General features: G+C 57.5%; 116 protein-coding genes and 3 pseudogenes (2 of these 119 running past the window's edge). 68 read left to right on the top strand and 51 right to left on the bottom strand.

What is annotated here, in order from left to right; genetic code table 11:
* Both JTJ32_RS12065 and JTJ32_RS12060 read right to left on the bottom strand, forming a co-directional pair.
* Nucleotides 1-85 carry the 5' end (the start) of a heavy metal sensor histidine kinase gene (locus JTJ32_RS12065; protein WP_058428052.1) on the bottom strand. The gene continues 1,304 nt to the left of window position 1, outside the view, so 85 of the gene's 1,389 nt are visible here — the first part of the coding sequence; the start codon lies at nt 83-85; the stop codon falls past the left edge of the window.
* Nucleotides 82-765, bottom strand: a complete 684-nt coding sequence (locus JTJ32_RS12060; protein WP_058428051.1) for a heavy metal response regulator transcription factor — start codon at nt 763-765, stop codon at nt 82-84. Before JTJ32_RS12060 ends, JTJ32_RS12065 begins: the two co-directional genes overlap by 4 nt.
* Nucleotides 766-1,023: 258 nt before the next feature.
* Here JTJ32_RS12060 and JTJ32_RS12055 point away from each other — a divergent pair, with 258 nt between their 5' ends.
* Complete coding sequence (locus JTJ32_RS12055) at nt 1,024-1,470, top strand: DUF411 domain-containing protein (RefSeq protein WP_058428067.1); 447 nt, start codon at nt 1,024-1,026, stop codon at nt 1,468-1,470.
* A gap of 50 nt (nt 1,471-1,520) precedes the next feature.
* Here JTJ32_RS12055 and copD read toward each other — a convergent pair whose 3' ends face one another.
* The 5 genes from copD to JTJ32_RS26595 form a co-directional block, all read right to left on the bottom strand.
* A complete protein-coding gene (gene copD, locus JTJ32_RS12050; protein ID WP_058428050.1) occupies nt 1,521-2,456 on the bottom strand; it encodes a copper homeostasis membrane protein CopD in 936 nt (311 codons plus the stop codon).
* Between the two features lie 2 nt (nt 2,457-2,458).
* Nucleotides 2,459-2,842, bottom strand: a complete 384-nt coding sequence (gene copC / locus JTJ32_RS12045; RefSeq protein ID WP_058428049.1) for a copper homeostasis periplasmic binding protein CopC — start codon at nt 2,840-2,842, stop codon at nt 2,459-2,461.
* A 68-nt stretch (nt 2,843-2,910) separates the two neighbouring features.
* Nucleotides 2,911-3,882 (bottom strand): copper resistance protein B, encoded by a 972-nt coding sequence (locus tag JTJ32_RS12040; protein WP_210042156.1) that lies wholly within the window; start codon nt 3,880-3,882, stop codon nt 2,911-2,913.
* 10 nt (nt 3,883-3,892) lie between these two features.
* Entirely contained in the window at nt 3,893-5,755 is a 1,863-nt protein-coding gene (locus JTJ32_RS12035) for a copper resistance system multicopper oxidase (protein ID WP_058428047.1), read from the bottom strand.
* Nucleotides 5,756-5,903: 148 nt separating this feature from the next.
* Complete coding sequence (locus tag JTJ32_RS26595) at nt 5,904-6,110, bottom strand: co-regulatory protein PtrA N-terminal domain-containing protein (RefSeq protein WP_058428046.1); 207 nt, start codon at nt 6,108-6,110, stop codon at nt 5,904-5,906.
* Nucleotides 6,111-6,515: 405 nt separating this feature from the next.
* Between JTJ32_RS26595 and JTJ32_RS12030 the strand changes: the two genes are divergently transcribed.
* Nucleotides 6,516-8,078: an ATP-dependent nuclease gene (locus tag JTJ32_RS12030; protein WP_200986560.1), complete on the top strand. Its 1,563-nt coding sequence runs from the start codon at nt 6,516-6,518 to the stop codon at nt 8,076-8,078.
* A complete protein-coding gene (locus JTJ32_RS12025; RefSeq protein WP_200986561.1) occupies nt 8,063-9,097 on the top strand; it encodes a DEAD/DEAH box helicase family protein in 1,035 nt (344 codons plus the stop codon). The genes JTJ32_RS12030 and JTJ32_RS12025 overlap by 16 nt, the downstream gene beginning before the upstream one ends.
* A 185-nt stretch (nt 9,098-9,282) precedes the next feature.
* Here the strand turns inward: JTJ32_RS12025 and JTJ32_RS26410 are convergent, their stop codons facing one another.
* The 3 genes from JTJ32_RS26410 to JTJ32_RS12010 form a co-directional block, all read right to left on the bottom strand.
* Nucleotides 9,283-9,666: a hypothetical protein gene (locus JTJ32_RS26410; RefSeq protein ID WP_236059261.1), complete on the bottom strand. Its 384-nt coding sequence runs from the start codon at nt 9,664-9,666 to the stop codon at nt 9,283-9,285.
* A 90-nt stretch (nt 9,667-9,756) separates the two neighbouring features.
* Complete coding sequence (locus JTJ32_RS12015; protein WP_200986563.1) at nt 9,757-10,203, bottom strand: hypothetical protein; 447 nt, start codon at nt 10,201-10,203, stop codon at nt 9,757-9,759.
* 42 nt (nt 10,204-10,245) lie between these two features.
* Nucleotides 10,246-10,638, bottom strand: a complete 393-nt coding sequence (locus tag JTJ32_RS12010) for a DUF6957 family protein (protein WP_200986564.1) — start codon at nt 10,636-10,638, stop codon at nt 10,246-10,248.
* Nucleotides 10,639-10,866: 228 nt separating this feature from the next.
* Here JTJ32_RS12010 and JTJ32_RS12005 point away from each other — a divergent pair, with 228 nt between their 5' ends.
* Both JTJ32_RS12005 and JTJ32_RS12000 read left to right on the top strand, forming a co-directional pair.
* Complete coding sequence (locus tag JTJ32_RS12005) at nt 10,867-11,349, top strand: transcriptional regulator (RefSeq protein ID WP_063611873.1); 483 nt, start codon at nt 10,867-10,869, stop codon at nt 11,347-11,349.
* A gap of 110 nt (nt 11,350-11,459) precedes the next feature.
* Nucleotides 11,460-12,017 carry an arsinothricin resistance N-acetyltransferase ArsN1 family B gene (locus tag JTJ32_RS12000; RefSeq protein ID WP_200986565.1) on the top strand — a complete coding sequence of 186 codons (558 nt, stop codon included), beginning with the start codon at nt 11,460-11,462 and terminating at the stop codon, nt 12,015-12,017.
* Here JTJ32_RS12000 and JTJ32_RS11995 read toward each other — a convergent pair.
* The 8 genes from JTJ32_RS11995 to JTJ32_RS11960 all read right to left on the bottom strand — a co-directional run bounded on the left by JTJ32_RS11995 (nt 11,998) and on the right by JTJ32_RS11960 (nt 17,430).
* Nucleotides 11,998-12,297: a hypothetical protein gene (locus tag JTJ32_RS11995; protein WP_223272549.1), complete on the bottom strand. Its 300-nt coding sequence runs from the start codon at nt 12,295-12,297 to the stop codon at nt 11,998-12,000. The two genes, JTJ32_RS12000 and JTJ32_RS11995, sit on opposite strands and share 20 nt — an antisense overlap.
* Nucleotides 12,298-12,543: 246 nt before the next feature.
* Entirely contained in the window at nt 12,544-13,617 is a 1,074-nt protein-coding gene (locus JTJ32_RS11990; protein ID WP_128775133.1) for an ArsO family NAD(P)H-dependent flavin-containing monooxygenase, read from the bottom strand.
* Between the two features lie 37 nt (nt 13,618-13,654).
* Complete coding sequence (gene arsC, locus JTJ32_RS11985; RefSeq protein ID WP_128775132.1) at nt 13,655-14,077, bottom strand: arsenate reductase (glutaredoxin); 423 nt, start codon at nt 14,075-14,077, stop codon at nt 13,655-13,657.
* Between the two features lie 20 nt (nt 14,078-14,097).
* Complete coding sequence (arsH, locus tag JTJ32_RS11980) at nt 14,098-14,811, bottom strand: arsenical resistance protein ArsH (RefSeq protein WP_128775131.1); 714 nt, start codon at nt 14,809-14,811, stop codon at nt 14,098-14,100.
* Nucleotides 14,812-14,858: 47 nt separating this feature from the next.
* A complete protein-coding gene (locus JTJ32_RS11975; protein WP_128775130.1) occupies nt 14,859-15,329 on the bottom strand; it encodes an arsenate reductase ArsC in 471 nt (156 codons plus the stop codon).
* Nucleotides 15,330-15,345: 16 nt separating this feature from the next.
* Entirely contained in the window at nt 15,346-16,629 is a 1,284-nt protein-coding gene (locus tag JTJ32_RS11970; RefSeq protein ID WP_210042155.1) for an arsenic transporter, read from the bottom strand.
* A 25-nt stretch (nt 16,630-16,654) separates the two neighbouring features.
* A complete protein-coding gene (locus JTJ32_RS11965) occupies nt 16,655-17,011 on the bottom strand; it encodes a metalloregulator ArsR/SmtB family transcription factor (protein ID WP_058428034.1) in 357 nt (118 codons plus the stop codon).
* On the bottom strand, nt 17,008-17,430 hold the full coding sequence (locus tag JTJ32_RS11960; protein WP_200986566.1) for an arsenate reductase ArsC: 423 nt from the start codon (nt 17,428-17,430) through the stop codon (nt 17,008-17,010). Before JTJ32_RS11960 ends, JTJ32_RS11965 begins: the two co-directional genes overlap by 4 nt.
* A gap of 129 nt (nt 17,431-17,559) precedes the next feature.
* Here JTJ32_RS11960 and arsN2 point away from each other — a divergent pair, with 129 nt between their 5' ends.
* The 5 genes from arsN2 to JTJ32_RS11935 all read left to right on the top strand — a co-directional run bounded on the left by arsN2 (nt 17,560) and on the right by JTJ32_RS11935 (nt 21,380).
* A complete protein-coding gene (gene arsN2, locus JTJ32_RS11955; RefSeq protein ID WP_200986567.1) occupies nt 17,560-18,024 on the top strand; it encodes an arsenic resistance N-acetyltransferase ArsN2 in 465 nt (154 codons plus the stop codon).
* A gap of 72 nt (nt 18,025-18,096) precedes the next feature.
* Nucleotides 18,097-18,465 carry a hypothetical protein gene (locus tag JTJ32_RS11950; protein ID WP_003395050.1) on the top strand — a complete coding sequence of 123 codons (369 nt, stop codon included), beginning with the start codon at nt 18,097-18,099 and terminating at the stop codon, nt 18,463-18,465.
* Between the two features lie 61 nt (nt 18,466-18,526).
* On the top strand, nt 18,527-19,699 hold the full coding sequence (locus tag JTJ32_RS11945; protein WP_003395053.1) for a DUF3800 domain-containing protein: 1,173 nt from the start codon (nt 18,527-18,529) through the stop codon (nt 19,697-19,699).
* A complete protein-coding gene (locus JTJ32_RS11940) occupies nt 19,692-20,207 on the top strand; it encodes a hypothetical protein (RefSeq protein WP_200986569.1) in 516 nt (171 codons plus the stop codon). Before JTJ32_RS11945 ends, JTJ32_RS11940 begins: the two co-directional genes overlap by 8 nt.
* A gap of 420 nt (nt 20,208-20,627) precedes the next feature.
* On the top strand, nt 20,628-21,380 hold the full coding sequence (locus JTJ32_RS11935; RefSeq protein WP_200986570.1) for a hypothetical protein: 753 nt from the start codon (nt 20,628-20,630) through the stop codon (nt 21,378-21,380).
* A 268-nt stretch (nt 21,381-21,648) separates the two neighbouring features.
* Here the strand turns inward: JTJ32_RS11935 and JTJ32_RS11930 are convergent, their stop codons facing one another.
* Nucleotides 21,649-22,470 (bottom strand): hypothetical protein, encoded by an 822-nt coding sequence (locus tag JTJ32_RS11930; RefSeq protein ID WP_200986571.1) that lies wholly within the window; start codon nt 22,468-22,470, stop codon nt 21,649-21,651.
* 774 nt (nt 22,471-23,244) lie between these two features.
* Here JTJ32_RS11930 and JTJ32_RS11925 point away from each other — a divergent pair.
* From JTJ32_RS11925 to JTJ32_RS26760, 7 genes and pseudogenes are all read left to right on the top strand, one after another.
* Nucleotides 23,245-23,499, top strand: a complete 255-nt coding sequence (locus JTJ32_RS11925) for a hypothetical protein (protein ID WP_200986572.1) — start codon at nt 23,245-23,247, stop codon at nt 23,497-23,499.
* A 325-nt stretch (nt 23,500-23,824) separates the two neighbouring features.
* Nucleotides 23,825-24,469 (top strand): Cap15 family cyclic dinucleotide receptor domain-containing protein, encoded by a 645-nt coding sequence (locus JTJ32_RS11920; protein ID WP_200986573.1) that lies wholly within the window; start codon nt 23,825-23,827, stop codon nt 24,467-24,469.
* Nucleotides 24,453-25,580, top strand: a complete 1,128-nt coding sequence (locus tag JTJ32_RS11915; protein WP_200986574.1) for a nucleotidyltransferase-like protein — start codon at nt 24,453-24,455, stop codon at nt 25,578-25,580. Before JTJ32_RS11920 ends, JTJ32_RS11915 begins: the two co-directional genes overlap by 17 nt.
* Before the next feature lie 661 nt (nt 25,581-26,241).
* Nucleotides 26,242-27,198, top strand: a pseudogene (locus JTJ32_RS11910) (site-specific integrase).
* Between the two features lie 223 nt (nt 27,199-27,421).
* Complete coding sequence (locus JTJ32_RS11905) at nt 27,422-28,237, top strand: helix-turn-helix domain-containing protein (protein ID WP_236059260.1); 816 nt, start codon at nt 27,422-27,424, stop codon at nt 28,235-28,237.
* 75 nt (nt 28,238-28,312) lie between these two features.
* Complete coding sequence (locus JTJ32_RS11900) at nt 28,313-28,567, top strand: TraK family protein (protein WP_210042154.1); 255 nt, start codon at nt 28,313-28,315, stop codon at nt 28,565-28,567.
* 373 nt (nt 28,568-28,940) lie between these two features.
* A complete protein-coding gene (locus JTJ32_RS26760; RefSeq protein WP_408004595.1) occupies nt 28,941-29,261 on the top strand; it encodes a plasmid mobilization protein in 321 nt (106 codons plus the stop codon).
* A 170-nt stretch (nt 29,262-29,431) separates the two neighbouring features.
* On the opposite strand, the gene JTJ32_RS11895 is transcribed toward JTJ32_RS26760, so the two are convergent.
* Both JTJ32_RS11895 and JTJ32_RS11890 read right to left on the bottom strand, forming a co-directional pair.
* Nucleotides 29,432-30,799 (bottom strand): hypothetical protein, encoded by a 1,368-nt coding sequence (locus tag JTJ32_RS11895; protein ID WP_210042153.1) that lies wholly within the window; start codon nt 30,797-30,799, stop codon nt 29,432-29,434.
* A 110-nt stretch (nt 30,800-30,909) separates the two neighbouring features.
* Complete coding sequence (locus tag JTJ32_RS11890; RefSeq protein WP_210042152.1) at nt 30,910-31,683, bottom strand: NYN domain-containing protein; 774 nt, start codon at nt 31,681-31,683, stop codon at nt 30,910-30,912.
* A gap of 130 nt (nt 31,684-31,813) precedes the next feature.
* Here JTJ32_RS11890 and JTJ32_RS26755 point away from each other — a divergent pair, with 130 nt between their 5' ends.
* Together JTJ32_RS26755 and JTJ32_RS11885 are read left to right on the top strand one after the other, a co-directional pair.
* Nucleotides 31,814-32,299 carry a surface-adhesin E family protein gene (locus JTJ32_RS26755; protein WP_408004594.1) on the top strand — a complete coding sequence of 162 codons (486 nt, stop codon included), beginning with the start codon at nt 31,814-31,816 and terminating at the stop codon, nt 32,297-32,299.
* A gap of 161 nt (nt 32,300-32,460) precedes the next feature.
* Complete coding sequence (locus JTJ32_RS11885; RefSeq protein ID WP_210042151.1) at nt 32,461-32,799, top strand: hypothetical protein; 339 nt, start codon at nt 32,461-32,463, stop codon at nt 32,797-32,799.
* A gap of 115 nt (nt 32,800-32,914) precedes the next feature.
* Here the strand turns inward: JTJ32_RS11885 and JTJ32_RS11880 are convergent, their stop codons facing one another.
* Entirely contained in the window at nt 32,915-33,121 is a 207-nt protein-coding gene (locus JTJ32_RS11880; RefSeq protein WP_210042150.1) for a hypothetical protein, read from the bottom strand.
* A gap of 49 nt (nt 33,122-33,170) precedes the next feature.
* Here JTJ32_RS11880 and JTJ32_RS11875 point away from each other — a divergent pair, with 49 nt between their 5' ends.
* The 4 genes from JTJ32_RS11875 to JTJ32_RS11860 all read left to right on the top strand — a co-directional run bounded on the left by JTJ32_RS11875 (nt 33,171) and on the right by JTJ32_RS11860 (nt 36,927).
* Entirely contained in the window at nt 33,171-33,746 is a 576-nt protein-coding gene (locus tag JTJ32_RS11875; protein WP_210042147.1) for a hypothetical protein, read from the top strand.
* A gap of 626 nt (nt 33,747-34,372) precedes the next feature.
* Nucleotides 34,373-35,050, top strand: coding sequence for a GNAT family N-acetyltransferase (locus JTJ32_RS11870; RefSeq protein WP_210042146.1), 678 nt, complete (start codon nt 34,373-34,375; stop codon nt 35,048-35,050).
* Nucleotides 35,043-35,867, top strand: a complete 825-nt coding sequence (locus tag JTJ32_RS11865) for an ImmA/IrrE family metallo-endopeptidase (protein WP_210042145.1) — start codon at nt 35,043-35,045, stop codon at nt 35,865-35,867. Before JTJ32_RS11870 ends, JTJ32_RS11865 begins: the two co-directional genes overlap by 8 nt.
* Nucleotides 35,860-36,927, top strand: a complete 1,068-nt coding sequence (locus JTJ32_RS11860) for a beta family protein (protein ID WP_210042144.1) — start codon at nt 35,860-35,862, stop codon at nt 36,925-36,927. The genes JTJ32_RS11865 and JTJ32_RS11860 overlap by 8 nt, the downstream gene beginning before the upstream one ends.
* Here the strand turns inward: JTJ32_RS11860 and JTJ32_RS11855 are convergent.
* The 3 genes from JTJ32_RS11855 to JTJ32_RS11845 all read right to left on the bottom strand — a co-directional run bounded on the left by JTJ32_RS11855 (nt 36,908) and on the right by JTJ32_RS11845 (nt 38,685).
* Entirely contained in the window at nt 36,908-37,537 is a 630-nt protein-coding gene (locus JTJ32_RS11855; RefSeq protein WP_210042143.1) for a sce7726 family protein, read from the bottom strand. The two genes, JTJ32_RS11860 and JTJ32_RS11855, sit on opposite strands and share 20 nt — an antisense overlap.
* A 569-nt stretch (nt 37,538-38,106) precedes the next feature.
* Nucleotides 38,107-38,337, bottom strand: a complete 231-nt coding sequence (locus tag JTJ32_RS11850; RefSeq protein ID WP_210042141.1) for a hypothetical protein — start codon at nt 38,335-38,337, stop codon at nt 38,107-38,109.
* 111 nt (nt 38,338-38,448) lie between these two features.
* Entirely contained in the window at nt 38,449-38,685 is a 237-nt protein-coding gene (locus tag JTJ32_RS11845) for a helix-turn-helix domain-containing protein (RefSeq protein WP_210042139.1), read from the bottom strand.
* 282 nt (nt 38,686-38,967) lie between these two features.
* On the opposite strand from JTJ32_RS11845, the gene JTJ32_RS11840 reads away from it, so the two are divergent.
* Both JTJ32_RS11840 and ycaC read left to right on the top strand, forming a co-directional pair.
* Nucleotides 38,968-39,387 carry a hypothetical protein gene (locus JTJ32_RS11840; RefSeq protein WP_210042137.1) on the top strand — a complete coding sequence of 140 codons (420 nt, stop codon included), beginning with the start codon at nt 38,968-38,970 and terminating at the stop codon, nt 39,385-39,387.
* Between the two features lie 254 nt (nt 39,388-39,641).
* Complete coding sequence (ycaC, locus tag JTJ32_RS11835; protein ID WP_210042136.1) at nt 39,642-40,268, top strand: isochorismate family cysteine hydrolase YcaC; 627 nt, start codon at nt 39,642-39,644, stop codon at nt 40,266-40,268.
* Between the two features lie 74 nt (nt 40,269-40,342).
* Here ycaC and JTJ32_RS11830 read toward each other — a convergent pair whose 3' ends face one another.
* Nucleotides 40,343-40,777, bottom strand: a complete 435-nt coding sequence (locus JTJ32_RS11830) for an HIT family protein (RefSeq protein WP_099228611.1) — start codon at nt 40,775-40,777, stop codon at nt 40,343-40,345.
* Between the two features lie 119 nt (nt 40,778-40,896).
* Here JTJ32_RS11830 and JTJ32_RS11825 point away from each other — a divergent pair, with 119 nt between their 5' ends.
* From JTJ32_RS11825 to JTJ32_RS11780, 10 genes are all read left to right on the top strand, one after another.
* Nucleotides 40,897-41,352, top strand: a complete 456-nt coding sequence (locus tag JTJ32_RS11825) for a VOC family protein (RefSeq protein WP_099228612.1) — start codon at nt 40,897-40,899, stop codon at nt 41,350-41,352.
* A gap of 271 nt (nt 41,353-41,623) precedes the next feature.
* Entirely contained in the window at nt 41,624-42,841 is a 1,218-nt protein-coding gene (locus tag JTJ32_RS11820; RefSeq protein ID WP_210042135.1) for a methyl-accepting chemotaxis protein, read from the top strand.
* Nucleotides 42,842-42,850: 9 nt separating this feature from the next.
* Complete coding sequence (locus JTJ32_RS11815) at nt 42,851-43,219, top strand: response regulator (RefSeq protein WP_005895634.1); 369 nt, start codon at nt 42,851-42,853, stop codon at nt 43,217-43,219.
* Nucleotides 43,220-43,242: 23 nt separating this feature from the next.
* Nucleotides 43,243-43,533 (top strand): STAS domain-containing protein, encoded by a 291-nt coding sequence (locus tag JTJ32_RS11810; RefSeq protein WP_099228614.1) that lies wholly within the window; start codon nt 43,243-43,245, stop codon nt 43,531-43,533.
* Nucleotides 43,534-43,575: 42 nt separating this feature from the next.
* Complete coding sequence (locus JTJ32_RS11805) at nt 43,576-45,660, top strand: chemotaxis protein CheA (RefSeq protein ID WP_210042134.1); 2,085 nt, start codon at nt 43,576-43,578, stop codon at nt 45,658-45,660.
* Nucleotides 45,661-45,690: 30 nt separating this feature from the next.
* Entirely contained in the window at nt 45,691-47,349 is a 1,659-nt protein-coding gene (locus JTJ32_RS11800) for a methyl-accepting chemotaxis protein (RefSeq protein WP_184322213.1), read from the top strand.
* Nucleotides 47,350-47,385: 36 nt separating this feature from the next.
* Nucleotides 47,386-47,925 (top strand): chemotaxis protein CheW, encoded by a 540-nt coding sequence (locus JTJ32_RS11795; RefSeq protein ID WP_099228617.1) that lies wholly within the window; start codon nt 47,386-47,388, stop codon nt 47,923-47,925.
* Between the two features lie 9 nt (nt 47,926-47,934).
* Nucleotides 47,935-48,744: a CheR family methyltransferase gene (locus JTJ32_RS11790; protein WP_099228618.1), complete on the top strand. Its 810-nt coding sequence runs from the start codon at nt 47,935-47,937 to the stop codon at nt 48,742-48,744.
* The gene (cheD, locus tag JTJ32_RS11785; RefSeq protein ID WP_210042133.1) at nt 48,741-49,274 is read left to right on the top strand and encodes a chemoreceptor glutamine deamidase CheD; all 534 of its coding nucleotides are present in this window, start codon (nt 48,741-48,743) and stop codon (nt 49,272-49,274) included. Before JTJ32_RS11790 ends, cheD begins: the two co-directional genes overlap by 4 nt.
* Entirely contained in the window at nt 49,237-50,313 is a 1,077-nt protein-coding gene (locus JTJ32_RS11780; RefSeq protein ID WP_099228620.1) for a protein-glutamate methylesterase/protein-glutamine glutaminase, read from the top strand. Before cheD ends, JTJ32_RS11780 begins: the two co-directional genes overlap by 38 nt.
* 42 nt (nt 50,314-50,355) lie before the next feature.
* Here the strand turns inward: JTJ32_RS11780 and JTJ32_RS11775 are convergent, their stop codons facing one another.
* From JTJ32_RS11775 to JTJ32_RS11765, 3 genes are all read right to left on the bottom strand, one after another.
* Nucleotides 50,356-51,282: a Gfo/Idh/MocA family protein gene (locus JTJ32_RS11775; protein ID WP_210042132.1), complete on the bottom strand. Its 927-nt coding sequence runs from the start codon at nt 51,280-51,282 to the stop codon at nt 50,356-50,358.
* Nucleotides 51,283-51,405: 123 nt separating this feature from the next.
* A complete protein-coding gene (locus tag JTJ32_RS11770) occupies nt 51,406-52,182 on the bottom strand; it encodes a DeoR/GlpR family DNA-binding transcription regulator (protein WP_210042131.1) in 777 nt (258 codons plus the stop codon).
* A 238-nt stretch (nt 52,183-52,420) separates the two neighbouring features.
* Nucleotides 52,421-54,160: a dipeptidase gene (locus tag JTJ32_RS11765; protein WP_099228622.1), complete on the bottom strand. Its 1,740-nt coding sequence runs from the start codon at nt 54,158-54,160 to the stop codon at nt 52,421-52,423.
* Nucleotides 54,161-54,833: 673 nt separating this feature from the next.
* Here JTJ32_RS11765 and arnB point away from each other — a divergent pair.
* From arnB to JTJ32_RS11725, 8 genes are read left to right on the top strand one after another with little or no spacing between them, the layout of a single operon-like run.
* Nucleotides 54,834-55,982 carry a UDP-4-amino-4-deoxy-L-arabinose aminotransferase gene (gene arnB, locus JTJ32_RS11760; protein WP_210042130.1) on the top strand — a complete coding sequence of 383 codons (1,149 nt, stop codon included), beginning with the start codon at nt 54,834-54,836 and terminating at the stop codon, nt 55,980-55,982.
* Entirely contained in the window at nt 55,979-56,992 is a 1,014-nt protein-coding gene (gene arnC / locus JTJ32_RS11755; RefSeq protein WP_210042129.1) for an undecaprenyl-phosphate 4-deoxy-4-formamido-L-arabinose transferase, read from the top strand. Before arnB ends, arnC begins: the two co-directional genes overlap by 4 nt.
* Complete coding sequence (arnA, locus tag JTJ32_RS11750) at nt 56,989-58,980, top strand: bifunctional UDP-4-amino-4-deoxy-L-arabinose formyltransferase/UDP-glucuronic acid oxidase ArnA (protein WP_210042128.1); 1,992 nt, start codon at nt 56,989-56,991, stop codon at nt 58,978-58,980. The genes arnC and arnA overlap by 4 nt, the downstream gene beginning before the upstream one ends.
* Nucleotides 58,980-59,861 carry a 4-deoxy-4-formamido-L-arabinose-phosphoundecaprenol deformylase gene (gene arnD / locus JTJ32_RS11745; protein ID WP_210042127.1) on the top strand — a complete coding sequence of 294 codons (882 nt, stop codon included), beginning with the start codon at nt 58,980-58,982 and terminating at the stop codon, nt 59,859-59,861. The genes arnA and arnD overlap by 1 nt, the downstream gene beginning before the upstream one ends.
* Complete coding sequence (arnT, locus tag JTJ32_RS11740) at nt 59,858-61,510, top strand: lipid IV(A) 4-amino-4-deoxy-L-arabinosyltransferase (RefSeq protein WP_210042126.1); 1,653 nt, start codon at nt 59,858-59,860, stop codon at nt 61,508-61,510. Before arnD ends, arnT begins: the two co-directional genes overlap by 4 nt.
* On the top strand, nt 61,507-61,851 hold the full coding sequence (arnE, locus tag JTJ32_RS11735) for a 4-amino-4-deoxy-L-arabinose-phosphoundecaprenol flippase subunit ArnE (RefSeq protein WP_210042125.1): 345 nt from the start codon (nt 61,507-61,509) through the stop codon (nt 61,849-61,851). Before arnT ends, arnE begins: the two co-directional genes overlap by 4 nt.
* A complete protein-coding gene (arnF, locus tag JTJ32_RS11730) occupies nt 61,848-62,279 on the top strand; it encodes a 4-amino-4-deoxy-L-arabinose-phosphoundecaprenol flippase subunit ArnF (protein WP_180274340.1) in 432 nt (143 codons plus the stop codon). The genes arnE and arnF overlap by 4 nt, the downstream gene beginning before the upstream one ends.
* On the top strand, nt 62,257-63,651 hold the full coding sequence (locus JTJ32_RS11725; RefSeq protein ID WP_210042123.1) for a UDP-glucose dehydrogenase family protein: 1,395 nt from the start codon (nt 62,257-62,259) through the stop codon (nt 63,649-63,651). Before arnF ends, JTJ32_RS11725 begins: the two co-directional genes overlap by 23 nt.
* A 2-nt stretch (nt 63,652-63,653) precedes the next feature.
* On the opposite strand, the gene JTJ32_RS11720 is transcribed toward JTJ32_RS11725, so the two are convergent.
* Nucleotides 63,654-65,132: an ArnT family glycosyltransferase gene (locus JTJ32_RS11720; RefSeq protein ID WP_210042121.1), complete on the bottom strand. Its 1,479-nt coding sequence runs from the start codon at nt 65,130-65,132 to the stop codon at nt 63,654-63,656.
* Nucleotides 65,133-65,211: 79 nt separating this feature from the next.
* Between JTJ32_RS11720 and JTJ32_RS11715 the strand changes: the two are divergent.
* The 12 genes and pseudogenes from JTJ32_RS11715 to JTJ32_RS11660 form a co-directional block, all read left to right on the top strand.
* Nucleotides 65,212-65,631: pseudogene (locus JTJ32_RS11715) on the top strand (nuclease-related domain-containing protein); the annotation flags it as partial.
* Nucleotides 65,632-65,749: 118 nt separating this feature from the next.
* Nucleotides 65,750-66,817: an FUSC family protein gene (locus JTJ32_RS11710; RefSeq protein ID WP_210042119.1), complete on the top strand. Its 1,068-nt coding sequence runs from the start codon at nt 65,750-65,752 to the stop codon at nt 66,815-66,817.
* A gap of 162 nt (nt 66,818-66,979) precedes the next feature.
* On the top strand, nt 66,980-67,441 hold the full coding sequence (locus JTJ32_RS11705; protein WP_180274341.1) for an Lrp/AsnC family transcriptional regulator: 462 nt from the start codon (nt 66,980-66,982) through the stop codon (nt 67,439-67,441).
* A 152-nt stretch (nt 67,442-67,593) separates the two neighbouring features.
* Nucleotides 67,594-69,273: a flavin monoamine oxidase family protein gene (locus JTJ32_RS11700; protein ID WP_210042118.1), complete on the top strand. Its 1,680-nt coding sequence runs from the start codon at nt 67,594-67,596 to the stop codon at nt 69,271-69,273.
* A gap of 15 nt (nt 69,274-69,288) precedes the next feature.
* Nucleotides 69,289-70,080 carry a carbon-nitrogen hydrolase family protein gene (locus JTJ32_RS11695; protein ID WP_210042117.1) on the top strand — a complete coding sequence of 264 codons (792 nt, stop codon included), beginning with the start codon at nt 69,289-69,291 and terminating at the stop codon, nt 70,078-70,080.
* Between the two features lie 136 nt (nt 70,081-70,216).
* Nucleotides 70,217-72,570, top strand: a pseudogene (gene pqqF / locus JTJ32_RS11690) (pyrroloquinoline quinone biosynthesis protein PqqF).
* A gap of 136 nt (nt 72,571-72,706) precedes the next feature.
* Entirely contained in the window at nt 72,707-72,781 is a 75-nt protein-coding gene (gene pqqA, locus JTJ32_RS11685) for a pyrroloquinoline quinone precursor peptide PqqA (RefSeq protein ID WP_003422658.1), read from the top strand.
* A gap of 94 nt (nt 72,782-72,875) precedes the next feature.
* Nucleotides 72,876-73,787, top strand: coding sequence for a pyrroloquinoline quinone biosynthesis protein PqqB (gene pqqB / locus JTJ32_RS11680; protein ID WP_099228637.1), 912 nt, complete (start codon nt 72,876-72,878; stop codon nt 73,785-73,787).
* Nucleotides 73,788-73,795: 8 nt separating this feature from the next.
* Complete coding sequence (gene pqqC / locus JTJ32_RS11675) at nt 73,796-74,551, top strand: pyrroloquinoline-quinone synthase PqqC (RefSeq protein ID WP_004880097.1); 756 nt, start codon at nt 73,796-73,798, stop codon at nt 74,549-74,551.
* Nucleotides 74,548-74,862, top strand: a complete 315-nt coding sequence (gene pqqD, locus JTJ32_RS11670; protein WP_099228638.1) for a pyrroloquinoline quinone biosynthesis peptide chaperone PqqD — start codon at nt 74,548-74,550, stop codon at nt 74,860-74,862. Before pqqC ends, pqqD begins: the two co-directional genes overlap by 4 nt.
* 1 nt (nt 74,863) lies before the next feature.
* A complete protein-coding gene (pqqE, locus tag JTJ32_RS11665; protein ID WP_370454403.1) occupies nt 74,864-76,024 on the top strand; it encodes a pyrroloquinoline quinone biosynthesis protein PqqE in 1,161 nt (386 codons plus the stop codon).
* Nucleotides 75,987-77,819, top strand: a complete 1,833-nt coding sequence (locus JTJ32_RS11660) for a S9 family peptidase (RefSeq protein ID WP_210042115.1) — start codon at nt 75,987-75,989, stop codon at nt 77,817-77,819. Before pqqE ends, JTJ32_RS11660 begins: the two co-directional genes overlap by 38 nt.
* A gap of 51 nt (nt 77,820-77,870) precedes the next feature.
* Here JTJ32_RS11660 and JTJ32_RS11655 read toward each other — a convergent pair whose 3' ends face one another.
* From JTJ32_RS11655 to bioB, 10 genes are all read right to left on the bottom strand, one after another.
* Nucleotides 77,871-78,032, bottom strand: a complete 162-nt coding sequence (locus JTJ32_RS11655; RefSeq protein WP_004880105.1) for a YqaE/Pmp3 family membrane protein — start codon at nt 78,030-78,032, stop codon at nt 77,871-77,873.
* A 379-nt stretch (nt 78,033-78,411) separates the two neighbouring features.
* Nucleotides 78,412-80,190: an acyl-CoA dehydrogenase C-terminal domain-containing protein gene (locus JTJ32_RS11650; protein ID WP_099228640.1), complete on the bottom strand. Its 1,779-nt coding sequence runs from the start codon at nt 80,188-80,190 to the stop codon at nt 78,412-78,414.
* Between the two features lie 168 nt (nt 80,191-80,358).
* Nucleotides 80,359-81,657, bottom strand: coding sequence for a GGDEF domain-containing protein (locus JTJ32_RS11645; RefSeq protein ID WP_210042114.1), 1,299 nt, complete (start codon nt 81,655-81,657; stop codon nt 80,359-80,361).
* 297 nt (nt 81,658-81,954) lie between these two features.
* Entirely contained in the window at nt 81,955-83,760 is a 1,806-nt protein-coding gene (locus tag JTJ32_RS11640; RefSeq protein WP_184322234.1) for a phenylacyl-CoA dehydrogenase, read from the bottom strand.
* A gap of 333 nt (nt 83,761-84,093) precedes the next feature.
* On the bottom strand, nt 84,094-84,390 hold the full coding sequence (locus JTJ32_RS11635) for a pyrroloquinoline quinone biosynthesis protein PqqE (RefSeq protein WP_099228643.1): 297 nt from the start codon (nt 84,388-84,390) through the stop codon (nt 84,094-84,096).
* A gap of 150 nt (nt 84,391-84,540) precedes the next feature.
* Nucleotides 84,541-85,224, bottom strand: a complete 684-nt coding sequence (gene bioD / locus JTJ32_RS11630) for a dethiobiotin synthase (RefSeq protein WP_099228644.1) — start codon at nt 85,222-85,224, stop codon at nt 84,541-84,543.
* Between the two features lie 33 nt (nt 85,225-85,257).
* The gene (gene bioC, locus JTJ32_RS11625; protein ID WP_210042113.1) at nt 85,258-86,067 is read right to left on the bottom strand and encodes a malonyl-ACP O-methyltransferase BioC; all 810 of its coding nucleotides are present in this window, start codon (nt 86,065-86,067) and stop codon (nt 85,258-85,260) included.
* On the bottom strand, nt 86,060-86,803 hold the full coding sequence (locus tag JTJ32_RS11620) for an alpha/beta fold hydrolase (protein ID WP_210042112.1): 744 nt from the start codon (nt 86,801-86,803) through the stop codon (nt 86,060-86,062). The genes bioC and JTJ32_RS11620 overlap by 8 nt, the downstream gene beginning before the upstream one ends.
* Complete coding sequence (gene bioF, locus JTJ32_RS11615; protein WP_210042110.1) at nt 86,796-87,986, bottom strand: 8-amino-7-oxononanoate synthase; 1,191 nt, start codon at nt 87,984-87,986, stop codon at nt 86,796-86,798. Before bioF ends, JTJ32_RS11620 begins: the two co-directional genes overlap by 8 nt.
* Before the next feature lie 20 nt (nt 87,987-88,006).
* Nucleotides 88,007-89,065: a biotin synthase BioB gene (bioB, locus tag JTJ32_RS11610; protein ID WP_210042108.1), complete on the bottom strand. Its 1,059-nt coding sequence runs from the start codon at nt 89,063-89,065 to the stop codon at nt 88,007-88,009.
* Between the two features lie 91 nt (nt 89,066-89,156).
* Between bioB and JTJ32_RS11605 the strand changes: the two genes are divergently transcribed.
* The 3 genes from JTJ32_RS11605 to JTJ32_RS11595 all read left to right on the top strand — a co-directional run bounded on the left by JTJ32_RS11605 (nt 89,157) and on the right by JTJ32_RS11595 (nt 92,770).
* Nucleotides 89,157-89,891, top strand: coding sequence for a ComF family protein (locus JTJ32_RS11605; protein ID WP_210042105.1), 735 nt, complete (start codon nt 89,157-89,159; stop codon nt 89,889-89,891).
* 132 nt (nt 89,892-90,023) lie between these two features.
* Complete coding sequence (locus JTJ32_RS11600) at nt 90,024-90,788, top strand: TOBE domain-containing protein (RefSeq protein ID WP_210042215.1); 765 nt, start codon at nt 90,024-90,026, stop codon at nt 90,786-90,788.
* An 80-nt stretch (nt 90,789-90,868) separates the two neighbouring features.
* A complete protein-coding gene (locus JTJ32_RS11595) occupies nt 90,869-92,770 on the top strand; it encodes a PhoX family protein (protein ID WP_210042214.1) in 1,902 nt (633 codons plus the stop codon).
* Nucleotides 92,771-92,842: 72 nt separating this feature from the next.
* Here the strand turns inward: JTJ32_RS11595 and JTJ32_RS11590 are convergent, their stop codons facing one another.
* From JTJ32_RS11590 to JTJ32_RS11565, 6 genes are read right to left on the bottom strand one after another with little or no spacing between them, the layout of a single operon-like run.
* Complete coding sequence (locus tag JTJ32_RS11590; RefSeq protein WP_210042104.1) at nt 92,843-93,676, bottom strand: phosphodiesterase; 834 nt, start codon at nt 93,674-93,676, stop codon at nt 92,843-92,845.
* Between the two features lie 25 nt (nt 93,677-93,701).
* Nucleotides 93,702-94,733, bottom strand: coding sequence for an ABC transporter ATP-binding protein (locus tag JTJ32_RS11585; RefSeq protein WP_210042102.1), 1,032 nt, complete (start codon nt 94,731-94,733; stop codon nt 93,702-93,704).
* Entirely contained in the window at nt 94,730-95,524 is a 795-nt protein-coding gene (locus tag JTJ32_RS11580; protein WP_184322240.1) for an ABC transporter permease, read from the bottom strand. Before JTJ32_RS11580 ends, JTJ32_RS11585 begins: the two co-directional genes overlap by 4 nt.
* A complete protein-coding gene (locus JTJ32_RS11575; protein ID WP_210042101.1) occupies nt 95,521-96,390 on the bottom strand; it encodes an ABC transporter permease in 870 nt (289 codons plus the stop codon). The genes JTJ32_RS11580 and JTJ32_RS11575 overlap by 4 nt, the downstream gene beginning before the upstream one ends.
* On the bottom strand, nt 96,390-97,391 hold the full coding sequence (locus tag JTJ32_RS11570; RefSeq protein ID WP_210042100.1) for an ABC transporter substrate-binding protein: 1,002 nt from the start codon (nt 97,389-97,391) through the stop codon (nt 96,390-96,392). Before JTJ32_RS11570 ends, JTJ32_RS11575 begins: the two co-directional genes overlap by 1 nt.
* Nucleotides 97,375-98,394 (bottom strand): substrate-binding domain-containing protein, encoded by a 1,020-nt coding sequence (locus JTJ32_RS11565; RefSeq protein WP_210042099.1) that lies wholly within the window; start codon nt 98,392-98,394, stop codon nt 97,375-97,377. The genes JTJ32_RS11570 and JTJ32_RS11565 overlap by 17 nt, the downstream gene beginning before the upstream one ends.
* 196 nt (nt 98,395-98,590) lie before the next feature.
* Here JTJ32_RS11565 and JTJ32_RS11560 point away from each other — a divergent pair, with 196 nt between their 5' ends.
* Complete coding sequence (locus JTJ32_RS11560) at nt 98,591-99,565, top strand: serine/threonine protein kinase (protein WP_004880140.1); 975 nt, start codon at nt 98,591-98,593, stop codon at nt 99,563-99,565.
* Nucleotides 99,566-99,802: 237 nt separating this feature from the next.
* Nucleotides 99,803-100,690, top strand: a complete 888-nt coding sequence (gene rarD, locus JTJ32_RS11555) for an EamA family transporter RarD (RefSeq protein WP_210042098.1) — start codon at nt 99,803-99,805, stop codon at nt 100,688-100,690.
* Between the two features lie 213 nt (nt 100,691-100,903).
* On the opposite strand, the gene JTJ32_RS11550 is transcribed toward rarD, so the two are convergent.
* Nucleotides 100,904-101,431, bottom strand: a complete 528-nt coding sequence (locus JTJ32_RS11550) for a glycine cleavage system transcriptional repressor (RefSeq protein ID WP_099228657.1) — start codon at nt 101,429-101,431, stop codon at nt 100,904-100,906.
* 311 nt (nt 101,432-101,742) lie between these two features.
* On the opposite strand from JTJ32_RS11550, the gene JTJ32_RS11545 reads away from it, so the two are divergent.
* Nucleotides 101,743-103,920 carry a malate synthase G gene (locus JTJ32_RS11545; protein WP_210042097.1) on the top strand — a complete coding sequence of 726 codons (2,178 nt, stop codon included), beginning with the start codon at nt 101,743-101,745 and terminating at the stop codon, nt 103,918-103,920.
* A 184-nt stretch (nt 103,921-104,104) separates the two neighbouring features.
* Here the strand turns inward: JTJ32_RS11545 and JTJ32_RS11540 are convergent, their stop codons facing one another.
* The gene (locus tag JTJ32_RS11540) at nt 104,105-104,548 is read right to left on the bottom strand and encodes a response regulator (protein WP_099228659.1); all 444 of its coding nucleotides are present in this window, start codon (nt 104,546-104,548) and stop codon (nt 104,105-104,107) included.
* Between the two features lie 230 nt (nt 104,549-104,778).
* On the opposite strand from JTJ32_RS11540, the gene JTJ32_RS11535 reads away from it, so the two are divergent.
* The 7 genes from JTJ32_RS11535 (at nt 104,779) to JTJ32_RS11505 (ending at nt 111,267) form a co-directional block, all read left to right on the top strand.
* On the top strand, nt 104,779-106,713 hold the full coding sequence (locus JTJ32_RS11535) for a DUF294 nucleotidyltransferase-like domain-containing protein (RefSeq protein ID WP_210042096.1): 1,935 nt from the start codon (nt 104,779-104,781) through the stop codon (nt 106,711-106,713).
* Between the two features lie 13 nt (nt 106,714-106,726).
* Complete coding sequence (locus tag JTJ32_RS11530) at nt 106,727-107,440, top strand: 3'-5' exonuclease (protein ID WP_099228660.1); 714 nt, start codon at nt 106,727-106,729, stop codon at nt 107,438-107,440.
* A 176-nt stretch (nt 107,441-107,616) separates the two neighbouring features.
* Nucleotides 107,617-108,135: an RNA polymerase sigma factor gene (locus JTJ32_RS11525; protein WP_184322247.1), complete on the top strand. Its 519-nt coding sequence runs from the start codon at nt 107,617-107,619 to the stop codon at nt 108,133-108,135.
* Nucleotides 108,132-109,115, top strand: a complete 984-nt coding sequence (locus tag JTJ32_RS11520) for a FecR domain-containing protein (protein ID WP_184322248.1) — start codon at nt 108,132-108,134, stop codon at nt 109,113-109,115. Before JTJ32_RS11525 ends, JTJ32_RS11520 begins: the two co-directional genes overlap by 4 nt.
* A 99-nt stretch (nt 109,116-109,214) precedes the next feature.
* Nucleotides 109,215-110,348 (top strand): PepSY-associated TM helix domain-containing protein, encoded by a 1,134-nt coding sequence (locus tag JTJ32_RS11515; protein ID WP_099228663.1) that lies wholly within the window; start codon nt 109,215-109,217, stop codon nt 110,346-110,348.
* A complete protein-coding gene (locus JTJ32_RS11510; RefSeq protein ID WP_210042095.1) occupies nt 110,345-110,524 on the top strand; it encodes a hypothetical protein in 180 nt (59 codons plus the stop codon). Before JTJ32_RS11515 ends, JTJ32_RS11510 begins: the two co-directional genes overlap by 4 nt.
* Before the next feature lie 113 nt (nt 110,525-110,637).
* A complete protein-coding gene (locus JTJ32_RS11505; protein WP_180274342.1) occupies nt 110,638-111,267 on the top strand; it encodes a glutathione S-transferase family protein in 630 nt (209 codons plus the stop codon).
* Here the strand turns inward: JTJ32_RS11505 and JTJ32_RS11500 are convergent.
* From JTJ32_RS11500 to JTJ32_RS11490, 3 genes are all read right to left on the bottom strand, one after another.
* A complete protein-coding gene (locus JTJ32_RS11500) occupies nt 111,224-111,391 on the bottom strand; it encodes a hypothetical protein (RefSeq protein ID WP_210042093.1) in 168 nt (55 codons plus the stop codon). The two genes, JTJ32_RS11505 and JTJ32_RS11500, sit on opposite strands and share 44 nt — an antisense overlap.
* Complete coding sequence (gene creD, locus JTJ32_RS11495) at nt 111,384-112,760, bottom strand: cell envelope integrity protein CreD (protein WP_210042091.1); 1,377 nt, start codon at nt 112,758-112,760, stop codon at nt 111,384-111,386. The genes JTJ32_RS11500 and creD overlap by 8 nt, the downstream gene beginning before the upstream one ends.
* A gap of 252 nt (nt 112,761-113,012) precedes the next feature.
* Nucleotides 113,013-113,126, bottom strand: partial view of a TetR/AcrR family transcriptional regulator gene (locus JTJ32_RS11490; RefSeq protein ID WP_210042089.1) — the 3' end only. The gene runs 543 nt beyond the window's last position; 114 of the gene's 657 nt are visible here — the last part of the coding sequence; its start codon lies off the right edge, out of view — the gene reads right to left on this strand; the stop codon is at nt 113,013-113,015.

The following is a 113,126-nucleotide window of genomic DNA, read 5'->3' as shown; positions in this document are numbered from 1 at the left end:
AGGTAAAGCCAGCTACAACCAGCACGGCAACCACAGCACAGACGAACATCATGCTCAAACGACGTGTAAGAGATGCTCGCTTCATTCGGAGTCTGGAGCGTCTAGCATGTAGCCCATTCCCCTCGTGGTCTGAATCAGCTTGGTGTCGAAATCATCGTCGATTTTGGCCCTGAGGCGGCGAATCGCGACTTCGATTACATTGGTATCACTGTCGAAGTTCATATCCCAGACCTGCGATGCGATCAGTGATTTCGGCAAGACCTCCCCTCTACGGCGCATAAGGAGTTCCAAAAGCGAGAATTCCTTCGCGGTAAGGTCAATGCGACGACCTGAGCGTGAGGCCCGGCGCTTTAGCAGGTCGACTTCCAGATCTCCGATCCTGATAGATGTCTGGTTGGGTACGGCGGAGCCACGGCGAAGCAAGCTTCTGACGCGGGCTAGTAGTTCGGAAAATGCGAAGGGTTTAACGAGATAGTCGTCCGCGCCCAACTCTAACCCTTTGACCCGATCATCGACTCCATCCCTGGCCGTTAGGAAGAGCACGGGGACTGGGCTACCGGATGCACGTACACCCCGAATGACTTCCCAGCCATCGACGCCCGGCATCATCACGTCCAGAATCAGGAGATCGTAGGTCTCGCTCAGCGCTTGATGTAGCGCCTCTGTCCCCGTCATGACTCGGTCGACACTGAAGCCTGCCTCCACGAGGCCCTGCTGTAAGTACATGCCGATTTTAGGTTCATCTTCTGCGACCAAGAGTTTCATCAACGGGCTCCGGTTCTACGGTGTTCTAGTGTGCTACCAATCTGGCAACTGTGCGCAAGCTTACGTAAATGTAATTGGCTCAACAGCCAACACATACCTCCCAGTTACGATAGGCCGGCTTACGGTGACAGCGGCTAGCGGGCGGCTTACAAAAATGTAATCGCGATCTGATTTTTTGCGCTTAACCTACCTGCCAGAGGGTGCGGATGCCAAAGGCATACAGAGTGACCGTACTAAAACGTGATGAGGTGCATTGAGATGTCCAAACGAAAGCTTTTGGTCGCTATGGGGTTGGTGATGTGTGGTATCGCACAGGCCGCTGAGCCGCTCACAATTGACGTGCATCGTGACGCGAATTGCGGCTGCTGCAAGGAATGGGTCAAGCACCTTGAATCAAACGGATTTAAGGTGGTAGACCACGTCGAAGGTAATATGAGTGCTATCAAGCAGAGCCTGGGAGTGCCGCAGGGACTAGCGTCGTGCCATACGGGTGTTATCGACGGCAAGTTTGTAGAGGGACATGTGCCAGCTGATGAAATCAAGAAGCTGAGTGGTCGCTCCGACCTCGCAGGAATCGCAGTGCCAGGTATGCCCGCAGGTTCTCCCGGCATGGACTACGGCCAGAACCGTCAACCTTATCAAGTCCTGGGGGTTACCAAGGCAGGAGCGCAAGAAGTGGTTGCTGACTACCCCGTCAGCCGATAGTTAGGCTCGGATCTGAGCGGCTTCGGGCTCGCTCAGATCTAGCTGCTAGCTCACCCTTGAGCCATATCGATTGAAGGACTCAATGTCCCTAGCCATGCCACCAAGCAGACGATGACAACCGCACAGGTTGACTCAATAACTACGCTTTTTCTCAAAGCAGTTGCTGCCAGGGAATATTCACCGGCCTCCACAGAGCGTTCGAGTGAAGGGCTCAGGTAAAAACGATTGAGGGTTGCCAGCCCAATCATGCATCCAAAAAGCAGGATTTTAACGAGCAGAAGGATGCCATAGGTACTGGTCACGACGTCTAACAATGTCGGCCCGACGATGAAAAGATAGTTAGCGATACCCGTGACTATGATCGTACCAACAATGAACGCGCCTGCTGTCTCGAAGCCCTTGAGCGCTCGTGACAGCACTCGTACGAGTTGCTCCGAATTAGACCTCCTGATGCTCAACATCAGGCCGAACGCCGCGAGAGCTCCTATCCATCCGCCAGCGGCTAGTAGATGCAGAATATCAGCCGCAAAGTGCCAAAACCGTCGCACCCCTTCGTCCATCGCCCCGTGACCTGTCCACGGGAGCGTGGCCAACGCGATGCTACCCGCCAAAGTAGCGATCCAGAGACTGCCTGTTGGCCATCGCTTACTCTGGCTTCCGAAGAAAATCACCACCGCGAGCGAGATCATGCGTGTAAGCCAGCTGTAGCCGACTTCTGTCTCGTACAGCATCATTTCCAGGTGGGGCCGAAGCTCTGCCCAGTCGGAGGCACCGCTCATATTTTTTGTCATAACGACAAAGGCGGCTAGAGACAAAAGCATACCTACTGCGGCAATGCCAGGGAGTAGCGACCCAAAATGCAGAACTGTTCCCGATGCTCGTTCCTTCCCCCGAAGACTGTATAGCCCAAAGACCGCGAGTCCGAACAGGAGCATTAGATCCAGGTAGAGCGCGAGGCGCAGCACTACATTCAAAGAGTCGCTCATGCTTATTTCACTTTGAAAGTTACGGCGCCGGTGATCGGGTGGGTGTCGGACGAAACGGCTCGCCACTCCACTTTATAGGTGCCAGTTGTGAGAGGGGTGGCAGGAGTTACGACCATCGTTTTGGGATCACCGCCGCCGGCCACGCTCGCCTTCACACCCATAGGTGAATTAGGCATGCCAGGCATGTCGGTCATGATCAACTTGGCTCCGGAAAACTGAGTGACCAAGTTTTCAGAAAAGTGCAGCTCAATCTTTGCCGGAGCTTGGCCGCTCTCACCTTCAGCAGGAGTTGAAGACAGCAGCTTCGGGTGGGCTTGGGCAACTGCACTGAGCAGTAAGCTGGATGAAAGAGCAACTGCCACAACACAGGATTTGAAAACGGACATGCAAGGCTCCTCACAGCACGAAGCTGTTGTAATGAGGTGAGATAATTATTGGGTGACGCTAACTTCGATTAGAACCAAACTCGGACGCCGACCACTAGGCGTGCTTCGCTATTGTCTTCACCTTCCTCGCGGGCATAGTCTGCGGTTTTTCCATAAGACCGATTCCAAGTCACACCGACGTAGGGTGCAAACTGCGGACGGATTTCGTATCTGAGCCGCAAACCAACTTCACTTTCAGACAGCCCCGAACCCACTCCACGCTGGGGATCGTTTTTTCCGTAAAAATTGAATTCTGCCGTCGGTTGCAATATCAGCTTGTTGGTAAGGAGAATGTCGTAGTCCCCTTCCAGCCGAGCAGCGGTCTGGCCACCTTCCCCGAGATAAGCAGTCGCTTTGGCCTCGAAATTGTAGAGAGCCAAGCCTTGGATACCGAAAGCAGCCCACGTCTGAGGGTCGCCTGGTTTGAAGTCTTGACGAACCCCGCCGACCAGATCCCACCAAGGGCTGATGGCGTGTCCCCATAGAGCGTGAACCTCAGCTTCTTCAGTCTTCCCATTGGTGCGCTCCCCTTCGGTGCGCAACCAAAGCCGATCAACATCTCCCCCTATCCAACCCTGGGCTTCCCAGTTCAGCGCGCTTCCATCGTCAGCATCCTGCCATTCCAGCTTCTCAAATATAAAAAATGAGTTGAGAGCACTGTCATGGACTTCGTGACCACCAGGGGCGTTATAAACTGCGGCTCTGTCAGCATCTGTCAGTGGTGGTATCGGAGTCCGACTTTGAGTTTGTGGCTGCTTGGCGGGCTGCATACCCTCCATTTTGCTGTGATCCATACTCTGCATTTGGCTGTGATCCATGCCCTGCATTTGGCTGTGATCCATGCCCTGCATTTGGCTGTGATCCATACCCCGCATCTGGCCCTGATCCATACCCTGCATCTGCCCAGTAGACTCAGCAGCTGCCGGCAAGGCAACAACAGCAGTGAGAGCGACCGTGAGCACAGCTGAGTGCATGCGAGTCCCGCTTAAGAAATTACTCATAGCCATCTCCTTATTCCTCCACGCGCACTTCACGGAACATGCCCATTTCCATGTGGTATAGGAGATGGCAGTGATAGGCCCAGCGTCCCAACGCATCAGCAGTCACTCGGTAGCTACGCTTTGATCCTGGCGGCATATCGATGGTGTGTTTGCGGACAAGGAATTGCCCGTTTTCGTCTTCAAGGTCGCTCCACATCCCATGCAGGTGGATGGGGTGAGTCATCATGGTGTCGTTCACGAGAACGAACCGAACTCGCTCGCCGTACTTCAGTTTTACCGGCTCGGCGTCTGAAAACTTCACGCCGTTGAAAGACCAGGAAAATTTCTCCATATGACCGGTCAAGTGCAGTTCAATGGTGCGACTTGGCTCACGGCCATCTGGATCTTCAAACGTGCTTTTCAGATCAGAATACGTCAGCACCTTTCGACCATTGTCGCGAAGGCCCATGCCAGGATCATCGAGCTTTGGAGAGGTCGACATTGCTTGCATGTCGACGAGGGGATTGTTGGACTCTGTGGCTGGGTGCGACTGCATTTCTCCCATGCCACTCATGCCCCCCGTTGCCATTTTGCTGTGATCCATTCCCTGCATGCTGTCCATACCGGACATGCCTTGCATAGCACCAGAGCTATCTTTCATAGCTCCGCCGTCCATACCTGACATACCCTGCATCGAGTCGTCTCCCATACCGGCCATTTTGCTGTGATCCATTCCAGCCATATCGCCCATGCCGGCCATACCACCGTGATCCATACCGGCCATACCCATGTCGGCCATGGTGACTAAAGGTCGAGGGTCTAGCGCAGGTACAGGAGCAGTCATGCCAGACCGGACAGCCAGGGTGCCTCGGGCGTAACCCGACCGATCCATCGACTGCGCAAACAGTGTGTAGGCCTCTTGCGTGGGTTCGACGATCACATCGAAAGTCTCGGCAGTGGCGATCCTGAACTCATCCACGCTTACCGGTTTGACGTATTGGCCATCAGCGGCCACAACAGTCATCTTCAAACCTGGGATTCGTACATCAAAGTAGGACATGGCTGAACCATTGATGAACCTCAACCTGAGCTTTTCGCCCGGTTTGAAGGTGCCAGTCCAATTGGAGTCCGGAGCCTGTCCGTTCATCAAGTAGGTGTACGTCGCACCACTGACGTCCGCAATGTCCGTAGGGTTCATCTTCATCTCAGCCCACATCTTGCGATCAGCGACGGTCGCTGACCAACCTTTGTCAGCCACGTCATTGATGAAGTCACCCACTGTTCTTTTATGGGTGTTGTAGTAATCCGCCTGTTTCTTCAGTGTTTTCATCAGCGAAGCAGGATTTTCATCCGTCCAGTCGCTAAGCATCACCACGAGGTCGCGGTCATACTCAAAAGGCTCCGGCTCTTTGGCATCAATGACCAGAGGGCCGTATACGCCGACCTGCTCCTGGAAGCCGGAGTGACTGTGATACCAGTACGTTCCGTTCTGCTTGACCTGGAACTGATAGACGTACGTGCCATCAGGCTCAATTCCATGGAAGCTAAGGCCTGGCACACCGTCCATGTTCGCCGGAAGGATAATTCCGTGCCAGTGGATAGAAGTCATATCCTTGAGGCGGTTCTTGACCCGCAAGGTCACAGTATCCCCCTCACGCCAGCGCAGCTGAGGCCCAGGAATACCACCGTTTATGGTCATGGCCGTCCGGGAGTTCCCAGTGATATTTACCGGTGTTTCTCCGATGAATAGGTCAAAGTTTGTACCTGATAAGACATTGGTCTCGCCCGGTTTAGGAGCGGCCCAGATTGGGGTATGCCAGAGGCCTAAACCACCGAGAATCCCGCCTGCGGTGAGTCCTTTCACAAAGGTGCGCCGAGAGGTTTTGGCTTGCATACCGATTCATGTCCCGTCAGTCGGATGTTGGATGTGCGCACTGGGCGTGCCCCCAAGGGCTAACGCTAGACGAGCTAGTGCGCTTGATGTATCGGAAGATGCCATAAGCCAGCAAACGGGGTGATTACATTTCAGTAAGCTGGTCGGCTCAGCAATGGTGTGGACGCTTTTCGTCCGCGATCTTTTCTTGGACGATATCTTCCTGCGTTGCTGCTGGGGCAGGCTTGCGAGAGGCCATCGCAGTCTCGCGGGCTCGTTCCATGCGTTCAGCTGTACGGTCGCCGCCACCTTCAGCTGAGGCTAGGGACGATAGGGCCAAACTGAACGTAAGAATCACAACGTTGATAGCTTTCATAGTGCATGTCCTCCAAGAGTTGACTCTCGATGAAGCCAGAGAGCTTGAGCGATGACTCGATGAGGATGATGAGGGGAGGCGCCTGTCAGCCCGCTTAGCCGGGGATTACAATTTCGACAGCGGCGTCACGGAAACAGGGGATGCAAACATTCCGAGGCCTGATGTCGTATCCACCGGCCTTGCGCTTAAAGCAGGGTTGACTCTCGAAGTAGCATCTCAATGGCACGCAGATGCGGAAGGCAACATGCGGCGCCTCGGAGACATAAATACCGGTAGACGAGGCCATCACGTAACGATAGGTTTCTTTACAGATAGCCAAATGTTACCTATGAATCCGTAACCAAACTGACTCTATAATTCAGGTGACTCCCCCTCATTTTTTGACTTTTCAGCTCAGGGATAGACATGCACACCATAAGGAAAGTGGTAATTCAGAATTTCAAGAAATTCAAATCTCTCACACTCGATTTCGAAGCTGGGAAGAATGTGTTGATCGGCAACAACGAGGCAGGAAAGAGCAGTATTTTGCTTGCCCTAGACCTCGCGCTCGGTGGGAGCCGCAACCGCATTGAAGCTCTGGGTGCAGAAGCACTGCTCAACAAGGATTCGGTGAACTCTTTCCTTGCAGGGGAGAAAAGCCTGGAGAAACTACCTGAGCTGATAGTCGACGTTTTCCTAGACGAAGGTGACGACGAAAACCTGTATGGAACCAACAACGCCCACCAGCGCCAGACTGACGGCGTGCGCATGATCCTTGCAGTGATGGCCGAGTATGGCGAAGCGGTGCAAGCCATCTTGGCTGATGATCAACCGAACTTCCCATTCGAATATTACGCAGTGCGGTTTGAGACGTTCGCCGGCAGGCCGTACGCAGCATTCAACCGCCCCATTAAGCACATGATGCTAGACGGTTCACGCATTGATGGCGACCACGCATCTCGTGAATACACCAGAGCCGTGTACGCTTTCAACGCACCCGTAGAAGACCGGTACAAGCTTGAAAACCTGTATCGCCAAGGCAAGCAGGCGTTTACAGGAAAATATCTCGCCGCGCTCAACGCTGACCTACCCGCTTATCAGTTTGACGTGCGGAGTAGCGTCCGGTCTAACCTGGAAACTGACCTAATAATCACGGAAGACAATATTCCGCTTGAGAACCACGGCAAAGGAAGGCAGTGCTTCATCAAGACTGAATTTGCGCTGAGCAAGCACAAGCAAGGCGGGTTGGAAGTAATGCTCTTGGAGGAGCCTGAAAACCACCTCAGCCATTCCTCCATGAAAGCACTCGTCGCCAAGCTAGCGGAGAACAAGAGCACACAGCTTTTCATCGCAACTCACAGCAGCCATATCTGCTCAAGGCTTGATCTCCGGCATGCCCTTTTGATCGGCCCGAATGCAGTTGCTGGCTCACTTAAAGCTCTATCACCCGACACCGCAGAGTTCTTCATGAAAGCTCCGGACAACAACGTCCTGGAGTTCGCGCTTTCGAAGAAAGTGATATTGGTTGAAGGTGATGCGGAATTCATCCTGGTGGAAGAGTTCTACAAGCAATGCTCAAATGGGCGTCTGCCGCACGTCGATGATGTCCACATAATCTCCATTGGCGGCACCAGCTTCAAAAGGTACATGGAGCTCGCTAACCTGCTCGGAATTCGGGTCGCGGCCATACGAGACAATGACAAGGATTATCAGAAAAACTGCGTTGAAAACTATGCCGATTTCGCTTCAGACAATGCCCAAGTTTTTGCCGACAAAGACAATGACCGTTCAACCTTCGAAATCGGGTTGCACAACGACAACGAGGAAACCTGCAAGACCGTCTTCGGCCCAGGACGAAAAACCCTCTCCCCCTTGGAATACATGCTGGCAAACAAGGCAGAAGCCGCGTTTGAGCTGCTCAAGGGAAAGCCCGGTGAGCTGACCGTTCCGGCCTACATCGCGGAGGCAATCCAATGGATAAACGAGTGATGTTCGCTGTGGCAGGATCAGGGAAGACCACCTTGCTAGTGAAGCGTCTGAGCCTAGAAAAGCGCGCGCTGATAATCACTTACACGGAGAACAACTATCGCCATTTGCGCGATAGCATCATTGAACGGTTTGGGCATGTCCCAAAAAACATCAACCTGCTGAGTTATTTCACGTTCCTTTATAGCTTCTGCTATCGCCCTCTGCTGCAGGTGCATATGCAGACGCGGGGAATCAGCTTTCGAGCCCCGCACGCCCGTACGCTAAAGCTCAAGCGGGACAATATGGCGTATTACGCCACTACAAGCGGCAGCGTTTACCACAATCGTCTCGCAAAGCTCCTAGAGACCGTTGATGCAATTCCTGACGTGATGGCGCGAATGGAGCGCTTTTACGATGAGTTCTATGTCGACGAGGTTCAAGACCTAGCTGGTCATGACTTCAACCTGCTAATGGCATTAGCGAAAGCCAAGGTTGAGATGCTGTTTGTAGGTGACTTCTACCAGCATACGTTCGACACCAGTCGTGATGGAAACGTGAACAGCTCGCTACACGCTGACATTGGGAAATACGAAAAGCTTTTTCAAAAGGCGGGTGTGACTGTCGACAAGGAAACACTGAGCCGAAGCTGGAGGTGTGGCGTCACCGTATGTGATTTTATTCGTACACATCTCCAGATTGACATGCAGTCACAGCATACGTACGAAACCGAAATCATTCACCTGTCCAATCAAGTGGATGCTGACGCCGTACACGCGGATGGCAACGTGGTGAAGCTGTTCTATCAGGAGCATTACAAATACGGGTGCCTTTCTAACAACTGGGGCGCCAGTAAGGGTTTGGATCACTACAACGATGTGTGCGTAGTGCTGGGTACTACTCACTGGAAGATCTACCAGACATCCTCGCTTGCCGCGCTCCCCCCACAGACAAAAAACAAACTCTATGTTGCCTTTTCACGGACACGCGGGCGGTTGTATCTGGCGCCCGAAAAGCTTTTTAAACCGTTCAAAACTCTGTAGGTCGGACTGGCTGAGGCATCCTAGAGATGCCGGGCACATCGACCAGCCACATTTTTCAGGATGCGAGGGAGCCAGTCGCTCCCGTACCCTTCATAGATATCGGAAGCAGTTCAGGTCGGCACGCTCGATGTCATGAGCGTCCTGCACATACAATCTCCCGAGCCATCAGGCATGGGCCGGTGTCTCTATTGCACAAGGTGCGGGGACAGATGATGCTGACCACTCGTCAACTGTAGAAATTGGCACAGGCTTGCACGTCCATTGCCCCTCTGGAACGTAGCGATCACGTACCTAGAGTTGACTGTGGTCAGTACCCAAAATCGCCCCTCGCGCTCCGCTGTGATCACGTCAGATGTTCGAATTAGATGGCCGTCGCTGAAGCGACCGAACTGGTCTTTACGGTTGTGACCAAACACTACGCCTATGCCAGTTCGGGCTTTGATGGACACCCCGCACAAATACGCGGTGACCGGCCTTTCGAAGCCTTGCGCCTGGGCTTTTATGATTCGCATGAGGTCGAATTCTGTGTGGCGCTTACCATGAAAATTCAGGTCAATCATGTTCAGCATTATTGCACTCCGTTGGCGGTGTTTACGGCTTAACCAGGAATCCCACACGCAACCATCCGCGCTGGTAGCGTGCAAAAATCCTGGTAAGTCTCAGGCTGATCGAATCATATTTGCGTGATAGACAGGACGAAGGTTGCTCAGTGCATCGCAACTGAAGCCAGGCTGGTGTGAGCTGTGGTACTTGGAGCCTGTCTCGACCTCCAGCAGGCACACGACGCACTCGTTTTCGTCCTCGCCAAGTGTCACTTTCGTCAATACCTCCATCCGCCATCCCGCAGTCCCGTTCATGTGCGCCGGCGTGACCACCTGAACGTCAGTAATGATCGTATCGGCGTCTTGGGCAATCAGAATTTGTTGCAGGCGAGGCTCGTTATCGACCATCAGAACCGCCTCGCTGATTCGCCCCCGCTGCTTGGCCTGGATGGTGACGTGATACCAGTGAGTACGAAGCACTCTAGATATCTGATGCCATTGGCACTGACCTTCGCCAAACATACCCGGCACGCCGAGCATGTCGTTGTCGTGTGTTCTGAACATCGTATGTCCTTGGGACGCAAAGGGCTCCGATGCGGAGCGCAGTTAGCAGAAAGAGAAGACGTCTTTCAGGGTTGCGGGCTGTTCGTGACCTGGGCCAATCAAGACATAAACCGTGTTTCTGGTTTCAAACAGAACCCCTTCGTTGAAACTGGTGCACATTGTCGAGCGAACCCAATCTCCACGCTCGAAACGCCCCCGGCTGTCCTCGGCCACACTATGAGCAAACACCACCATCGGGAGCTGGCCCGTTGCATGAACCTTGGAGAGTTCGTCCGCCGTGACTTCGATGTGGAATATTGTCCAGTCCCGAATCAAGCAGTACGGCTTTTGGGGGAAGCGCTTGCTCACCATCGCTCGCGCTTCTGAGCTGCCAGGCAAGCCCTCTTTGGGCGTCCGTGGCCCCTTCATAAAATCGGGTTCTACGACGCTAGCCATGGGCGTTCCTTTCATTAATAACCGGGAAATTGACAATTCATTCCTGCGCGGTGTCGTTCGCCGTAGGGCGGATAGGCCTCCAGCTCGAGCGCTGCTTTGCGCTGCTAGCGAAGATCTAACGCACCGAAAACCGGCTCTTAGACGAGGCCGGCACCGCAATACAGATGATAGCCCGTGTTATGGTGCGTCGCAATATGGCCTTATCCTCGATTTACCTGAGGAAAAGTCATGGAGGCCGCAGAGGCGCTAGCTGCAGTGGTACGAGCGTTGCGTAGAAGAAAGGGCCTTTCTCAAGAAAACCTGATCAGCATCGACCGTTCCTATTGGGGCCAGATAGAGCGCGGGGAGGTGAACATCACCATTGATGTGCTCATTCGTCTCGCAGCACTCCTGGAGGTCGAGCCAGCCTCATTGATCCTCATGGCGACCTGTCTGCAATCCAACGAGCCGTTCGGAGAAGGGCAGAAGCGTCTGACGAAGCAATTAAATAGGATTAAAAAGGACAGCGTTGATATCGAGATGGAGTCATTGGCGCGGGCTGGGAAGCTACCACCTGGTCGACCGCCTCGATCCGGCGCGGCGCAAAAAGCGGCGGAGGCTAATCGTATGAATAGCGAGGGGTTGCCGGTCGCCGAAATCGCGGAAGCATTGGGGCTGTCGAAAACCACTGTGCGTAGGTATCTGAAACCCAATGCACTCGAACAACCGTGATTTTTAGTGAAGTCTAAACAACCGCCCACGCCTAAAATCTTCATACCTCGACCATGCTCAAAGCCGAGCAAAAAAGGTAATGTTTAACCTTTGAATCAAGGACGACCTGCATGGCTTTGAAAATTCGTGCGGCAGTAGTGGCTGATGCAGAAGCCATCCAGCGCATCTATGCTCCCATTGTTCTGAACACTGCGATCTCATTCGAAGAGACACCACCAAGTGTTGAGGAAATCTCTCAGCGGATCGCGACAACGCTTCAGACATATCCCTATCTAGTGGCCGAGGACGGTGGGGAGATCAAGGGATATGCTTACGCAAGCCAACACCGGGCCCGTCCTGCCTACCGGTGGGCTGTGGACGTGACAGTGTATATAGCCGAGTCGGCTCGCCGGCAGGGTATTGGCCGGAAGCTTTACGAAGCCCTTCTTCCGATACTAGATAAACAGCGGTTTCGCGCAGCCTACGCTGGAATTGCACAGCCCAATGAGGGCAGTGTGGGCCTGCACGAGTCGTTAGGATTCGCCCGTATCGGGACATATCCAGAGGTAGGCTTCAAGTTTGGGAGCTGGCACGATGTTGGTTACTGGCGACTCGGACTGTGCCAGGCAACACCTCCCTTGGAACCTCTTCTCTTCCCCCAGCTTGAATTCAAGCCAGTGCTGGGGTGAATGCTCGTAGTTTGGTGAATGCGACCAAAGCACCGACGCCCAATATCCCGGCCATGATCCAAATCAGCCAGTTTGGGCCAAGCTGCACCAGGATGTATGCGCATGCCATGGGCGCTACGGCTTGTGCAGCCAAAACTGGGCGAGCGATCAGTCCAAGGTGCATACCCAAGTCGGAGCTGCCGAGCAGTGTAAGTGGGACAGTTCCTCTGGCGATGGTCATGATCCCATTTCCACCGCCGAAAATAATCACTCCCATAAGGGGCAGCATCACGAACTGCACGCCAGCACCCACTTCCTACCATGCTTATCAATAGTTCTGCCGATCAATGGTGCGCATATTCCGGCGACCAGCAGAGACAAGGATAGAGCACCAACCACAGCGGGAACTGATGCGTTCAGCGAGCGCGAAACGGCTCAGCTAGCACCGCCGGCAGATAAAAAGTCGAACCCCACGCTAATATGTGGTTAAAGCCCATTGAGCCAATTAAGACCGCCCTCTGCCTTGTCGTCGGTGCATCGGCAGCCATCAATCTGACTCGGCTAGATGGGTTTGCACTTGTTTGACCACATCTCTGGCGGTGCGGGTTACTCCGATCAATGTTGCGGAAGCAAGCCCCGTCCAATTGCCGTAGCCCACCAACCAAAGATTCGGTAGGCCCACACTCCGGTTTTCATTCACGGAGACTTTTCCGTCATGACCAATGAGACCAAGGCTGCTGAGGTGGTCGAGCGCCGGTGAAAAGCCTGTGCACCAAATGACTGCGTCAATCTTCGTCTCAGTCCCAGAAGTCCATACAACACCTGTTGAAGTGAAGCGCGTGAATGGTCGTACGGCATTCAGCACGCCTCGTTCGCGAGCGTCCCTTACCGACGGAACCATCACGATGTCTCCGAGCCCTCCTGCCGGCTGCTGAGGCTCCAGGCCTTCCTGTTGCGCCTTCAATCGAGCAGTAGCTCGTTCGAACAGGACGCGGCCATCGACCTCATCAGGTAGAAACCTCGGGGCCTCTTGAGTTACCCAGGTTGCTGATGCCACTTTTGAAATCTCAGCGTAGATTTGCGCGCCTGAATTGCCGCCACCCACAACGAGAATTGTCTTTCCCTCGAACCCACTCGGCCCAACGTAATGTGCAGAGTGGATTTGTCGCCCCTCAAATAGCTCTTGATCTGGATACGCGGGAATCACGGGACGGCTCCAAGTGCCGGTTGCACTGATAACCGCTTTGGCGTCCCAGTGGCCATCACCCGAGAAAACCCGCAACCCACCTTCGATACTCTCGATGTGGGTTACTCGCGTGGAACGGATGATAGGGAAGCCATATCGGCGGTCGTACTGAGTCAGATAGTCGATGACATCGTCACGATGAGGTGTTTCTTCCGTGACTGCAGGCATCGGCCAGCCTGCAATTGAACTCCATGCCGATGGCGAGAAGAGTCGCAGCGAATCCCAGCCATGCCGCCAGGCCCCTCCTGGAGCCGACTCAGCATCGAGCAGCACGTAAGACATGCCTGTCCGCTTCAAAAAATAGGCGACTGTCAGCGCGGATTGACCACCGCCAATGACCACAACATCAAGTTTCGAATTCTGACTCACCAGCATCCTCCAGGCTCAATCACGGCACCTCACCGTCGTCGTATCAGATTCTGCGACCGTGCTCATCGATGACCACTTGGCCGTCCTCTTTGACGAAACTCCCACGCTGCTCTTGCGGTAACAAATCGAGGACAGCTTCGGACGGACGACACAAACGCGTCCCAAAAGTCGTCACGACGATGGGGCGATTGATCAGGATAGGGTGAGCCATCATGGCATCGATAAGCTGTTCGTCTGTCAGCGATGCATCACTCAATCCCAACTCTTCGTACGGAGTGCCCTTGATACGCAAAAGAGCTCGCACCCCGATACCCATTTCCCCAATGAGCCTGACAAGCGTGGTGCGATCAGGCGGGGTCTTCAGGTATTCGATAACTGTCGGTTCTTCCCCGCTATTGCGGATCAACGCCAAGGTGTTGCGAGAGGTGCCGCATTCGGGGTTGTGGTAGATCGTGATCTGGCTCATATCGCTTCCTCGTGCTGACGTTAGATGGAGCGCTGGTTGACGCGTTTGGACAGATCTTCGGCGGACTCTTTACGCTCGGAGTACCGATCAACCAAGTAATCCTGGCGATCCCGCAACAGCAGGGTGAACTTCATCAGCTCTTCCATCACATCAACGAGACGGTCGTAGTACGAGGAAGGTTTCATGCGGCCTGCTTCATCGAACTCAGTGAATGCCTTGGCCACGGAAGACTGATTAGGGATGGTGAACATCCGCATCCATCGTCCAAGTACCCGTAGTTGGTTAACCACGTTGAAGGATTGAGAACCACCACAGACCTGCATCACAGCAAGGGTTTTGCCTTGGGTAGGTCGTACAGCCCCCATCGCCAGCGGAACCCAGTCAATTTGGGCTTTGAATACCGCACTCATGGAGCCGTGACGCTCAGGGGAGCACCACACCTGCCCCTCAGACCATTGCATCAGCTCGCGCAGCTCAGCGACCTTGGGATGTGTATCGGGGGCGTCATCCGGCAGCGGGAGACCCGACGGGTCAAAGATCTTGGTTTCAGCGCCAAATTCATTCAGCAAGCGTGCTGCCTCTTGCGTGACTAACCGGCTGAATGAGCGCTCTCGCGTTGATCCATACAGCAGAAGAATGCGAGGTTTATGGAGCGAAGGTGTACGAGGCGACAGTTGCTCAAGCGAAGGAATGTCGATCAGGTCGGCGTGTACGTTCGGCAATGTGTCTTGCATAAAAACTCCTACGGCGGCGCCAGGTTAGGCACCGCCTCGGTTGATCTTTAAAGCGAACCGATGCGACTCAGTTCAGCTTTCAACTGTTCAGCGCCGATGGTCTTCAGTGGTAGCGCAAGAAATGCGCTCACGCGCTCGTGAATTTTGGCGAGTGTGGTTTCAAATGCAGCCGTGATCTCGGCTTCCGACCCGCTAGCCTCAGACGGGTCGGCCAACCCCCAATGCGCCTTCAACGCTGGCCCGAAGAAGATCGGGCATGCCTCACCTGCAGCCCGGTCACAGACAGTGATCACGATGTCTAGCGGCGAGCCTTCAAAAGCGTCCGAAGCCTTGCTGCTTAAGCCCGCCGTAGAGATACCCGCCGCCTCCAGTGTCTGCAGTGCCCTTTGATTCACCCGTCCACTGGGAAAGCTTCCTGAGCTGACAGCTTCTACGCCCTCAGGCGCCAAGTGGTTGAAAAGCGCCTCGGACAGAATGCTGCGGCAGCTGTTGTGGGTGCACATGAACAAGACTTTCATCAGAAGATTCCTTGATTCAGAAACTGAGGCGCAATGCCAGGGCAGATAAGGTGGCGACGAGGATAGGCAAGGTCAGCACAATCCCAGTCTTGAAGTAGTAACCCCAAATGATCTTGATGTCCTTCTTGGCCAGCACATGCAGCCACAACAGCGTGGCCAGACTGCCAATTGGGGTGATCTTCGGGCCTAGGTCGCAGCCAATGATGTTGGCGTACACCATCGCTTGCTGAACGACATCATCAACTTCGGCGGCATGAATGGATAAGGCACCAACCAGAACCGTGGGCATGTTGTTCATGATCGAAGACAGCAATGCCGTTAGCAGCCCAGTACCCAGGGATGCCCCCCATACTCCATAACCGGCGAATACGTTCAGAATCTGGGCGATGTGGTCAGTCAGGCCCGCGTTCTTCAGGCCATAGACGACCAAATACATACCCAAGGAAAAAATCACCACTTGCCATGGGGCCTCTTTGAGCACCTTGCTTGTGTTGATGGCATGACCCCGAGCCGCGATGACATAGAGGATGAATGCAGAAACCGCAGCAATGGCGCTGATTGGCACACCCAACGGCTCAATGACAAAGAAGCCGATCAGGAGTAGCGCCAGCACCCACCAGCCGGCTACAAAAGTGGCCCGGTCGTGGATGGCCTCGTCCGGATTGTCCAGTTGGTTGAGGTCATAGGTTTTGGGCAGATCTTTGCGAAAAAACCACAACAACATCGCTAGTGTCGCCGCCACGCTGACGAAGTTTACCGGCACCATGATCGAGGCATATTCGTTGAAGCCGATATTGAAGTAGTCGGCAGAAACGATGTTGACCAGGTTGGAAATCACCAGTGGCAAGCTCGCCGTGTCTGCGATAAATCCAGCCGCCATGACGAATGCCAACGTAGCAGCGGGAGAAAAACGCAGCTCCAGCAACATCGCGATCACGATGGGGGTGAGGATCAATGCTGCTCCGTCATTGGCGAACAGTGCCGACACAGCTGCACCGAGCAAGACGATGAACGCAAACAACTTACGAGTGCTTCCAGCTCCCCACCGGGCTACATGCAACGCAGCCCACTTGAAAAAGCCTGCTTCATCAAGCAGCAGACTAATGATGATGACTGCGATAAACGTCCCGGTGGCATTCCAGACGATGCGCCAAACCTCTGGTATGTCGGCCAGGGTAACGACGCCTGCCAACAGCGCAACGATGGCACCCAACATTGCGCTCCAGCCTACCCCGAGCCCCTTGGGCTGCCAGATAACGAGCACGATGGTGGCGATAAAGATCAATACGGCAATCAGCATTTCATTAATCCGGTTGGGGCGTGAATCAGCTGCACACGGCCTGATTGATAGGACGGTCATTCATACCGCACAGGCGTTTAGCCTCGGTTTCCAGCCAATGCTGATTGGCGTCTACGACTTCTTTCAAAACCGCAGTTACCCACGCAGGCAAATCGGGGTTCAGGCGGTAGTACACCCACTGACCTTGCCGGCGATCCATCAACAAACCAGCAGAACGAAGCAGGGCCAAATGACGAGAAATCTTCGGCTGGCTCAGGTCGAGTGCCGCCGTCAGCTCGCAGACACAGAGCTCGCCTTCGCTCACGACAAGCAGGGAAATTTTGGCTCGGGTGTCATCCGCCAAGCACTTGAATAAGGTGGTGGGGTTCATGGGTTCTGTCATAGATCCTCCAGGTGTTTGGTCTTGACCAAAACGAAGAGCTTGATGCGCTCGTGGATGTCGTGGAGCGTGTGGCGAAATGCGCCAGGATCATCGCTAGTTACTGGGTCAGGAAAATCCCGGGCAATGACTTCACCTCCGCCGGGCATTGGTAGGCACTCGCTTGCGGATTTATCACAGAGAGTGATCACGTAATCGAATCGATCAGCTTGAAACTCGCTGATGGATTTGCTCCGCAGGCCCGTTGCATCGACTCCAACCGCCTCCAATGCTTGAGTCGTGCGCAGATCAACCTGAGACGGTTCAGATCCTGCGCTGAAGGCCTCGAAGCGCGGGTCGGTGTGCCGTAACAAAGCCTCTGCAAGCAGGGAGCGGGCTGAGTTGGCAACGCACACGAAAAGCACTTTGATAGCAGGGCTCATGGTTAAACTCGACGCATATGGAAAATCGAATATACGCTTTGGCGAATATTCGGTAAAGCGAATATGATGGCTGCTGCTTCGGCTTGAGCCGTGACAGTTCCTACAAAGCGGCACAAAGAAGATAAGGGGATGGGCAAGGAGATGATGATCCAGGCAACGAAAATAGCCGGAGGGCAGTCGCAGCGCTTTCGCGATGCGCTGAAATCTGCTGACCTTCCAGCAGACGATATTGATCTTCCTGGCCGAACCTTTTTTGAGTTCTCACGGGATGGTGAGACTGTTGGATGGGGAGGGTTTGAAACGCATGGGACAGATGGATTACTGCGCTCCATGGTCGTAGATCCGGCGTACAGATCGAAAGGGGTTGGGGCTGAAGTGCTTCGAGTCATTGAAGCAATAGGCGCCGAGCAGGGAATCGCTCGTTTTCATTTGCTAACAACAACTGCATCAGGCTTTTTTGAACAGCAGGGCTATGCAGTAAATCAACGAGATTCTGCGCCGCCTCTGATTTCTCAGACGGAGCAGTTCAGGAGGCTTTGCCCTGGCTCGGCTTGCTACATGTGCAAGGCATTATCTGCGAATGCACGAAAGTAGCTGATCACCTTGGTGATGGCTTTTAGCCTCGATGCCAGCTAGATTTGGAGCTTTCTACGATCAAGGATGGATATGAAAAAGCTCATCGCAGTAATAGGGATCTGTGTCGCACTTGGCGGTTGCGCTACGTCCCACTACACCGCAGGGCGAGACTTTCCGTCGGCCAGTGTAGCGAGCATCACCAAAGGTAAAACGACGACTACTGAGTTGAAGTCGCTGTTTGGTGAGCCTTACGCTAAGAGCGCAGTCAGCGAGACTGACGAGAAGTGGATCTACACCTACACCAATGGCTCAGCGCATGCCCAAAGCTACGTGGTCACCATGAAGGTGACGACTACGGGCACTCAGAAGACCCTCGACGTCTTGATCCGAAATGACGTGGTCATCAACTACACGTTCAGCGAAGGCCCCGCTCCAGGCACTACCACTGCGACGAACTAAGTTCGCCACCTTGTCATTGGGCGACCCGCCGCGCTCAGTACGTTGTTGATGGAGCAAGCTCATGGACAGAACATATGCCTTCGTGGATGAGTCCGGGAATTCCGACCTAGATACGTCAAAGGGTGGAAGCTCGGGCTTCTTCATCGTCTGCTCCATTCTAGTGGCAGAGAAAGACCTGGAGGCTGCTTATGCCCAAGCTGAAGCACTCCGCGAGCGGCATTTTCAAACGGGCGAGATCAAATCCAGCAATCTTAAGCCCAAGGATTCAGATCGCCGTGCCCGGATCCTAAACGAGCTAGCCGATCTGCCATTCAGGCTCTATTTCACCGTCGTTGATAAGTCCCAAATTCGCAAAGACGGTGGCCTTCGTTTCAAGACCTCATTCATAAAATATGTGAATGGGTTGCTCTATGAACGTTTGTTCCGCGCATACCCAGACCTCCAGATGATCGTAGACGAGCATGGTGGCCAGGAATTTCAGGAGAGCCTCAAAAGCTACGTTTCAGAACGGTTCGTCGATGACCTATTTGGCGATAAAGATGCCTTCCAGACGATGGCCAGTAAGGACAACGTCTTGGTTCAGGTTGCAGATTTTTTTGCTGGCTCAGTCGCTCAGATCTACGAAGAGAAAGCATCGGAAGAAGCAGTTCTTGCCTACAAAAAGATTCTACGAAGCCTGACCCTTGGAATGCTTGAGTGGCCATCCAAGTACCAGTCTCTTCTGCCGCCGCCGGCGGATGAATCTGGGTATGCAGACTACCAGGTACACCAAGAAGCTCTCCGCCAGGCTGACCTTTTTAGCGAAAGGGCTGGTGAGCACCCTAATGAGGATGAGCGCCTGCAGCTGAGCATCTTGCGGTTCCTGAGATTCCAAAGCGAATTCGTCACCAAAGACTACGTGCCAACCGCAGAAATAGTCGGCCACCTAAAAGATAGCGGCTTCGGAGATATCAACGACCAGAGGATCCGCTCCAGCGGCATCGCCAAGCTTCGCGATTCGGACGTGATTATCACAAGCGCGGCCAAAGGCTACAAAATTCCTCAGACACGGGCTGACATCAACGAGTTTCTGGAAAGGGCGTCAGGCATAGTCGTCCCGCTGCTGGAACGTGTCAAAAAGGCTCGAGAGGTGTATCGGCTGAGTAGTCGAGGAGAATATGACATCGTGACTGCAGCCAACCTGACTGAGCTTGCCAAGCTGCTCACTGCGCTCGAGGCGTTTGCAGATGACTGAACTCAGTCATGGCAACGAACCTCAGCAGGCTGCATTGATCCAGGATGAAATCCTAGAGATCTTGAAAGAGGCCAAGGTGCTCGCGCGTAGATTCTATCGCCTGACCGGCAAGCCGCTGGGCGTGACAGGCGAGATCGCAGAGTACGAAGCTGCCACTAGACTCGGCCTGTTACTACATCCTGCAAGGCAGGCAGGTTACGACGCTACAGAGGCGCTGGAAGATGGCGTCGCGAGAATCCAGATAAAGGGCCGCTGCATCCTGAACCCACGAAAGATTACGGGCCGAATGGGGGCCATTGATCTTCGCCAACCCTTCGATACTGTGCTCTTGGTTCTGCTTGATTCAGAGTTCAACGCATTTGCAATGTACGAAGCAAGTCGTGCCAAGGTAGAGGCAGCGCTGACCGTGCCTGGGTCGAAAGCCAGAAATGAACGTGGTGCGTTGGCTATTAGGCAATTCATGTCGATAGCTACGTTGCGCTGGGCTCGTCATGAGCCTAGCGACTAAGAGTATTAACCGCCGTCTGGACGCCGAGCGCTGTGGATATGCCCCGTGTGACGAGCGATGCTAATGTCCCTAATACGGCACATTAACCACCATTTTTAGGCTTAATGACCCCAATTGGGCGCATTAAGCTGAGCGACGGAATGCAGCCTACGATGGGAGAAGGCTTCACATCCCTCACCAACTGCTACCTGCGCATGACTGCTCAGGTGGCATCTCGCCCAACCAAACGACACCAGACCGAAGCTTGATTTCGATGTGCTCTGTTAGATAGCTCGCATCCAATCCAATGTGCTTCGGGATACGGGATGCTCTTGATCAACCATCTCTGGTTGCCAGCTACGGATAACTTTGGGAGCCAAGGAGGGCCGGTTACTGACTGCTTTTTTGGTAGCATCTGGATCTCAAGTTTGGAGGGATCTGATGCATATGCAAGGTGATTGGGAAGTGTTGCTCAACGGCAACCCGCAGGAGATCAGGCAGCTTTGCACATGGGGGCACAGCATCAATTACTTCAGGCTCTGGGGGGGAGTAGATGACTGGAACGATTGCCCTAACGACGACTTCCGATTTAATTCAAATCTGTTCCAGGGTCAAACTCAGGAAGGAGTCTGGCAGATCACCTATGAGCTTTTGAGTCTTTTCAATGGTGCATCGACGCTGTTGGAGCGCGAACCATACAAGCTGAGTATCTACAAGATCCTGCTTAAGGGGGGCGAGCTCACTAGGCAAGAAAAAAGGAACATTCCGGGGATGCTTACCAAGCCTGCTGTCTCCAGCCAAGCTTGGGCCGATGATCTCCGGAAGGCTCTTGGCACATCACAGAAAATCAGCCTTATGATGCTGGCCGCTGAGCATGAGGATATCTACCTCTTCCTCAAATTTCTCGACCAAGACAGCAGTTGGATCACCTACTACAAGATACTGGACACTCTTGAGACATGGGAAAGGCGGAAGGGTCTGAAGGCTTTTAGAAGCAAGCGAAAAGAGAAGAAATTCACCTGTTCAGCCAACAATTTCAGTTTGAACGGGTTCGATGCTAGGCACGGCTTTCAAGAAATGATGCAACAGCCCGCGCAGGTATCAATGACGATTGATGAAGGCCATCAGTTCATCACGGGTCTTGTCAAAGACTACCTTCAGCAAGCTCATCCCCAGTTCGTAAAGTTTAGATGACCCATAAAGCCGGCCTACCGGGCCGGCTTCTTGTTACGACGAGAAGCGTCGATGGTGTCTCCCGTGGACAGGATCGAAGCGCTCACACAGCCCTTCAGCGCATGGGCAGAATCTGCTGCGTGGAACGCTCACGAAAGGTCGATCACCATCTGCTGGCTGTCGACCAGAAGATAGGTAATTCGGTCAAGAGGGGCCATTTTTTGTGAGCAGAGATATGAGTGGGCGGTTTTGAATGGCCAGCTTTCAGCTAGCCACTACCTCATTGATGTCAGAACTCGTGCTCAACATCATCGAAAAAGTTTGGGTGTAGCTCGTACTCCAGAGAGCCAAATCGCGCCAGCAGGTCTGCTCTGAGTTCGCCTTCAGCTTCCGGTTCGAGATTGATCCAGTAGCTATATACGAGCCCGTTATCTGATTCGTTAGTCGTGATCTCTGCTCCGGACAAAAGCTCGGCGTCATCGACAGATATCCCCAGCTCAATAGCAAGCGCCTGAGCCATGGACATCCGGTTACTACTCCGGGCTTCTTCCACGGTTGCCCAATACTCCTGCTCAGATCTACGGTCGCGGTCAGCATCAGATTCACCGCTGGAGATGACCACGCCTTTCTCAGCAAGCAGCCATATACCATCACGGCGTAGCAATTCGACCGTGGCTTTGAGATAGAACGCTGCACCGTGATACATCCTCTCCTGATCTTGCTGCCCCTGGTAGGTCAGGGAAACCTCTAAAGAAAGCTTCCCAGTTGCGTCGCTGTAGTCAGCGGTTTCAACTTCAAGAGTATCAATAGTGAATCCACTCGCATTGGTATCCGCAATCGCGCCGGAGAGCTGATCCTCCAATTCTAGATCCAGGTTGGCGTAGACATCATCCTCATGGATCGCTTGGGAAAAGTCTTTGATTCCAAAAACGGCCAACATCAGACGCAGATCCTTGAGGTTCCGTTGGGCGACGACAGAAAACTCATGGTAATCAGCGAAGCCCGCTTTTTGCACTAGGGTTTCTTGAGCGACAGAAAGCTTCAAGCCCTGATCACGAGCAAGCTGCTTAGCTTGGGATTTGAAGATGTTTAGCGGGGAAAAATCAGACATGGCAAAGGTTCCTAAATCTACGACGCTTAGGTGTCCGATTGCCTGTTCACCGGGCAGCGTCTGGTCAGGGACATGCCGATGTAAAAAGGGGGGGTGTAGCTACGATGGGCTATTGCTTCGCGAAACAGGCGCCAGGCGACCATCACCGCCTAGCGTGATCATAGGTCAGAGCAAATAGCCCCGCAATACCCCGCTGAATGTTTTCAGCGGAGTTTTTAATCGTCATCCACTGGCCGTGGAAAGAGTTTGGGAAAAGCACCTGACGGATAAAACCAAACCAGATCTAACGAAGAAATGACGCCACTGGATCGTCACTTTTAAACGCAGAGGCTGGCTGTTCTAGAGGAAATAGGGCCGTGCGAAGGGGGTGTGTTTCAAAATATTTCAATGGCAAAGCGTCGTACCCCGCGATTTAGAAGGGCTGGGCATACATACAGGAACAAAATGGATCCAAGCACTGGTTTGCGCACAAGTTATCCACAGGGCTATTGCCTTGCAATGTCATTTTGACCCCATTATCTTGTAGGTCATCTCGACAACAGCACTACATGTTGTGTTTTTAGCGAGGGGTTGAGGTTTCAGTGAACACAGCGGATATGCGTGCGAAGTTTGGACGCCGAGCACACATACCCGCCAATCCCTGAACCAATGCAGACACTGGTGGGACGCGCATTAGAGAAAAACCGACTTTGGATGTCAACCATTCAGCCCGGTTTTCCGCTCAAGGGTTGCTCCTGCCTATTCGATTTTCTATAGATACAGGAGCACGTAATCGTGCCGAAAAATCCTAAACAAACTTCGTCTCCCGTGGCCAGCTTGGCCTCCAAAATTCTGCGTAGTGATAGCTCCTCGGCCATCCAGAAGGAATTGGCAGGGTCGGCAATGGCTCAAGCGTCGACCGGCAAGCAAACCGGTGCCGATATGGAAAATAAAGCCAGTCATGTCCTCGATAGCAACAAGTACAGCGCCACCACCAAGACCTTAGCAGCCTCGGTGCTCGCCCAATCGAACAAAGAGCGGGGTGAGTAAAAATGGCTCAGTATTTCGTCAACCGCAACGCACAGATCAACGGTGACCACGAGGTGCATACCAGTACATGCACTTATTTGCCGGCAGTTCACAACCGCCTTGATCTTGGCTATCACACAACCTGTGCGACAGCTGTTCGCCAGGCTCGCAACACCTACCAGCAGTCGAACGGTTGTCGGACGTGTTCCTCGGTATGCCATACCCAGTAGTTTTGAAGTTTCATCGGAAGCTCTGGGCGGCTTTGCTGCTGCCCATCTTCTGCAGGTTAATGGGCTTCCGGGACATTAAGTCTATTCAAAGTTGCGTCTGATGAAGGTTGCGCCTAATGATTCACGATCATGAATACAGCCTACTGGGCGGGGTAAATCGAGCTCTTATTGGCCGGTACTTGACACTACTGGCAAGCGCGATTTCCGGCATTGCGGTTTTTTTGCTGCTGTCAGCTGAAGATTTGGCTAAAAAGTATGACCTGCCTGTAAATCTTCCACCTACAGCCCTGTCACTAATTGGCGCAGGTATAGTTTTTGCCCTGCTGTACGCTCTATTCAATAAGACAGTTTGGAAATGGCGCTGGGCAGGTAAATATCTAAAAGTTCCTGATCTGTCGGGAGAGTGGCAGTGCACTGGAACAACACTGGACACCGAAGGAAATCCGATTCGTTCTTGGCAAGCCGATGTGTATATTTGTCAAACTTGGGACAAGATTAGAGTGCGATTGAAGACACATCAATCAGGCTCCAACAGTATCACTGCGGCGTTGGTTCACGATGAAGCTGACGGATACCGCCTTCTTTATAACTACCGGAATGATCCTAATCCCGGCGAACCTGAGCTTCGGGGACATGTTGGCAGCGCAAACCTTTTATTTACTAAATCACTAGATTGCGCACAGGGTGACTATTTTAACGGTTACGGTCGGCCCACCTATGGGCGAATGGAGCTGAGGAGAAAAAATGAACACACCAATTAACGAACGAATCAATCGTCTGCGCTCCAGACGCTCGGGCCTTGATAGATCCTCTGTAATCGCGATGGATGCGAAGGACTTCATCGTGAACCGAAGCCTTACAAAAGAGGCGTGGGAACATAGGGTTAAAGACAAGCCGAATACAACATTTGCTTTAGGCGCTATGCAGGAGGTAGATCCTACCTACACCCGCATCAGCATCGAAACCGCAGAACGGGTTAGCAACCAGTTGTCTAAGAGGACAAGCGGCAATCTTGAATTCGAGCTACAGGGATCAGTACCACTGAATGTCCATATTCGAGGGGTCAGTGATGTTGATCTTTTAGCAATAGAAGCTGACTTTCATACCTATGATGCGCGTGGGTACATGAGTACATCGGGTCAGTACCGCTCACCGACCTCACGCACCTCAGTTGGGGTATTAACCGCTCGCAGGGGCGAAATTGGTAGAGCTCTTCGTGATGCGTTTCCCGCTGCGACGATTGACACTTCTGGCTCTAAGGCCATCAAATTGCAAGGAGGGTCATTAGCACGTCCAGTAGACGTCGTGCCTTCCCACTGGCATGACACTATCACTTACCAAGCCTCTGGCCAGAAACATGACCGCGCTGTCACTATCCTAGATTCGCATAAAAGCACCACGATTGAAAACTGGCCTTTCCTGCACATCAAAAAGGTACGAGAACGATGTGAAACTACGGGTGGTGGACTCCGCAAATCAATAAGGTTATGTAAAAACATAAAGGCAGAGCTCGAGGCAGAGGGAAAACCTGTAACGATCTCAAGCTTTGATATTGCCTCAATAATGTACCATGCCAACATGCATAGCCTCTCCGCTGGTGCCTACTACGAATTAGCGATATTGGCCGAGACCCAAAGATATCTGGATTATTTGTGGAACAACAAGGAAGAAGCGAGGAGATTAGTAGTACCTGATGGCTCCCGTTTTATCTTTAATACCGAGGACAAGTTCAATGGCTTGCTGCATCTATCCGTAGCAATGGATAGTCTCCTCCGAGAGGTAGCCAAAGAGCAAAACTACCTTCTAAGCTTATCCGATAAACCTTTGCTGGATGCCAGCAGGATAGCTGTGACCAACGCGATCATTCTTTAAAGGTTGCGTGCAGCGCTTAGAGACCCGTACAGAGATCAATTGAGCAGGGGGCAGACTGCCATGTCCATGACTTATCCGCTGGCAACCAGTCATTGATTAAGGTAGGGGTTTTTGTATGACCACTTGGGTTCCAGTGCATGGTTGGCGACATCGGCGATGAAGCGCTAGATTCCATTCGACCGCGCCTGATGAATTTCAGGCGGTGCTTCCCATGACAATACTAGGATATTCCCAGTCCGCTCCGAAGGGCGCCTGCTGGACAAGATCGAATACGTCGCGTTGTAGGTGCAATAGATATCTGAAATCCGGGATGCGGTGATAGCTTTCAAATTCCACACCGAGGTGGTATTTGAAATACGGTTCAACAGAGTTTTTCATCTTGCTAAAAACGCCGATTTGCCTGGGGATTACAGACCAAAAAACCGGACGGACAGTATCCAAGCCGGAAATCTACGTACCACATAATGGTTCGAGTCCGTGTGGGCCCACCACCTTTGAAAGCCGCGCATTGCGCGGCTTTTGTGTTTCTGGGTGGTTCTCCACTGATACAGTCCTATGGTCCAAAGGTACAAAATCGGTACAGTGCTGGTGCGCCAGTACACCTTTGGAGTCCTTTCAGATGGCAACATTAGTCAAAACCCCTTCTGGCACCTGAAAGGCTTTGATCCGCAAAACCGGTTGGCCAACTGTGGCTAAAACCTTCCGCACCAAAAGCGATGCGGAGGACCGGTCGCGACGTACCAAAGACGAAATGGTCAGAGGTGTGTGTATCCAGCGCAGCGGCTCCGAGCGCATGACGCTGGAAACGGCTCTTAAGCGCTACCTCAACGACATTACCCCTACCAAGAAGCCCACCACCCAACGCGGAGAGATTTCAAAAGCCAAGAAGCTTACAGAGCATCTGGGCAAGTATTCGCTTGCGGCCCTCTCTGCTGAAATCATTGCTGATTACCGCGACAAGCGTCTAAACGAGAAAGGGCGCGCTGGAACTACCAGCAACAATACCGTGCGCCTGGAGCTTGCTTTGCTGAGCCACCTGTTCACCGTAGCTATCCAAGAGTGGGCCGCAATCGTCGACTATCTGCCGATGAGGAAAAGCAGTTGATAACCGTAGTGAACAAACATAGCAATCCGATGCTGGGCTGGATCGTGGGCATCGCCTTGGAGACGGGCATGCGCTCCGCTGAGATCAGCACCCTCCGCAAGCCTATGGTCGATCTAGAACGACGCATTGTGAAACTCGTCGATACAAAGAACGATGGCCAGCGAACGGTCCCCCTGAGCAGACGCGCTACAGAGCTGTTCAAGGCCGCTATGGCTAATCCAGCCAGGCCAAGCGATTGCCATCTGGTGTTCTTTGGCGAGCCAGGCAAGGACGGAAAACGTCAGCCTTATGCTTTTACCAAGATATGGGGACTACTGGTTAAAGAGCACAAGTTGTCAGACTTTAGATTTCACGACTTGAGGCATGAGGCATGAGGCAGTGAGCCGGTTAGTTGAGGGCGGCTTATCCGACCAAGAAGTATCTGCAATAAGCGAACATAAATCCATGCAAATGCTAAAGCGATACACGCACCTCCGATCCGAAGACCTAGTAAAGAAAATCGATAAAAATTAAAAAACACCCAAAGTTAAAAGTTTAGCTAAACCAATTCTAAACACAGCTCATCGAAAGCCTAAATTTCGATATATCGAACACAAGCCCCGATAATTTTAGCGTCTAAAATCTACAGCCAACCGAAAACTTAAAAAAACACATTTAACTCACCACTTAAAAAAACAATAAAGCCGCAGCAAAACACAACCGTTATATCGAAATACAAATTATTAACACTCTAAAAATGGACAGGTCAAAGCCTGAAAAAACCTACACTATAATTCCAAACCATATTCTTAAGGAAAAGAGCATCACATTTAAAGCGAAAGGGATTTTATCGCTATTGCTCTCGCTACCGCCCAACCCAAGGTATCTCAGTATCGAATTCCTGGCCAAGCATTGCAAAGACGGCATTACGGCTGTTCGCTCGGGAATAGATGAATTGAAGGCCGCTGGGTATCTAGATATCCAGCAAGCATACAACGCGCGTGAGCAGTATGACGGGGTTGAATGGAACCTGAGGGACACGCCCTGTGGATTTGAGAACCTGGCGAAGTCGAACGAAATACCGGATGTGGAAAACCCGAACTCGGATCAGCCGCCTTCGGGAAAGCATGGCCTTATAAATACAGACAAAACAAAAAACTCAAAAAGCAAAAAAACTACTACTGCCACGATTCAGAAAAGCGACGAAGTCCTTGAGGACCTAAGGTTTTCGGCCACGTTGCTCGCTGAGACACAGATTCAGGTCCGCAAGGCCCTGGAGCAGGTAGCACCGTGCGACCGCCAGAGAATGCTCGACGATTTTTGCGCTGCCGTCAGGTTTGGAGTCATAAATAAATCCCAACTCGGCCGGCTTCACGGGGTGATAAAACGCTACCGAAACGGCGAGTACAACTTTAAACCGCTGCCTCCAGTACTAGTTTCGACATCACACGCAGCCCGCTCACCGCATACCGACTCACCTGCTCCATCTGTCGACACCTCAACTGTCAAGTCAGCAGAGCGGTCGAGTGTAGCGTTAGAAAGTTTGAAGAAAATTAAAGAAACAGATCTGTAGGCCTAATTGACGACTTCACCACCGTGCGACACCGAAAGGTCCTTCAAATAAAGTTAATAATCTCGGGAGACAACGATGAAAACCCTAAGCCTTCGAATCGCAGAGCGGGTAATCAAAAGTGCCGACCCTAGTACCCCCTCTGCGCATCGAGCAGTGGTCGTAATACATAAACAGGAAATCCTAGAAGCTATTCAGAATAGTTACTCGCTGCTGAGTATCTGGACAACTCTACGGAACGAGGGTGTGGTCAACTTCGGCTATCAAGCATTTAGTCGCCATACACGAATAATCGTATTCCCTCTAGCGGGCCATGCAGGCACAGACAATTAAACGTTGCGCCAGTAAACATAAATTACTGCTGAGGCAAACAATGGTGGCGATTTCTGATGCGGGACCGACCAAGACCGTTGTTCCAGTGAACAATTTTTAATTTTTCGCTTCCAGCACTGCCTTTTGTTGAGCTGAGCAACCTTAGCCAACCGAAAGAACAACGGAAATTCATGGAGCAAGATGGGTGAAGTTAGCAAACCGACAAGTCGGTTTGCCAATTTCACTCTCGCGTATTCGCGCTTGCGGCACTCAATGCTGTCTTGCTCTGCGAGGCGAGCCGCTACCGCGACGTTATGAACACCAGAAGGAGGTTAGAGAATGAGTTCTAACAGTCGACAGGAATACACCCGAAAAACACGGAAGGCATCTTCGGGTGCCGGTACTACTTGGAGAGGAACAAACAACTAAAGAGAACGCAGCGAATGTAAGTCTAACGGTTGCGGAATATCTAAGGCGACTAAGCCTCGGTTACGAGATTAAGAGCACGCTCGACTCTGAATACGTCCTGCAACTCGTAAAGGTAAACGCCGACCAAGGCAGACTTGGTGGATTACTGAAGCTGTGGCTAACCGATGACCCCAAGCTAGCCATCTGCGGCATTGCTTGGACGCCCGGTGTCGTGCGAGCTCTTCTAAAGCGAATAGAGGCCAACCAAGACGAAATGCTCCGGTTGGTTCAGGCACTGAAATTTTAGCGGCTAAAAACACGTAGACCCACACCAGCAACGGATGAACCTACGTCTTTTGAGACTCATAGGCCCGAGTAGCGACTATCTGAATCCAAATCCTAACTGCACAGCGACACGGTGAAGACGCTGGAGCACCTCTTTGTAATGCTCCGGCGATTGAGAGACGAACCGACTCCTTATACCTCCTCTGCCTCATTCCCGGGTTCGTAGTCATAGTCAGCCAGCTCGGCTGATACCTCACCTCTTTTGAGTTCGCCCAGTCCTGTCGTGCCGACCATCAAAGCGCTTTTGATCTCGATGTTGAATTCTATATCACGACCCGAAACATCATATTCCCTCCGATGACTACCGCTCGCAGAGCCAGAGAAGGTTACGCTAAGTCCATTTTCGAACGTAATGTCTTCCAAATCACCGATTTCAACCTCATCATAAATGGTGTCTGACTCAGCAATCGGACCGGATAGCTCATCGCTGTCTAGTAGCTCATATCTCATGTTCTCGCATGCTTCCCTGCAGACCTCTTCGATCTCATCTTTCGATAGCAACCTAAAGTCAAAATTCTCAAATATCGAAATTACATGATCGAATAATATTTCGGCGTCTAGGTTCTCGTTCCTTTCTCCTTCATCCTGAACGATTGTTTCTAGAGCTAGTGCGAATTCCTCACGGTCATAATAAATGTATGACACTTGAGCAAGGGTTTTGTTGTTGAAGGTATCGTCATCTACCAGTGTTTGAAAGCTCTTGTAGCCGAAAATCATCGCTACAATTTCAGCGAGGCCATTCAAAGATAAGTAAATCCCGTCATCCTTAAGGCTCTCTTCGACCGTCTGCATCAAGGCATAAGCTGCTGGAAAGCGATTTGATGCCAGAGCCGCTTTTAGCTGCGCACTTGCAAGACTAAAGCGCTCTTTTTCCAGCTCCGCATTCGCCTTCTTTTTCTCTTCTTCCAACTCAGCCTGATTAGCATGGCTTTTTGCTTCGGCTGCTGCGGCGATAGCAGCTTCAGCGGTGGCCTTGGCTTCTGCGGTCGCTGCGGCGGCTGCCTCGGCTTTCTCCCTGAGCCGGGTAGTCCTGTGTTTCCGTTGTTCGTTGACTTCTTTTCTCCGTTCAATGTCTAACTTGACATTCTCCGCTAAAAATTCTTTTTCGGGATCTGCCAGTAGCCGCTGTTTATTTAATGCTTCCTGCCGCTGAACCTTACTGATTTCTATCGCTACCGCTTGTTCGTGCAAGCGTTCATTAGCGTATCTCAGTATGGATTTCAAAAACCACGATACCCAAGGAAAGGCGAATATGAATAGAGCGGTCATGAGCAGAGGAATTGTTACGAGCGAATTGAATTCGAATATTTTCAATTCGTGGTAATGCTTGCTAGTCGCAGCTATACGATCTGTGGCTGTCCCTTCTCCCCAGACCAGCAGCGCCAAGCTGTCCCAGTTGCAGACTAACCATGACCCGATAAAAGCGCCGATGAATGGATCTTCAATCTTGGTTCTGGTGCTTCCAGAAATAGCCTCTAATATATCGTCAATGAATTTCACTATGGTTTACCAAATGTCTAAAAATCTATTCTGAGTGAAATCTGAAATTGCTCTGAGCACGTTCAGAACCAAATTTGAAAGCGTTCACAATAGCTCAGGAACCATCGCTATCACGATGTGCTTGACTCGGTTTGGGGGTGAGCTGCGGCGCTCGATTTCCGAGGGTTCTTGATGAACATGGCTGTGCCGCCGTGGCGCATGTCGATCTCGAAAAGCTCAGAGGTTCTGATAAGGTCGCCTAGCGTCCGGTGCCCATAGTTCACTGCTGAGAACGAGCTGTTATTGCGTATGAATTCACCGACCTTGCTCAGATGCGACCACCCTGCATCGTCAGCGGTTTTTTCTGCTGCGGTCCTGAGCAGCCGCACGAGTGAGGTGTCGCTACGCAGCTCGTTGCGTGTGCGCTTCGTCGATTTGAGTGGCTCACCCTCTGCAGCTTTCTCCTGATCGTCGCTCATCAGGTTCTCGGTGTAGATAAACTGCGAGCAAGCATCCACGAACGGCTTTGGAGTCTTCTTCTCGCCGAAGCCATACACTGGCAACCCGCTTTCGAGAAGGCGCAGCACGAGCGGTGTAAAGTCGCTGTCGCTCGTCATGAGCGCAAAAGCATCGACGTTCTTGCTGTATAGCAAGTCCATTGCGTCAATGATCATCGCCGAGTCAGTGGCGTTCTTGCCCTTGGTGAAAGCAAACTGCTGCATGGGCCGGATGGCGTATGGATGAACCTTCTCGACCCACCCTGCGAGGTGTGGAGAACTCCAGTTGCCGTGGGCATGCCTAATGTTCACCATGCCGTATTTCGCAAGCTCGTCGAGCACACCGCCTATTGCGGCATGGCTTACGTTGTCACAGTCAATCAGCAGCGCTATCCGTTTCGACTCCACAGCTCATCCCTTACCAGTGTCTTTCGAGCCGTCACTATGTCATCAGGCCAGTATGAGCGGCAAGGTTGCTTGCTGTCTTAATCAGCCGCTGGGATGATGCCAGTCCTCATTCACTCTGCAGGGACTGCCAGTGACCTTTATCCGCTCCATCCTCAGTGGCTACGCCGCAATACTGCCATTGGTGGCCATAGGCGCTGATGGGCCAAAGAGCGCTCAGGATTTTCAAGCCTCGGACACATGGCATGAGGTATTCAAAGGCGCGAATGATCAGACCGTGTCTACGAAAGGGGCTATCCGCACTGACGCTGGCCGGTATGAGGTTTGGTTCAAGATCGACTCTCCGCTACCGCCCATATGCCGTGGCAATGCATTTGCTCGAAGCCCAGCGGATTCTGTCATCTGTGAAAGCGAAAAGCGTTCGAAGACTGAGAGCAGTGTTAGCTACTACGAGATCAACTGTGCGAGAGGCACGTCGAGGATCACTCAGTCGATTGATTACAATTTCGAGGGTGAGGTGATTACGCAGTCGGACAATGAGAGCGCGAAATGGACACGCCCGTATCCTGACTCGATTGGCGAGGGACTGAATAGGCTGTTCTGCGAGAAGCGTGACTAGGGCTTCATTCTGAATCTGCTCTGAATACGTTCGAAACGGGTTTCTGATTTCGTTCTGAGCTGATCCTCAACGTGTTCAAATTTCGGCAAGAGGTTGGCACCTGTTTGATGCAACGAAGGGGAAATAAGGGAATCATCGGCAGGTTGAGAAGCATAGTCGGATTGGAAATTGAGGAAGCCTTTCGTCGGTGGTCTGCTGCTGAGCTTGCTGAAAAGAAAGCTTACCTCGAGAGCAAACGCCCTGATGCTTTCACGGTTGAGGACCATTACCTTTCTGCTGAGTGGGTGATTCAAAGATACCTGCCCGAAGGAGATGAGCCTACAAATGAGCAATGGTCAAAAAAAATCAAAGAGATAAGGCGAAAAATCGACATAAATATCGAAATGGCTGCGGCTGGAAAGTCACACCAAAAACAGCCTGACTCGTCAGATGAAGGCGATCCAGATTTTCAGCATGGGGCCACGGTGAATTCTCAATTTGCCTACGTCCGGACCGCCTAGTGCCACTACACCAGGTAGACCGTTCACCAGGCGGAAGATACGGGCTCCCCGAACTCAGCGATAGGCTGCCAAACCAATTCCAGACCGATCATGCAATGGGGACTTGTTTGCTGAGTCATTGAGGTCCTGATGATGGAACGCCAACCGGAGGAGCCTTGCGACTCACCTCGACGACACACGAGGCTCTATCACCCACTTTGGCTGTTTTTGCTTTGCGCAAAACGCCAGAGCGATAATTTTCTTCAATGGCTTGTAACACGGCACCGCCCATCAGCCTGAGGGAGATTTCACGGCCGATGGAGTCAATTAGTGATTGACGCATTTCTGATCCCCCTCTTGAGAGAGGGACCGTCTCCGGCCATGAACTAACGATGCAGCTCGTCGAAAGGCAGATTAGCGCGGGCGCTCTCGAGAAACCCATCCTCATCTTCAAACTTTTCACACACGTACTCACCTTCACGATTTCGATAGCCTACAGCAAGATCTGTCAGATGCTCTCGGTGGATCATGTATGCCGCTGTGGCCCTGGCCTGGCTGGCGTACTCCGAGCCTTGAAAAACAGCCCTCAACCCTCCCATAGCCAAATCACTGATTTCGTTTTGCTCTCGCAAGAAACCAATGAAAAGCTGCTGCCGGTCGGCCAGCTCCGCTTTGACGCCGCGTGGCCGACCGTCCTCGTGCTCGATCCCAAAGATAAAGGCAGCACCGTGGACTCAACGAACACCACATCTCGGAACACCTGGCAGTCTCTGCCTGGAGCACACGCCTTGATATCGGCTATCCATAGCTCGTCGGAACTGTTGTCTGTGAATTTCATCACTAGACGCGGAACAGAAGCTGCAAAAATTGTGGCAGCCAATCTGGCATCACTCATCGAGAGTATCTCCCATTCAGACTCAATTGCGGACGGTAGAAATCGACCAAGATCAGCCATCGCACCTATCTAATAAACCAAGAACGACTCAGGGTATGGGGCACGGACTGTGCCTCAAGCAAGTCACCGTTTACCTGGCATCGAATGCATTCAAGGCATGCAAGAGCCAGTGCAAACCATATGTTGCGCCCCCCACCCGAAAATTTTCTATCCTGCTCTAGCGGGGAGTCATCGCGCTCGTTGTAGATGACACTCAGGGTCGTGGGAATCACCTCAAGCCGTAGACACACGGTACTGGACAGCAATAGTATAGTGCCATCATGCAGGTGGACCAGCTACGGTCCAGCTGATGCGGAATTTTGGGAAGGCTCAGAAATGGATTTCACGCCCTTTATGGTCTGTGACGTAACGGCTAGACCCTCCTACTCCATTCGTGGACTCGCTGGCGTTCCTGCGTCGTACATAGAACGTGGCGGAAATCCAAAAATCGCCTGGCAAATCCACAATCTTCCACGCTCACTATTGCGTTATACGATCCGCTTGGCCAAGACATTCAACTGCCTAGCTACTTGGATCCTGCTTATCCAGCAAGTCAGTACCCAAAGGTTGATAAGGGCTCATAATTTCGACACATCAGCCCTAGACAGGGATATCCGCTCTGCCTAATAGAACCCATAATTTTTTGAGGCGCGGTGTTATATGGACATACAAAGTATCAAGACCCTTATTGCTTCACTCCCTCCGGCCTCAGCTTTTGCTTCTGGCGTTAAGACAAACACTGTCGGCCAAAGCGTTTCATTTGAACTATTGCACGGATGGGACATTTCGCTAGCGAATAAATGCGATACCGAGTGGACTGCCAAAAATATAGAAATACTCTACTGCGTAAAAAGCTCAACTACAAGCGAGGCGGAGTTAATAAAAAAAATATCCGAACTGCACATGGAAGATGCCCACTGGAGATGGACCGCAAAAGCTATCCATCACAGCACACAGGAATACAACTGGTTTTTCTATCTGGCTGAAGATGCTGTTCAGGCAGCCTGCCTCATATACCATCCCAAAGATAGCGTTATAGATGGTCAAGGAATTTTCTACATTGAGTATGTAGCTGTCGCACCTTGGAATAGGCCTAACCCGCTGAGCAACGCACGTTTCAAGGGGGTCGGATCAGATCTGATTAGGTATGCGTCAAAATACGCTACTGAGACCTTAGGGTTGCGTCCTGGATTTTCGTTGCACTCTCTACCAAAAGCCGCCGCCTATTACGACAAAATCGGCATGATATGCTTTCCAGACAGAAAAAAAGAAAGCTTGGATTATTACGAGATGGCCAGAGACGTCGCTCTAGAATTTGGGGCAACAGTAAATGGATGATAACCATGAGCTAGAGGATTTTTTCGTCTCTACATCTGACTGCACTCCGGAGCGACTGTTAGAGGCGTTAGAAAATTATTCTGCCATCTCGAAAAAACTAGCGAATAACGACCCCCTTATTTTTAAGGATCTGCTTTCGGGAGCGATGAATAACGCATTATTCAGGCGTAGTGATACAGGCAAAGAAACTGAGGTATTCTGCTGGCTTTCACAGGTTCAGCGCTATGCTGAAATTGTCGTTTCTACTGGGAAAGTTAAGCGATTCGAAGGTCTTGATAAAGACACCTTGAAAAATATATGCAGACTATCTCTGGACAGCAAAAACACCAAACATATATCTAGTTCTCTATGGGCGCTTGGTATAGTTCTGATTTATCTGCCTCAAACCGCAGGAATGAAAACTGACGGAGTATTCTTCAAACTCGAAGGTGGCACCCCTGTAATAGGCATGACACTCAGATATGATCGATATGACTATTTCTGGTTCACGCTAATGCACGAGCTATCCCACATTTCAATGCACTATGATCGATTTGAGGGTGCGCACTTCGATTCCCTTGAGGATATTGGCGAAGATATCACCGAGCTAGAAGCAAACCAGCTTGCTAAAGAATCATTAATTAGCCGTAGCGATTGGCGATCTGCCTCTGCTCGCAGGCATCGTAATGAAGAAGAACTATATAAAGACGCAGAAAAACTTTCGATACACCCTGCAATCCTCGCAGGCCTTATAAGGCACGAATCAGGGAATTTCTCTCTGTTCAGCAGAATTATTCACGAGATTAGCGTCACAAGGATGATAAGTGAAGATGCCTAAGTACATTCCGTTTCTCAAAGCCAAAGCTAATGAGTTTGGAGCAGTCAAATCTCTTAGCAAAGAAAGAAAACAGCTAATAGTCCCTTTTTTCGATCTTCCTCTGAAAAAAGATATGGATGCGACAAGTTTGACGAAAAACATAGAGACAGCTTCTCGAAAATTCTGCCTAAACACAAAGGGCATACCTGAGTATTTCGTAGACGATTACGATATCCCGGATTCGATCCTTATAGGAGGCCGCCCCAGCTATGAATATTTCGCCGCTCGCATGCACGCGCAGGGCCTCAGCTTCAACCCCGTTGTTGGCGTAGATCGCACCGTCGACCGAAATGCCTGCGTTTTCACGCCAGCGATCACTAAGGCTGGAAAAAACAGACGTATTGCTTTAAGAGTCTCTAGTGAAGACTTGATCAGCTACAACCTCATTAGAACAGACATTCTGCATCTCATAGCGATGGGGCAAGGTATCTACGATCACTGGGTACTTGTCATTGATAATAGAGTTTGCAAAGGGGTCGACGCGACAGTTCGGGCAGCTCAGATCAAGGCGTTTTGCCTCGCTGCCGCTTTAGATCACGCATATGAGGCCATCGTAATTACTGGGTCTAGTCTTCTACCCGCCATCGGTGGGATACTTTCAACCAACAATGAGATACACCTTTTACGCACCGAGACGGTCATTTACAAGACCTCTATTATAGGCCTCAATGGTCATAAGGTAATCTTTGGTGACTACACCATTGTAAGCCCCGACTACTCCGACTCTGACATCGACCCACGCAACATGTTAAACGTTACCGCCCCCAAGGTCGTCTACTCTTATGATGACAGGCATTACATTGTGCGCGGAGGGGGTATCAAGACGCATCCGAGAGGATTCAAACAATATAATGACATCGCAGCCACTATAGTAGCGAAGACTTTTTTTCGACACGGAAACTCGGAGGGTGACCTGTATTTGGTTCAGAAGGCGGCGGGGCTTGGATCAACAGTTATGCCAGGGAGTATTTTGAAGCCTACAATAAACTCGCACATTGCATTCATGCTTGATGTTTTATAAGACTTCTTAGCACAAGAGCCTGGCCTATCGTAAGGCTGAGCTCTTGGGTCCCATAAGCTTGAGAAATCAAAAATGACAGGGCATTTCTATTTATCTTAGCTTGCACTTTTTCTTCGATCTTACTAGCAATATCAAAAAGCTCATCTCGCCAGAGCGTTAGCAAGGCCACCTGCTTATCAAACGAAGGATTTTTTAAAGCTTGGCGAACAGGTTTGAAAACGACAACTCCTTTAGAGTTGCATTTTGCCTCAAGCACACCCCAGTGATCGGGCGCGATTTTGATTGCTTTGGACATATGTTTAGAGGTAGTCACTAAAGTGACTTTTCGGAAAGCGAGGTTATAGTAAACTCCTTGCTGAGCAATTCTTTCAACCTTGTCACCATCCCCCTTGATCTCATAGCAATGAGCCTCTCTATGGATCGCAACTACATCTGCAATAGCATTGCCATTATGAATACGCAGTTCTTCAATAACAGCTTTAGGCTGTGGGTATGCATTTCTAAGCCTACTTACCAACGCGGCACGGATCAATGGGTCATTTAACATAGCAGGCAACACACTCACAACATTATCATCGCTTAATAGTACATTGCGCACGAGTACCGACATAGGCCATGCCACAGAAAGCCAAAGCCAGAAGCAATTGTATCATTGACTTGCGGGAGGCGCGTCAGTCCAGGTGCTGGAATATCTTAATCCCACGCTTGCTGCCAGCCAGTCTGACGCATCGGTAGCTCAGGCGCGCGCTCGTGCAGATGCACTGATCGACGTAGCCCCACTTCAACCAGTCTTCAGCTTCCTAGAGGTCATTGGTAGCAGGTATCTGTCCGATGTGCTGCGGAGGTATCAGAGACCTTCCCGACTCTGAGCCGACCATGAGTCGCATGACTGTGATCGCATACGATCTCTAAGCTTCAAAAATCGGTACACTCAAGGTACGGTAACCAGCTTTAGCAACCTTCTCAAAACTACGCTCAACACCACGTGTCACAGGGCCCTCAGCTATGCCAACCTACATTTACCTACGACAGCTTTCTCTAGGCATACCTGCTCGCCCAGCAACTCATAATCCTTTGGTCCACGGCTCCAGTCTGTGTGGGCCCCAAAAAATGGCATACGTTCCAGAACCTTAAGCCATTACCTTTCTAAATAGCCCCTTTCCCTATTCAACCTTTCCATCAGATCGATTCACCATCGATTCGCACGCTGGCTTTGCCACTGTCCGAGTTCGGAATCCGCACTTCTACATGCTTACCTGAGTCGGTAGTGACGGTGATCACGACGCTCTTGGGAGGCGGACGCATGTCATCTCCGCATATCAGCAACACCGCATCCTCGCCGGAAGCGTTTTCATCGAGAGGGTCCCATAGGTCGCCGTTCACAAGCGGTGCACTGATTTTGATCGACATCCTGTTTCTCCATTGAGTTATTCGCTTGTAGTGATCAGCAACGCCCGACCAGAACATCTAGCTTTCCCGACCCGTGCCGGGACAGGACCACTACCCACCCTGCCACTACCCTTACTCAGCACCAACCTGACCGCAATCGGGAGCCGTGTCCCCCGTCATCAACCACAGCGTGTACTTCTTGAAATCCGGGTGATTGGTCACTTTGCAAAGCGCCCCGTACCCCATCTCAAACATCGACGCCTCGTATTTTTTATACGTGCTGAGGCTGATGCCTACCCGCTCGCAAAATTCGGACTGGGTTAACCCCTCCGCGCGCCGGATCGCTTTCAATTTAATCGCCAAATCCACAAATCACCTTCTTGACAGGTTCCTATATAGGGCACATTATGTGGAACCCATATAGGAACCCATATCACCATCACCGCTGGAGAGATTATCAGAACACCGCTCTTGACCTGCATGGCCTGCGTAACCACAGGTGAACGGCCAGCCATTTCTGTTTAAAAAAGGCTGAACCCTCAGCTTTCAAAAACACACATCAACCAAAAAACGGTGCACAAGCGCCAACGGGATCGGCTTGCCCGAAAAAACCCAAGACTCTGCGTCTTCAACTATCCAAGGAGGTATCACATGACAAAAATCACTCTGCACTGCCTGTCGCAACTCCAACCTCGCCCCGAGCACGCCACTGATCACACCGGTAAACGTCGAGGCAAACTGACGGCGATTGCCTGGTGCCGCTCAAGTCGCTCCGGTAAAGGGGCTGTGTGGGTATGTCGTTGTGATTGCGGGCTGTTCGAGTATCGACGACCTGGGACATGGGCGAGCAGGGTTTCACCCGATGACATGTGTGACACGTGTCTGCGGGAAAAAGGGCCGAATGCCAGGGATACCGCTTCGCAGCGGCTGCAGCGATGGGTGGATAGCTTGCGTGATCTCGGTCTGACCGATTCGGAAATTGCCCGGATTCAGATGCCGGGCATGATGGTGGAGACCAGAGGCAGAACACTCTTTGAGATACGGGAGCAACTGGCCGAAAAACCAGCCTGAGGCATCTTTTGGCCAGGTTGTCGCTTCCAGTACCCAACGCCTTGGTAGCTGTCGCGAGATGTGTGTACAGATTGAGTCGCTGCGCGCCCCGTTGACATCAGCCTCTTGGATGCACACACATCTCGCCACCCTGACTGTCTCCTTCAGGTTGACAGACAAACCTTTTTCAAGCGCTTTTTCGACGCTCAGATGGACATTAATCTAGCCACACGTTGAAACGACAACCACTCACCACTTCGAAAAAGGATTCCACCATGAACAACGCCACTTACAACCGCCTGAACAAAGACGACGCCGTAGTTCTGCTGGTGGACCACCAGACCGGTCTTATTTCACTGGTGCAGGACTTCACCCCGAACGAGTTCAAGAACAACGTGTTGGCGTTGGCCGACGTGGCGAAGTTCTTTGAGCTGCCAACCATCCTGACCACCAGTTTCGAACAAGGCCCGAATGGTCCGCTGGTACCGGAACTCAAAGAGATGTTCCCGGACGCGCCTTACATCGCTCGCCCTGGCCAGATCAACGCCTGGGACAACGAAGACTTCGTCAAGGCGATCAAGGCCACTGGCCGCAAGCAACTGATCATTGCCGGTGTCGTGACGGATGTCTGTGTAGCCTTCCCGACGTTGTCGGCGCTGGCTGAAGGCTTTGATGTGTTCGTGGTGACCGACTCTTCCGGCACGTTCAACACGGCTGTGCAGCAGGCCGCCTGGAACCGCATGACACAGGCCGGCGCGCAGATGATGAACTGGTTCTCGGTGGCGTGTGAGTTGCAGCGTGACTGGCGCAACGATATCGAAGGTTTGGGCAATCTGTTGTCGCAGCGTATTCCGAACTATCGCAATCTCATGAACAGCTATGCAGCCTTGACTGCACGTTGACCGGTAATCGCAGGAGGGCATTTTGCCCTCCTGCATGCACCTCGATATCAACGCTGACTAAAGCGGTACCGCCCTCAGCTCGGCATTCCCCTCAACCTGAGCACTTCCCTCGCTTGAATCCCCCGCTCCTCTTCACTCAATGCCCGCTCGCAATATTCACGACTCAGGAAAAGTATCACGTCGTTCCCATCCGGCTCTGCGGCATACCCCGGATGACCTGCAACCTCCACAAGCAGTGCCTCGGTAACCGGCGCGACATGAAAATGCAAACTGAACCCGGCAGAGAATCCCAATTTATATATCACCACTTTTCGAGGCTCATACGCCCGCACCAGAAGCTGTTCTGTTCTGCGCAAAACACCTCCCAGCTCGGCCAGCGCCGCCTCGTTCAGGTTGCCCAGATCAGAAGCGGGTGCAACAGACGCAACCATCAGATAGCCGCGATATCGCGCATCACGTCGATGGCTGACACGCCAGTGCCCGGTCTCAAAGATGTCCCACTCAGTCATACGCCCCTCCTCTGGTCCCTTATCTGTAACTGACTCACAACGGAAGATATGACATTGCACCTCAGGCATGCGAAATTGCAGGCACTTGTTATCCAACGTACCAGCAGGAAAGGCTCTCAATGGACCTGACATTCAGCCACATCGACGTTCTCGTCACCGACCTTGAAGAAGCTTGCGCTTATTACGCGCAGATCCTGCAAGCCAAAATCTCCAGAACCCTGATCTGGGAACGCGGCGGTCTGCATGTGCGTTATGCCATTGCGATGATCGGCACTGAACGCTTCATGCTGGTCCAGCCGTTGGCGGGGAATCTGAAGGACCTGCTGGATACGTCAGGCGAGGGCATGATTTATCGACATTGTTATTCGACGCCGGATATCGAGAAGGCTTACGACGAACTGATCGCAGCCGGTGTGCAACCGGAGGACGAGAACGGCAAACCGCTTGATCGCTCAAACCTGCAATCGCCGTCCGGGGGAAGGATTATCTGGCTGCCCAAACGGTTCGGGCATTTCTCGGTGGAGATTCTGGAAGAGAAGACGCTGGAGGCGTTTATCGAGGCGGCGTTTGCCTGAAGTCTAATAACGCGCGACTGACACACCGCACCAACCTCATCGCGGGCAAGCCCCCTCCCACAACTCGATGTTCGCCACGACACTGCGCAAGCTCCCCCTCCCCTCGCTATTTCCAGAATCACAGCTAAACCTAGTACAGGCGCATCATGCACTTCGTCACCCAATTGTCATCAACCGGACGGATGGCGCCTGTGCGCTCTCAAGTTGCCATGATCGAGGCAGATAACCCCTAAGTTGCTTTCATCCGCTGCAATGTTCAAGGATCGAACCTATGACGTCGAGTCAGTACGGCAGTACTCCAGGTCAAAGTCATCCACGTTTCCTCTGGTTTCCACTGGTCCCGGTGATCCCGGCCATTGCCTGGATTCTGACTCAGTCGGGCACCTCTCCTGCCAATCTTGCTGCCTGTGGCGTACTGGCCGTTCTGGGTGTCGGTGCCGGGGTGTGGAGTGCGCGTTCGCAACGTGAGCAGGCTGTGCGTCTGACCGCCGATGCGCTTACGCAGCATCAGTCCAATGACGCTGCAATCGGCGCGAAGGCTTCTCGGGCGCAGCTCAATGAAGTGCTGCTGGGTGCGATGCCGATCTGGGCCAAGCAGGTCGAAAGCTCGCGTCAGCAGACCGAGACCGCCATTATCGAGCTGACCAGTCGGTTCACCGGTATTTCCGAACGATTGCAGGAAACTGTTCAGGCGTCGCAGCAGGCCGCAGGTGAGCTGGACGGGCAGAATGCAGACGGCGCGCTCAAGGTGCTGGCGCAGAGTGACAGCGAGCTGAGCCAGGTCATCGATTCCCTGAAAGCCACGCAGGCCAGCCGCGACCAGACGCTGACTCAGGTGCGCAGCCTCACGGCCTATACCGGCGAGTTACGTACCATGGCGGCCGACGTTGCGGCCATCGCGGCGCAGACCAACCTGCTGGCCCTCAATGCGGCCATTGAAGCAGCCCGCGCCGGTGAAGCCGGGCGAGGCTTTGCGGTGGTGGCCGATGCGGTGCGCAGCCTGTCGAGCAAGTCCAGCGAGACCGGCCAGCAGATGTCGGCCAAGGTCGACATCATCAACAACGCAATCACCCAGTTGGTTGAGGCCGCCTCCAGCGGCGCGGATCAGGACAGCCATTCGGTGACCGAGTCCGAACAAAGCATTCAACACGTGCTGCAGCGTTTCCAGAGCATAACCGGACGTCTCGCCGAGTCCGCCGACCTGCTCAAGCAGGAAAGCTACGGCATTCGCGACGAGATGACCGAGGTGCTGGTCAGCCTGCAGTTTCAGGACCGAGTCAGTCAGATCCTTACCCACGTGCGCGACAACATTGACTCGCTGCACACCCATTTGCAGCAATCCAGCCAGTCTCCAGACGAAGCCGTCGCGATCAATGCCCGCGAGTGGCTGGCACGCATGGAATCCACTTACGCCACTGACGAACAGCGTCTTACACATCGCGGCGAATCAGCAGCGCAGCAGAATTCTCAGGAAATCACGTTCTTCTAGGAGCGAATCATGGCTAAGAGTGTATTGGTGGTCGACGACTCAAGCAGCGTTCGGCAGGTCGTCGGCATCGCGCTGAAAAGTGCGGGATACGACGTGATCGAAGCCAGCGACGGCAAGGATGCACTGGGCAAGCTCACCGGGCAGAAGGTCCACCTGATCATCAGCGACGTGAACATGCCGAACATGGATGGCATCACGTTCGTCAAGGAAGTGAAGAAGCTGGCCAGTTACAAGTTCACGCCCATCATCATGCTGACCACCGAGTCCCAGGAATCCAAGAAGGCTGAAGGCCAGGCTGCCGGGGCCAAGGCCTGGGTGGTCAAGCCGTTCCAGCCTGCACAGATGCTGGCGGCGGTCTCCAAACTCATTCTGCCCTGAGTGTCCGGGCCACGGAGGCCAGCATGCCGATGTTGAGCGAAACCACTGCTGACACCGTGCGTGTCAGCATCGATGGCGAACTGACGATTTACACCGTGACCGAGCTTGCTGCGGGCCTGCTGCCGCAGATGGGTGCCGCGCCGCGCATGGAGATTGACCTGTCGCAGGTGACGGAAATGGACGGCGCGGGGTTTCAACTGCTGGCGGTCATCGAGCGCGAGGCTGGCAGGACCGGCACCGCGCTCAGCCTGACCGGGCAGAGCAAGGCGGTCGTGGAAACATTCGAACTGTGTCATCCGGGTGCCTTCGCTTAGCGCCCGTTGCAGTGTGGTTCAGTGACCGAAAAGGAAGTTCACGTGAGCATTAATCTTGATCAGGCACAGCAGACGTTCATCGTCGAGGCGCGCGAGCTGTTGCTGGCCATGGAGGAATCCCTCCTGCAACTGGAAAGCGAGCCGGGCGATCAGGATGCCATCGGTGCGATATTCCGTGCGGCCCACACCATCAAGGGCTCTGCGGGGTTGTTCGGCCTGACGCCAATCGTCAGCTTTACCCATATTGTCGAAGACGTGCTCGACCGGTTGCGTGAAGGCAGCGTCTCGGTGGATGCGGCGTTGATCGCAGTGCTGCTCAGGTCCGGCGACCACATGCTTGAACTGATCGACGTGGTAGCCAGCCGCGGCGAGCAGCTTGCAGCCGCAGCGCTGGAGCGTGAAGCGGCGCTGCGTCAGGCCTTGCAGGCGTATCAGGCACCTGCGGAAGCGGCTGCCCGGCCTGTGCAGACGCCCACTGTCAGCGATGTGCAGACGTCCATGCTGTGGCACATTTCCCTGCGCTTTGGCGTGGACGTGTTTCGCAACGGCATGGACCCGCTGTCATTCCTGCGCTATCTCAATACGCTGGGCCAGATGGTCCAGGTCACGACGGTGACCGACAGCATTCCGGCTGTTGAGGAATGGGACCCTGAATCCTGCCACCTGGGTTTCGAGATCGACTTCCGCTCGGCAGCCGGGCACGCAGCAATCAATGAAGTGTTCGATTTCGTGCGCGAAGACTGTGCGGTAGAGATCACAGCCGTGAACGAAACCATCACAGCGACCGGCACCGATCTGATGTCGCAGAACGACAACAGCCCGGTCGTCAGCAGTGGCGAACTGCTGGGCGATCAGCGCGCCGTGCCGCGAGGCCCTGCACAGGTTTCCACAGAGCGCACCTCACCCGCGAACGAACAGAAGAACAAGGACGGCCGCTATGTGCGGGTCAACGCCGACAAGCTCGATGAACTGATCAATCTGGTCGGCGAACTGGTCATCGCCAGCGCTGGCGCGAATCTGCTGGCGCGCTCCTGCAACCATGCGCCGCTTCAGGAGGCCAGCTCGACGGTATCGGGGCTGGTCGAGGAAATACTCGATGGTGCCCTGCACCTGCGCATGATCCCCATCGGCGACACCTTCAACCGCTTCCGTCGAGTGGTGCGCGATGTCAGCCAGGAACTGGGCAAGGACATCGACCTGATTATCAGTGGCGCAGAGACCGAGCTGGACAAGACCGTGGTCGAAAAAATCGGCGACCCGCTGATGCACCTGTTGCGCAACTCCATGGACCACGGCATTGAAAGCGCTGAAGCGCGTCGTGCTTCAGGCAAGTCGGCAAAGGGTCATTTGAACCTCAACGCCTACCACGACTCGGGCAGCATCGTGATCGAGATTGCCGATGACGGCGCTGGCCTCAACCGCGAGCGGATTCTGGAGAAGGCTCAGGAGCGCGGACTGGTGGCCAGCGGTGCGGTGCTGACCGATCAGGAGATCTACAACCTGATTTTCGAGCCCGGTTTTTCCACTGCCGAGGCGGTCACCAATCTGTCCGGGCGTGGCGTCGGCATGGACGTGGTCAAGCGCAACATCACCCTGCTGCGCGGCACCGTGGACCTGGACAGCCAACCCGGCCAGGGCACCATCGTGCGGATCCGCCTGCCGCTGACGCTGGCGATCATCAACGGTTTTCTGGTCGGCATCGATCAATCGACGTATGTCATTCCTCTGGACATGGTTCAAGAGTGCATCGAGCTCGACGAACAGGACCTTCAGTCCAGCCGCGACAATGGCTATCTGGACCTGCGCGGCGAGGTACTGCCGCTGGTGTACCTGCGCGATCACTTCAATCACGAAGGTCCCGCCGCGCGCCGTCAGAATGTGGTGGTGGTGCGTTACGCAGAGCACAAGGCCGGGCTGGTGGTGGACGACCTGCTCGGCGAATTCCAGACCGTGATCAAACCGCTGGGCAAACTGTTCGGCGGCCTGCGTGGCATCAGCGGCTCGACCATTCTGGGCAGCGGCGCGGTGGCACTGATTCTCGACATACCGGCACTGCTCAACCAGATCGTCCAACTGGAAGCCCGCTCGACCCAAACCCCTTATTCGCTGTCGGCTGCGGCCCGCTGACGCGCCTGTATTTCCATGGAGGTAACCCCGATGAAATGGTTTTACGATCTGAAGATATCCACCAAGTTGATCACCTCCTTTCTGGTCGTGCTGGCGCTGACGGCGGCCATGGGCGTGTTCGCCATCATTCAGCTCGGGCAGGTCAACCAGACCGCTCAGGACATGAAGGAAAACTGGATGCCCTCCATGCGCGCCGCTTCGGGCATGCGCTTTTACGCCGCCAGCTACCGACTGAAGGAAAACCGGCACATCGCAGCCGATACGGAGCAGGAAAAGACCCAGATGGAGCAGGAGGCTGCCGAAGCGCGCAAGCAGTTCGAAACCCGCCTTGGCACCTATGAACATCTGCTGTCCAACGACACGGATCGCCAAATGCTCAACAGCGTGACCACTGCATGGTCCGCGTATCTGGTGGTCAGCAAAGAACTGTTCGACCTTTCACGGCAGGGTCTCGAGAATCAGGCTCGCACGCTGTTGAAGAACGAATCGAAACTGCACTTCGATGAAGCGACCAATCAGCTCCAGAAAATGGTCGAGTTCAACGATGCAGGCGCAACCACGGCCAGCGAGAAAGGCACAGCCCTGTATGAAAACGCACGCATCTCGATCATTGCAGTGCTGGTCGCTGCGCTGCTGATCGGGCTGGGCCTGGCGCTGTTCATCGCTCGTATCATTTCCCGTCCGCTCAAGGACGCCGCCATTGCCGCCGAGCAATTGGCCGAAGGCAATCTGAGCGCGCACATTTCGGAAGGTTCGAAAGACGAAACCGGGATGGTGCTCAACGCCATGCGCAACATGGTCGGCAAGCTGTCGCATATCATCGGCGAAGTGCGAAACGCCGCCGACAACCTGGCCAGCGCCTCGGAAGAAGTCAGCGCCACGGCTCAGTCCATGAGTCAGGCCACCAGCGAACAGGCCGCCAGCGTTGAAGAGACCAGCGCTTCGGTCGAACAGATGAGCGCCAGCATCAATCAGAACACCGAGAACGCCAAGGTCACCGACGGCATGGCCAGCAAGGCCGCCAAGGAAGCCACAGAAGGCGGCGATTCGGTGCAGCAGACCGTGGTGGCGATGAAAAAAATCGCTCAGCGCATCAGCATCATCGACGACATCGCCTACCAGACCAACCTGCTGGCCCTCAACGCGGCCATCGAAGCGGCCCGTGCGGGCGAGCACGGCAAGGGCTTTGCCGTGGTTGCCGCCGAAGTGCGCAAGCTGGCCGAGCGCAGCCAGGTGGCGGCTCAGGAAATCGGCGAGCTGTCTTCGAGCAGCGTGGACATGGCCGAGAAGGCCGGCAAGTTGCTGGACGAGATGGTGCCGTCGATCAACAAGACCTCGGATCTGGTGCAGGAGATCAGCGCTGCGTCCGAAGAACAGGCCGCAGGCGTGGCGCAGATCAATACCGCCATGACCCAACTCAACCAGGTGACGCAGCAGAACGCGTCGAGCAGTGAAGAGCTGGCGGCCACAGCCGAAGAGATGAGCAGCCAGGCCGAACAGCTGCAGCAGGCCATGAGCTTCTTCGTTTTGAGTCCGGCTTCCAGAGCGGCCGTGAACGACATCAGTGTCGACACCTCCGGCAGTACGCCGCCTCGCCAGCCGTCGCGCCCGGTCAAGACCGCCCCCAAAAAGGCGTTTGCCTACAACATGGCCAGCGCGCCGGATGAATCGGAATTCACCCGTTTCTGATCGCAGACCGGATACAGGTCATACAGGGAGAACGACATGGGCGCACTGGCCAAGACACACCAGACCGCATCCGCAGTGGAAGAAGAGGCGCAGTACCTGACCTTCATGCTCGGTGGCGAGATGTTCGCCATCGGCATTCTGGGCATCAAGGAAATCATCGAGTACGGCAGCCTGACCGTGGTGCCGATGATGCCCTCGTTCGTGCGCGGAGTGATCAACCTGCGGGGCGCTGTCGTGCCGGTGGTCGATCTGTCGGCGCGGTTTGGCCGGCAAAACTCGCAAACCACACGACGCAGTTGCGTGATCATCATCGAAGCCAGCACTGAAGACGGTCAGCCGCAGGACATCGGTCTGCTGGTCGATACGGTTTCGGCCGTGCTGGAAATTCCCGCTTCGCAGATCGAGCCGCCGCCCAATTTCGGCGCGCGCATTCGTGCCGACTTCATCAGCGGCATGGCCAAGGTCGAGGGCAAGTTCGTCATCGTGCTGGAGGTCGAGCGCGTGCTATCCATCGACGAGATGTCGAGCCTGGCCGAAGCAGGCCAGACGCCTGCTCTCGACTTCGACGCACACTGAGACTCGCACATGCCTGACACAGCCGCACTCAACGACCGCGAATTCGGCCAGTTCCAATCCTGGCTGTATCGCGCAGCGGGTATCAATCTGTCGCCTGCCAAGAAGGCGCTGGTGGCCGGACGCCTGTTCAAGCGTCTCAAGCACTATGAACTGAAAAGCTATGGCGACTATTTCAAGCTGATCATGACGGACCAGCGCCACGGTGAACTGCAGATCGCGCTGGACCTGCTGACGACCAACGAGACGTACTTCTTCCGGGAGCCCAAGCACTTCGATTTTCTGCGCCAACACGTGTTGCCCCTGGCAACGCCGGGCAAGACGTTTCGACTGTGGAGCGCTGCCAGTTCGTCCGGCGAAGAGCCCTACAGCCTGGCCATGACCCTGGCCGAAGGCTTGGGAACCACGCCCTGGGAAATCATCGGCTCGGACATCAGCACGCAGGTGCTGGCCAAGGCGCGCACCGGTCATTACCCCATGGAACGCGCCGGCACGCTTGCGCAGCCGTTGCTGGTCAAGTACTGCCTGAAGGGCACCGGGCGTCAGGAAGGCACCTTTCTGATCGAGAAGTCGCTGCGCAACCGGGTCAATTTCGTTCAGGTAAACCTCAACGAAACCCTGCCGGATCTGGGCGAATTCGACGTGATCTTTCTGCGCAACGTGATGATCTATTTCGATCAGGAAACCAAGAGCAAAGTCGTCGCGCGCCTGCTGCCGCGTCTCAAGTCGGGCGGTTTTTTCATCATCAGCCACTCGGAAAGCCTCAACGGTGTGAACGACACCCTGAAGCTGGTCGCCCCCTCGATTTACCGCAAACCATGAAAAAGCCTGTCGGCGCGGCCGAAGTGGTGCTGGCTCCCGGTGAAGTGAGCTTCGCGACCCGCCCTACCCGTCTGCGCACTCTGCTGGGGTCCTGCGTGGCAATCACCTTTTGGCATCCGCTGCGGCATATTGGCGGCATGTGCCACTTTATGCTTCCGGGACGCATCCGCAGAGGCCAGCCACTGGACGGCAAGTACGCCGATGAAGCACTCGAATTGCTGATCCGCCATGCCCGAATCAATGACACGCGGCCTGAGGACTATCAGGTCAAGCTGTTCGGCGGTGGCGAAATGTTTCCCTGCCATCGCAACGGTCTGCATAGGCATGACGTTGCCAATCTCAACATCAACGCCGCACTGAATCTCGCCGAGCAGCACCACTTGCACCTGATGGCCCAGGACATGGGCAGCACCGGCTACCGCAACATCATCTTCGACCTTTGGAACGGCAACGTCTGGGTCCGGCACACACCAACAGGGACCATCGAAAAAGATGCCAACCAAAAAAATCAGCGTACTGCTGGTCGATGACTCGGCCGTGGTTCGCCAGGTGCTGCTGGCGATCCTCAATGACACGCCCGACATGCATGTGATGGGTGCCGCTTCGGACCCGATCTTTGCCATGGACAAGCTGGCCAAGGAATGGCCGGACGTCATCGTGCTGGACGTGGAGATGCCGCGCATGGACGGCATCACCTTTCTCAAGAAGATCATGAGCGAGCGGCCGACGCCGGTGGTGATCTGCTCGTCGCTGACGCAGAAAGGCGCAGAAACCTCATTGCAGGCACTGTCCGCAGGCGCCGTGGAAATCATCACCAAACCCACCACAGGCCTGAAGAACTTTCTCATCGAGTCGGCAGCAGAATTGGTGACGGCGATCCGAGCGGCGGCCAACTCCAACGTCAGGAATCTGGGGAAACGGGCTGCGGTTCCGGTTCTGGCGCCCGCCAGCAAGCTCACTGCAGACGCCATCCTGCCCGCTGCCAACGGCCACGCCATGGCTCAGACAACCGAACGGATTGTCGCCATCGGTACCTCGACCGGGGGAACCCAGGCGCTGGAAGCTGTGCTGACGTCCTTGCCCCGGGTGTGTCCCGGCATGGTCATCGTCCAGCACATGCCGGAGAAATTTACCGCCTCGTTCGCGGCACGCCTCAACGATCTGTGTCAGATAGAAGTTCGCGAAGCGAAAAACAACGACCGGATCCTGCCCGGACTGGCGCTAATTGCGCCAGGCGGCAAGCACATGATGGTGACCCGCAGCGGCGCCTACTATCACGCCCAGGTCATCGACGGTCCGCTGGTCAACCGGCATCGGCCGTCGGTGGATGTGCTGTTTCGTTCGGTGGCCAAATTCGCGGGCAAGAACGCCACCGGGATCATCATGACCGGCATGGGCGACGACGGCGCGCGTGGTCTCAAGGAAATGCTCGATGCCGGCAGCTCGACTGTCGCTCAGGACGAAGCAAGCTGCGTGGTGTTCGGCATGCCCAAGGAAGCCATCAAACTCAACGCCGCGCAACGCATCATGCCGCTGCAGGAAATTCATCAGGCCATACTGCATCGTTAGGCCTGCGCATCAGGAAACCGAACCTGGAGAGCAACCCAGCCATCAATCGTAAAACGGCGCAACCGGCACCCGACTGCCCACGAAAAAGCTGTCCGCCACCAGCCGCAATGGTTGCAGGTCCAGGTCGCTCTTCCTATCGCCAATCAGTTGCTGAAAATGCCGATATACCACGGCGTATTCGCCCTCTTGCGAGACTGTCTGGCGCACGCCATCGATGCTCAACAACGCGCCGCCGTTATCCAGCCGCAGGACGCCTTCTGCGCAACGGATTTCAATGCTCCACAGTTCGTTTTGACCGTGGTCGAAGTCGAACTCGGCGCGGATGTCGAGGTGGCGGGCGTCGGACATCTTGATGTCAGCGGCGATGGGCGACTGGCAGTTGTCGGGGACACGCAGTTCGGCGGACTCGACGAACAGTTGCAGCGGTAACAGGTGGGTCAGAATCGACAGGGCATTGATGCCCGGATCGAAAACACCAAGACCGCCGGGCTGCCAGATCCACGCCTGGCCGGGGTGCCATTTGCGGACATCTTCTTTCCATTCGATCTTCACGCTTTTCAGGGTGCGCGTCGCGAGCCAGTCACGGGCCGCTTCGATGCCGGGTGCGTAGCGCGAATGCCAGGCGAACAGGCCGCAGACGCCTTGCTCGTGCACCTGATTCACCAGCTCCATGGCTTCACCCAACGTGGCGCACGGCGGTTTTTCGACCAGCACGTGTTTGCCAGCAGCGATGGCTTGCTGCACCAGCGCGAATCGGCCTTGAGGCGGTGTGCAGAACGCGATGGCGTCGACCTGCGGCCCGTTTTCGAGCAGTTCGGTCAGGGACTTGAAGTTCTCGACCCCGGCACAGGGCTGGCCCTGAGTGGCAACAGACACGAGCGTGAAGGCGGGGTTGGCGAGGATGGCCGGGACGTGCTGGTCCTGAGCGATCTTGCCGTAGCCCACCAGACCGAGACGAATGGGTTGCATCGGTGACTCCTGATTCTTGTACTTATTAGAGGGTGCGATTAATAGTCATACTAATTAGGGAGCAAATTAGACGTAAATGACGTGCCAGACAATGGGCAAACGCGACATACGTCAGTTTTCCGCTCAGGCTGCGGTCACGACATTGGCAATCCTGCCGAGAAACGGGTCGAGCCGCTCGCGTGGCGCGTCTTGCTCGACCACCAGCGCCGCCACGTCTTCGCACTGGGCTACCTGGTAATGAGCAACGCTGGACAGCTTTTCATTGGTCACGGCCACCACAATCTGACCGCTCGCTGCGACGACTGCGCGCTTGAACTCGGCGTCTTCCAGCCCGAATGCAGTGACGCCGTTGTCCGGGTCCAGCGCGCAGGCACCGAGGAAGCACAGGTCGAAGCTGAACTGGCGCAGTTGCCGGACCGCCGTCAGGCCGATCACGCCTCCCGCCGTCGGATTCAGGCGGCCACCCAGCAGAATCACTTCGGCGTTGGGCAATGCCATCAGTTGCACGGCAATCAGTGGCGAATTGGTGGTGAGGGTCAGGTGAAGCCGCGGATCAATGGCGCTGGCGATGGCAAAGTTGGTGGAACCGGCATCAATGAAGACATGCTGCCCGTCGCTGAGCAGGGAAGCTGCTGCCCGTCCGAGGCTGTCTTTACGTGTGGTGTCCTGCTGCACGCGTGCGGCCATGGGGCCTTCGGCACTGCGCAACAAGATGGCGCCGCCGTACACGCGCTTGCACAGCCCCGAGGCGGCCAGCGCGCTGAGGTCGCGGCGGATCGAGTGTTCAGACACGTTGAATTCGCTGGCCAGATCGGCCGCAATCACCCGGCCATAACGGGCCAGGCGCTCACTGATCAGCTGCTGGCGTTCGCCGGGAAAGGTTTCGTGGGTGGAAGTCATGACAATCTGAACCTGCATAAACGAGCATTAACGATCGCAAACGAGCGCTAATATGCCGGGCAGGGGGTGGAGCGTCAATCGGTGTGTAACGACCGATGTGGCGCCGAGCGTCCCGACGGCATGCCCACGCGGAGCACTGGTGTGATCAAACACCACCTCCGCGTGGGAACGCCGCTCATGACCCTATGCGCCCCGGAACTTCATGTTAATGCCGAGCAGAAACAGTCAGGCCCTCGGTTCACAGCTTCGGCAACTGCCCGATACGTCCCATCATTTCCGTCACGATCTGCAGGTCGAGCAAGAATTGCTCGGTGGTCTTGAACTCGCTGTCGGTGTGTCCGGTGTATTTGGCTTCAGGTCGAGCCAGACCAAACTGCACGCCGTTGGGCAAGCTGTGGACCGAGGTAGCGCCCGCCGAGGTGCCGAATTTGTGCGGCATGCTCAGGTTTTCAGTGGCGACGGCCAGAAGCGCCTTGACCCATTCGCCTTCAGGGTTGCGGTACATCGGCTCGGCGATGGAGTAATCGAACGCAGGCGCAATCTTGCTCTGCTTGCTCCATGCCGTCAGCTTTTCAGCGATCTCGGCCTTGAGCTTCGCAGGCGACTTGCCTTTCGGTACGCGCAGGTTGACCGCGAGTTTGAAGGTCTTAGCATCCATCCCCACGAAGGTCAGGGAAGCGGTCAAAGGCCCCATGAACTCGTCCGAGAAACCGACGCCCAGCTTGCTGCCCAGATAATCCAGCCCCCAGTTGTCAGCCGCATAGCGGGCCGCGTCGGTGATGTGGTTGTGTTTCAGCGCAACCTTGCCGTCGAGGCTGTTGATGAAGTCGAGCATTCTGGCCACCGGGTTGACGCCCGAGGCGGGCTCGGACGAGTGGGCAGACACGCCCGTGACGGTCAGCGTCACGTCCTTGCCCTCGACCGCAGCGTCCACCTGGAAGTCGCCACCGTTGCGCCTGGCGTACTCGGCACCGGCCTTTTGCAGCTCGGCGGCCAACTCGGAGGGGTTGTCCGCCACCAGCGTGGCGACCGATTTCGATGGAATCTGATTGGTGGCCGCGCCGCCAGTCAGCGAGGTGATTTCCGCCCCCTTGCCCTCCCCTTTACGCACGGGGAAGTTCGCCATCACAGTGCCGTAACCTTTCTCGGCGATGACCACCGGGTAGCTGCCGTCCAGCGCCAGGTTGTAGTTCGGCGTCGGGTTGCGTTCGAAGTAATACGGAATCGCATCGCCGGAGGTTTCTTCGGTGGTGTCGATCAGCAGTTTGAAGTTTCGAGCCAGCGGCAGCTTTTCTTCCTTGATGACTTTCATGGCGTACATCGCGACCACGATGCCGTTCTTGTCATCCTCGGTGCCGCGACCGTACATGCGATCACCAATCAGCGTGACCTTGAACGGGTCGAGTCTGGTGCCGTCCGGCAGCACCCAGTTCGCAGGCGTCACAGGCACCACGTCAGCGTGGGCATGAATACCGACGACTTCTTCGCCGGCGCCTTCGAGCGACACTTCATAGACGCGGTTGTCGATGTTGCGGAAGTTGAGGTTGAACGACTGGGCGAGCGTCTTGAGCTTCTCGGCAATCTTGATGAACTCGGGGTTGTCGTGCTGGGCGACACCTTCCACGGCGAAGGTCGGGATGGCGACCAGTTCACGCAGGGTTTCATTTGCTGCACTGCCATATTTCACGCGAGCGTAAATACCCAACAGCCGATGGATTTCGTTTTGCTGCTCGGCCGTCAGGGTTTTGTTGCCGAGAAAGGCATGGATAGCAGGCTCGAGGCTGGCGGTTTTGGCGAGATCACTTTTCGCGACGCTTGCCAGGAACTGTCTGAAATCAGTCGCCGATTTTTCGTTGAAAGCTTTCAGAATGTCCGCACTTTGTTGCGGCGTGATATTGGCCAGCGCAAGCGGTGTGAACGCTGAAAGGCTGGCGAACATCAGGGTCGTTGCGGCCAGATGCCTGAGTGAAAGGTTCATTGTTGAGGGCATTCCTTCGCGGAGAGTTGTGAGAAATAGCTGATCAGTCGATCAGAAACATCTCAAAATAACACCTCGCAGGATGAATGCGGGAGCCCGCAGAACACGCGCTGTCGCGTTGGCGGTTGAAAGCGGCGCAGAACTGCAAAAACGAATACTGGCACTTTGTATTGCACCCTCAATGCAAAACATGACGCCTGAACGAACGCTTAACTAGCTCGATTCTCGATAAACGAGCCGATTAAAACAGCGAAACAGCATTCAATAAAACGCGCCAATACGATGCCAGCTTAAAATACTCGCAAGACAATTAAATGAATTCAAATTAAATAATTCACCCTCGACAGACAAAGCTGTCGCCTCACTTAACGACTCCAATCTTTCAGTACAGCGCACTCTGTTTTGGATCAACAATGATCCATCCGCCGAGTGATCGTGCACCTTGACACCGGTACGGAAGCCTTTGAAACCGGGCTGTACGCTCGAAACAAGCGACGACTCACGAAATGATTGACGGTGCTGAAGACGTTAACTGCTTGCAGTTTAAACCCTCAAGCGCGGGCCTGTTCCTGACCGTTGGACATTTGATTCAACGGCGGCCATTGAATGTCGTTTATCGACGACGTGGCATAAACACACTTCACGTTATTTAGCCTGCGTGGGAAACCCATTGATGAATCAGTCTTTTCTTCCATTTTCGCGTCCGTCCATGGGCGATGAAGAGATGGCGGCCGTTACTCGCGTATTGAAGTCTGGCTGGATCACCACCGGACCGGAATGTCAGAAGCTCGAAGAGCAGTTCGCCGAGCGGGTCGGCGCGCTGCATGCCATTGCGCTGTCATCCGCGACAGGTGCCATGCATCTCACGCTGCTGGCACTGGGTATCGGTCCTGGCGACGAAGTGATCACCCCGTCCCAGACCTGGGTTTCCACCGCCAACATGATTTGCCTGCTGGGTGCGACCCCGGTGTTCGTCGATGTGGATCGCAACACGCTGATGGTGGATGCCGCACACGTCGCACAGGCCATCACGCCACGGACAAAGGCGATTGTTCCGGTGCATTACGCAGGTGCCGCGCTTGATCTCGACCCGCTCTACGCGCTGGCCAGCCGGCACGGCATTGCGCTTATCGAAGACGCTGCCCATGCGGCCGGCACCGAATACAAAGGGCGGCCGGTCGGTGCTCGTGGTACTGCGATCTTCTCGTTTCACGCCATCAAGAACATGACCTGCGCCGAGGGCGCGATGTTCGTCACCGATGACGGCATGCTGGCCGCTCGCGTGCGCCAGTTGAAATTCCACGGCCTCGGCGTCGATGCCTATGACCGCTTAACAATGGGACGCAAGCCCCAGGCCGAGGTCATCGAACCGGGGTTCAAGTACAACCTGGCCGACCTCAACGCCAGCATTGCCCTGGTGCAGTTGCAGCGCCTGAACGCGATCAATGCCAAGCGTCAGATGCTTGCCAGTCGCTACCTCGAAAGGCTCGCCGGCAGCGCCGTCTTGCCCTTGTCGCAACCCGGCTACGCGCAGCGCCACGCCTGGCACCTGTTCATTCTGCGCATCGACGTCGAGCGCTGCGGGCTGGATCGCGATGCGTTCATGAAAGCGTTGCAGACGCACAACATCGGCAGCGGTATTCATTTCATCGCCACCCACCTGCACCGCTATTACCGCCAGCGTTTCCCCGACGTTCACCTGCCGGACACCGAGTGGAACTCGTCGCGCCTGTGTTCCATCCCGCTGTTTCCCGACATGACCCTGGACGATGTCGAGCGGGTCGTGAACGCCATTGAATCAATCGTGGAAGCCCGGCCTTGAAACCCTACCCTATTCACTGTGTGTCAATCGTCATCCCGATCTACAACGAGCAGCAAAGCCTGCGGGAACTGCTACGGCGTACTGAAGCAGCGTGCGCACTTCTGCGCCATGATTACGAGATCGTACTGGTCGACGATGGCAGCCGCGACCAGTCCGCCGAGATCCTGCAACAGGCCGCCGAACGCGAGGGCAGTCCGGTCGTTGCGGTGATCCTGAACCGCAATTACGGCCAGCACGCGGCGATCATGGCCGGTTTCGAGCAGTGCAAGGGCGATGTAATCGTCACCCTCGATGCCGACCTGCAAAACCCGCCGGAAGAAATCCCGCGCCTCATTGCGCTGGCCGAACAGGGTTACGACGTGGTCGGCACAGTGCGCAACAAGCGTCAGGACTCGGCCTGGCGACGCTGGCCCTCGAGGCTGATCAACCTCGCGGTGCAGCGTTCGACGGGCGTGGCCATGAACGACTACGGCTGCATGCTGCGCGCGTACCGCCGCACCATCGTCGACGCGATGCTGGCCTGCCGTGAACGCAGCACGTTCATACCTATCCTGGCCAACAGCTTCGCCCGCCACACCACTGAAATACGGGTCGAACACGCCGAACGCGAGCATGGCGATTCGAAGTACAGCCCCATGCGGCTGATCAATCTGATGTTCGACCTGATCACCTGCATGACCACCACGCCCTTGCGGCTGCTCAGCATCGTCGGTTTCAGCATGGCGTTTCTGGGCCTTCTGTTCGCCGTGATGCTCATCGTGCTGCGGCTGATCTTTGGCGCGCCGTGGGCCGAGAACGGCACCTTCGTGCTGTTCGCCGTGCTGTTCGTGTTCACCGGCGGCCAGTTCATCGGCATGGGCCTGCTGGGCGAGTACCTGGGCCGGATGTACAGCGATGTGCGGGCCAGGCCGCGCTTCTTTATCGAAAAGGTCGTGCGCAGCTCAACCGAGACGACGACCGACAGTGTGGATTCCTCTGCTTCTCCTTATCTGAACAAGGTTGCGCCATGAGCATTAAAGCTGTCGTTTTCGCTTACCACGATATTGGCTGTGTCGGGCTGCAGGCGCTGCTGGAGAGCGGCTATCACATCGCTGCCGTGTTCACCCATGCCGATGACCCCAACGAAAAAACCTTCTTCGGCTCGGTCGCGCAACTGTGTGCGCAGCACGACATCCCGGTGCACGCCCCAGAGGACCCGAACCATCCGCTGTGGATCGAGCGCATCGGCAAGCTGGACCCGGACTTCATCTTTTCCTTTTACTTCCGCCAGTTACTCAGCGAGCCCCTGCTGGCCTGTGCCAGGAAAGGCGCCTTCAACCTGCACGGTTCGCTGCTGCCGCGCTATCGCGGCCGGGCACCGGCCAACTGGGTGCTGGTCAATGGCGAACGCGAAACAGGCGTCACCCTGCACCAGATGGTCAAGCGTGCGGATGCAGGTCCCATCGTGGCGCAGCAGCGCGTGCCGATCAGCGCGCTGGACACGGCGCTGACCTTGCACGGAAAACTGCGCAAGGCAGCCGCCAATCTGCTCTCCGACGCGCTGCCGCTACTGGCGCGAGGCCGATTGCCCGGCACGCCGCAGGACGAATCCCAGGCGACTTACTTCGGCCGTCGCACACCGGCCGACGGATTGATCGACTGGGCACGCCCAGCCGTGCAGTTGAACAACCTGATTCGTGCCGTGACCCAGCCCTACACCGGCGCTTTCTGCCCGGTGGGCGAGCATAAGCTGATTGTCTGGAGCGCACGTGTGGACGAGGCCGACCACGGTCTGGCGCCCGGCACTGTCATCGGCTGCGATCCGCTGCGCATTGCCTGTGGCGAGGGCGCTCTGGTGATCGGTGCAGGCCAGCGCGGCGACGACGGTTTATATCTGAGCGGCGTACAACTGGCGCGCGAGTTGGGACTGGTCGAAGGTTCACGTCTGCAGAGCCAACAACAAACCGGTTCGAAACGCCGCACACGGGTGCTGATTCTGGGCGTCAACGGGTTTATCGGTAACCACCTGTCAGAGCGTTTGTTGCAGGATGACCGCTACGAGATCTACGGCATGGACATCGGCTCGGACGCCATCGAACGACTGCGCGCCAAGCCCAATTTTCACTTCATCGAAGGCGACATCAGCATCCACACCGAGTGGATCGAGTACCAGATCAAGAAATGCGACGTGGTTCTGCCACTGGTGGCAATTGCGACGCCCATCGAATACACCCGCAACCCGCTGCGCGTGTTCGAGCTGGATTTCGAAGAAAACCTGAAGATCGTTCGCTATTGCGTGAAGTACAACAAGCGGGTGATTTTCCCGTCCACCTCGGAGGTGTACGGCATGTGCCAGGACGCCAGCTTCAAAGAGGACACGTCGAACCTGGTGGTCGGCCCGATCAACAAGCAGCGCTGGATCTACTCGGTGTCCAAGCAACTGCTGGACCGGGTGATCTGGGCCTACGGTCAGAAGGGGCTGCAATTCACACTGTTTCGCCCGTTCAACTGGATGGGGCCGCGCCTGGACCGTCTGGATTCGGCGCGGATCGGCAGCTCGCGCGCCATCACCCAGTTGATCCTGCATCTGGTGGAAGGCACGCCAATCCGGCTGGTGGACGGCGGCGCACAGAAACGCTGCTTCACCGACGTGGCCGATGGCATCGAAGCACTGGCGCGCATCATCGAAAATCATGGCAATCGCTGCGACGGCCAGATCATCAACATCGGCAACCCGGATAACGAAGCCAGCATCCGGCAACTGGGCGAAGAACTGCTGCGTCAGTTCGAAGCGCACCCGTTGCGCGCCAACTTCCCACCGTTCGCGGGGTTTCGTGAGGTGGAAAGCCAGTCCTTCTACGGCAAGGGCTACCAGGACGTCAGCCACCGCAAGCCCTGTGTCGACAACGCCCGACGACTGCTGGACTGGACGCCCACCATCGAGCTGAGCGAAACCATCGGCAAAACCCTGGACTTCTTTCTGCGCGAAGCCATGGCCGAACAAACGGATCGGCGCTGATGCAGGCAGGCCTGAGAGTCGACGTCGACACCTACCGTGGCACCCGCGAAGGCGTGCCGCGCCTGCTGGACATACTGGAGGAAGCGCAGGTCAAGGCGACGTTCTTTTTCAGTGTCGGTCCGGACAACATGGGGCGTCATGTCTGGCGGCTGATACGCCCGCAGTTCCTGTGGAAAATGCTCCGTTCCAGAGCCGCCAGTCTTTACGGCTGGGACATTCTGCTGGCCGGCACCGCCTGGCCGGGCAAACCCATCGGCCGCGACCTCGGTCCATTGATGCGCAGGGCCATGGACGCAGGCCATGAAGTCGGTCTGCATGCCTGGGATCACCATGGCTGGCAGGCCAATGCCGGGCACTGGAACCCGGCGCGACTGCACGCGCAGATACGCCGGGGGGTCGATTGCCTGAGCGACATTCTGGGCGGGCCGGTGACCTGTTCGGCAGCGGCTGGCTGGCGTGCCGACGAGCGTGTGGTACAGGCCAAGCAGTCTTTCGGGTTCCGCTACAACAGTGATTGCCGGGGTCACTCGATGTTTCGCCCGACCCTGGCTGATGGCACGCCGGGCACCCCACAGATTCCGGTGGACCTGCCGACCTTTGACGAGGTGGTCGGCCCGCACGTGGAGGCCCACGCGTTCAACGCTTTCATTCTCGGTCGTTTTGCGGCCGAGCGACTGAATGTCTATACGTTGCACGCCGAAGTCGAAGGCATCGTCATGGCCGAAGACTTCAGGCAATTGTTGGCGCTGGCGCGCGTTCAAGGCATCCGCTTCCAGCCGCTTGGCAACCTGTTGCCGGACGCCCTCGAGCAGTTGCCCTCCGGTCAGGTGATTCGCGGAACACGCCAGGGACGCGAAGGCTGGCTCGGGGTGCAGCAATGACGACAGGCCGCCGTCGCGATATCGCCCTGCTGTTGCTCGCTTTCGTCGTGGCCTACCTGCTGCCGCTCGGCTCCCACGGGCTGTGGATTCCAGACGAGACGCGCTACGCGCAGATCAGTCAGGAAATGCTCCACAGCGGGCAATGGACCGCGCCGTACTTCATGGGTGTGCGGTACTTCGAAAAGCCTGCTGCGGGTTACTGGTTTATCGCAGCCGGACAGGCGGTCTTTGGCGAAAACCTGTTCGGCGTACGCATTGCCTCGGCACTGAGCACTGGCCTGAGCACGCTGCTGGCCTACCTGATCGCTGCCCGGATATGGAACGAGCCGCGTAAAAGCGTTGCCAGCGCACTGCTGTTCATGAGCTTCGGCTTCGTTGCCGGCCAGGCCGGTTATTGCAACCTCGATCCGCAATTCACCCTGTGGGTCAACCTGTCACTGGTCGCATTCTGGTTCGCCATTCACCACGAAGGCCGCGCGCGATTGGCGGCCTGGACGGTGCTTGGTCTGGCCTGCGGCATGGGGTTCATGACCAAAGGCTTTCTGGCCTGGGTGCTGCCGGTACTGATCGCGGTGCCCTACATGCTATGGCAGAAACGTCTACTCGAGTTGATACGCTACGGGCTGCTCGCCATTGTCGTCGCCATTGGCGTATGCCTGCCTTGGGTGCTGATGGTCCACGCTCAGGAGCCCGATTACTGGCGCTTTTTCTTCTGGCACGAGCACGTACGCCGTTTCGCCGGCGAAGATGCGCAGCACGCCCAGCCGGTCTGGTTCTATGTACCCACACTGATTGCCGCCAGCCTGCCCTGGGCCCTGCTGCTGCCTGTGACGTTCAAGCAGGCATGGCAGCAAAGACACCAACCGGCCATCGGTTTCCTGCTGATGTGGACGCTGCTGCCGCTGGCCTTTCTGAGCCTGAGCCGCGGCAAGCTGCCGACCTACATCCTGCCCTGCCTGTTGCCACTGGCCCTGCTGATGGCCGACGCACTGGTCGAACGCCTCAAGCACGGCCAGGTTACGTCCCTGCGCCTCAACGGCGGGTTCAACGCCGTCGCCGCCCTCGTCGGTCTGGCGGCGCTGCTGTACCTGCAATGGAAAAACCCGGTCTACGACCACGAACCGATGCACCTGCTGCTGGCCATCGGTGTGCTGACGGTCTGGATGCTGGCCAACGCGCTGCAGGGTCTGCGACCTCTATCGGCCTGGGCGATGCCGGCAGCGGGCAGTCTACTGCTGGTGGCGCTGTTGCCCGCAGCGCTGCCTTACAGCCTGGTGTACGACAAGACACCCGACCAGTTCGTGGCCCGACACTTCTCGGAACTGGCGGCCAGCCAGTCGTTGCTGAGTAATGATCTGGGGGCGGCCTCGGCGCTGGCCTGGCGTTTGAAACGCCCGGACATCGCGTTCTTCAATACGGTAGGCGAGCTGAAATACGGCCTCGGCTATCCGGATGCCAGTCAGCGCAAGGTCAGCCTGAACGGCATTGATGCCTGGATGACCGAGGCCCGGCGCAAGGGTCAGGTCGGGGTGATCATGCGCGGTGACGGCAGGGAGGAATTACGCGAGATCGATGCGTTGCCCAAAGACGGCAAGCGCTATGAGGAAGGTGATCTGATCATCGTGATCTACAGGCAGTCGGCATCATGACCTGGCTGTTGCTGTTGACCGCGTGTGCGTTGACCTGCCTGGGACAGATCGCCCAGAAATATGCCGTCGAAGGATGGCGAGGCCAGTTCCCCGACCTGCGGGTCGCTGCACGCTCGGCATGGTTGTGGCTGGCGGTGTCTTGCCTGGGACTTGGGTTGTTTGTCTGGTTGACGGTGCTGCAGCGTCTGGAGGTTGGTGTCGCGTATCCCATGCTGGGCCTGAACTTCGTGCTGATTACCCTGACCGGTCGTTACCTGTTCCATGAGCCGGTCGACCGCAGGCACTGGCTGGGCGTGATGCTGATTCTGGCGGGCGTCATTCTGTTGGGACGTCAGGCATGAGCCGCCGTGGCGTCATGCTCGCGCTGGGCAGCGTTGTGCTGGTCAGTGCCGCGCAACTGGGCATGCGCTGGAGTATGAGCCGCCTGCCCTCGCCCGCGCAGTTGTTCGAATTTCAGAACGTTGGCGCAATCGACTCAAGCGCGGTGACCATCATCTGCCTCGCAACGGGCGCCTACGCGCTGTCGATGCTGCTCTGGCTGATGGCCCTTCGCAGCCTGCCCCTGAGTCGTGCCTATTCCTTACTGAGCATCAGCTACGCGCTGGTCTTCGTGCTGGCCGCTGGCCTGCCGTTTTTCCATGAGACGGTCACGGTTTCGAAAACTGTGGGTGTCATCCTGATCGTGATGGGGGTTCTGACCATCAACCTTCGGCGCATTTCTCGCACTTCTCTTCAGGGTTCTCTCCATGAAAATCAGCGTTTTCGGTAGCGGATATGTCGGTCTGGTACAAGCGGTGGTGCTTGCCGAAGTGGGCCATGACGTTGTGTGCATGGACATCGATCAGGCCAAGGTCGACCAGTTGCGTCAGGGGCAGGTGCATATCTATGAGCCGGGCCTTGCCAATCTGGTACGGGAAAACCTCGACAACCATCGGTTGAGTTTCACCAGCGACGAGCAGATGGCCGTCGAACATGCCGAGGTCCTGTTCATCGCCGTTGGCACGCCATCCTGCGAGGACGGATCGGCGGACATGCGCAGCTTCTTCGCCGTGGGTGAGAGCATCGCCCGGCACCGCAGCGAGCCATTGATCATCGTGGAAAAATCCACAGTGCCGGTGGGCAGTGGCGACGCGTTGCGTGCGCACATCGACAAGAGCTTGCGCCAGGCAGGGCGCTTGCTGCAGTTCGATATCGTCTCCAACCCCGAATTTCTCAAGGAAGGCTCGGCCGTCAAGGATTGCCGCCGCCCGGACCGTATCGTCATCGGCTGCGAAAGCGAAGCGGTCAGAAAGGTCATGCGCGAGCTGTATGCACCCTTCAACCGCAATCATGACCGGATCATGTTCATGGACCTGCGCAGCGCCGAACTCACCAAGTACGCGGCCAACTGCATGCTGGCGACCAAGATCAGCTTCATCAACCAGATCGCCGAACTGGCCGAACACCTGGGCGCGGACGTCGAGGCGGTACGGTTGGGTATCGGTGCCGACTCGCGCATCGGTTACGACTTCATTTACCCCGGCTGCGGCTACGGCGGCTCATGCTTTGGCAAGGACATCCGCGCGCTGATTCACAGCGCCCGCGAAGCCCATTGCTCCAACGACCTGCTGTCGGTGGTCGAGGCCATCAACGAGCGGCAGAAGAACAAACTGTTCGAGCGGGTCAACGCGTTCTTCAAAGGTGATTTGCGCGGCAAGACCTTTGCCTTGTGGGGCCTGGCGTTCAAACCCAACACCGATGACATGCGCGATGCGCCGAGCAGGGTGTTGATGGAAGCCTTGTGGGCGGCAGGCGCAACCGTGCGCGCGTTTGATCCCGAGGCCATGCAGGAAACCCAGCGGATCTATGGCTATCGCAAGGATCTGGTGCTGATGGGCACCCCGGAATCGACCCTCGACGACGCCGACGCCCTGATCATCTGCACCGAGTGGCAACAGTTCAAGGCACCCGATTTTGACCTGATCCAGCAACGGCTCGGCGCTCCAGTGATCTTCGACGGACGTAATCTGTACGACACCGAGCGCCTGTCAAAAAGCGGCTTCCACTATTTCCCGATCGGCCGTGGCGAATCGTGCGAACTGCCGATCCCACAGAAACAGTGGATGCCTGTGCAGCCGGTCGCCAATCGCCAGACCCTCTGACCTCAACTGCCTGGCGTCGAGCGGTCGTAGCTGACGAAATAGTAGCTGCGACTGCCAACCTTCACTTGCTGGATGGCCTTGAGCGGCGGCGCAGGCTCGCTCGTGCGCTCCATGATCGCCACATTATGCGAATCGCTCATCAGGAAGCGGTTGACGCTTGCGTCGCTGTCGTAAGCGTCAAGCAAGGCGTGAACGTAAAATGCACTCGCACCCGACAACCGCTCGCTGGGCTGGAACAAGGCCACCTTATGCCCCTGAGCCTGCAGTGCCTGAACGGTCGTGGCCAGCGGCAGGAACGAGAAGTGTCGGTCTTCCCGCGGCAACAGCCACACCGCTGCCGACAGATAGGCCGTAACGGTCAACGCGATACCCGTTGTCATCAGCACGCGTTGGTGGCGCACTGCAAACGCGGCAATCGTCGAGTTTCGGGACCGCGCCTTGAGCCTTTCACCCAGCACCACAGCGTACTCTGCTGCAATCACTGCCGCTGCGGGTGCCGCTGACATCAGATAGACCATGCGCTTGCTGGACGCCAGCGTCAGCAGCAGGAACTGCGCAGCCAGCCAGAGACTGAAGAACAGCAGATACCGATTGGCGAGCAGTTGCCTGCGAAAATGCCAGAGCCCGAGGTACACCAGAACGTTCCAGGGCATGAACGCTTCGGGCAGTTTGGCGATGTAGTAGTAGAACGGCTCGTAATGCCCGGCCTCCCGGAACGAGCCGTCGAAGCGACCGACACTGTTGGTCCACAGCACATCCTTGAGTGATTGCACGCCGCCCTGCCCGTACAGGAAATACAGCCAGACCATCAACGGTATCAACCCCAGCAGCGTGAAGGCCGCCGGACGCAGCCAGTCGGCCAGGATCAGCCGCCGTTGTCGCACCGTTTCGCAAAGCAGCCAGGCGAAAATCACCACACCCGGCAGCGCCAGTCCCAGCACGCCCTTGCTCAGCGTCGAGAGGGCGATGCCCAGCGTGAACAACCACCACGGCCAGTGTTTCCGAGGGTCCGACGGTGCTCGATTGACCGCATGAACATACATCAGCAAAGCCATGGTCACGCCCAGCGCCAGCAGTGCATCTTCACCGACCTGGCGTGAGTTGGACCAGAAGCTGGCCAGGGTTGCCAGCATGAACGCGGCCAGCCAGGCAACCGGTGCCGGACGCGCCATACGCTTGAGCATCGCGTAGAGCAACAGGACGCTGAACAACCCGGCGAACGCCGACGCCAGCCGCACCGCCCAGGGCGTGGCACCCAACAACCGGATCGCGCTGGCATCGAGCCAGACACTCAACGGCGGCTTTTCCAGAAATGGCTGTCGGCTCAACGTCGGCGTGACCCAGTTGTCCGTCAGGTGCATCTCCATGGCAATACCCGCCACGCGCGGCTCCGTCGAACTCTGGAGTTGATGGTTACCCAATGCAAAGAAGAACAACAGGACGCTCAGCATCAACAACCACAGCGTGCGAGAAGCCAGCATTGCAGCGATCCGGTAAGCCAGGAGGACTCGCAGTATAGGCACCCGGATATGCCCGATTCATGAAACAAAGAGTCTCGTTCAGGTGTTTCTTTCGCCTTTCGGCATTTTCGTGCTGGAGACCAAAAACATGAGCGGCTGGATCTTCGGCGGCGAGAAACAGCCGCAGTGGACGCAGAAAATCTATCGTCGTACCTACAAATTCCAGAACCCGCTCAGGCAGAACTACAAACACCTCAAGGCGCTTGAGGCGACACTGGGTGTCAGCCTGGAGAACGTTCACTCGGTGGTCTGCTTCGTCGGTCAAAGCACATTCAAGACCCCGATGCCTCCCAACGTCACGCAGGGCATCGGCTACACTCGTTACATCCGCTCCTTTCAGCAGCCGGTGTTCAGCGACGCGCAGGTCGATGCCCTGATGCAGACCTTGCTGAGCAGCAGGCGAGCGCCCACGCGAGCGACCCACCGTGAGCACGTGCAGAACCTCAAGCGTCGCCGATGATTGTTTCAGCGCCGGCCATCACTCACAAACCAGCCGCCTGCATCATCAAATGTGGCTTACTGGCAACCATTGCCATCCAATCAGGGATTTCTTCCCCACCCTCGCGGTCTTTTAACGCATGACGAATTCGCGCTCTGCTTACATACCTTCCTGGCTTCGCCCTGTTCTGCGTCCCTTGCTGGATCCGTATCGCCGTTATCGAAATGCACGGCTGATCCACGCGGCGCGGATTTCAGTGGGTTTGCTGGTGACCATTCTGCTGACCACCGGGCTCAATCTGCCCCATGGCGAGTGGGCGTCGGTGACCATGCTGATCGTGATCGGCGGATTGCAGCACCACGGCAACATCGGCAAGAAATCGGTCGAGCGGGCCTACGGCACCTTGATCGGTGCGGGGCTGGGCCTGATGGTCGTAGTGCAGCAGGGTTATCTGGAAATGCCGCTGCTGACCTACGCGATCATGTCGGTGCTGTGCGGTTTCTTTGCTTATCACGCCATCGGCAAGGGCGGTTACACCGCGCTGCTGTCGGCCATCACGCTGTTCATCGTCGCAGGCCATGGTTACAACCCGATCAGCGACGGGCTGTGGCGCACCGTGGATATCCTGATCGGTATCGCCCTGGCGCTCGCCTTCTCCTTTGCCCTGCCGCTGTACGCTGTGTTTTCGTGGCGCTATAACCTGGCCAGCGGATTGCGTGATTGCGCCAAGGTCTACGGACGGATCGTGCAGGGTCAGCCCGTGACAGCCGATGAGCATTTGAAGCTCACCGCCAAGCTCAACGCAACGATGCTGCAACTGCGCTCGCTGCTCCCGTCGGTGTCCAAGGAAGTGAAGATGTCGATGGTCGAGCTGGACGCCATTCAAGGACACTTCCGCATGTGCCTGAGCACGCTGGAAATCCTCGCCAATATTCGCCCGGCCAATCTGGACCAGATAGCGGGAGAGTCATTGAAGGCATCGCTGGATACCGAGTACCGGCAGGTCCGTCGTCAGTTGATCGGCATGGCCCGAGCGCTACAGACCGGTGCGACCGACCGGCTGGCGCGCTCTTCGGAAACGAACCCTGCGAGACCCGACGTTCCCGCCGAGTTGGTGGGCTATCAACTGATGACTCAACAACTGGCGCACAATCTGGACGGTTTGCAGGCGCGTCTGGCCAAGACTGCCAGGCGCTGGAAGTTCTGATACAACGCTGATTCACCGCAGGCATGCGATTGTGGGAGGCGGCTTGCCGGCGAAGGTGTCAGGCCAGTCAATGATGGGTTGCGTTGGAAACCCAGATCGTCGGCAAGCCGCCTCCCACAAAAAGTGTTTCGCCAGTAGCCTGTGTTTTTGATGGAGATTCCTGTGTCCGCTGCTCACCCACCCGTGCTGGACGAAATAGACCGCAAGCTGATCGCCGCCCTGCAGATCAACGCCCGCGAGAGCGTTGCCACGCTGGCCCGCCAGCTGGGTATTGCGCGGACCACGGTCACCTCGCGTCTGGCGCGGCTGGAGAGCACCAAAACGATCACCGGCTACGGCGTGCGTCTTGGCCAGCGAGTGGTCGATGGCGGTTTGCAGGCGTATGTCGGCATCACCGTGCAACCGCGCTCGGGCAAGGAAGTGTTGCGTCGGTTGAGTGCGCTGGCGCAGGTGCAGCAACTGTGTGCAGTCAGCGGCGAGTTCGATTACGTGGCATGGCTGCGCACCGACTCACCCGAGCAACTGGACGAACTGCTGGACCTGATCGGCAGCGTGGACGGCGTTGAAAAGACCACCACGTCCATCATTCTCAGCAGCAAGATCGACCGGGGCCAACCGGTGTGAAGCTGATCAAACCTACGGATATCTGCACAAAATAACCGCCAGTTTCGTCACTTTGCACAAACAAACATCATATCGACGACACTTTGCGTCTTATTAACGTGCACGCGCTTATCTAGACTGTTGTTTTTCGCCGTTGCCCACCAAGGTCAGTCATGAAAAACAACCGTCACCCCGCCAACGGCAAGAAGCCGATCACCATGTTTGGTCCGGATTTTCCGTTTGCTTTCGATGAATGGATCGAGCATCCGAAAGGTCTGGGCAGCATCCCCAAGGAACAGCATGGCGCGGAAGTGGCGATCATCGGTGCCGGTATCGCCGGGCTGGTAGCCGCTTATGAGCTGATGAAGATGGGCCTGAAACCCGTGGTCTACGAAGCGTCCAAGATGGGCGGACGTCTTCGCTCGCAGGAGTTCGAAGGCGCCAAGGGCATCGTCGCCGAGCTGGGCGGCATGCGTTTTCCGGTGTCGTCGACGGCGTTCTTTCATTACGTCGACAAACTGGGCCTTGAATCCAGACCCTTCCCTAACCCGCTGACGGCGGCCTCGGGCAGTACAGTCATCGATCTGGAAGGCACCACCTATTACGCACAGATGCTGTCGGACTTGCCCGTGCTGTTTCAGGAAGTCGCCGACGCCTGGGCCGACGCACTGGAAAGCGGCTCGCAGTTCGCTGACATTCAGCAGGCGATTCGCGACCGTGACGTGCCGCGCCTCAAGGCACTGTGGAACAAACTGGTCCCGCTGTGGGACGACCGCACGTTCTATGACTTCGTCGCGACCTCTAAGGCGTTCGCCAAACTGTCGTTCTACCACCGCGAAGTGTTCGGCCAGGTCGGTTTCGGCACCGGCGGCTGGGACTCGGACTTCCCCAACTCGATGCTGGAAATCTTTCGCGTGGTCATGACCAACTGCGACGAACACCAACACCTCATCGTCGGTGGCGTGCAGCAGGTGCCGGTCGGTCTGTGGAGCCACGTGCCCGATCAATGCGCGCACTGGCCCAAAGGCACCAGCCTGTCATCCCTGCACCGCGGCGCACCCCGTCCCGGCGTGAAGCGCATCGCTCGCAGCGAAGACGGCAACCTGACCGTGACCGACAACTGGGGCGATACCCGCCAGTACGCTGCCGTGCTGACCACTTGCCAGAGCTGGCTGCTCACCACACAGATCGAATGCGAGGAAACGCTGTTCTCGCAAAAAATGTGGATGGCGCTGGACCGCACGCGTTACATGCAGTCGTCGAAAACCTTTGTCATGGTCGACCGCCCGTTCTGGAAGGACAAAGACCCGGAAACCGGCCGCGACCTGATGAGCATGACCCTCACGGATCGCCTGACCCGTGGTACTTATCTGTTCGATAACGGCGACGACAAGCCGGGCGTGATCTGCCTGTCGTACTCGTGGATGAGCGACGCGCTGAAAATGCTGCCGCAACCCATCGACAAGCGCGTAAAGCTCGCACTGGACGCCCTGAAGAAGATCTACCCGAAAGTCGATATCGCCGCGCGCATCATCGGCGACCCGATCACCGTTTCCTGGGAAGCCGACCCACACTTCCTCGGCGCGTTCAAGGGTGCGCTGCCGGGCCATTACCGCTATAACCAGCGCATGTACGCGCACTTCATGCAGCAGGACATGCCCGCCGAACAGCGCGGCATGTTCATCGCCGGTGACGACGTGTCCTGGACGCCCGCCTGGGTGGAAGGCGCGGTGCAGACGTCGCTAAATGCGGTGTGGGGCATCATGAATCACTTTGGCGGCAAGACTCACGCCGAAAACCCAGGCCCCGGCGACGTGTTCAATGACATCGGGCCGATTGCGCTCGCCGACTGACAGAAGGGAATCCCCATGCGTGTCGCTTTATATCAATGCGAGCCCTTGCCGCTGGACGTCAGCGGCAACCTGACTCGGCTGGAACACCAGGCCCAGGTGGCGGCCGCGCAAGGTGCGCAGCTGCTGGTCTGCCCGGAGATGTTTCTGACCGGCTACAACATCGGCGCCAGGGCCTGCGCTGAGCTGGCGCAGGCGCAGGACGGACCTGCCGCACAGCGCATTGCGGAGATTGCCCGTCAGTACGCAATTGCGATTCTTTACGGCTACCCGGAGCGCAGCGTCGAAGAGCGGGTCTACAACGCCGTGCAGTTGATCGACAGCCGAGGCGAGCGATCGAGCAACTACCGCAAGACCCACCTGTTCAGCGAGCTGGACAAGTCGATGTTCAGCGCAGGAGAGGATCTCTGCCCCGTGGTCGAGCTGAACGGCTGGCGACTTGGGATGCTGATCTGCTACGACGTGGAATTCCCGGAGAATACCCGCCGTCTGGCGCTCGCCGGTGCCGAGCTGATTCTAGTGCCGACCGCGAACATGGCCCCCTTCGATTTCGTCTGCGACGTGACCGTGCGGGCGCGAGCGTTCGAAAATCATTGTTACGTGGTGTACGCCAATTACTGCGGCAGCGAGGGCGAGATTCGTTATTGCGGCCTGAGCAGCGTCTGCGCACCGGACGGCAGCCGTCCTGCCCTGGCAGCGCAGGATGAGCGGTTGCTGATCGCCGATCTGGACCGGGTGCAACTGGCGCGGGCCAGAACGGTGAATGACTATTTCAAGGATCGCAGGCCGGATGTGTACTCACCGCGATAAGCCCGCACCGATCATGCCCACGCGCAGCAATGGGCACAATCAGTGCCCAGGCCTGTTCAAAGCCATCGGCACCTCGCGGAGCGGCCTGATTATCCGCTAGCATGACGCTCTGTCTCCCCAGCCCTTGCGATCCGCCATGCCCTCCCCGCGCACGTCTGCCGTCGAACGCATCACCCTGGCCAACGGCCTGAGCGTGGTGCTGTGCCACGAGCCACGGCTCAAGCGCTGCGCCGCTTCGTTGCGGGTCGCGGCGGGCAGTCATGATGTACCGCAGGCATGGCCAGGGCTGGCGCACTTTCTGGAGCACCTGTTCTTTCTGGGCTCCGAGCACTTCGCCAAAGAGCAGAACCTGATGACCTTCGTGCAACGCCACGGCGGTCAGATCAACGCCAGTACCCGCGAACGCACCACCGACTTCTTTTTCGAATTGCCGCCCGCTGTTTTTGCCGATGGGCTGGAGCGTCTGTGCGACATGCTCGCTCATCCGCGCATGGCCGTTTCAGACCAGTTGCGTGAACGCGAAGTGCTGCACGCCGAGTTCATTGCCTGGCGCGGAGATGAACAGGCTCGTCAGCAAAATCGTCTGCTGTCATCGGTGAACCCCGGACATCCACTGCGCGGCTTTCATGCAGGCAACCGCTACAGCCTGTCGGTGCCCAATCCTGCGTTTCAGCAAGCGTTGAAAGCCTTCTACCAGCGCTTTTATCAGGCCGGGCAGATGACGTTGTGCCTGAGCGGGCCGCAGTCGCTGGCCGAACTCGAAACAGTGGCAACGCGTTACGGCGCATTGTTCGCCAGCGGCCAGCGCATCGAGCAACAGGCGCCACCTTCATTGGCTGAAAACGCTGCCCCCGTGCCGGATACCGAGTCCCGGCATCTGCACCTGTTATTCGCCTGCGAAGGTTTGCCGGAAAAGGCTGACGAGGCCGTCGCGTTCCTTTGCCACTGGATGAGCGTTGCAAAACCGGGTGGACTGGTGGCGACATTGATCGAGCGGGGGCTGATCGATTCGCTGAAAACCGCGCCGCTCTATCAGTTTGACGGACAGTTGCTGCTGGATGTGGCGTTCGAGAAAAGTGCCTCAAGCACGCTCACGCCCCTGGAAGCGGCGCGTCTTTTATTCGATTGGCTTTTGTTTTTCAGGCAAAACTGGCCCTCGCTCGCAGAAGAATATGGGCGCGTTCAGCAACTTCAGTTACAGGCCTGCGGCGCCCTGGCGCTGGCGCATCACTATTGCCACGATCTTCCGGCCCGACTCAGCGGCCAAGGTGCCGAAGCATTGCGCACGCTACTGGATCGGCTCGGCCCGGACACGCTGATCAATCTCCCCGCTGTGGATAACTCGACGCCTGAGCACGTTGCCTGGCATCTGCCTGCACCCAATCCGTTTTTGCGGGCGGTGTCAGACGCTCAACCCGTCGCCGACGAAGCGGCCCTGTATCTGCGCTGGAGATTGCAGCACCCGCAGCCCGCGCTCTGGCAAATGCTCAATGACAGCCTGAGAGACCTGATCGAAGATGCCCGACAGGCAGGCGTGACCCTGAACTTCAGTGCCTACGGCACGTATTGGCAACTCAGGCTTGGCGGAGTACCAGCGCCATTTGCCGCGATTATCGAACATTGCTTGCATCGATTGACGCATCCAGCCGCTGAAACCCTGGTCCGCTACGGGCGACCGGCAAGCGAATCAGCGTTGATCCCCATTCGGCAGTTGCTCAAAAAGCTGCCTGATCATTTTTTAAACACAGTTTCAGGACCAGAGACCGACGACCTGCAACGTGTCTGGGCGGCGTCAAGCTGGACGAGTCTTGCAACAGGATTGCCGGAACACTGCAAAACTCGCGTGGATGCAGCGTTGGCCAGCGCGCCAGGCAGACCGCAAACTCAGTCGCCGACGCTCAGCGCCAGGCAGTCAGGCAAGCGCTGGCGAACAGAAGCATCGTCTTCCTCGGAAAGCGCAGTGGTGCTGTTCTGCCCGGCACCCAGCTTATCGGCGGAGGATGAGGCTGCGTGGCGCCTGCTCGCTCACCTGCTTCAAGCGCCCTTCTACCAAAGGCTGCGGGTCGAATTGCAACTGGGCTATGCGGTGTTCAGCGGCATCCGGCAGATCGACGGAACAACCGGACTGCTGTTCGGTGTCCAGTCACCGGTGTGCGATGTCGATCAGCTCGTCGCACACATCGAGGCGTTTCTGAGTGCGTTGCCTGAGCTGACAGCCCACGCCTCTCTGTCCGAACAACGCCAGGCACTGAGCACGCAGCTGGACCTGTCCACCCTGCCCTCTGATCAGGCTGCTGAAACGCGCTGGCAGGCACACCTCGCCGGGCACACCGCAGGTCACGCAGATCGCTTGCGAAATGCTCTGTCAAATCTGGATACACACTCGTTGAACGCGGCCGCACGTCGTTTGAGTGACGCCAGCGCAGGCTGGCTCATCCTCGCCAATCGCCCGCCAGCCCCAGCCTGCAAGGATCGTTACCTGAACGGTAATGGTCTTTCGTAGAGATTTGGCCCCTTCGGGCTGGTTAAATTGAGTAAGATAGCTCCCTAAGCATCTGAACGTATGGCGTTACCCGTGCACTAAGATGTAGTCACCAACCGCAGCATTATCTGAAGGAGCTTTCCCATGTCGTGGACTAAACCTGCTTACACTGATTTGCGCATCGGTTTCGAAGTCACCATGTACTTCGCAAGCCGCTGATTCCAGTGCGCTGTAAAGCCTCGGTTCGCCGGGGCTTTTTTTATTGTCAGGCTGCTTTTGTTTTTTGTTTCGGGTCATGTGGTAGGGAGCTGACATGTACATCCAGATTCTAGGTTCCGCTGCCGGTGGTGGTTTTCCCCAGTGGAACTGCAACTGCGTCAACTGCGCAGGCTTTCGTGACGGCAGCCTGCGGGCGCAGGCGCGCACCCAATCGTCTATCGCGCTGTCCGACGATGGCGTGAATTGGGTGCTGTGTAACGCGTCGCCGGATATTCGCGCTCAATTGCAGAGCTTCGCACCGATGCAACCGGGCCGGGCGCTGCGTGACACGGGCATCAGCGCCATCGTGTTGATGGACAGCCAGATCGACCACACCACGGGCCTGTTGAGCCTGCGCGAAGGCTGTCCGCACCAGGTATGGTGTACCGACATGGTTCATGAAGACCTCAGCACCGGTTTTCCACTGTTCGAAATGCTCAAGCACTGGAACGGCGGTCTGAACTGGAACCGCATCGAGTTGCAGGGCAGTTTTGTGATTCCGGCCTGCCCGAACCTGCGCTTCACGCCATTCCCGCTGCGCAGTGCCGCGCCGCCCTACTCGCCACACCGTTTCGACCCGCACCCGGGCGACAATATCGGTCTGCTGGTGGAAGACACGCGCACCGGCGGCAAGCTGTTCTACGCGCCGGGCCTGGGCAAGGTCGACGAAGCGCTGGCCGAGAAGATGCGCGACGCCGACTGCCTGCTGGTCGACGGCACGATGTGGGACGACGACGAAATGCAGCGCCGTGGCGTGGGCACTCGCACCGGGCGGGAAATGGGCCATCTGGCTCAGAACGGTCCCGGCGGCATGCTCGAAGTGCTGGAAGGCTTTCCAACCCAGCGCAAGGTGCTTATCCACATCAACAACACCAACCCGATCCTCGACGAAGACTCTCACGAGCGCGCCGAGCTGGTCCGCCGCAACGTCGAAGTCGCCTTCGATGGCATGAGTATCGAGCTTTAGGAGCCGACATGAGCGAAGCCACTGCGCTGTCCCCCGCCGAATTCGAGCAGGCCCTGCGGGCCAAGGGCGCGTATTACCACATCTACCATCCCTATCATGTGGCGATGTACGAAGGCCGTGCGACCCGCGAGCAGATTCAGGGCTGGGTCGCCAACCGCTTCTACTATCAGGTGAACATTCCGCTCAAGGACGCCGCGATTCTGGCCAACTGCCCGGACCGAGAGATTCGCCGCGAGTGGATTCAGCGCCTGCTCGACCATGACGGCGCCCCCGGTGAAGACGGCGGCATCGAAGCCTGGCTGCGACTGGGTCAGGCCGTGGGGCTGGACCCGGATCAGCTGCGCTCGCAAGAGCTGGTGCTGCCGGGCGTGCGTTTTGCCGTCGATGCCTATGTGAACTTTGCCCGCCGCGCCAACTGGCAAGAAGCGGCCAGCAGTTCGCTGACCGAGCTGTTCGCGCCGCAGATTCACCAGTCGCGTCTGGACAGCTGGCCGCAGCACTACCCGTGGATCGACCCCGCCGGTTACGAGTATTTCCGCACGCGTCTGGGTCAGGCACGTCGTGATGTGGAACACGGTCTCGCCATCACGCTGCAGCACTACACTACGTATGAAGGCCAGCAGCGCATGCTGGAGATCCTGCAGTTCAAGCTCGATATTCTGTGGAGCATGCTTGATGCGATGTCCATGGCTTATGAATTGAACCGCCCGCCCTACCACAGCGTCACAGACCAGAGGGTCTGGCATAAGGGAATCGCGCTATGAACGTTCATCCCCACAACGATAATTCGAACCCGGAACGCCTGGCATTTCGCAACAAGGTCCCCAAGTGGCGCCAGGGCTATCGCTTCCAGTTCGAGCCGGCTCAGAACGGCAATGTGCTGCTGTACCCCGAAGGCATGATCAAGCTCAACGACAGTGCCGGCTGGATCGGCGGTCTGATCGATGGACAGCGAACGGTCGCCGCCATCATTCAGGAACTGGAGCACAAATTCCCCAACGTTCCTGAACTGGGCATGGACGTCGATGACTTCATGAAGGTCGCCCAGGAAAAACACTGGATCACTCTTGACTGACATGACACTCGCAACCTCCAGCCCACTGATACCGCCCAGGCCGGAAACCGGCCTGCCGCTGTGGCTGCTGGCCGAACTGACCTATCGCTGCCCGCTGCAATGCCCGTATTGCTCGAACCCGCTCGATTTCGCGAAACAGGGTCAGGAGCTGACCACCGAGCAGTGGTTCAAGGTGATGCAGGAAGCCCGGCAGATGGGCGCCGCGCAGATCGGCTTCTCCGGCGGCGAACCGCTGGTGCGTCAGGACTTGGCCGAACTGATCGCCGAGGCGCGCCGGCTGGGCTATTACACCAACCTGATCACTTCCGGGATCGGCCTGACCGAAGAGAAAATCATCGCGTTCAAGGAAGCCGGGCTGGACCATATCCAGATCAGCTTTCAGGCCAGCGATGAGCAGGTGAACAACATGCTTGCCGGCTCGAAGAAAGCCTTCGCGCAGAAGCTGGAAATGGCCCGCGCCGTGAAGAAGCACGGCTACCCGATGGTGCTGAACTTCGTCACCCATCGGCATAACATCGACAAAATCGACAAGATCATCGAACTCTGTCTGGCCCTTGAGGCGGATTTTGTCGAGCTGGCAACCTGTCAGTTCTACGGTTGGGCGCACCTGAACCGCATCGGCCTGTTGCCGACCAAGGATCAGTTGGTGCGCGCCGAGGCCGTCACCAATCAATACCGTGAACAGCTGGAAGCGGAAAATCATCCGTGCAAGCTGATTTTCGTCACTCCAGATTATTACGAGGAACGCCCCAAGGCTTGTATGAACGGCTGGGGCAGTATCTTCCTGACCGTGACACCCGACGGCACTGCCCTGCCGTGCCACGGCGCGCGCCAGATGCCGATCCAGTTTCCCAATGTGCGCGAGCACAGCATGCAGCACATCTGGTACGACTCGTTCGGCTTCAACCGCTTTCGCGGCTACGACTGGATGCCCGAGCCTTGCCGGTCCTGCGATGAGAAGGAAAAGGACTTCGGCGGCTGCCGCTGCCAGGCGTTCATGCTGACCGGCGACGCCGCCAATGCCGATCCGGTGTGCAGCAAGTCCCAGCACCACGGGATGATCACGCAGGCTCGCGACGAATCCGAGACTGCCACCCAAACCATCGAAGAGCTGGCCTTCCGCAATGAACGAAACTCACGACTCATCGCCAAATCTTCCTGAGCCGCTTTCCGCCGCCCAGGCCGTCGCTGCAGGCGTGGACTTCGCCGAACTGGATGTCAGTTCGGCAGGTCTGTTCTGGAACGAATTCCGCCCTGAAGACGGCGCTTGCCGCATCTGGCAATGGTACGCGGGCGATACGCGCTGCCTGACGCCCGATGGCTTCAGCGTGCGCAGCCGGGTGTATGAGTACGGCGGAGGATCGTTCTGCCTGGCCGATGACGCGGTGGTGTTCGTCAACGAGCGCGACCAGCAGCTGTATCGTCAGCCTCTGGATGGCAGCACACCGGTGTCGTTGACCCAAGGGGATAAACGCTACGGCGGCGTGTTCCATACCAATGGCCAGATCCTTGCCGTTGAAGAAGACCATAAAACCCATCGACTGGTGAGCATCGATGTGGCTGACGGGCAGCGTGTGCTGCTGGCCGAAGGCGCAGACTTCTATGCCTCGCCAGTGGTCAGCGCCGATGGCGGGCGACTGGCCTGGGTCGAGTGGCAGCGTCCGCATCAGCCATGGACGGTCACGCGACTGATGTGCGCGGCCAGGCAGGATGACGGCAGTTGGGGCCAGCCGCTGTGCATCGCGGGCGATGACGCAGAAGAATCCTTGCAGCAGCCGCGCTTCGATGCGCAGGGCCGTTTGTATTGCCTGACAGACCGGGCCGGATTCTGGCAGCCCTGGAGCGAGACGGCGTCTGGATTCGCGCCCTTGAAAGCGGCGGCAGCGGACCATTCGCCAGCACCCTGGCAGTTGGGCGGGTGTACATGGCTCCCGCTCAGCGATGGTTTTCTCGCCACTTGGTCGCAAGACGGCTCGGGCATTCTGGGCCTGAGCGACACCGAGGGTTCGATCACCGACTTCAGCGCCGGTTACAGCCGTTTTCGCAGCCTGGCACTGGACGAGGAATACATCTATTGCATCGCCGCGTCAGCCGTCAGCACATCGGCGGTGCTGGCGATTTCGCGTGCCGACAACAGCGTGCAGGTTGTGGCCGGAGGGACATCGCCGCTGCCACCCGAGCAAATCAGTAGCCCGGAGCCGTTGTGCTACCCGAGCGGCAATGCCGAGGCTTACGGATATTTCTATCCGGCCATGACCGGCGCAGAAAACCCGCCACTGGTGGTGTTCATTCACGGCGGTCCGACCTCGGCGTGCTATCCGGTGCTGGACCCACGTATTCAATACTGGACCCATCGCGGTTTCGCCGTTGCCGACCTCAACTATCGGGGCAGCACGGGCTACGGTCGTGAGTATCGCCAGGCCCTGCACCTGACCTGGGGCGTGGCGGATGTCGAGGACGCCTGTGCCGTCGTTGCCCATCTGGCCGACAGGGGCTTGATCGACGCGAATCAGGCGTTCATCCGTGGCGGCAGCGCCGGTGGCTACACAACCCTGTGCGCATTGGCGTTTCAGAAGGTTTTCAGAGCGGGCGCCAGTCTGTATGGCGTCAGCGACCCGGTTGCACTGGCAAGGGCGACTCACAAGTTCGAAGGCGATTACCTGGACTGGCTGATCGGCGACCCGGTCGAAGACATCGCGCGCTACGAGGCAAGAACACCGCTGCTGCACGCTGACCGCATCAGCGTACCGGTGATCTTTTTTCAGGGCGAACTGGATGCAGTCGTGGTCCCGGCGCAGACCCGCGACATGCTCAAGGCTCTGCAGGACAAGGGCATCAAGGCCGAAGGACACTTTTATCCGGACGAATACCATGGCTTCCGCAAGGCGGCCAACCTGGCAGACGCGCTGGAAAAGGAGTGGCGATTTTACCGGGATGTTCTGGATGGCGCCGTATGATCGTTCCCGCGCAGGGAACGATCAACCGCAGCACGTTACAGCGCTGACTGCTTACTTACGCGAAACGATGATGTAGATCGCGTGGATGATGCCGGGGATGTAGCCGAACAGGGTCAGCAGAATATTCAGCCAGAAAGCGCCGCCCAGACCCACTTGCATGAACACGCCCACCGGGGGCAGCAGAATGGCGAAGATGATACGAATGATGTCCATGGAAAGCTCCTGAGTGATTGGCTCTGATTGGCCATACAGCTAATCGACCCTGGGCATCCATGAGGGTTCAACCCGCTCTGGCACGGCGCCAGTATTCTTTGGCCAAATCCTTGGGGTGAACGTTGAAAACGCCCGTGCAAGGCGAGGGATATAAAACACGCGCACAAAGAAAACCCCGCCGAAGCGAGGTTTTCCAGACTGTTTCCCTGACATCCCTTTCGTCCCACCATCCTGGCAGGCTTCCCTACGTGTCCCTGTTATGTTTGATTGCGCATCCTGCGCTACGTCCATGGATTTAGAGTAACTTTGGATCCGAATTAAAGGAAGAGGCCAAATGGCAGCACGGCGTGTAAGCAAATGCTTACACGCCGCTACTGTTTCAAAACTGATCAGCCTCCAGCAGGAACAATGACTCGCTACCCGCGCGCACCGAGGCATTCAACGAGTGGATGCGCGGCAGCAGACGGGCGAAGTAGAAACGTGCCGTGCCCACCTTGCTCGCGTAGAAATCTTCCTGCGCCTCCTTGCCCACAGCGGCCTTGGCCATCATCGCCCACATGTAGGCATAGGCGGTGTAGCCAAACAGGTGCAGATATTCCACAGAAGCGGCACCGATCTCATTGGGATTGCTGCGCGAACGGTCCAGAACCCAGTTGGTCAGCTCATCCAGCATGTCCAGTGCCGAAGCCAGCGGGCGTGTGAACTCGCCGAGCGAGCTGTCCGAAGCGGCGATGAACTGACGCACTTCCTCCGAGAACAACTGGTAGAACGCGCCCCCCGACCCCACGATCTTGCGGCCCACCAGATCCAGCGCCTGAATACCATTGGTGCCTTCGTAGATCTGGGTAATGCGCACATCGCGCACCAGTTGCTCCTGGCCCCATTCGCGAATGTAGCCGTGGCCGCCGAAGATCTGCTGCCCATGCACAGTGGTCTCCAGGCCAACATCGGTCAGGAACGCCTTGGCAACCGGCGTCAGCAGGGCGACCAGGTCGTCAGCGCGTTTGCGATCCGCGTCGTCTTCGCTGAACTTGGCGATATCCAGTTGCAGGGCGACGTAGCTGGAAAACGCACGACCACCTTCATTGAACGCCTTCATGGTCAGCAGCATGCGCCGCACGTCAGGATGGACGATGATTGGATCAGCGGCCTTGTCCTTGTTCTGCGCACCGGTCGGCGCACGGCTTTGCAGGCGGTCGAGGGCGTATTCAACCGCGTTCTGGTACGAGCGCACGCCCGACGCGAGCCCCTGAATGCCGACACCCAGACGTTCGTAGTTCATCATGGTGAACATCGCCGCCAGCCCCTTGTTGGGCTCGCCGATCAGGTAACCGACCGCGTCATCGAAGTTCATCACGCACGTGGCCGAAGCCTGGATACCCATCTTGTGCTCGATGGAGCCACAGCTCACGGTGTTGCGCTCACCGACACTGCCGTCGTCGCCGACCATGAACTTGGGCACTAGGAACAGCGAAATGCCTTTGGGACCTGCAGGTGCATCCGGCAGCTTGGCAAGAACCAGATGAATGATGTTTTCGGTCAGATCGTGCTCGCCACCGGTGATGAAAATCTTGCTGCCGGTGATCTTATAGGAGCCGTCGTTCTGCGGCTCGGCTCTGGTGCGAATGATGCCCAGGTCGGTACCGGCATGAGCTTCGGTCAGGCACATGGAACCGCACCACACGCCTGAATACATGTTCGGCAGGAATTTGGCCTTCAGTTCTTCGGTGGCGTGAGTGTTGATCGAGACACAGGCACCGGACGTCAGCATCGGATACAGACCGAACGCCAGACTGGCGGAGTTGAGCATTTCCTCGACCTGAGCCGAGACCACCTTGGGCATGCCCATCCCGCCGAAATCAGGATTGCCACCAACGCCGACCCAGCCGCCTTCGGCATAGGTGCGATAGGCTTCGGGGAACCCCGCAGGCGTGGTCACGACGGTGTCCTTCCAGTGACAGCCTTCCTCGTCACCATTGCGGCTCAGTGGCGCGATGGTCTTGCTGGTGACTTTGCCTGCTTCTTCAAGAATGGCTTCGACGGTCTCGGCATCAACCGTTTCAGCCAGTGCCGGCAGTTGAGCCCAGAGTCTGGAAACCTCGAACACTTCATTGAGGACGAAGCGCATATCGCGCAGCGGCGCTTTGTAATCAGCCATGGCAAACCTCGTGAACACGGAGCGAGAGACCTGTAAATGCTGATTCGTTGCGGTCGGAAACACGGATCAGCCGTCGATAGGCACGAGTCTACCCGAACAACATTTCAGACACATAGGGTCGTGTCGTGACCATTAAGTCATAACAGGTCACTGGTCAGAAACGTTTTCTCAGGTAGCCGCTTCGGTGGTGCGCACGGCTCCACGCCGACTCTGCTGCTGGTGGGAAATCACGCAATTGCGCCCTGCGCCCTTAGCGGCGTAGAGCGCCTGGTCAGCGGCCTTGAGCACTTCTTCAGGCGTGCGATGCTCCGGCTGACGCTCCGCCACACCGATGCTGACCGTGACTGACACAGTGCCGGTGTGTGCGCCGCTGCGACGTTGTCGGCCTTGCTGGTCGTCCTGCGGCCGGCTGTCCTTGTTGCGCAGCTGGATTTCGTAACTGGCGATGGATTCACGAATCGCTTCCAGATGCGGCAGGCACTCGTCGATGGTCTTTGCTGCAAACACGATGGCGAACTCTTCACCGCCATAGCGATACGCTTTGCCGCCTCCGTTGGTGATCTTCGACAGCTTGCTGGCCACCAGGCGCAACACCTGATCGCCTACGTCGTGGCCGTGGGTGTCGTTGAATTTCTTGAAGTGATCGACATCGCTCATCGCCAGCACGTAATTACGCCCCAGACGCTGCAGGCGTTCGTTCAGCGCACGACGTCCGGGCAAGCCGGTCAGCTCGTCGCGGAAGGCCATCTGGTAGGCCTCATGGGCAACGGCGGCGGCGATCATCAGCATCACCTGGCTGCACAGAATATTCAGCGTGAACGGCAGGATGAAGGTCTTGGGCAACGCCCAGAACAAACCCAGCAGACCGACCAGTTGCGCCGCGTGCAATGGTCTGGGTTTTTCCAGGTACTGCCAGAGCAATACCGCGAACGAGATCAGGAACATTGCATACGACAACTGGATCAGGCTCATCCACGCCCCATGCAGCGCAGGCCAGCGAATGTCGGCAAGCCAGGTCTGCAACGCCATTGGGTAACTTTGCTCGAGCCCCAGCGCCACGCTGCCCACGGCCAACAGCACCGCCAGCCGTGCGACCAGATCCTGAAACAGATGCGTGCGCTCCTCCCACGCGGCGTAAAGCCCGTAGAGGACCGGCAGCAGCAGGCAGACCAGGTGAAAGATCACCGCAGCGTCTTCACGCACCTTGCCGAAGTCGCGGTAATAGTCGGTCTGTGTGTCGAGCAGGTAATAGGCGATGTACACGGTGATCATCAGAAACAGCTCGCGCTGACGACGATAGACACCACAGTAGGCACCGCCCAACAGCAGCACCAGCGTCGGCAGCACGTTGAACAGCGAGGTGAAGAACACGTTCAGGTCTTTGACATACGCAGCCGCCAGCCCCGCCACCAACAAGGCCAGTGACGGCAGAAAATGACTCAGTCGCGCAGCAGATGGACGTAACAAAAGAGGCTGTCTCCTCGCCTGAACCCAAGTAAACACCCGGATCAATAGCATTGTGCCTTCATCCTGAAAACAATGCATTCAGCAGGATTGAACAGTGACTGAGTCTGTAACGGCAGGAGACGGAAAAGGTTTATCGATTGATGGTAAATAGCCATACAACGCTGAAATACCTGTGTGCCCCAACCTGTCGGGACGCAACGCGTCACAGGTTGCATGCTCATGCGGGGCGATGGGTAAATCAAAATAAAAAAGCCGCCTGATCAGTGATCAGGCGGCCTGGGTGAACTCGGACCGGACTCAGTAAGCCAGGCCGAAATCTTCCTCTTTCATTTCCATCAGGTTGCCAGCACCCGACAACATGGTCGCGACGTGAGTGCGGGTGCGCGGCAGGATGCGCTGGAAGTAGAACCGTGCGGTCTGGATCTTGGCGCGGTAGAACGCCTCGTCCGACGTACCGGCTGCCAGCTTCTCGGCCGCCAGACGCGCCATGTCCGCCCAGAAGTAGGCCAGGCAGGCATAACCCGAATACATCACATAGTCGACCGAAGCGGCACCGACTTCCTCACGGTCCTTCATGGCAGCCATGCCCACTTTCATGGTCAGCTCGCCCCATTCCTTGTTCAGCGCAGCCAGCGGGGCCACGAATTCCTGAACGGACTCGTTGCCTTCGTTGGCCTGACAGAACTTGTGCACAATCTTGGTGAAGCCCTTGAGCGCTTCGCCCTGGGTCATCAGAACCTTGCGGCCCAGCAGATCGAGCGCCTGGATACCGGTGGTGCCTTCGTACAGCATGGAGATACGGCTGTCGCGAACGTTCTGCTCCATGCCCCACTCGGCGATGAAGCCGTGGCCGCCGTAGATCTGCACGCCGTGGTTGGCCGCTTCGAAGCCCACCTCAGTCATGAACGCCTTGGCGATCGGCGTCATGAAGGCCAGCAGCGCATCGGCTGCTTTCTTCTGATCGTCATCTTCGCTGTACTTGACGATGTCGACCTGCTTTGCCGTGAAGTACACCATGGCACGTGTGCCCTCGGCGAACGCCTTCATGGTCAGCAGCATGCGACGCACGTCCGGGTGAACGATGATCGGGTCAGCCGCTTTTTCCGGCGCCTTTGGACCGGTCAGCGAACGCATCTGCAGACGCTCACGGGCGTATTTCAAGCCGCCCTGAAACGCCAGTTCAGCGTGAGCCAGACCCTGCAATGCAGTGCCCAGACGCGCCGTGTTCATGAAGGTGAACATGCAGTTCAGACCTTTGTTCGCCGGGCCGATCAGGTAACCGGTCGCGCCGTCGAAGTTCATCACGCAGGTCGCGTTGCCGTGGATGCCCATCTTGTGTTCGATGGAGCCGCAGCTCACTGCGTTACGCTCACCGACGCTGCCATCGGCAGCCGACAGGAACTTGGGCACGATGAACAGCGAAATGCCTTTGGTGCCAGCCGGTGCATCCGGCAGACGGGCCAGCACGATATGGACGATGTTATCGGCCATGTCGTGTTCACCAGCGGAAATGAAAATCTTGGTGCCGGACACCTTGTAGGTGCCGTCAGCCTGAGGCTCGGCCTTGGTGCGCAGCATGCCCAGGTCGGTGCCGCAGTGTGGCTCGGTCAGGCACATGGTGCCGGTCCATTCGCCCGACACCAGTCGAGTCAGGTAAGCCTCTTGCTGCTCGGGCGTGCCGTGTTCGGAAATGGTGTTCATCGCGCCATGCGACAGGCCTGGGTACATGCCCCACGACCAGTTTGCTTCACCGACCATTTCGCTGACAGCCAGACCCAGCGACTCGGGCAAGCCCTGACCGCCGTGCTCGACGTCATGAGCAAGGCTGGGCCAGCCGCCCTCGACGAATTGCTTATACGCTTCCTTGAAACCGGTCGGCGTCTTCACGCCGGTTTCGCTCCAGGTACAGCCTTCGATATCACCTACCCGGTTCAGCGGAGCCAGCACCTGCTCACAGAACTTGGCGCCCTCCTCAAGAATGGCGTCAACCATGTCCGGGGTAGCGTCCTGGCAGGCTGGCAGACTCTGATAGTGCGCTTCGTAGCCGAGCAGTTCGTCACGAACGAAACGAATATCACGCAAGGGGGCCTTGTAATCAGGCATAGCGATAAACCTCTGCTGATGAATCCTGGAACGAATGACCGGGCGGTGACTGGAAGCCTGCTTCCAGAACCAGACAATCTCGCATGCCTTACGGTCAAACAGGTGTTTGAAACATACGTTTACGCCTAAACCTTGTCAATAGCCGCGCACGCACCATTCGTCCACGATGCGCTGCAGACCACGCAGGCAAGGGGAAGCGGCGTTATGTAAACGATTGTTTGGAGTCTAGTTGAGAGGTAACGGGTTGCGGTGGCGATACAGGATGGTGATACAGGGAGATTCAGAACATGACGCCGTGCACGGAAGGCACGGCGCGAGGATTACAGGCAAGGTTCAAGCGTAGGTATCGATCAACGTGCCAAGCGCTTCATCACTGGCTTTCTGCGCAGCGAGCCCGGCTTCAATCTGCGATTTGCCAGCGGCCATTTCCACGATATTGGCAGGCAGGTCGGAACGCTGGCTGCGATCAACCGAACGCAGGTTCTCGAGCTGGAAGTCGGAAGACTGGCTTCGGCCCGACACCTCGATATTGCTGCTGGCGATCTGCGTGGCTGCCTGATCGACACGGCCCTGCCCGACCTGCATGGCACTGAGACCTGGGTAGAGGGTGTTGTTCATGGTGATTTGCATAAGCCGATCCTCGGTTCAAATAGCGAACAAGTGCCATTGAACCAGTAACTGCAGGGAAATGCTCGACAAATAGACTAATGGCATTAGGCCTGTTAATAGGCTCGGCCTTGAATGATCAAAAGCTTCAAGCCCGTCAATGAGATAGCCACGCTATCCGTCGAGCAGCTCAAGATGCAGACATTGCGCCACATTTTCGGCGTTGGGGTTCTTGAGCCGTGGCACACGCCCAAGACAGGGCGCTGGCAGACGCTCGGCAAGCGTGGCAAGGTTTTCTTCCAGGCGCGACGTCTTGCCATCGATGATGTTGGCGACCCAGCCCGCGAGGTGCAGCCCATCCCTGGCAATCGCCTCGGCCGTCAGCAGCGCATGGTTGATGCAGCCGAGCCGTACGCCGACCACCAGAATCACCGGCAGCCCCAGGGCGATTGCCAGGTCAGAAAGATTGCTCTGATCCGCCAGCGGCACCCGCCAGCCTCCCGCGCCCTCGATCAGCGTGAAGTCCGCCTGCCTGTTCAGGATGTGCTGCATCGGTTGCAGCAGGGAACGAACGGTCAGCGCCACACCCGCCTCACGTGCAGCCAGATGAGGCGCAATCGCAGGCTCGAACGCCACGGGATTGACTTCGTCATAGCCCAGTTCGATCGAACACTGCGCCTGTAACGCCAGCGCGTCGGAGTTGCGCAGCCCTTGGGGCGTGACGACGCAGCCCGATGCAACCGGCTTGCCTGCCGCCGTGCTCAGACCATTCAGTCGTGCGGCATGCAGCAGACCGGCTGCGACCGTGGTCTTGCCGGCATCCGTGTCAGTTCCGGTGATGAAATACGCAACGCTCATCTCAGCGGTCTTCCCTTTATGAAGTGAACCCGGTCAGGTTTTTTCAAGTACCGCGTAGACCACCTGGTAGGTGGCGGGCAACCCTGCGTCCTGGCGAAAACGCTCGTACGCCTGCACCAGACCCAGGATCCGTTCGCGCCCCGTCAAGCCGCTGGGTCTGCCGGGGTTGAGGTTATGCGCGCCCAGCGCTTTGAGCTCATGGGTCAGGCTGCGCACGTCCGGGTAATGCAGCACATGCGGACGCACGCCAAGAATGCTGACGTTCAAACCGCTGGCCGCACACAACTGCCGATAATCGTCCTCACGCCGAAAGCGGTTCACATGCACCCGACCATCAACGGATTGCCAGCTTTCGCGCAACTCATACAGCGTCCCTGTGCACAGGCTGGCAAAGGCAAACACACCGCCAGGCTTCAGCACCCGAAAGGCTTCGCTCAGCACAGCCCTGAAGTCGGCACACCATTGCACCGCCAGGCTGGAAAAAATCAGCTCGCAGGATTCATCGGCCAATGGCATGCGCTCGGCATCGCCTGCCACGAAGTGGCGGGCCCCGCCCAAAGGCTGGGCATGACGCAGCATGCCTTCGGCGATGTCCAGCGCAATGCCTTCACTGTGTTGGAACCTCTGCGCCAGTACACGGCTGAAATAGCCGGTACCGCTACCCAGATCGAGCCAGCGTGCCGGGCTGCACTCGGCCGGCAGCCGGGACATCAGCTCATGCCCGACGGCGCGCTGCAATTCGGCGACGCTGTCGTAACTGCCCGCTGCGCGGGAAAAGGAGGCCGCCACCTGACGCTTGTCTGGCAGCCCGGCCGACAGCACGGCCTGTGAAAGGTCAGTCATGGTCCGACTCGTGTTCCGATTCATGTAGAAAAGCCTGAATCGCAGCCGCTACGCCATGTGGGTTTTCCAGAAGGAAGGCGTGGCTGGCCTGTTCGATCACGCCGACTTCAACGTCAGGCAACAGGTCCAGCAGATCGCCCGCCGCTTCGGCTGGCACGAATGCATCAAGCCCGGCAAACAGATGCAGTTGTGGCCCGCGATAGGTCTGCAACGCACTGCGCGTGTCGAGTTGCTGCAGGATCTTCAGCCCGTCGATCAGTGCAGCGGGCAAGGTATGCGGCGCACCGGCCTTGAGCAGTCGGGCCAGTCCGCGTGGGTCTTCTGCGCCTTGGGTGCACAGCAGACTGAAACGCTTGAGGGTCGCATCCGGATCAGCAGCACAGCCCGCCAGAAATCCCTCGAAATCCTGCTCAGGCATCGCATGCGGCCAGGCACCCTGCGTGACGAAACAGGCATTGCTGGCCAGGGTGAACAGGCCGCAGCAACGTTCGCCGCGCCGCGCCGCCAGTTCAGCCGCGAGCATGCCGCCCAGTGACCAGCCGCCCAGCCACGCGTCATCCGACAGGTTGGCGTCCAGTTCATCGAGCCAGTCGTTCAGATCACAACTGTCGATGTCTGGAAGCGGCTCGACCTCGACGCGCAAGTGCTCGTCCAGCCCGCGCAACGCAGCCGCCAGCGGTTCAAGTGGCGAAACACCCAGGCCCCAGCCCGGCAGCAGGATCAGACGATCACGCATGATCGGGCTCCATGGATTCAACCGCGCCCAGCAGCGGGTAACACTGCTCCAGTGCATTTAACAATAGCTGCACTTGCGCCTCGGTGTGCGCCGCCGAGAGTGTCACGCGCAGACGCGCGCTGCCGACAGGCACCGTGGGCGGGCGAATGGCTGTCACCATCACGCCGCGCTCGCGCAGCAGTTGCGACAGGCGCAAGGCGCGTCCGGCATCGCCAATCAGAATCGGCTGGATCGGTGTGAAGCTGTCCATCAGTTGCAGCCCAAGCTGCTCAGCACCCTGACGGAATTGGCGGATCAGGTGGGAGAGATGTTCGCGGCGCCACTGTTCGGTGCGCAGCAGCTCAAGGCTTTTCAGCGTTGCGCAGGCCAGCGCAGGCGGCTGGCTGGTGGTGTAGATGTAGGGCCGGGCGAACTGGATGAGGGTTTCGATCAGCTCTTCACTTCCCGCTACAAATGCCCCGGATGTGCCGAAGGATTTGCCGAGAGTACCGATCAGCACCGGTACATCCTCCATGCTCAGGCCGAAATGCTCGACGAGCCCGGCACCGTTGGCTCCTAGCGGACCGAAACCGTGTGCGTCGTCAACCATCAGCCACGCGCCTTTGGCCTTGGCGGCACGCGACAGCGCAGGCAGGTCGGCCACATCGCCGTCCATGCTGAACACGCCGTCGGTCACCACCAGCGTATCGCCCACGGCCTTTTCCAGCCGGGACTCGAGGCTTGTCACGTCGTTGTGCAGATAACGGGAAAACCGCGCACCGCTGAGCAGACCGGCATCCAGCAAAGAGGCGTGGTTCAGTCGGTCTTCCAGCACGGTATCGCCTTGCCCCACCAACGCTGTGACGGTGCCGAGGTTGGCCATGTAGCCGTTGGAGAACAAGAGCGCACGCGGTCGGCCGGTCATTTCGGCCAGGGCTTCTTCCAACTCATGGTGCGGAGTGCTGTGGCCGATCACCAGATGCGAGGCCCCGCCGCCTACACCCCAGCGCTCGGCGCCAGCCTGCCACGCGGCGATCACCTCAGGATGGTTGGCCAGCCCCATGTAGTCGTTGTTGCAGAAAGCCAGCAACGGCTTGCCATCGACCACCACCAGCGGACCTTGCGGGGTCTGCAGCAGGGGGCGCTGGCGGTAGAGATGTTCGTGACGGCGAGCCTCTAGTCGGGTACGCAGATCGAAAGACATGCAGGCTCCGTTTCAGAGTGTCAGGCGGACGCTGCGTCGTAGAACAGCGCGCTGCTTTGCTGCTCGACCAGCGCCTGCTCGATGGCGGCCTGATGCACCTCGTCAGGATGCTCTTCGCCCGCTTCCGGCTTGATGCCCAGACGGGAGAACAGCAGCATGTCCTTGTCGGCCTGCGGGTTGGCGGTGGTGAGCAGTTTGTCGCCGTAGAAAATCGAATTCGCCCCCGCAAGGAACGCCAGCGCCTGCATCTGCTCGTTCATCGCTTCGCGGCCAGCGGACAGGCGCACGTGGGACTTGGGCATCAGAATCCGCGCCACCGCCAGCATGCGAATGAAGTCGAACGGGTCGACATCTTCGGCATTTTCCAGCGGCGTACCGGCGACTTTTACCAGCATGTTGATCGGCACGGATTCCGGGTGCTCCGGCAGGTTGGCCAGCTGGATCAACAGACCGGCGCGGTCATCGAGCGACTCGCCCATGCCCAGAATGCCACCCGAGCAGATCTTCATCCCGGCATCGCGCACGTAGGCCAGGGTTTGCAGGCGCTCGCCGTAGGTGCGGGTGGTGATGATGCTGCCGTAGAACTCAGGTGAGGTGTCCAGGTTGTGGTTGTAGTAATCCAGCCCGGCGGACGCCAGCGCGGCGGTCTGTTCCTGATCCAGACGACCCAGCGTCATGCAGGTTTCCAGGCCCATGGCCTTCACGCCTTTGACCATCTCCAGCACGTACGGCATGTCTTTGGCCGACGGATGCTTCCAGGCCGCGCCCATGCAGAACCGGGTCGAACCGATGGCCTTGGCGCGGGCGGCTTCCTCCAGCACTTTCTGGACTTCGAGCAGCTTTTCCTTTTCCAGACCGGTGTTGTAGTGGCCGGACTGCGGGCAGTACTTGCAGTCCTCGGGGCAGGCACCGGTCTTGATCGACAGCAGGGTCGAAACCTGGACGCGATTGGCGTCGAAATGAGCGCGGTGCACGCTCTGCGCCTGAAACAGCAGGTCATTGAATGGCTGTACGAACAGCGCCTTGACCTCGGCTAAAGTCCAGTCGTGACGCAGAGTGGCGGTGATGCTGGCGCTCATCGGGCGGCTCCTTGAGGGTTCTGGTGGCTGAGCGCAGGGACGAAAAGACCACAAGCGCTACACGGATGTTCGGCATATTTAAGGAAGAGCGATGCGCTGTCAACCAAACTACAAGCACGAGGTTTACATCTGGTTAAAAAACAAACAGACCTGTTTGTTATGCGATGAACGCAGCGATGCCCCGTTGCCCATCTGCATGCCGTGCGAAACCGAGCTGCCCTGGCTGGGCGACCAATGCGAGTGCTGCGCCCTGCCCTTGCCGATGTTCGGCACGAGCTGCGCCCAGTGCATCCGAAAGCCGCCAGCCTTTACCCAGGTTGTCGCGCCCTGGCTGTATGACTTTCCAGTCGACAGCCTGATCACCCGCTTCAAGCACAACGGAAAATGGCCCATGGGGCGGTTGATGGCTGAACTGCTCGCGCAGTTTCTGCAGCACCGTTTTGAAGAAGGCCTGGCACGTCCTGATTTTCTCGTGCCTGTACCGCTGGCCAACAAGCGCTTTCGCCAGCGCGGTTACAACCAGGCCGCAATGCTCGCCACCTGGCTGAGTCAAGAGGTTCAGCTACCGATGGATGAACGCCATGTGCTGCGCAGCCGGGAGACGCCCAACCAACAGGGCCTGGATGCCAAGGCACGCACGCGCAACCTGCACGGGGCATTCACACTGGTGGATAGCGACTGGCTGCGCGGCAAGCACATCGCGCTGGTCGATGACGTGCTGACCACTGGCTCCACGGCCGACGTGATTGCTCGTTTATTGACCCGCGCAGGTGCCAGCCGTGTAGACGTCTACTGCTTGGCCAGAACGCCCAAACCGGTGGATTGATCAATTCATGATCGAGCTGCATGCCGCCTGTGACGCTGGGCGTCACCTCCGAAGCGAACACAGAGTGTGGGAACCATCAGAAGCCGGGTTATGTTTTACACTCGCGTCAACTGCCAGAGCGTTCAAACCACTATGCCGCTACCACCCCTCCTCACCCAACACATGGCCCGCCGCCCGCAGCGCATCGCGTTGTTGCAGCACATCAACGAGCAGGGTTCGATCACCCGAGCCGCCAAGAGCGCGGGGCTGAGTTACAAGGCGGCGTGGGACGCCATCGATGAGCTGAACAATCTGGCGCAGAAGCCTCTGGTCGAGCGCAGTGTTGGCGGACGCGGCGGTGGTGGCGCGAAGTTGTCGGCAGAAGGCGAACGAGTATTGCGGCTTTATCAACGGGTGCAGGCCCTTCAGGCGCAGGTGCTGGAAGCTGCCGAAGACAGCAGCGACCTCGACCTGCTCAATCGCCTGACCCTGCGTACCAGCGCGCGCAACCAGCTGCTGGGGCGGATCGTAAGCATGACCCGGCAAGGCCATAACGACACGGTTCGCCTGCAGTTGGCCGATGAGGTGTTCATCGACGCACAAATCACTCACGACAGCAGCCTGCGCATGGAGCTGAAGACAGGGTCTGAAGTGATCGCCCTGATCAAGGCCGGATGGCTGGACGTGTTCGCTGCCGAGCACTCTGAAACATTGGGAAACAATTGCCTTTTCGGACAGATCGAAGCAGTCATAGACGCCGAAGACGGTCCCAGCGAAGTGCGCATCTTTTTGCCCAGCGGCCATACGCTGTGCGCTCTGGCGAGCCGTGACGTCCTGCAGGCGCAACAGTTGGAAACCGGCAATCCGGTGCAGGTTCGCTTCGCGCCGTCACGGGTGCTGCTGGGCACGCCGCTCTAGCGATTCGGCACCATTGTCACGACACAATTCCGTCATACACGCGCTTTAAGGTAGCCACCACATTTGTGGGAGCCGTGATGATGAAACTATTAGAAGAAAATCAGTCCACCGATCTGGAAAACATGGTCGGTCTCACCCGCCGGGGCTTTATCAGCGCGGGCGCCTTGTGCGGCGCCGCGATGTTTCTGGGCGGCAACCTGTTGACCCGTAGCGCACTGGCCGAAGGCGTCAGCACGGCTTCCCGCAGACTGCTGGGTTTTGAAAGCATCCCCGCTGCTACGGCCGACAGCATCAGCCTGCCGGCGGGCTACACCTCCTCCGTGTTGATCAGCTGGGGCCAGCCGCTGCAGGCAGGCGGCCCGGCATTCGACCCGAGCGGCAAAGGCTCCGCCCGAGCGCAGGAAGTGCAGTTCGGCGATAACAACGATGGCATGAGCCTGTTCCCGATGCGCGGGCGCAAGGATCGCGCGCTGATGGCAATCAACAACGAATACACCAACTACCGCTACCTCTTCGATCACGGCCAGACGCCGCAATCGGCCGAAGACGTGCGCAAGGCCCTGGCCGCCGAAGGCGTTTCAGTGATCGAAGTCCAGCAGAAGAACGGCAAATGGCAGTTCGTGCAGGACTCGCGCTACAACCGTCGCATTCATGGCAACACGCCGATCAAAATGAGCGGTCCTGCCGCCGGCCATGACTGGCTCAAGACCGAAGCCGACAGAACCGGTACCCGCGTGCTGGGCACCTTCCAGAATTGCGCCAACGGCAAGACGCCGTGGGGCACTTACCTGACCTGCGAAGAAAACTTCACCGACTGCTTCGGCAGCACCAATCCTGATCAGGTCTTCGATGCAGGTATGAAGCGATATGGCGTGACAGCTGCCAGCCGGGATAACAACTGGCACCTGTACAACCCACGCTTCGACGTCGCCAAAAACCCCAACGAGATCAACCGTCACGGCTGGGTGGTCGAGATCGATCCGTTCGAGCCCGACTCCATGCCGGTCAAACGCACCGCGCTGGGTCGCTTCAAGCACGAGAACGCCGCCTTTACCCTGACCAAGAGCGGTCGCGCCGTGGTGTACATGGGCGATGACGAACGCGGAGAGTTCATCTACAAGTTCGTCAGCCGCAACAGGATCGATCGCATCAATCCGAAGAACAACCGCAACATGCTGGACCACGGCACGCTGTACGTGGCGCAGTTCGACGGTGGCGACAACAACCCGGACCGTCCGAAAGGCAAGGGCCAGTGGATCGAACTGACCCACGGCAAGAACGGGCTCGACGCAACCAATGGTTTCAATAATCAGGCTGAAGTGCTGATCCACGCGCGCCTGGCCGCCAGCGTCGTGAAAGCCACGCGCATGGACCGCCCTGAATGGATCGTGGTCAGTCCCAAGGATGGCCAGGTCTATTGCACCCTGACCAACAACGCCAAACGCGGCGAGGATGGTCAGCCGGTCGGCGGTCCGAACCCGCGCGCCAAGAACCAGTACGGACAGATCCTGCGCTGGCGCGAAACAAAGGATAACGCTTCATCCTTGACGTTCGAGTGGGATCTGTTCGTGGTCGCAGGCAACCCGACCGTGCATCCGGGTACGCCGCAGGGTGGCTCCAGCAACATCAACCCGCAGAACATGTTCAACAGCCCGGACGGGCTGAGCTTCGACGCCGACGGCCGCCTGTGGATCCAGACCGATGGCGACTCCAGCAACAAAGGCGACTTCGCCGGCATGGGCAACAACCAGATGCTCTGCGCCGACCCTGCCAGCGGTGAAATCCGTCGCTTCCTGGTCGGTCCGGTCGGCTGCGAAATCACCGGCATCAGCTTTGCGCCGGACTACCGCACCCTGTTCATCGGCGTTCAGCACCCAGGCGAGAACGGCGGCTCCACCTTCCCCGAGCACTTGCCCAACGGCAAGCCGCGCTCATCGGTGATGGTGATCACACGTCAGGACGGCGGCATCATCGGCGCCTGATGCAGACAAGGATCGTTCCCATGCTCCTGCGTGGGAACGCTTTGGCACGATCAACATCAGAGATGGCCAACTTCAGTCAATCAACCCGTTCACGTCATAAAACGGATACGGTCCTTCATACCCCCCGAACACTGCGTTGTGACTGACCAGCCCTTCCTGAGGATGCCAGCGGTGCAGCAGGTAACCCGCAGGCTCCAGATTGAAATGCGCAGGCGCCGCTTCGTCCAGATCAAGTACGATCTGGTGTGAAGTACCGGGGCAGACGCACGTCAGGGTGCCACCGAAACGACGCTGCATCGGCCGGTGCAAATGCCCGCACAACAGACGCTCCACCTGCGGATGCCTGGCGATGACCCGCTCCAGCTCCATCGCGTTACCGAACGGCTTGTGATCCATGTGGCCAATGCCGGACATGAACGGCGGGTGATGCAGGATGATCACCGTGGGCACATCAGGCCGACGCGACAGTTGAGCGTTCAGCCAGTCAAGCTGGCAATAATCCAGTTGTCCGCCATGCTCGCCGGGGATGGTCGAATCCAGGCCGATCAGACGCACCGGATGTTGCTCGACCACCCAGTCCAGCGGGCTGTCTGCCGACAGTGGCAGGTAAACGTGATCGGCAAACGCAGCCAGCAAATGCTCGCGGTCGTCGTGATTGCCGGGCACCAGATAGAACGGCATCTGCAGGCGATCCAGCTCCGGCTTGAGCACTGCGTATTCATCTGCACGACCGAAGTCCACCAGGTCGCCGCTGACCACCACAATATCGGGCCGTTGTTTGCGGGCGTTGATGTGTTCGACAGCGCGGCGCAAGGCGCTCAGTGTGTCAACGACACCGTAAGTGAGTCGACCATCGGCCTTGAGGTGCAGGTCGCTGATCTGGGCAATAAGAAACGGACGATTCAAAATAAATTCTCGACAGAAAAACGGCTTACGAATGCAGGGTGAACAGCACTTGCGGGTCGACGCTCAGGCCAAGATGCGCGCCTGCTGCATGGATCAGGTTGTCAGGGCTGTCGACCAGCAAAGGCTGAGCGCCGCCAACATCCACCAACAGCCGACTCTGCGCGCCCTGAAAGAACTGACCGACCAGCCGGCCCTGTAACTGCCCGCCTCCGGACGTCAGGCGCAGGTGCTCGGGACGGCAATACACTGTGCCGGGCAGATCAACACCCGACCAGGGCAGCTCACCACCACTGACCTTCAGCCCCGACTCGGTACGCCCGAGCACGCTGAACGCATTGAGATTGCCGACAAACCCGGCCACGAACGCGTTGGCGGGCTGCTGATAGATTTCCCTGGGTGTGGCCAGTTGCGAAACACAGCCTTTGTCCATGACCAGAATCCGGTCACCCAAGGCCATCGCTTCGCCCTGGTCGTGGGTCACGAACACCGAGGTGATGCCGAGCCCGCGCAGCAATTGATCCAGCTCACTGCGCAGGCGCTCGCGCAGTTGTGCATCCAGCGCAGCCAGCGGCTCATCGAGCAGCAACACCCTGGGACGCGGTGCCAGCGCACGCGCCAGGGCAACGCGCTGACGTTGCCCGCCGGACAGCTCATGAATGCGCCGCTTGCCGTGATCGGTCAGGCCGACCAGTTCAAGCAACTCATCGCGGCGCTTATTACGCTCGGCCTGGGACAGGCCTCGAATCTTCAGGCCGTAAACAATGTTTCCCGCCACATCAAGGTTCGGGAACAGTGCGTAGTTCTGGAACACCATGCCGACATCGCGCCGTTCGATGGGCAAGCGCGTCACGTCCTGATCGTCGAACAGCACCTGACCGACATCCGGACGCTCAAGCCCGGCGATCAGCCGCAACGTCGTGGTTTTGCCGCAGCCGGACGGACCGAGAATCGCCAGCGTTTCGCCGGGTTCAATCGTCAGGTGCAGATCCTGTACAGCAACGGTGCCGTCGGCGAATGCCTTGCGGCAGTTCTTCAGGCGAATAGTCGTGCCGCTCATCGGCTGTCTCCTCGGGCAAGACGGGCGCTGATGGCCTGCAACGCAATCAGCAGCGGCACAATCAGCAGAAGAAAAAGAAGGGTGTAGGCGCTGGCCACTTCCAGCCGCGCCGACGCATAACTGTCGGCCAGACCGACCGGCAGGGTTTTGGTCATGGGTGTGTGCAGCATCCAGGTCAGGTTGAATTCACCCAGCGACAAGGTCACGACCATCAACACCCCGGCCAGAATTCCGGCGCGGCAGTTGGGCACCACCACGCTGAAAAATCGCTTGATCGGCCCGGCGCCCAGGCTTGCCGCAGCCTCTTCCAGCATCGGCAATTGCTGGCGCTGCATCACGGCCATCACCGGACGCACCAGAAACGGCAGGGTGAAGAGGACATGGCCGACCAGAATGAACAGCCAACTGCTGCGAAAGCGGCCGAACTGCCCATAGGTCAGCAGCAACGCCAGGGCACTGGCCAGCCCCGGCATGGCAACCGGCAAAACCATCAGTTCTTCGAAGGCGCGGCTGAACCGATTATTCATGCGCACCAACGCATAAGCGGCCGGCACGCCGATCAGGCAGACGCACACTGCACAAGCCACGGCCAGTTGCAGCGACAGCCAGACCGTCGGTGAATAGGCCTGCCAGACTTGCACCAGCCAGTCGAAAGTCAGGCCGCTCGACAGACCTTGAAAGTAGTTGCGCGTCAGACCGGCCAGCAGCGAGAGCACCACTGGCACCAGCATGAACGCACAGACCAACAGGGTGAACAGCAACTGCGCGGCAAACAGGGGAGAACGTTTCACAGGGCGATCCCCGAGTTTTTGACCAGACGACGTGCCAGCAACAGCGCCGCCCAGGTCACCAGACCAAGGATCACCGACAACGCAGCGGCGACCGTGAAGTTGGCGTAGTTGGTGAACACGTTGTAGATCGCTACCGGCGTGACATTCAGGCGCGTGCCCAGCGTGAACGCCGTACCGAATGCGCCCATCGAAGTGGCAAAGCAGATCGCGCCGCAGGACACCAGCGCAGGCATCAGGCCCGGCACGATCACATCGCACACTACGCGCCAGTGCCCTGCACCCAGCGAATGCGCAGCGTCCTCAAGACTTCGGTCCAGGCTTTCGCAGGCCGCCATCACCGTGAGGATCACGCGCGGAATCGAGAAGTACAGATAGCCGATGAACAGGCCGGTCAGCGAATAGGCAAAGATCCACCGCTCACCCGCCAGCTCCAGGCCGAGCGCAGCGAAGATGCCTTGCCGACCCGCCAGCAGGATCACCAGAAAACCCACCACCACGCCAGGAAACGCCAGGGGAAAGGTCAGCAGCGCGACCAGCGCCGAACGTCCGAAGAACTGATTGCGGGCAAGAAAAACCCCGCTTGTCCCGCCGACCAGCAAGGCTGCCAGTGTCACCACGGCAGCCAGCACACAGGTCTGCGCCAGACTGCCCATGTATTGCGCGCTGCTCAGCACCTGCCAGTAACCGCTGCCATCCACGTCGTTGCCCTGCGCACCGAGCACGATCAGGTGCGTCAGCGGCAGCAGCCAGAACGCAACCAGCACCGCCATCGCCGGGGCAAGCGCCACGGCAGCGGTCGGGCGAAGGCGCAGCCTGGACAATCCGCTCGAGCGCACAACAATGACGTCTCCCAGCGAGGCAGACATTACTTCACCTCACGCAGGTAGCGAGCCGCAAAGGCTTCCTGCACCGCCGCCATGTGCTGGTAATCCACCACGCCGGCGCGGGCATAGTCGCTGTCCGGCAGAAACTGCGCGGCCACATCGGCAGGCATGGTCGAACGCACTGGACGCAGATATGCCTTGGCCCACAGCGCCTGACCTTCGTCGGAAAGCACGAAATCCAGCACCTTCTCGGCGTTGGCGCGATGCGGCGCCCCTGCCACCAGACTCATCACATAAGGCACGCCGATGGTGCCTTCTTTGGGAATCACGAACGCGACGTTGGCCTTGTCCTTGTAGCGAGCGCGATAGGCGTTGAAGTCGTAGTCGACCAGGATCGGCAGCTCACCGGACAGCACGCGGGCATAGGCCGTTTGCTTGGGCACGATGGGCGAGTTTTTCGCCAGTTTCTGGAAGTAGTCGATGGCTGGCGCGAAGTTGTCCAGCGTGCCGCCCATCGCCTGGTTGATCGCCACAGCGGAGACGTAACCTACGAATGCGCTGGAAGGATCAAGGTAGCCGACCATGCCCTTGTACTCAGGCTTGAGCAGGTCAGCCCAGCTCTGCGGCACGGGCAGACCGCCCAGCGCATCGACGTTGACCATGATGCCCAACGTGCCGGAATGAATGGCGAACCAGTGACCCGCCGGGTCTTTCAGGCCGGCGGGAATGTCATCCCAATGCTTGGGCTTGTAGGTATCGACCACGCCGGCCTTCTGCGCCTGCAGGCCGAAGGTCACGCCGTAATACACCACGTCGGCAACCGGTGCAGCCTGTTCGGCGACAATCTGCGCCAGCGCCTGCCCGGAGTTCTTGTTGTCGAGCGGCACCTGCACGCCGGTGCTGTCGGCAATGGCCTTGAGCTGCGAACCCCAGTCCGCCCACTCGGGCGGGCAGTTGTAGCAAATCGCGGTTTCGGCGGCCTGAGCGAGGCTGGCCGCGCCACACAACAACAGTGCCGCGAGGGTTTTACTGAAGCTGAGCATGAAACGTCTCCTGATAGGACTGGGTACTTTCGCCGGGCCGGATATGGCACGGCAGGCAATGGGAAATCGGTGCAGATCCGGCGATCTGCGCCAGTAACTGATCAATAAGGGTGTGCGCCAGCTCGCCGATGGGCTGAACGACAGTGCACAAGGTCGGGTGCATCTGCGTGCCCAGGGCAATGCCATCGAAGCCCATCACCGACACGCGGCCGGGAACCTCCAGCCCGTTGCGCCGCAACTCGGCAATCAGGCTGATGGCCAGCAGGTCGTTGGAACAGACCAGCGCTGTCGGCGCGTCCGTACCGCTTAGTAGCGGTTCGATTGCGGCGAAGTCAGCCCGAGTGTGAGCCGGCATTTCAATGACAGGCAGTTGTTGAAGCCCATGCGCGAGCATCGCTTCGCCATAACCTGCATAACGCAGACGCGCACGGTCGGACTGCATGGCCGGGCCTGCCACCATGGCGATACGCGAGTGCCCGAGTTCGATCAGATGGCGTGTGGCCAAGGCCATACCTGCGCGGTTATCCACCGACACCGCGCTGTAATCCGGGTTGCTGGTCTGGTGATAGGCGAGCACGAACGGCGTGTCTTCATTGATCAGGCTTTGCAGGACCTGGTTGTGCTCGGCGTCGGTCACCGTCAGCACCAATCCGTCGACCCGCTGGCGCAGAAGTTCTTCCACCACCTCGCTCTCGCGCTCACTGGCGTAATCGGTGGTAACCAGCAACAGGTTGTAACCGCGACGACGGGCGGCGCTTTCCATCGCCTGAAACTGTTCGGCGAAGACCGGGTTATGAAGATTGGGAACGACCACGCCGATCAGGTTGGTGGTCTGCAGGCGCAACTGACGGCCCAGCCGGTTCGGCCGGAAGCCCAGTTCGCGTGCGGCGACGAATATTTTCTCGCGAGTGTCGGCGCGCACCACATCGGGCGTTGCAAAGGCCCGGGCAGCCGTGGCCCGGGAAACCCCGGCCAGCCGTGCAACCGCTTTCAGATCCGTCATTGTCGCCCCTTGTTGAGATCGATCTCATTGGCGGCGACTCTAGTGAGTCAAGATGGCTGAACAGAGAACGGACGATGAACGTTTGGTGACAATCGAACGCTTGCGCAGATAAACAGTGAGGGCTTTGACGAACAGGGACCGGTCTGCGTTAACATCAGCGGTCCGACGCGGCAACCTGCTGCGCGCAGGAGTAGTCATGGCTCATCCGTTCGCAACACTTACTCCCGACCTCGTCCTCGATGCCGTCGAAAGCATTGGTTTCCTCAGTGATGCGCGCATCCTGGCGCTCAACAGTTATGAAAACCGGGTGTATCAGGTCGGTATCGAAGACGGCCAGCCGCTGATCGCCAAGTTCTACCGCCCGCAACGCTGGACCAACGAGGCGATCCTCGAAGAACACAGTTTTACGCAGGAGCTCACCGCAGTCGAAGTGCCGGTGGTCGCTCCCATGGTGCACAACGGTGAAACCCTGTTCGAGCACGCAGGCTTTCGCTTCACCCTGTTTCCACGTCGTGGCGGGCGCGCGCCCGAGCCGGGCAATCTCGACCAGTTGTACCGCCTGGGTCAGTTACTGGGCCGTATCCACGCCGTCGGTGCAACCAAACCGTTCGCGCACCGCGAAGCGCTGGGCGTAAAGAATTTCGGCAATGACTCGGTCAACTACCTGCTGGAAAACGACTGCATTCCGCGCAGCCTCTTGCCCGCCTACGAGTCCGTGGCGCGCGATCTACTCAAGCGGGTCGAGGACGTTTACGCCGCAACGCCGCACACCAACATCCGCATGCACGGCGACTGCCACCCCGGCAACATGATGTGCCGCGACGAGGTGTTCCACATCGTTGACCTGGACGACTGTCGCATGGGACCTGCGGTGCAGGACGTCTGGATGATGCTGGCCGGTGACCGCCAGGAGCGTCTCGGCCAATTGTCCGAGTTGATGGACGGCTACAACGAATTCCACGATTTCGATCCGCGCGAACTGGCCCTGATCGAGCCGTTGCGCGCACTGCGTCTGATGCACTACAGCGCCTGGCTCGCGCGTCGCTGGGATGACCCGGCGTTCCCGCACAGCTTCCCCTGGTTCGGCACCGAGCGTTATTGGGGCGACCACATTCTGGCCCTGCGCGAGCAGATGTCGGCATTGAACGAGGAGCCGTTGAAACTGTTTTGAACACTCAATGATCGCTCCCACGCTCAGGGCAAGGAACACGTCTTGCTGGAGGAATCCAAACCTCGTGGGAAGCGGCTTGTCGGCGAGGCGATGTCTCAGTCAGCCCTTCACTGCCGGGCCTGACGCTATCGCCGGCAAGCCGCCTCCCACGGGATGGTTATCCAACCAGCGCGAGCCCGAGGCACGCTCAGCAACTCACTACTAAAAACCGCAACACCTGCTTTTAAGGGACGACCCATGCAAGCTGCCAATCCGCGTCGCGGATACATTCTCGGCCTGAGCGCTTACACCATCTGGGGCCTGTTCCCCATCTACTTCAAAGCCATCGCCGCCGTACCGGCCATCGAGATCATCATTCACCGGGTGCTGTGGTCGGCGCTGTTCGGCTCGATCGTGCTGATGTTCTGGAAGCACCCCGGCTGGTGGCGCGAACTGCGGGACAACCCGAAACGCATTGCGGTGCTGGCGCTCAGCGGTTCGCTGATCGCAGCCAACTGGATTGTGTACGTGTGGGCAGTGAACAACGGGCGAATGGTCGAAGCCAGTCTGGGGTATTACATCAATCCGCTGGTCAACGTTCTGCTTGGCATGGTGCTGCTGGGCGAACGGCTCAGGCGTTTGCAATGGCTGGCGGTGGGGCTTGCGGCAGCCGGTGTGGCGCAGCAGGTCTGGCAGGTCGGCAATCTGCCGTGGGTCTCGCTGCTGCTGCCGTTGACCTTTGGCTTCTACGGGCTGATTCGCAAGAAAGCCCCGGTCGCCGCCCTGCCCGGTCTGGTCGTGGAAACCTGGATGCTGGTACCGCTGGCGCTGATCTGGCTGGCGCTCAATCCAGGCGCGCTGAGTGCGCAGGCCGAGTTCTGGACCACCTCTCAGGCCATCTGGCTGGCAGCCGCAGGCCCGGTGACGCTGATCCCGCTGGTGTGTTTCAACGCCGCAGCCCGTCACCTGCCGTATACCACGCTGGGGTTTCTCCAGTATCTGGCCCCGACGCTGGTCCTGCTGCTGGCCGTGTTGCTTTATGACGAGCACATGAACGTCAGCACCATCGTTACCTTCGCGTGTATCTGGGCCGGTCTTGCGATTTACAGCATCGACGCCTGGCTGAGCCTGCGCCGCCGGCGCTGATCAAAAAACATACAAAACCTTGCAGGCCACGTTCCGCGTGGCCTGCAAGGGGTTCTCCAACGGTTATCCACAGGCAGACTCACGCTATTTGTGCACAAGCCTTTGAAACTGTTGAATTTTTGATCAAACCCCGCAAAGCCGCGCCACACATGGCGTGCAACGCGATTCCCCCAGCTTATCCACAGGCAGGTGCAGGATAAGCGTGGATAAACTTCAGCGTGATTGCTCGTCCGAGCGCAACACCAACTCCACCATCAGATCATCCGCCAGTGTTTCCAGCCGGGCCTGCAGGTCGTCCAGCGAAAGGGTCAATGGCACGCCGAGCACAGCCTCGGCGTGAAACAGCAATTCGCTGCTCATGGGTGCAGGCGAGACATCGGTGATCAGCCGCTCGACATTGACACCCTGCTCCGCCAGCACACGGGTGATATCGCGCACGATACCCGCACGATCGTTGCCAACCAGCTCCATGCTGATCGGACGGGTCTGGCCGGTGGTCTCGACCACGCTTTCGGCGAGCAGCATGCGAATGCCATGAGCCGAAAGCGCATTCAGCGCGGCGATCAGGTCATCGTATTTTTCAGGTTCCACGCCCACTTTCAGAATGCCTGCGAACTGCCCGGCCATCCGGGACATACGGCTCTCCAGCCAGTTGCCGCCCTGCTCGGCGATGCATTGGGCGATGCGCTCGACCAGTCCGGGCTTGTCGGGGGCAACCAGCGTTACGACGAGATGATCCACGGTCAATTCCTCTTGTTGTTCACAATGCAAGGGTTGGATGAGTATAGGCAAGGTTGCGCAGCGGACCTCGAAAGGCAAATCGTGTACCGTTCAGCCTCACTTGTGGAACAATCCGGGCTGTTTTCAAGCACAGCGCGAAGAAATCGTGACCGAATAAGTCGATCCAGTCGTTTTAGCGACATATTCACCAGCGTTTTCACAAGGCCGCCAGTCATGTAGTATTTCGCGGCGCGCACTACATAACACCAAAATCAATAACAGAGCGCTCCTTGAGTGAGCTCGACCCTGCTGAGCAGAGTGAGGCAAGTGCAATGACCGAGTACGTTCAAGTCGGTGACCTGCGGGTCGCCAAAGCCCTGTATGACTTCGTGCAGAACGAAGCCATTCCTGGAACCGGCCTCAGTGCCGATGCATTCTGGGCCGGTGCGGACCCACTGATCCACGACCTCGCTCCGAAAAACCGCGCTCTTCTCGAAAAACGTGACGACTTGCAGGCAAAAATCGATGCCTGGCATCAGTCCCGTGCCGGACAGGCGCACGACGCCTCGTCTTACAAGGCATTCCTTCAGGAAATCGGTTACCTGCTGCCCGAAGCGGCGGACTTCCAGATCACGACTCAAAACGTCGATGAGGAAATCGCCACCATGGCCGGCCCGCAACTGGTCGTACCGGTGATGAACGCACGCTTTGCGCTCAACGCGTCCAACGCTCGTTGGGGCTCGCTGTACGACGCGCTTTATGGCACCGATGCCATCAGCGAAGCGGGCGGCGCCGAGAAAGGTCAAGGCTACAACAAGGTACGTGGCGACAAGGTCATTGCCTTCGCCCGCGCGTTTCTCGACGAAGCCGCGCCGCTGTCAGCGGGCTCGCACGTTGAATCGACCGCCTACAGAATGATCGACGGCAAGCTGGTGGTCAGTCTCAAGGGCGGCAGCAACACCGGGCTCAGGAACGACACACAATTGATCGGCTTTCAGGGCGATGCCTCGGCACCGATTGCCGTGCTGCTCGAACACAACGGCCTGCATTTCGAAATCCAGATCGATGCGTCCAGCCCTGTGGGGAAGACCGATCCTGCAGGTGTCAAAGACATCCTCATGGAAGCCGCGCTGACCACCATCATGGACTGCGAGGACTCCATCGCCGCGGTCGATGCCGACGACAAGGTCATCGTGTACAGAAACTGGCTGGGTCTGATGAAAGGCGATCTGGCCGAGTCGGTGTCCAAGGGCGGCGAAACCTTCACCCGCACCATGAACCCGGACCGCGTCTACACCACGCCTGCGGGCGGCGAAGTCACGCTTCACGGACGCTCGCTGCTGTTCATCCGCAATGTTGGTCACCTGATGACCATCGACGCGATTCTCGACAGGCACGGCAACGAAGTGCCGGAAGGCATTCTCGACGGCCTGCTGACCAGCCTGGCGGCGATGCACAACCTCAACGGCAACACCACACGCAGCAACAGCCGTCGTGGCTCGGTGTATATCGTCAAACCCAAAATGCACGGCCCGGAAGAGGCGGCGTTCACCAACGAGCTGTTCGGTCGCGTCGAGCAGGTATTGGGGCTGCCACGCAACACATTGAAAGTCGGGATCATGGACGAGGAGCGCCGTACCACGGTGAACCTCAAAGCCTGTATCCAGGCTGCCAGCGAGCGCGTGGTGTTCATCAACACCGGTTTCCTGGACCGCACGGGTGACGAGATTCATACCTCGATGGAAGCTGGTCCAGTGGTGCGCAAGGCTCAAATGAAGGCCGAAAAATGGATTGCGGCTTACGAGAACTCCAACGTCGATATCGGCCTGAAATGCGGCCTGCAGGGCAAGGCGCAGATCGGCAAGGGCATGTGGGCGATGCCGGACCTGATGGCTGCGATGCTGGAGCAGAAAATCGCTCACCCGCTGGCCGGAGCCAACACCGCGTGGGTGCCTTCGCCAACTGCCGCTGCTTTGCATGCGTTGCACTATCACAAGGTCGATGTGTTCGCCCGTCAGGCCGAACTGGCCCAGCGCGAGCCAGCCTCGGTAGACGACATTCTGACCATCCCGCTCGCGCCGAATACCGACTGGACGCCGGAAGAGATCCAGAACGAACTGGACAACAACGCGCAGGGCATTCTGGGTTACGTGGTGCGCTGGATCGATCAGGGCGTAGGCTGCTCGAAGGTGCCTGACATTAACGACATCGGCCTGATGGAAGACCGCGCAACGCTGCGCATTTCAAGTCAGCACATGGCCAACTGGCTGCGTCATGGCGTGGTCACTGAAGCGCAGGTGCTGGAAAGCCTCAAGCGCATGGCGCCGGTGGTGGATCGCCAGAACGCAGGCGATGCCCTGTATCGTCCACTGGCACCGGATTTCGACAGCAATATTGCCTTTCAGGCAGCGGTTGAACTGGTGATCCAGGGCACTCGCCAACCGAACGGCTACACCGAGCCGGTGCTGCATCGTCGTCGTCGCGAGTTCAAGGCCAGGAACGCTCAGTAACGCCGAAGGCAAGGCGCGCTTCAGGGCTCAGGCCCTGCGGCGCACGCGCTCATCGTGATGTACCGAATAGACGTTGTTTTTGTGGAAGCGGACAGGCGGAGCGCCGTCAGGTCTGCTGCGGTCCAGCGTTTGCCAAGGGACACCACAGTGGCAGAGATACGAAGGTATCTCTGACCGCCATGTTTTACATTCCCAATTCCCGCCTGATCAGTTTCACCAGTTGCTTGGTATTGAGTGGCTTGAGCAGAAAATCCACAACGTTCAGGTGCATCGCATCGATGGCGTCACGCACGTTGGCATCGCCTGAAACGATGATGATGGGCAATTCGGCGCGGTCGGATTCTCGCACCTGACGTATCAGGTCCAGACCATCAGACGGCGCCATGCGCAGGTCGGTGATCAGCAGCCCGATGGACTCACGCGTTCTGATCAGCTCAAGCGCACCGTCAACATCCGCCGCTGTCATGCAGCTGATGTCATTGAGGCTCAGAATTTCGGCCAGCAGCTCGCGCGCATCATTGTCGTCATCGACGATCAATACACGTTGCGGCGCATCACGGTTGGGTTCCAGCATGACCTCAGAGAGGGCACTGCGCTCTTCGTCGCTCAATATGTCGTGGTCAATCATCGCAATCTCATCATTCCCTGAACCTATCCGACAGCAGATAACGGTCAACCTGCACTGTATTTCGTCGGCTTCCCGGCCAATGATCGTTCGCGCTCCGGTGCGTTCGTTCACCCTTCTCTGGCAACAGCGTGCCCCATTACGTTCAGTTCCGGCGTAAGACTTACGTCCAATGGGCACTGTGCTGCAAGCGGCCGACCATGAGCGTCAATAACAAGAACGCGGAACAGCTCATGAGTAAAGCAGACGCTTTCACCCAGGCAGGCAAGACAGCGGTGCTGCAGAACATTCACGGCACCATGCAGTTCCTGCAACGATTCCCGCCTTTCAACCAGATGGAAAATGCGCATCTGGCGTACCTCGTCGAACAATGTCAGCTCAGGTTTTACGCTGCCGATGAGAGCATCATCAAGCCTGGCGATGGGCCAGTAGAGCACTTTTATATCGTCAAACAGGGCCGAGTGGTAGGTGAACGTCCGCATTCTGCCAAGGGCGGTACGGAAACCACCTTTGAAATCACCACCGGAGAATGCTTTCCGCTGGCGGCATTGCTGGGCGAACGGGCCACACGCACCGAGCATCTGGCCGCCGAAGATACCTTCTGCCTGCAACTGAACAAGCAGGCCTTCATCAAGCTGTTTGCACTGTCCACGACCTTTCGCGACTTCGCCCTGCGCGGCGTCAGCAGTCTGCTGGATCAGGTCAATCAGCAGGTCCAGCAGCGTGCCGCCGAAACCCTGGGTACGCAGTATTCCCTGAACACAAGGCTGGGCGAGCTGGCCATGCGACACCCGGTCATGTGCAGCCCTGAAATGCCAATGCGTGAAGCCGTGAAGCTGATGCATGAACAGCAGGTGGGCAGCATCGTCATCGTCGATGAGCGTCAGGCGCCGCTGGGGATTTTTACCCTGCGTGACCTGCGCGAAGCGGTCGCCGATGTCACCACCGACTTCGGCGCCGAGATCCAGCACAGCATGAGCCAGGCGCCCTTCCACCTGAGCCCCGACGCGAGCGCATTCGATGCGGCCATCGCGATGACCGGACGGCACATTGCCCATGTGTGTCTGGTCAGGGATGGACGTCTGTGCGGTGTTGTTTCCGAGCGGGATCTGTTCTCACTGCAACGGGTCGACCTGGTGCATCTGGCACGGACCATTCGCAATGCGCCACGCATCGAAGCGCTGACCGGATTACGCGGCGATATCGTCCAACTGGTCGACCGCATGCTGGCCCACGGCGCGTCCTCGACCCAGATCACGCAGATCATCACGCTGCTCAACGACCACACCGTCTGCCGGGTCATCGAACTGACGCTGGAAGAGAAAGGCGATCCCGGCGTGCCGTTCAGCTGGCTGTGTTTCGGTAGCGAAGGCCGGCGCGAGCAGACGCTGCATACCGATCAGGATAACGGCATTCTGTTCGAAGCCGCCGACGCCGCAGAAGCCACTCGCATCCGCGCGCTGCTGTTACCGATTGCCGAGCGGATCAACCAGAGTCTGGCGCAGTGCGGCTTCACGCTGTGCAAAGGCAACATCATGGCCAGTAACCCGGAGCTGTGCCTGTCGCGCGCCGAATGGTCCCGACGGTTCGCGTCGTTCATTCGGGAAGCCACGCCCGAGAACCTGCTGGCCTCAAGCATCTATTTCGACCTGCGTGTGGTCTGGGGCGATGAAAGCGGCTGCGAGCAATTGCGTCGCGGCATTCTGGAGCAGGTCGCGGACAACAAACTGTTCCAGCGCATGATGGCTGAAAACGCGCTGCGTCAACGTCCGCCCGTGGGTCGCTTCAAGGATTTCGTGCTGGCGCGCAAAGGCAGCGAGAAAGACACGCTGGACCTGAAAACCGAAGGCCTGACGCCGTTCGTGGATGGTGCACGGCTGCTGGCGCTGGCCAACGGCATCGGCGCCAACAACACCCTTGAACGCCTGAGGCAGCTGGTCGAACGCGAGGCCATCGACCCTCTGGACGGTGCGGCCTACGAAGAGGCCTATCACTTCATCCAGCAGACGCGCATGCAGCAACACCAGTTGCAGAGCCGCCAGAACCTTGCGTACTCCAACCGCATCGATCCGGACACTCTGAACCATCTGGACCGGCGCATCCTGCGTGAATCGTTTCGTCAGGCGCAGCGGCTGCAAACCAGCCTGACGCTGCGTTACCAACTGTGAATATCGACGTCCTATGAATCTGTTCGATTGGCTGAAACCTCGCCCCAAGGCAGCTCCGATGGAAAGCCACCAGTTGCAGCGGCTCAAGGCACTGCCGAGTTGCGCGAAACTGAGCGAAAAGCCATTACGCCAGCAGCGCTGGGTGGTGCTGGATCTGGAAACCAGCGGCCTTAACATGAACCGCGACCAAGTGCTGTCCATCGGCGCGGTGGTGATCGAGGACGGTGCCATCGATCTGGGTCAGCAATTCGAGCGCACGTTACTGCGCGTCGATCACAAGGTCAGCCCGGCGGTATTGATTCACGGTCTGGCACCCAGCGCGATTGCAGCGGGCAGTGAGCCGGTCGAGGCGCTGCTGGATTTCATGGAATTTCTGGGTGACAGCCCGGTGCTGGGGTTTCATGCGCCGTTCGACCAACACATGCTGTCGCGCGCCTTGAAAGACAGCCTGAATTACCGCCTGCAGCATCCGTTCTTCGACGTCGCGGAAATCGCCCCGATGCTCTGCGAGCAGGCCAACCTGCGCCACGCCGGTCTGGATGACTGGACCCGTTTCTTCGGCCTGCACGCCGAAGAGCGCCACAACGCCAGCGCCGATGCCCTGGTCACCGCCGAGCTGGCCCTGATCCTGTTCAGCCACGCACGCCGTCAACAGATCGACAGCCCTGTCCGTCTGGAGGAATGCCTGGGCCAGTGGCGCAGGCGCAAGCAGTCGCATTCGTTCTGATGGCGTGAATCTGCTACGTCTGTACAACCCGCGGGCTGCATTCCCATGCTGGAGCGTAGGGAAAATCGGACATCAGCGTCTGTCCCAACCGACAGACGCCAATTGCCACTACCCACGCGCCCTGTCACAATCGCGAATGATTCTCTTTAGTCAGATTCTTCTCATCGAGGCCGTTCGTGTCGTCAGTCCCAAGCCCTCATAGCGAGATCGTTGGAGCCTTGTATCGCGATCACCGCAGCTGGCTGCTGGCCTGGCTTCGGCGCAACATCGCCTGCCCGCAGCGCGCTCAGGATCTGAGTCAGGACACCTTCGTGCGCTTGCTGGGGCGTGACGAACTGGAGTCGCCCAGAGAACCGCGGGCGTTTCTGGCGACCGTTGCCAAGGGCCTGATGTTCGATCATTTCCGGCGTGCGGCGCTGGAACAGGCGTATCTCTGCGAACTGATGCAAGTCCCTGAAGCCGAACAGCCCTCCCCTGAAGAGCAGTTGCTGATCCTGGAAGACCTGAAAACGATTGATCGTCTGCTGGCGACCTTGTCGAGCAAGGCGCGCACGGCCTTTCTGTACAGCCGTCTGGACGGCATGAGCCACGGAGAAATTGCCGAACGGCTCGGCGTTTCCGTATCGCGGGTCAGGCAGTACCTGGCTCAGGCGATGCGGCAATGCTACGTGGCGCTGTACGGCACGCCGACATGAACACCAGACCGGTATCGGCACGTGTGCTGGATGCGGCCATCGAATGGCAGCTGAATCTGGATTCGGCCAGCGGTAACGATGCCGAGCGGGCCGAGTTTGCCCGTTGGCTGGCGGCCGATGAAGAACACGCCCGTGCCTGGAGCCAACTGGGCATGCTCAATCAGCGCTTTGCCGTACCGTCAGGTCCGGCGCGTAAGGCTTTGCAGCAGGCGCCCGGCACCTTGCGACGCAGTATGCGCAAGCTCGGCGGCGGTCTGGCCGGGGTATTTCTGGCCTGCGCACTGGCGCTGTTCACCGCTGACCGTTACCTCGCACTGGATTACTGGCTCGCCGATCAGCGCACCGCGACCGGCGAGCAGCGCGACGTGCGGCTGGCCGACAACACCGTCGTTCGCCTCAACACCCACAGCGCAATCGATGTGCGCTTCGATGCGCATCAGCGCCGGGTGATCCTGCAGGACGGCGAGATCCTGGTGCAGACCGGCGATCATGACGATCCCCGGCCCTTCATCGTGGAAACCCCGGACGGCAAGATGCGCGCGCTCGGCACGCGTTTTCTGGTCAGGCGCGATGCCGACGGTACGCTGCTCAGCGTGCTGCAATCGGCTGTCGCCGCCAACGCCCGTGATCTTCCTCAGGAACAGATCCTGCGCGAAGGCCAGCAAGTTCGCCTGACCCGAGAAGGCCTGGGGCCGCTGCTCGCGCTGCCGATGGGGGCAGACGCCTGGACCCGCGGCATGCTGGTAGTGGACAACGCTCGCCTGCAGGACATGCTGGCGGAGCTGGGCCGTTATCGACAGGGACATCTGGGCGTCGACCCGCTGGTAGCCGACCTGCGCATCACCGGCAGCTTTCCGCTGACCGATACCGACCTGGCGCTCAAGGCGTTGCTGCCTGCGCTGCCTGTACGGATCGAACAGCATACGCCCTGGTGGGTCACGGTCCTGCCAAGGAATGACACCGCTGCGGCAAAATTCTGAAACACAGGGGCGAGCCTCAACCGTGCCCTGTGCTGACACTTTTCAGGTTTCATGCGGCTCAGCCTTAACGAGCCCTGCCCTTTCGCCTGTGGATACCCCATGAAAAGCCAAACCGTGCGTCGCTGGTCTGTCGTCCATACCTGGAGCAGCCTGATCTGCACACTGTTTCTGTTGATGCTGGCCATCACCGGTCTGCCGCTGATCTTTCACCACGAGATCGATCACCTGCTGGGCGATGCGCCGCATTACAGGGAAATGCCCGCCGACACGCCTCACTTGAACCTGGAGCAGTTGGCGAAGGCTGCTGAAGCGCATCGTCCCGGTGAGGTGATGCAGTATTTCGGCTGGGACGATGAAGATCCCAATGGCGTCATGGCGATTACTGCGGCAACGGCCGGAACCGAACCCAACTCGTCCCACACCTTCGCACTGGACGCGCGCACTGGCGAAGCACTGGAAATGCCTTCGGCCAACGGCGGTTTCATGATGGTCATGCTGCGCCTGCACGTGGACATGTATGCCGAGTTGCCGGGCAAGCTGCTGCTGGCCTTCATGGGCGTGCTGTTCGTGGTGGCTATCGTGTCCGGGACGGTGCTGTACTCACCTTTCATGCGCAAGCTGGAATTCGGCACGGTACGGGCCAGCAAATCCACCCGGACACGCTGGCTGGACCTGCATAACCTCATCGGTGTGGTGACGCTGACCTGGGCATTGGTGGTGGGCGTCACAGGCGTGATCAGTGCCTGTGCCGACCTGTTGATTGCTTCGTGGCGCAATGATGCGTTGGCAACCATGGTCGCGCCCTATCGCGACGCACCGCCGCTGACGCAACGCGCCCCGGCCACACGCTTGCTGGAAATCGCCGAATCCGCCGCGCCCGGCATGCAGGCCGATTTCATCGCCTTCCCCGGCACGCGCTTCTCCAGCGAGCATCACTACGCCGTGTTTCTGAAGGGCAACACGCACCTCACCGCGCACCTGGCGACACCGGTACTGATCGATGCCCGGACGCTGCAAGTCACCGCCGTGGTCGAACGCCCCTGGTACATGGACGCACTGGGCATGTCGCAACCCTTGCACTTCGGTGACTACGGCGGCATGCCGATGAAGATCCTCTGGGCCGCTCTGGATGTGCTGACCATCATCGTACTCGGCAGCGGTGTTTACCTGTGGTGGACAAGGCGACGCGCCACCCGAACAGTGAGCGAGCAACCGGCGCAGGTGGTGCAATGAGTGGCAAGCCGTCCCGGTTCTGGAAAACCTTCGCCAAACCCGCATGGATCGCGCTGTTGACCGGCACCGGCCTGTTTGCCGCATTACTGGGCGATGGCTGGTGGGACACGCTGGCATGGGCCGGCATGGGGATAGCTGCCGGTCTGAGTGTCCGGGGGTTGCTGGCGCGACGCTGATAGAGCGGGCGCGGCTTTGAAATCGAACGCGCTCACGGCCAATCCATTCACCATGATTGCAGTCCCGCCACTCGCTGACTAGTCTATGGACCTGTCTCAGTCGAGGAACACCCATGTCTGCCCCCCAGATGACGTTGTACTTCAACGCGGCCTCTCCTTTCGCCCGCAAGGTGGTGGTGCTGCTGCATGAAACCGGTCAGGTTGACCGCGTGCAGTTGCATACCACCGTGCTGACACCGGTCAATCCGTCTGAGGAACTCAACGGCGACAACCCGGCAGGCAAACTCCCGGCCCTGCGCCTGGCCGACGGTAATGTGATCCACGACAGCCGGGTCATCCTCGACTATCTGGACCACCAGCACGTCGGCAATCCGCTGATCCCGCGCGACGGCTCGGCACGCTGGAGGCGTCTGACTCTTGCGTCGCTGGCTGATGCCATACTCGATGCTGCCATCCTGATCCGTTATGAGACTGCCCTGCGCCCTGCCGAGAAGCACTGGGATCTATGGCTGGAAAACCAGCAGGCAAAGATCGAACGCACGCTCAGCTATCTGGAGCAGGACGCCATCACCGAACTCAGCTCGTCATTCGATGTGGCGTCCATCAGCGTCGCGGCCGCGCTGGGGTATCTGGATTTCCGCCAGCCTGATCTGCACTGGCGCGGTGCCTATCCGCGCCTGGCCAACTGGTATCTGGAAGTCAGCCAGCGACCTTCGATGCTGGCAACTCAGCCACCGGCCTGAGGCTGCGTGATCGGTTGCCGTGGCCTGCACGGGAGCGTGGCGGCTCCGGTAACTGACTGACGATGATGGAGATCAGGCAGCGCGCCCGTGCCTGATCCTCGCGCAAACCGAGCCACTTACTCATGACGCACCTCCAGACCGGTATCGAGCGGCCGGCCTGGGCGACTGATCGCAATGCCGTACCAGTCCAGCTTGCGGGTCAGGACCATGAACACACTCAACAGGCCGAACAGCAGCAATGCGCCCATCAGCAACGCGTAATCCTCGGCACTGAGCAGTCCGTAGAGCAACCCGTACAACGCGCTCAGACCCGCTGCAAACCCCGCCCCGTGAAGCACGCTGCGCAGCACGTGACTGACATAGAAACCGATCAGACACACACAGGCGCTCGCCGACAGCAGGTAGGCCATGGCAAACCCCAGATGCTCGGACAGCGACAACAGCATCAGGTAGAACAATGCCAGCGCCGCACCCACCAGTGCGTATTGAACCGGATGCACGGCCATGCTTTTCAGCACTTCGAACAGGAAGAACCCGGCGAAGGTCAGCGCGATGAACAACAGTGCGTATTTGATCGCCCGGTCACTCTTGAGGTACTGATCCACCGGATCGACAAAGCTCACGCCGAAACTGCGGCTTTTGAAGTCTTCGCAGGTCTGCGCCGTCAGGCAGCGCCTTAGCGCGTCTTCCAGATTGGTGGAAAAGAACGAGGCCTGCCACGCAGCACTGAAGCCTTTATCGGTGATCTCGCGCTGGGTCGGCAGGTAATTGCCGATGAAACTCGGGTGTGGCCAGTCGGCACTCAACTGCACACGACTGGACTTGCCCACCGGCGCGACCTCGAACTGGCCGGTGCCCTGCAGACGCAGGTCGAACGCGAAATCCAGCGTGACCTGCTCGCGACCTTCCAGTATCGGCAAGTTGGCGCTGACCCCTTCGCCCAGCCACTCGACTCGCGATCCCGGCAACAGGTCCAGCGTCTGTCCGTTCATCAGCAGTCTGGGAGAGCTTTCGATACCTCGAATATCACTGATGCCCAGCGCCAGATAAGGCTTCTCGAAGGTGTAGTCGGCAAAGTCATCCGTGACACCTAACTGCTCGGGCAATACAAACTGGCCGCTGATGTGGTTATCGGCATGATAAAGCCGCGCCTCGTAAATGCCTCGCGAACGCAGTTCGGTCTGTACCTTGCCATCCAGTTCGAAACGCTCCGGCAGAAAGTACAGATAGCCACGCTGAGAGGCAGTCTCAAGGTAACGCTCTTCGGTCTGCGCGTTGGTCTTCCAGAGGCGTACGTTCTTGCGATACGGCACGACGAGCAGCGGACCGGTCAGACGCTGGCTGAAGCTTGCGCTACGCGCGATATCGTCCAGCACCCCGTCGCGCTGCAACTGCCGATCCGTGATCAAGCTGCCGATCATCAACAATGGAATCAGCAACAGGATGATCAGCAACGCAATGGTGCCCAGTTTTACAGCCAGATTTCGGTTCATGGGGCTCTCCCTGTTTTTCGATGGGGAGAGTCTGGAATGGACGTGTGGAGGCAGGATGGGCGTTGTGTGGAGATTGTGTGGTGCCTGATCAAGCACCAGTAATGCCTAGCGGCAGGCTGATACTACCTGGTGGCTCTATCACTGGGGGCCTGAGCAGATTGATGCAGACTCAGGTCCATGATCTCTTGCGGCAGAGAGAGAACCGATGACAGGCAATAAATCATAACGATTCTCGCCTTTGCCTAGCTGACGTCAGGCCGAGTTCGAGTTTTTGAGCGCCGGTAACAGCACTCCATCAATCATCGTCGTCAAAAACTGCAAATCGAATGGCTTGCGCTGAATCAACGCTCGGTAGGCCGCCATTGA

Source organism: Pseudomonas alliivorans, from assembly GCF_017826695.1.
GTDB classification, from domain to species: Bacteria; Pseudomonadota; Gammaproteobacteria; order Pseudomonadales; family Pseudomonadaceae; genus Aquipseudomonas; species Aquipseudomonas alliivorans.
The sequence above is the reverse complement of the archived record's forward strand: the minus strand, read 5'-3'. Positions and strand labels throughout refer to the sequence as shown.

Coding starts and splice junctions, on each gene's coding strand:
- JTJ32_RS12060 (WP_058428051.1), bottom strand. CDS start 765: ATGAAACTCTTGGTCGCAGAAGATGAACCTAAAATCGGCATGTACTTA.
- JTJ32_RS12055 (WP_058428067.1), top strand. CDS start 1,024: ATGTCCAAACGAAAGCTTTTGGTCGCTATGGGGTTGGTGATGTGTGGT.
- copD (WP_058428050.1), bottom strand. CDS start 2,456: ATGAGCGACTCTTTGAATGTAGTGCTGCGCCTCGCGCTCTACCTGGAT.
- copC (WP_058428049.1), bottom strand. CDS start 2,842: ATGTCCGTTTTCAAATCCTGTGTTGTGGCAGTTGCTCTTTCATCCAGC.
- JTJ32_RS12040 (WP_210042156.1), bottom strand. CDS start 3,882: ATGAGTAATTTCTTAAGCGGGACTCGCATGCACTCAGCTGTGCTCACG.
- JTJ32_RS12035 (WP_058428047.1), bottom strand. CDS start 5,755: ATGCAAGCCAAAACCTCTCGGCGCACCTTTGTGAAAGGACTCACCGCA.
- JTJ32_RS26595 (WP_058428046.1), bottom strand. CDS start 6,110: ATGAAAGCTATCAACGTTGTGATTCTTACGTTCAGTTTGGCCCTATCG.
- JTJ32_RS12030 (WP_200986560.1), top strand. CDS start 6,516: ATGCACACCATAAGGAAAGTGGTAATTCAGAATTTCAAGAAATTCAAA.
- JTJ32_RS12025 (WP_200986561.1), top strand. CDS start 8,063: ATGGATAAACGAGTGATGTTCGCTGTGGCAGGATCAGGGAAGACCACC.
- JTJ32_RS26410 (WP_236059261.1), bottom strand. CDS start 9,666: ATGCTGAACATGATTGACCTGAATTTTCATGGTAAGCGCCACACAGAA.
- JTJ32_RS12015 (WP_200986563.1), bottom strand. CDS start 10,203: ATGTTCAGAACACACGACAACGACATGCTCGGCGTGCCGGGTATGTTT.
- JTJ32_RS12010 (WP_200986564.1), bottom strand. CDS start 10,638: ATGGCTAGCGTCGTAGAACCCGATTTTATGAAGGGGCCACGGACGCCC.
- JTJ32_RS12005 (WP_063611873.1), top strand. CDS start 10,867: ATGGAGGCCGCAGAGGCGCTAGCTGCAGTGGTACGAGCGTTGCGTAGA.
- JTJ32_RS12000 (WP_200986565.1), top strand. CDS start 11,460: ATGGCTTTGAAAATTCGTGCGGCAGTAGTGGCTGATGCAGAAGCCATC.
- JTJ32_RS11990 (WP_128775133.1), bottom strand. CDS start 13,617: ATGCTGGTGAGTCAGAATTCGAAACTTGATGTTGTGGTCATTGGCGGT.
- arsC (WP_128775132.1), bottom strand. CDS start 14,077: ATGAGCCAGATCACGATCTACCACAACCCCGAATGCGGCACCTCTCGC.
- arsH (WP_128775131.1), bottom strand. CDS start 14,811: ATGCAAGACACATTGCCGAACGTACACGCCGACCTGATCGACATTCCT.
- JTJ32_RS11975 (WP_128775130.1), bottom strand. CDS start 15,329: ATGAAAGTCTTGTTCATGTGCACCCACAACAGCTGCCGCAGCATTCTG.
- JTJ32_RS11970 (WP_210042155.1), bottom strand. CDS start 16,629: ATGCTGATTGCCGTATTGATCTTTATCGCCACCATCGTGCTCGTTATC.
- JTJ32_RS11965 (WP_058428034.1), bottom strand. CDS start 17,011: ATGACAGAACCCATGAACCCCACCACCTTATTCAAGTGCTTGGCGGAT.
- JTJ32_RS11960 (WP_200986566.1), bottom strand. CDS start 17,430: ATGAGCCCTGCTATCAAAGTGCTTTTCGTGTGCGTTGCCAACTCAGCC.
- arsN2 (WP_200986567.1), top strand. CDS start 17,560: ATGGGCAAGGAGATGATGATCCAGGCAACGAAAATAGCCGGAGGGCAG.
- JTJ32_RS11950 (WP_003395050.1), top strand. CDS start 18,097: ATGAAAAAGCTCATCGCAGTAATAGGGATCTGTGTCGCACTTGGCGGT.
- JTJ32_RS11945 (WP_003395053.1), top strand. CDS start 18,527: ATGGACAGAACATATGCCTTCGTGGATGAGTCCGGGAATTCCGACCTA.
- JTJ32_RS11940 (WP_200986569.1), top strand. CDS start 19,692: ATGACTGAACTCAGTCATGGCAACGAACCTCAGCAGGCTGCATTGATC.
- JTJ32_RS11935 (WP_200986570.1), top strand. CDS start 20,628: ATGCATATGCAAGGTGATTGGGAAGTGTTGCTCAACGGCAACCCGCAG.
- JTJ32_RS11930 (WP_200986571.1), bottom strand. CDS start 22,470: ATGTCTGATTTTTCCCCGCTAAACATCTTCAAATCCCAAGCTAAGCAG.
- JTJ32_RS11920 (WP_200986573.1), top strand. CDS start 23,825: ATGATTCACGATCATGAATACAGCCTACTGGGCGGGGTAAATCGAGCT.
- JTJ32_RS11915 (WP_200986574.1), top strand. CDS start 24,453: ATGAACACACCAATTAACGAACGAATCAATCGTCTGCGCTCCAGACGC.
- JTJ32_RS11905 (WP_236059260.1), top strand. CDS start 27,422: ATGGACAGGTCAAAGCCTGAAAAAACCTACACTATAATTCCAAACCAT.
- JTJ32_RS11900 (WP_210042154.1), top strand. CDS start 28,313: ATGAAAACCCTAAGCCTTCGAATCGCAGAGCGGGTAATCAAAAGTGCC.
- JTJ32_RS11880 (WP_210042150.1), bottom strand. CDS start 33,121: ATGCGTCAATCACTAATTGACTCCATCGGCCGTGAAATCTCCCTCAGG.
- JTJ32_RS11875 (WP_210042147.1), top strand. CDS start 33,171: ATGCAGCTCGTCGAAAGGCAGATTAGCGCGGGCGCTCTCGAGAAACCC.
- JTJ32_RS11870 (WP_210042146.1), top strand. CDS start 34,373: ATGGACATACAAAGTATCAAGACCCTTATTGCTTCACTCCCTCCGGCC.
- JTJ32_RS11865 (WP_210042145.1), top strand. CDS start 35,043: ATGGATGATAACCATGAGCTAGAGGATTTTTTCGTCTCTACATCTGAC.
- JTJ32_RS11860 (WP_210042144.1), top strand. CDS start 35,860: ATGCCTAAGTACATTCCGTTTCTCAAAGCCAAAGCTAATGAGTTTGGA.
- JTJ32_RS11855 (WP_210042143.1), bottom strand. CDS start 37,537: ATGTCGGTACTCGTGCGCAATGTACTATTAAGCGATGATAATGTTGTG.
- JTJ32_RS11850 (WP_210042141.1), bottom strand. CDS start 38,337: ATGTCGATCAAAATCAGTGCACCGCTTGTGAACGGCGACCTATGGGAC.
- JTJ32_RS11840 (WP_210042137.1), top strand. CDS start 38,968: ATGACAAAAATCACTCTGCACTGCCTGTCGCAACTCCAACCTCGCCCC.
- ycaC (WP_210042136.1), top strand. CDS start 39,642: ATGAACAACGCCACTTACAACCGCCTGAACAAAGACGACGCCGTAGTT.
- JTJ32_RS11830 (WP_099228611.1), bottom strand. CDS start 40,777: ATGACTGAGTGGGACATCTTTGAGACCGGGCACTGGCGTGTCAGCCAT.
- JTJ32_RS11825 (WP_099228612.1), top strand. CDS start 40,897: ATGGACCTGACATTCAGCCACATCGACGTTCTCGTCACCGACCTTGAA.
- JTJ32_RS11820 (WP_210042135.1), top strand. CDS start 41,624: ATGACGTCGAGTCAGTACGGCAGTACTCCAGGTCAAAGTCATCCACGT.
- JTJ32_RS11815 (WP_005895634.1), top strand. CDS start 42,851: ATGGCTAAGAGTGTATTGGTGGTCGACGACTCAAGCAGCGTTCGGCAG.
- JTJ32_RS11810 (WP_099228614.1), top strand. CDS start 43,243: ATGCCGATGTTGAGCGAAACCACTGCTGACACCGTGCGTGTCAGCATC.
- JTJ32_RS11800 (WP_184322213.1), top strand. CDS start 45,691: ATGAAATGGTTTTACGATCTGAAGATATCCACCAAGTTGATCACCTCC.
- JTJ32_RS11795 (WP_099228617.1), top strand. CDS start 47,386: ATGGGCGCACTGGCCAAGACACACCAGACCGCATCCGCAGTGGAAGAA.
- JTJ32_RS11790 (WP_099228618.1), top strand. CDS start 47,935: ATGCCTGACACAGCCGCACTCAACGACCGCGAATTCGGCCAGTTCCAA.
- cheD (WP_210042133.1), top strand. CDS start 48,741: ATGAAAAAGCCTGTCGGCGCGGCCGAAGTGGTGCTGGCTCCCGGTGAA.
- JTJ32_RS11780 (WP_099228620.1), top strand. CDS start 49,237: ATGCCAACCAAAAAAATCAGCGTACTGCTGGTCGATGACTCGGCCGTG.
- JTJ32_RS11775 (WP_210042132.1), bottom strand. CDS start 51,282: ATGCAACCCATTCGTCTCGGTCTGGTGGGCTACGGCAAGATCGCTCAG.
- JTJ32_RS11770 (WP_210042131.1), bottom strand. CDS start 52,182: ATGACTTCCACCCACGAAACCTTTCCCGGCGAACGCCAGCAGCTGATC.
- JTJ32_RS11765 (WP_099228622.1), bottom strand. CDS start 54,160: ATGAACCTTTCACTCAGGCATCTGGCCGCAACGACCCTGATGTTCGCC.
- arnB (WP_210042130.1), top strand. CDS start 54,834: ATGAATCAGTCTTTTCTTCCATTTTCGCGTCCGTCCATGGGCGATGAA.
- arnA (WP_210042128.1), top strand. CDS start 56,989: ATGAGCATTAAAGCTGTCGTTTTCGCTTACCACGATATTGGCTGTGTC.
- arnD (WP_210042127.1), top strand. CDS start 58,980: ATGCAGGCAGGCCTGAGAGTCGACGTCGACACCTACCGTGGCACCCGC.
- arnT (WP_210042126.1), top strand. CDS start 59,858: ATGACGACAGGCCGCCGTCGCGATATCGCCCTGCTGTTGCTCGCTTTC.
- arnE (WP_210042125.1), top strand. CDS start 61,507: ATGACCTGGCTGTTGCTGTTGACCGCGTGTGCGTTGACCTGCCTGGGA.
- arnF (WP_180274340.1), top strand. CDS start 61,848: ATGAGCCGCCGTGGCGTCATGCTCGCGCTGGGCAGCGTTGTGCTGGTC.
- JTJ32_RS11725 (WP_210042123.1), top strand. CDS start 62,257: ATGAAAATCAGCGTTTTCGGTAGCGGATATGTCGGTCTGGTACAAGCG.
- JTJ32_RS11720 (WP_210042121.1), bottom strand. CDS start 65,132: ATGCTGGCTTCTCGCACGCTGTGGTTGTTGATGCTGAGCGTCCTGTTG.
- JTJ32_RS11710 (WP_210042119.1), top strand. CDS start 65,750: ATGACGAATTCGCGCTCTGCTTACATACCTTCCTGGCTTCGCCCTGTT.
- JTJ32_RS11700 (WP_210042118.1), top strand. CDS start 67,594: ATGAAAAACAACCGTCACCCCGCCAACGGCAAGAAGCCGATCACCATG.
- JTJ32_RS11695 (WP_210042117.1), top strand. CDS start 69,289: ATGCGTGTCGCTTTATATCAATGCGAGCCCTTGCCGCTGGACGTCAGC.
- pqqB (WP_099228637.1), top strand. CDS start 72,876: ATGTACATCCAGATTCTAGGTTCCGCTGCCGGTGGTGGTTTTCCCCAG.
- pqqC (WP_004880097.1), top strand. CDS start 73,796: ATGAGCGAAGCCACTGCGCTGTCCCCCGCCGAATTCGAGCAGGCCCTG.
- pqqD (WP_099228638.1), top strand. CDS start 74,548: ATGAACGTTCATCCCCACAACGATAATTCGAACCCGGAACGCCTGGCA.
- pqqE (WP_370454403.1), top strand. CDS start 74,864: ATGACACTCGCAACCTCCAGCCCACTGATACCGCCCAGGCCGGAAACC.
- JTJ32_RS11660 (WP_210042115.1), top strand. CDS start 75,987: ATGAACGAAACTCACGACTCATCGCCAAATCTTCCTGAGCCGCTTTCC.
- JTJ32_RS11655 (WP_004880105.1), bottom strand. CDS start 78,032: ATGGACATCATTCGTATCATCTTCGCCATTCTGCTGCCCCCGGTGGGC.
- JTJ32_RS11650 (WP_099228640.1), bottom strand. CDS start 80,190: ATGGCTGATTACAAAGCGCCGCTGCGCGATATGCGCTTCGTCCTCAAT.
- JTJ32_RS11640 (WP_184322234.1), bottom strand. CDS start 83,760: ATGCCTGATTACAAGGCCCCCTTGCGTGATATTCGTTTCGTTCGTGAC.
- JTJ32_RS11635 (WP_099228643.1), bottom strand. CDS start 84,390: ATGCAAATCACCATGAACAACACCCTCTACCCAGGTCTCAGTGCCATG.
- bioD (WP_099228644.1), bottom strand. CDS start 85,224: ATGAGCGTTGCGTATTTCATCACCGGAACTGACACGGATGCCGGCAAG.
- bioC (WP_210042113.1), bottom strand. CDS start 86,067: ATGACTGACCTTTCACAGGCCGTGCTGTCGGCCGGGCTGCCAGACAAG.
- JTJ32_RS11620 (WP_210042112.1), bottom strand. CDS start 86,803: ATGCGTGATCGTCTGATCCTGCTGCCGGGCTGGGGCCTGGGTGTTTCG.
- bioF (WP_210042110.1), bottom strand. CDS start 87,986: ATGTCTTTCGATCTGCGTACCCGACTAGAGGCTCGCCGTCACGAACAT.
- bioB (WP_210042108.1), bottom strand. CDS start 89,065: ATGAGCGCCAGCATCACCGCCACTCTGCGTCACGACTGGACTTTAGCC.
- JTJ32_RS11605 (WP_210042105.1), top strand. CDS start 89,157: ATGCGCTGTCAACCAAACTACAAGCACGAGGTTTACATCTGGTTAAAA.
- JTJ32_RS11600 (WP_210042215.1), top strand. CDS start 90,024: ATGCCGCTACCACCCCTCCTCACCCAACACATGGCCCGCCGCCCGCAG.
- JTJ32_RS11595 (WP_210042214.1), top strand. CDS start 90,869: ATGAAACTATTAGAAGAAAATCAGTCCACCGATCTGGAAAACATGGTC.
- JTJ32_RS11585 (WP_210042102.1), bottom strand. CDS start 94,733: ATGAGCGGCACGACTATTCGCCTGAAGAACTGCCGCAAGGCATTCGCC.
- JTJ32_RS11575 (WP_210042101.1), bottom strand. CDS start 96,390: ATGTCTGCCTCGCTGGGAGACGTCATTGTTGTGCGCTCGAGCGGATTG.
- JTJ32_RS11570 (WP_210042100.1), bottom strand. CDS start 97,391: ATGCTCAGCTTCAGTAAAACCCTCGCGGCACTGTTGTTGTGTGGCGCG.
- JTJ32_RS11565 (WP_210042099.1), bottom strand. CDS start 98,394: ATGACGGATCTGAAAGCGGTTGCACGGCTGGCCGGGGTTTCCCGGGCC.
- JTJ32_RS11560 (WP_004880140.1), top strand. CDS start 98,591: ATGGCTCATCCGTTCGCAACACTTACTCCCGACCTCGTCCTCGATGCC.
- rarD (WP_210042098.1), top strand. CDS start 99,803: ATGCAAGCTGCCAATCCGCGTCGCGGATACATTCTCGGCCTGAGCGCT.
- JTJ32_RS11545 (WP_210042097.1), top strand. CDS start 101,743: ATGACCGAGTACGTTCAAGTCGGTGACCTGCGGGTCGCCAAAGCCCTG.
- JTJ32_RS11540 (WP_099228659.1), bottom strand. CDS start 104,548: ATGATTGACCACGACATATTGAGCGACGAAGAGCGCAGTGCCCTCTCT.
- JTJ32_RS11535 (WP_210042096.1), top strand. CDS start 104,779: ATGAGTAAAGCAGACGCTTTCACCCAGGCAGGCAAGACAGCGGTGCTG.
- JTJ32_RS11530 (WP_099228660.1), top strand. CDS start 106,727: ATGAATCTGTTCGATTGGCTGAAACCTCGCCCCAAGGCAGCTCCGATG.
- JTJ32_RS11520 (WP_184322248.1), top strand. CDS start 108,132: ATGAACACCAGACCGGTATCGGCACGTGTGCTGGATGCGGCCATCGAA.
- JTJ32_RS11515 (WP_099228663.1), top strand. CDS start 109,215: ATGAAAAGCCAAACCGTGCGTCGCTGGTCTGTCGTCCATACCTGGAGC.
- JTJ32_RS11510 (WP_210042095.1), top strand. CDS start 110,345: ATGAGTGGCAAGCCGTCCCGGTTCTGGAAAACCTTCGCCAAACCCGCA.
- JTJ32_RS11505 (WP_180274342.1), top strand. CDS start 110,638: ATGTCTGCCCCCCAGATGACGTTGTACTTCAACGCGGCCTCTCCTTTC.
- JTJ32_RS11500 (WP_210042093.1), bottom strand. CDS start 111,391: ATGAGTAAGTGGCTCGGTTTGCGCGAGGATCAGGCACGGGCGCGCTGC.
- creD (WP_210042091.1), bottom strand. CDS start 112,760: ATGAACCGAAATCTGGCTGTAAAACTGGGCACCATTGCGTTGCTGATC.